The following is a 92,892-nucleotide window of genomic DNA, read 5'->3' on the forward strand; positions in this document are numbered from 1 at the left end:
CGAGGTTCATGCTGCGGGGACCAGACGATGGTGGGCAGGGATCGAGGAGTATGCTGGAAAAGGCTGGGCCATGGTCATCCTCGATCGTGTTTTATGGGTTTCTAACACCCGACGGTGCCAATCGTTGCCGTTGCTCTTTGCAAGAGGACAATCATTGCGTCTTGAGTGGACAATGCCTGCCTTCCACGATCGCAAATGAGCCCCGAAGCACCGGCTTGTCAGCGATATCACTCACTTCTTCCCTGTCTGAGATTGCTTGCGGATTGGCGTGGGCGCATTGCTCCTACGCCTGACACGTCCCCTCGATCATTTTGCCGGGACACTCGTTGGGATCGGCTAACTCCACGCTTCCACCTTCCATTCAGCTCCGATCTTGGCCAGAACAAAGGAGGTGTAGCCAATTTCGCGAATGTCGCGGCCCTATTGCTTGTAGCCGTAGATGCTGGGCGCCCGACAGTAAGGGCGGTCACCGCTGAGGATCTATCGACCACCGATGTGAAGGTCACCATGCCATCGGTCTTGCCTGCTGCCGCTTCCGCCTTGCCGACGGCGGCCAGTCAGCGGTCGAAGGCACTGGGCCCGGATCAGGCAAATGGGGAAACATTGTCGACGATCGTCGGCGCAGCCACATGGTTTGCCCTCACAGACCACTATCGCCATTGTTGAAGCTGTCCATCATGGACTCGATCGGAGCCTCGACCGAGGCATCGGAGGCAGACACGGCCGGCGCGGAGGCACAGGCTGCGGCGGCAACCACCGCAGACAGCGATTTCATGCCAACTCCCCAAAAGAAGCAACGGTTTGAAAACCCATTGACGTGTGCTTGGCGGGGCGTCTTACCCTCTTGCCAAACCTGTCAGGGCCGCTTTCAATTCCTCCTGTCGGAAGGGTTTGATCAAGCGCGGCAGGCTGGCCGGAATTCCCGAATCCTCAGCATAGCCTGACACGACCAGCACCGGCAGGGATGGCATGACCTCACGGATGCGCGCCGCCAGATCCGTGCCGGTCAGGCCGGGCATCAGATGGTCCGTCAGCAGCATGGCGGGCCTCAGCCCCTCGCTCACCAGCGTCAGGGCTTCCTCGGCGGAGGCGGCCTCGACTACCTCATAGCCCAGTTCATCAAGCAGATCGGCGGTGCTGGCGCGCACCATCCAGTCGTCATCGACAAGCAAAATGGTGCCGCTCGCCGCCTCGGTGTTCTGCGAACTGATCTGCGCCAGCGTGCCAGGCAAGGTTTGCGCGACCGGCAGCCACAGATCGATCCGCGTGCCAAGCCCGAGCCGGCTGGTGATGGTCAAGGCTCCGCCCAGCTGCAGGGCCAGCCCATGCACCATCGAGAGCCCCAGACCAGTGCCCTTGCCGATGCCCTTGGTGCTGAAGAAGGGATCGACGGCGCGCAGCCGCGTCGCCTCATCCATGCCGGTGCCGGTGTCCGAGACGCCCAGCTGGATGTAGCGCCCGGCAGCAAGGCGGCTGGCATGATCGGCCCAGATCTCGCACACCTGGGCGGTGATCCCGAGACGCCCACCTTCGGGCATGGCATCGCGCGAGTTGACCGCCAGATTGAGGATGGCCATCTCGATCTGATTGGCATCGGCCAATGCCGGGGGCAGGCCGCGCTCGACATCGACCTCGATGCGGATGCGCGGCCCCGATGTGCTGGCGATCAGCTCGGCCATGCCCTCGATGATGCCCGCGATATCGACCGGGGCGGGCTGCAGCGGCTGGCGCCGGGCAAAGGCCAGCAGGCGCTGGACCAGCACCCGGGCCCGCTCGGCGGATTGCAGCGCGGCGCCGATCTGGCGCTGGGCCTTCTCATCGCCGATGCCGCGCCGCTGCAGCAGATCGAGGCTGCCAATGATTGGGGTGAGCAGATTGTTGAAATCATGCGCCACGCCGCCGGTCAGCTGGCCCATGGCTTCCAGCTTCTGGCTTTGCCGCAAGGCTTCCTCGGTCTCGGCCAGCCTTGCGGCATCGCGCAGGCGCTGGGTTACATCGATGCCATATTGGAAGGCACCGATCACAGCGCCATCCTTGTCGCGCAGCGGGTTGAGGCGCAGTTCGTAATGGTGTTCATCGGGGCCAGGCGTGCCCAACCGCTCGACCATCGCGAAATCCTCGCCCGACAACGCGCGAGACCAGCGTGCCTGAGCGCTGTGATGATCGGGATCATCGCCCAGATACTCAAGCAGACTCGCCCCTATCACGGGGCGTTGCCCGGTATTGCGCGCGAAGGCCTCGGCATAGGCGTAGTTGAAGGCCAGAAAGCGGTAATCGCTGTCGAGGGCGTTGATCAACGCATCGGAGGTTTCAAAGATGCTGGCCCACAGCCGCCGCTCGGCCAGCGCGGCATCGACCCGTGCCTCCAGCGTTTCATTGAGCAGCCGCAGATCGGCCTCGGCGCGGCGGCGCTCGGTCACATCGGTGTTGACCGCCACCGCCGCGATCACCTGCCCGTCGATCCTCACCGGCGCGGCGGCAGAGCGCACGATCCGCTCCTCGCCGCTGATGCGGTGCCGCACAATCACATCGCGGATCACCTTTTCCCCGGCCAATGCGCGGGAAAAGGCCTGATCGGCCACGGCGATCGGCGCGCCGGTGGCGGCATCGCGGGTCATGATCTCATCGGCCAGCGTGCCCACGTCGCGGTTCAATTCCTCGCGCGTGGCAAAGCCCAGCTGCTCAAGCGCGGGCTGGTTGGCGATGGTGATCCCCTGCGCCCCGCCGATGTAGACGCCATCCGGCATGCTTTCGAGCACCGCCTGCAACTCGCCCGTCTGGCGCTGCGAGGCGGCGAGCAGCTGCCGGTATCGCTCCTCGCTTTCGCGCAGCAGGGCGTGGGCGCGGTTGCGCTCCACCGCGTCCCACATCCGCGCGGCGACCTCCTGCGTGAAGACCTCCTCATGATCCGCCCAGGCACGGATATCCTTGGCATGGACGAAGAGAATGGCGGTCAGCCGCCCATGGCGGATGAGTGGCACATCGATCGTGGCGCGCACGCCCACGGCGGCAAAGGCCTGCTCCGTGCCGTCGCCACGGGTCAGCGGATCGTCCAGTGCATCGTCGATACGGATCGTTTCGCCCGAGCGCAGCGCTCGAGCCAGTGCGGTGCCAAAACTGTCGAGCCGCAGTGCTCCGCACAGGCTGGGAAAGGTTCCGTCGGTCCAGTCCCGGTGGATAACCGCAAATGTGTCGGTCTCATCCATTTCGGCATAGCCCACACGCTCGACAGCCAGATGCCGGCCGAGCATGCCCGAAGCCTCGGTTATGAAATCGGCTGGATCGGGCAGGGCCCGGCGGGCTTCGTCCAGCGCAAGTCGCAGCCTCTGGCGTTTGTCTTCCAGAACCCGGTCACTGGTTTCATGGCCCTGGTTGAAAATGCCGGCAACGCTGCCATCCCCGGCGAAGATTGGCGTGAAGCTGTAGGTCCACCATGTCTCCTCACGGCGGCCATGGCGGATCATGGGCAGCATCTGGTCGAACAGGGAAAGGGACTCGCCGGTCTCGATCACCTGCTGCATCTGAGGGCCGATGATCGGCCAGATGTCGGCCCAGACTTCCTGTGCGTGGCGGCCCAGTGCCGATGGATGGCGGTCCGCGATGATTGTTGACCAGGCATCGTTATAGAGCAGCCGCAGCTCGGCGCCCCAGTAGATCGCGGTCGGGAAGCTGGAGGCGAGGCAAAGCGAGAGCGCCGGGCGCAGCAGCCCAAGAGCGTTGGCATCTTCCCTCGACCAGTCCAGATCACGGATGGCCTGCGCCATGCCTGTGCCAGCGGGCCGGAAGCCGGAATCGAAAGGCCCTGCTGGGGCGGCATGGTTCATAAAATAGGTGGTCTCGTGGTGGGCCTGTAGCGCAAGTCTAGACCGCCATGGTACCGAATGCCAGTTGTCCTGCCGCAAGGCCGAGGATGGACCAGCCAGAGTGTTGCATGAGTGCCGCTTGGCGGGCTCGCTTGAATGTCCAAAAGGCTTGGACAAGTGAGGTCTGGTCAATCGGCTTTTGCAGGATCACGCTGGGCTGATAGGCCATCAGCGCGTCATCGGGCGTTCCCGTCACGAAGTTCGTGGGGATTGGGCCTACCTCTTCATGGACAGCTTCGATCGCACGCGGGCGCCAGAGCTGGGCGGCGATCCGGATCGGATCTTTCTCCCCGGGCCCTATCACTTCCTGCCATTCAAGGGGCCGATCGTCGAAACCGCCTTTGCCGGTGTCGCCGATCCTGTTTCGACTCAACGGGTGCATCATGCGCGGGCCGATGCACCGCCCACCTTTCTTGCCACTGCCGACAAGGACATGCTCGTTTTGCCGCGCGACGGCGATGCATTGGGGCAGGCCTTGCACGGGCAGGGTGTGGCGGTCGAGCGCAAAAGCTATCCGAACGTTGGCCATACCGGACTGGTGAAAGCGATTGCAAAACCGCTACGCGGGCACGCCTCTGTTCTAGAGGAGATGGACAATTTTGCCCATAAGGTCACTCGCATCGAAGGTTAGGTTCGCCATAGGGCGACATCAATGAGCATTTTCGGCCGATGGCGAGGGGCCGATGTGTGCCGGGATTCTTCGTGAATACAGCATTCAACCGTTTGCTGGTGTGGCTTGCTGAGGCAGCGGCGCCTCGCCGTCACTTATCCATTTTGTCCAGCATCGTGATATGCTGTTGCACCACTGGCACAATCTGCGCGGCGGCGGCCCTCAGCGCCTCGTTGTTGCCATCCGCAGCATAGGTCTTGTGAAGCATTAGCGCCGAAGCATGCCCATCGCGCTGGGCGTCGAGGTAGATCTTGTCGGCATCCTTGCCCTTGGCCGCCTTGATCGCATCGAGGCTCTGCTGCTGGGCTGGCTGCAGCCGGGGCGCGTCGACGGCGATATCCGCCGCTTTCGCCGTCTTTTTGAGCAAGGTGGTCGACGCCTCGTGATCCTTGATCATCATTTGGGCGAAGGCCTTGACCTGAGAGTCCTGTGTGGTCTTGAGGATGGCGCGCGAGCTTTCAATTTCGAACAGGCCGCCGGCACCGGCCTTGGCCAGATACGTGCCCGGATCCTTGCCAGGGGCGGCATCGGCGTCTTCACCTACGGCTGAGGATGAACTCATAGTCGGCATGCCGTCTTGGGGGGTGACCGAGGAGGCTTCGGTCGCGCCGCTTGAACTTGCTGACTGATCGGTCGCTTTCTGGCAGGCAGACAAAGCTAGCGCGGGCAAAACAAGCCAGACGAGATTTTTCATGACAAAGCTCTCCGTTGAGCAGAATGCTTGTTCAGGGGCTAACGATCGGCATCATGCTTGGGTTCGTGGGCCGTTGAAGAAGGTGCCTGGTCGGTGCGGCGCCGCTGCGGGAGTGGACATAATAGAACTGAACTGCCCCGTTGCTGTTCGGATTGTGCGGGTAGTTGATGACAGTACGGTGTGATGCCAGGCCCTACCCATGGCGGCTGCAGCTTTTTGAGTTTCTCGCGGTGAGTGTTTCAAAAATTATCCAATAAAAGCCATGCCTGCTTTCAACTGGATAAACCTATTTAAGTGACGTCGGCTTTGGGAAGAACACAGGCCGTACATCTTGCTCCTCGCTTTGTTGCTCATAGTCGCGCGACATCTGATGATCAGAGAAGTTGCTGCCGTCCGCGAGCATCGCCGTAAAATCGACGCACAAAGCATCGAGGCGATGTTTGAGGTCGTTATTCGACATATCTCCGACCATTGCCATCGCGCCTTGCGACCACTGGCCCATTCCACCCAGACCGGGATGGTTAAACTGGGCCTGGAGGCCACCTCCTTTTTCAAGGGACTCGAAGAGGATGAGCGCCGCATCATGATCGATGCCCTGGCGAGCCGCTGCGCCATCGACCGCGGCCATGCCTTTCTCGTTCAAGTCTCGCATCATCCCGCTCCTCTGCTCCGCTAAGCGCAGGGCTGTTTTCAAAGAGAAGCGATGATCGACCGCCAGGTTCCTTGCCGAATTTGAGCCCATGCCTTTCACACAAAAACCGGTTTGAGCAGCCATAGGTATGCCCCCCGCTCGGGATAGCAAAAGGAAATGGAATCTATGTGTATCATCGAGTTGCTGGTCAAGAGTGTGGCGTTGATGGTCCCGCCTGCGGTGCGCCACGGATGCGCCGGGATCGACATAGCGGCAATGGCCGGTCGATAACCAGCGGGCCTTTTCCGATTGCCGTGACGTGTTGATCTATCAGATCGCGCCGCTGGAGGCACAGCTCACGCTGGCGCGCACCCGGATTGCCGGTCTTGTGCCCTCAACCAAGGGCAGCGATGGCGATTTCGTGGTCAAGCCCGAAAAGCCGGAGATGGGCGGATATCAGCTGCCCATCGCGATGGACATCCTGCGCGGCCGCTATCGCGAGGGCTTTTCGCAGGCCCAGCCCATCACGCCCAATGCAGCGCTGACCTATCGCCTGACGCTGCCCAACGTGAGCCATGTGTTCTTGCCCGGGCACCGGATCATGGTGGAGATCCAGTCCAGCTGGTTTCCGCTGTATGATGGCAATCCCCAAAGCTTCGTACCCAATGTATTCGACGCCGAGCCAGAGGGTTACCGCAAGGCGACGATCCGCATCTATCACGCGCCGACGCAGGCGAGCGCCCTTGAACTGCTGGAGCCGTGGCGCAAAGCGTGCAATCTGACCGGGGCCGTCTCGCTGGCCCCGGGAGCCAGCCACTTGCATGGGAACATTAGGTACTATCGAGCAGCCTGTGCACTCGCCCTATGACAGGTTTGGCGCGCCGTGCGTTATCGGGTCTGATTCGCTCGGTTGCCTCCGTGCAAAAGGCGCTTTCTGGCCTCTTCGGTGTCTTCCCGATCTTTTTCGAGCGCATCGTCAAGTTTGACCCGAACACTCTCGAAGCCGCCACCCGCCGGGCTGCCGGCGGCGGGATGGTCTTCATCTTTGCTGTTCTTGCTCATGCTTTCTTCCTCGGATGGATTGCTCTCGGAGCGCGGGAAAGGCAATGGTGAGCCCTCATCGTCAGAGCTTGTGCCCCACATCGGTATCGGCGGTGTGAGGCGTTGCTTTGGAGGCGCCCAGCTCCCCACGCTTCTTCTCGTCCATACCCGGCTTGTCGCGTTCCTCGGGCAGGGTGGAGGGCGCGGGCGGGTCCTTGTCGACCATATGTCCCGGGCCGTTGCTCAGTGCCGGGTCCTTGCGGGATTCCTCACTCATCACAGCATCCTTTCACCAGCAGATGTTGGAATTGAAAGCCACGGGGACGTCAAAGGGTGCAAGGGATCGGTCGCTCGCTTGCAGAAATGAGGTGAGCGGACTGCAAGGCTCTGATCCGGGTCGGGGCAGGCTCAAAGGGCGGCCAGGGACCTTTGCCCACCATGCTCCGTTTCGCGAAAGCCAGGGTGTTTGCCGGGCTGCGGTGTGGCGATCGCATTCTCTTGTCATGACATCGGTCAAAAACCATGGACCACCTTGCGCCCGGACCGCCACCGACTGTCGCTTTCTCACGGTGGATTGCATCCATCAGCGTGACGGCGCTGGCGACCATCGTGGTGTTTATCGCCTGTCCATCCAAAGCCCTTGCCGATGACGATATGCCACCGCCCGTCTTGACCGCAACCTTTCGCGACACGCTGGATGGGTGGCTGATCGCCAAGGGAGCGGCTCCCACCAGCGTGGCTATGAACAGGGCGCAACTGGCCGCCACGCTGGCGGGTGACCGGCTGGGTTTGTCCGGGCTGGCCTTGCACGCGCAGATTTTCAACTATGCCGGCTCGGGTCTCAGCAGCCGGACGGGGGACATCCAGACGGCGGATGCCATCGAGGCCGTGCCCATGACCCGGCTGTTTGAAGCCTGGATCGAACAGCGCTTCGGTTCGGAGGAGCACAATGTCGCCCTGCGCGCGGGGCTGATGGATGTGAATGCCGACTTCGATTCGATCGTGACGGCCAACTGGCTGGTGAACTCATCACAGGGGATCGGTGCCGATATCGCGCGCAGTGGGCTAAACGGGCCCTCGATTTATCCGGTTTCCTCGCTCGGGTTGCGGGTCAGCTGGACGCCGAACAAGCATTGGACCGGACGCGTCGCTATCCTTGATGGTGTTCCGGGTGATCCAGATCGTCCCCGTGCCTTTGTGGTGGCCAGGCTGGCGCCCATGGATGGCGCGCTCACCATCGGACAGGTGGATTATCGGTGGTCGGACACGGGGCGGGTGGCCATCGGCCTGTGGCGTTACAGCCTTTCGCGCCCCACGCTGGATGGTGTGACTGCGCGCCACGATCAGGGTTTCTATATGGAAGCCGAAAGCGCGCTTCCCGGCTCGACGCATTGGACCGGCTGGCTGCGTTTCGGCAGGGCAGCCGGTTCGATGCAGCAGGTCGATGGCTATTGGGGCGGCGGCGTGACCGGCAAGGGCCTGCTGCCCACGCGCAAGGATGATCGGCTCGGCCTGGCGTTTGCCCGAGCCTCGATCAGCCCTCTGGCGATCCGCATAAGTGGTTTGCCGCGCACCGAAACCTCGTTCGAGCTGAGCTACCAATACAAACTGAGCGCCCAGCTGGCCCTTCAGCCTGACGCACAATATCTCCATCACCCGGCAGCCGTCGCTCACGCTCCGAACGCTTTGGTCATGGGGCTTCGCCTGATCCTATCGTTCGGCGGCCCCAAACCGGCACCGGCGACCGATGCGTCGGACACGACCGTGCCTTCCGATGCTCCGGAACCCAAAGCGCCCGACGGAAAAACGTCCTGATAAGACTTGAGAGGCGCTGCGGCGTCAGCCGTTGCTCCGCTCGACGCGCGCGAAGGCGCCATCGACGGCTTCCTTGAACGTATCGAAGAGAAAGGGCTTGGCCACCACGTAGCCATGGGGCGCCGCATGCTTTTCCGGGGCCTTCTCCGGGTCGCCGAGCATGAAGACGGTCGGGATGGTCCGCTTGGAGCAAATCTCGCGAACCGCATCGATGCCGGATCCCTCTACCAGGCTGTCGTCGGCGGCAATAAAGTCGGGCGGCTGGCGGCTGGCCGAGGCAATAGCCGTACTCTCGCGGTCCACGATGGCGATAGAGGTGAAGCCAAGTTCCCGCAGATGGTCCTCAACCATCATGGAAATGAGAACGGAATCCTCGATAATGAGCGCATGCATAGTGTCGTCGCGAACCGTCAAATCTGCTCCAGGGGTGGCCCCTACTCATAATCCTGTGCGGGATCATCCGCAACAGGGGCCGCCACTTCAGACAGCAAAAATGCCTGATACCGTCGCGGTGACGGGCGAGGGGGCTGAACGATCCATTCCGCGATTGGCAAAGGTACACAGTAGGGGAAATTGTTCCATGGCAGGAACGTCTTGACCTTTGAAGCGATGTCGTTTTGATCGGAAACGGGCGCGGCTTTAGACCATTGGGTCCCAAGAAAAAGGCTAGCATAGTGATGGCTGGGCATGAACGATTCTTCCCAGCTGGGGGCGGGAAGCTGGGAGAGTTGATCCGCAATTTCGACTGGTCGCAGACCTCGATCGGCCCCTTGAGCAATTGGCCGCACAGCCTGCGCACGGTGACCGAAATGCTTCTTCTTTCGCCAGTGCCCATCGTGTTGCTGTGGGGGCAGGACGGCATCATGATCTACAACGATGCTTATTCCGGTTTTGCCGGCGCGCGCCATCCGGAGTTGCTCGGCTCTCGAGTCCGCGAGGGCTGGGGCGAGATCGCCGATTTCAACGACAATGTGATGCGCGTGGGGCTCGGCGGCGGCACGCTGGCCTATCGTGATCATGAACTGACCCTCCACCGCCACGGCAAGCCTGAACCGGTGTGGATGGATCTCGACTATTCCCCGGTGCTCGATGAATCCGGGGCGCCGGCTGGGGTGATCGCCATTGTGGTGGAAACCACCGCCCGCGTGCTGGCCGAACGCCGTGTGCGCGAAAGCGAGCGTAAGCTGCGCGCGCTGGTCGAGGCGTCCTCCGATGTGATCTACCAGCTCACCCCAGACTGGTCCGCGATGCTGAAGCTGGAGGGACGGTCTTTCCTGCGCAGCACTGGAGAGCCCGATCCTCATTGGCAGGACGCCTATTTGCTCCCCGAGGACCATGAGGAGATCGGGGCGGATATCCGCGAGGCCATCGCCCAGAAACGCCCCTATCAGCGCGAGCATCGCGTGCGTCAGGCTGATGGCTCGATCGGCTGGACCTTTTCGCGCGCCGTGCCCATCTTCGATGAGGCTGGCGAGATCACCGAATGGTTCGGCGCGGCCAGCGATGTGACTGAGCGCCGCCGCACCCATGAGCATTTGCGGCTGGTGGTCAATGAACTCAACCACCGGGTGAAGAACACGCTGGCCATGGTTCAGGCCATCGCCATGCGTACCTTCCGCGAGGATGAAGCTCTGGGCAGCGCGCAAAAGCAATTCGCCGCAAGGCTGGTGGCGCTGGCCAGCGCCAATGATCTGCTGACCGGCGAAAGATGGGCCGGGGCCTCGCTGGAGGCGGCCATCCTGCAGGCGGTTGAGCCTCATCAACCCGATGCCGCGCGGCGCATCCTGAGCGGCCCGGATTTGCGGATTTCACCCAAGACAGCGCTGGCTTTGTCGCTCGCCATGCATGAGCTTTGCACCAATGCGGTGAAATATGGCGCCTGGTCCAACGATCAGGGCGTGGTTACCATCGACTGGCGCGAAACGCAGTGCGATGGTCTCCCCACCCTTAGCATCGTCTGGACAGAACGTGCAGGGCCGCCCGTCGCGCCTCCCGCGCGGCGCGGTTTCGGCTCGCGGCTGATCGAGCGCGGCCTGGCCGGAGAGTTGGGCGGCACAGTTGCGATGCGCTTTGAACCCGAGGGGCTGGTGTGCGAAGTCGAGGCGCCGCTGACCATCGTGGCGGATGAATGAGTCCATGGCTTACCGCATTCTGATCGTGGAGGACGAAATGACCATCGCCTTCATGATCGAGGACATGCTGATCTCGCTTGGGCATGAGGTGGTCGAGATCGCGATGCGTCTGCCCGAGGCGCTGGAGGTGGCGCGGCGGGTGGAGGCGGATCTGGCGATCCTCGACGTCAATCTCGATGGTCTTCGCTCCTTTCCGGTGGCGGAGGTGCTGGATGAGCGCGGCATCCCTTTCGGTTTCGCGACGGGCTACGGCGCCATGGGCGTTGAAGAGCGCTTCCGGCAGCATCCGATCCTCAAGAAGCCCTTTCGTTTGGTCGATCTTGAGACACTGATCGAGCAGATCGTGGTGCCGGGCTAGGCACTTGGGAAGGGCTTTTCAGCTTCGCCTCATCCTTACAAATCCCGTCTGCGCCATCGCGAAGGATTGTCACTGGCGTGCAGTTGCTTGCTCATCAAGGAACAAATCGGCCCGCTCCCTTTTCCTGCCATAGGCTTGCCAAGCTTTCCGGAAAGGATGACGCCTTGCACCGACGATCCCCTTTCCGGCCGGAACGGCACTGATATGCCGGACGACAGCAAAGAGCCCAAGCGCGAAGCTTCCGACGACAATACCCAGCAGGGATCGGAAAATCAGGTTTCCAAAGACCAGCCTTCCAAGGACGAGGGTGAACAGGAAATCCCGCTGTTCAAGCGCCCGATGTTCTGGATTGTGGGCGGCGGTGTTGCCGCCGTCGTGCTGATCGGCGGCTTTCTCTGGTGGCTCGATGCGCGCCAGTATGAGGACACTGACGACGCCTTTGTCGACGCCCATATCGTGCGATTGGCCGCGCAAACCACGGGCCGCCTGACTGCTGTCTATGCCGCCGACAACCGCCATGTCCGTAAGGGCGATCTGCTGGCCACGATCGAGCCGGAAACCCCCGCCGCCACCTTTCAGGAAGCCAAATCCAACGTGTCGCAGGCCGATGCCGCGATAGCGCAGGCGCAGGCCAAGGTGCTCTCCGCCATCGCCGCGCAGAAGCAGGCGCGGGCCGATGCGCTGGGGCCCGCCGCCAATGCCGCCAAGGCTCAGGCCGATTATCACCGCTATCTTGACCTGCAGACGCGCGACCGGATGGCCGTGGCGCCCACGCAGGTCGATGCCGCCCGCGCGCAGGCCGAGGCCAGCGCTGCTCAGGCGCTGGCCGCCCGGCGCCAGATCGAGAGCGCCGCCGCCAATGTGCTGGCCGCACGCAAGGAGGTGCAATCGGCGCAGGCCAACCGGCAGGCCGCCGTGGCGCGCCAACAACAGGCCAATGTGACAGTGTCCTACACCACGATCCGCGCGCCCATCGACGGGCAGGTGGTTAACCGCTCGGTCAATGTTGGCAGCTACGTGGCGCCGGGCCAGCAGATGCTGGCCATCGTGCCCGACGATCTGTGGGTCACTGCCAATTTCAAGGAAACCCAGCTCGACCACATGCGGCCCGGCCAACCGGTGCGCATCCGCATCGATGCCTATCCCGGCGTGGATTTCCCCGGCCATGTGGATTCGATCCAGCGCGGCGCGGGTCAGGCCTTTGCCGTGCTGCCGCCGCAGAACGCCACGGGCAATTATGTGAAGGTGGTGCAGCGCGTTCCGGTGCGCATCCTTTTCAACAACCGGCCCAACCCCGCCTATGTCATCGGCCCGGGCATGTCGGTCGTGCCGCGCGTGACCGTGCGCTGATGGCCCAGGCATCTGGCTGGACCGACGAGCGCTCCGCCGCCGGGAAGCGCAATCCCTGGCTGATCGTCGGCATCATTTCCATGGCCACCTTCATGGAGGTGCTGGACACCTCGATCGCCAATGTCTCGCTCACCCATATCGCGGGCAGCCTGTCGGCCAGTCAGGATGAATCGACCTGGGTGCTCACCAGCTATCTGGTGGCCAATGCGGTGGTGATCCCGCTCTCGGGTTGGCTCTCCGATGTGATCGGGCGCAAGCGCTATTACATGATCTCCGTGGGGCTTTTTGGCATCTCCTCGCTATGCTGCGGCTTTGCCCCCAATCTGGCGATGCTGGTAGCGGCCCGCATCTTTCAGGGCATGGGCGGCGGGGGTTTGGCCCCTTCCGAGCAATCGATCCTGGCCGACACCTTTCCGCCCGAAAAGCGCGGGCAGGCCTTTGCCGCCTATGGCATCGTGGTGGTGGTGGGACCTGTGCTGGGCCCGACATTGGGCGGCTGGATCACCGACAATTTCAGCTGGCACTGGATCTTTCTGATCAATGTGCCGGTCTCGATCCTCTCACTCTTCCTCGTCCATTTTATCGTAACCGAGCCCAAGGTGCTGGAGAAGGAGCGGCGTGAGCGGGGGAAGGGCGGCCTCAGGGTCGATTACATCGGCTTCCTGCTGGTCGTGCTGGGCCTCGGTTGTCTGGAGATCACGCTGGATCGCGGCGAGACCGACAACTGGTTTGCCAGCAGTTTTATCTGCACCACCGCGATCATCAGCGGCACCTCTCTGGTGGGCCTCGTGTTCTGGGAGCTGAACCACAAGGAACCGATCATCGATCTGCGGCTGCTGGCCAATCGCAATTTTGCCGTCACCACCACCTTTATGCTGACCACCGGGGCGGTGCTGTTCGGCACCACCGCCATCCTGCCGCAAATGCTGCAGCAGGTCTTCGGCTATGATGCCAGCACGGCAGGCATGGCGATGACCATGGGCGGTCTGGCCACGCTGGTGGCCATGGTGATCGTGGGTCGGCTGGCAGGCAAGGTCGATACAAGGCTGCTGCTGATCCCGGCGCTCGCCTCTCAGGCCGCTGCCCTGTGGTATATGACGGGCTGGAACACGCAGATCAGCTTTCACGATGCTTCGATGGGGCGGCTGATTTCGGCGGCGGGGTTGCCGTTCCTCTTCATTCCGATCCAGACGGCGGCCTATGTAGGGTTGAAGCCGGAGAGCACGAATGATGCCTCGGCCATCCTCAATGTGGCGCGCAATCTGGGGGGCAGCTTCGGCATTGCTATCACCCAGGCCGCGCTGATCGAGCGTGGCCAGTTCCACCAGTCACGCATTGTCGAGACGTTGAGCCCGCTTAATCCCAACTACGCCGAGGCTGTGACCCAGGCAGGCCCCGCGTTGGGGCTCAGCGATCCGGATGGGGCGACAGCGGTGATCTACCGGCAGGTGCAGCAGCAGGCCGAGATGCTGTCCTACATCGATGTGTTTCACGGTTTTATGATCTTTGTGCTGTTGGTGCTGCCGCTGGGCTTGCTGATCCGCCAGGGCAAGAGCGCGGGAGGCCATGCATGAAGCGGCATATTCTCATGTTTGGACCTCTGGCTTTGGCGGGCTGCACGGTTGGCCCCAATTACAGCGTGCCAAAACTCCCGACGCCTGCTGCCTTCGCAGAAGATCAGGGGCCGCAAGCCACGCCCGATCTGCAAGGCTGGTGGCACGCCTATCACGATCCCGAGCTCGAACGGCTGATCGCCATGGGGCTGGCGGACAATCCCGACCTCAAATCCGCCGCCGCGCGCATACGCGGCGCGCGCGCTCAGGAAAGGGTCGCGCGTTCAGCCTATTTCCCGCAAGTCAATGCCACAGCGGGCAGCACCTATGAGCAGTTCAGCAAGAATGCCGGCCTGTCTTCGCTGGCCAGCTTGCTGGGCGGCGGGAGCAGTTCGGGGGCATCCTCCGCTGGCCTGCAGAACAGTTCGACCAGCGGCATCGCCGCGCCGGGCGATGACATCACCGTCTATTCGGCGGGCTTCGACGCCAGCTGGGAGCTGGATCTCTTCGGCGGCACCCGCCGCAGCGTGCAGGGCGCCCGCGCCCGCGCCGAGGCGGCTGTGTGGAGCGCACGCGATGCCCAACTCTCGCTGATCGCCGAGATCGTCGATGCCTATCTGCAACTGCGCACCCTTCAGGCCCGCGAACAGGTGGCGCGTGAAGAGGTGGACCGGCAGGAAAAACGCCTCGGCATCCTCGACCATACCGCCCAATCCGGCTTGACCCCGCAAGGCGATTTCATCCGCCAGCGAGCGCAACTGGCGCAGGCGCTGGCCGCCGTTGCCCCCATCGTCGCGGAGGGCAAGGCGCAGATGCATGGGCTCGGTATGCTGGTGGGCCGCACGCCCGATACGCTGATCGCCGAACTGACCGCAGTGCCGCCGCCTTTGCCAGCGCCGCCGCAGGTGCCCGCCGGGCTGCCGTCGGATCTGCTGCGCCGCCGCCCAGATGTGCGCATGGCCGAAAGGCAATTAGCGGCAGCGACCGCCGATATCGGCGTGGCCGTGGCCGATCTCTATCCGCGTTTTACGCTCACCGGCGCATCTCAGCTGATTTCCACCGCTTTGGGCAACCTCTTCACCGGAGACAGCCTGCAGCTGACGGGGCAGGCACAGGCGATGTTCCCCATTCTCGATTGGGGCAAGCGCAAGGGGCAGGTCGCCCAGCGCAAGGCGCAGGCCGATGAGGCCTATTACGCTTACCAGAAGGCCGTCCTTGGCGCGCTGCGCGATGTGGAGGATGCGCTGATCCGCATCCGCAGCGAGCAGGAGCGCAACCGGGCCCTGCAGGGCGGCCTTGCCGATGCCACCCGCGCGGCGCAGGTGGTGGAGGCACGCTATGCCTCGGGGCTGGTCGATTACGGTGCGGTGTTGGACGCGCGCGCGGCCGAGATTTCAGCTCATGACGCGCTGATCCAGAGCGATGGCGCCCTGCGCCGCGACACGCTGGCACTCACCAAGGCGCTGGGCGGCGGGTGGGAAGGCTTGCCTATGCCAGAGGCGCCGCCGGCGATGCCTTCGTATACCTCCGGCCCTGAACATTGATGGGCTGAATTCTGGCGTGCCAACTGGCACGTGGAATTTCGGGACACCGTCAACCCGGATAGGGCGACTGCTTCAGCAGGCTGGCAAGATGGGCAGCATTCCCCGCTACCATGCTTGCTGTTTTGGCGATGATCCTGGGCGTTTCAGTCAGATCCTTGAAATCGGTCGAACCCATGGCTTCGCCCACCCAATAGCAGGCGGCGATGGAAGGGATGGTCCAACCCACATCATTCAGCGCCTGAAAAAGCTGGGCGCAGGCATAATGCGCGCCATCCTCATTGCCGACGATCGCGGTCACCGCCAGTCGGCCATAACTGGGCATGCGGCCATGATCGTCGGTTTCCCCCAGGAAGGCATCCATGCGTTCGAGCACGCGCTTGGCCACGCTGCTGATCTGACCCAGCCAAATCGGACTGCCGAAGATGACGATGTCATGGGCAAGGATCTTGGCACGCAGCGCAGGCCAGTCATCGCCGTCACCTTCATCGGAAGTGACGCCCGATTTGATGTTCAGCCCAGCGACCCGCACGGTTTCGGTCAACGCCACGCCCTTTTTGGCAAAAGCCTTGCCCAGCACCGCGATCATCGCGTCGGTGGACGAGGTCTGCTCGGGATCGGGCTTGAGCGTGCAGTTGAGGGCCAGAGCCTTGAGCATCAGGTTTACCTTTCCGAAAACCGTGCGGCGTTGCGATGCGCAGTCAGGGAGAAGAGCGTCGTCAAACGGCCTCATTGCCCCTCATGGGTGGCAACCTCGGCGGTATCGGGATGTTTGCTCTGTTCGATATGGCCCAGGTTGCGGCCCACAAAGCCGAAGATGAGGATCAACAACACGATGACGGCTGCCACAACGCCGCCACGCACACGTCGCTTGGGGGCGGGTTTCAATGGATCTTCCATGGTCTTGCTCCTTCTTGCGACTGAATTGTCTCTTGGAAAACAAGTCCTCCGGAGCTGGTTTGATCCACGCCGGCCTCAAGGCATATTGCCCATTGCGGCATGATCCATCGCCATGCCGTGGCTGAGATGCCCCATGATCCAGATCGAGCCGACGATCACCAACAGCACAACGAGCGTGCCGAAAGCCAGCGCCAGCACATTGTTGGTGTTGTCCGGTCCGGTGGTGACGTGAAGGAAAAATACCAGATGTACCCCCATTTGGGCCACTGCCAGTACCACGATGGCCACCGGTACCGAAGGCGCCCAGACCAGATTGGTTGAGGCGACCCAGAAGGAGGCGCCTGTCAGCAGCAGCGCGAGGGCAAGGCCCAGCGTGTAGCCGCGCAGACTTGCAGCGCCATCCTCGCCCTCACCGGGGACGGTATCGCCGCTGTCCTTCTTGTACGGATCGCTCATGCCCGGCTCCCCAGCAAATAAACGATGGAAAAGACGCCGACCCACACAATGTCGAGCGCGTGCCAGAAAAGGCTGAAGCAAAGGAGACGCCGCATGATGGCGGGGCGGAAGCCCTTGACCCAGGTCTGTGCCATCATCGTGCCAAGCCAAAGCAGCCCGATCGTCACATGCAGCCCGTGCAGTCCCACCAGCGCGAAAAAGCTGGAGAGAAAGGCGCTGCGGGTCGGCGTGGCGCCCCGGGCCATGAGTTCGGCAAATTCGCTCAGTTCGATGGCGAGGAAAGCCGCGCCGAGCAGGCCGGTGGCAGCCAGGCTGAGCTGGGTGGTAAGTTGGCTCCTGCGCTCGGCTCCCAGACTCGCCAGCCCGCAGCAATAGCTGGAAAGCAGCAGGCAAACCGTCTCCACCGCGACGCGGGTGCGGGTAAAGATCTGCGGCCCGCTTGGGCCACCCGCCGTGGCATGGGCCAGTACTGCATAGGCGGCGAAGAAGGCTGAAAACAGCACGATATCGGAAAGGAGATAGATCCAGAACCCATAGCCCACGACGATCCGCTTGGAGGCAGGGCCGCCTTGGCCGTGGCCGGTGGTATCGCGCTGGTTGTCGTCCTCGTTGCGACCGTGGCCCAGTCTGTGGGGATCGCTGCTTGTGCCCGCTGCGCTGCTCATGCCGGTTCCTCATCATTCTGTCCCAAGTGTCGCGCGCGTGCGGCGCGTCGCGCACGGTCGATACGTGTGACCTCTTCGACGGGGACCGAAATCTCATCGCGGTCGCGCCAGGCGAAGACGACAAAGGTGGCATAGGTGCCGAGAAAACCCAGAATGGCCAGCCACCAGATTTGCCAGATCAGCGCAAAGCCGATCAGGGTGGCAAAAAAAGCCGTGACGATTCCGGTGGGCGAATTGCGCGGCATGTCTATGGATTCGTAGGCCGGTTCATCGCCAAGGCTCTGTGCCTCGATGGCGCGCCGCTTCATACCCCAATAGGCCTCCTCGCCGCGCACATCGGGCATCACTGCGAAGTTGAAGGCGGGCGGGGGCGAGGAGGTGGACCATTCCAGGCTGCGCCCGTCCCAGGGATCGCCGGTGAGATCGCGCAGGCGCTCACGGTCGCGGATGCTTATGTAGAGCTGAATGGCCTGAGCCGCGACACCCAGCATCATGAAGCCGACGCCGGCGAGCGCGACATGCAGCCAGGGAATCCAATCGTCGACCTCGGTGCGTTGCAGGCGGCGGGTCATGCCCTCCAGTCCGACGACATAAAGCGCGCCGAAGGTCAGTACAAAACCGATGAGCGAGGGCCAGAAAGCACGCTTGCCCCAGCGCTCGTCGAGCTGAAAGCCGAAGGCTTTGGGAAACCAGAAACTGTAACCGGCAAAGGCGCCGAAGATCACCCCGCCCACGATCACATTGTGAAAATGGGCCACCAGAAACATCGAATTATGCAACAGGAAATCAGCCGGCGGTACGGCCATCAGCACGCCCGTCATTCCCCCCACCACGAAGGTCACCATAAAGGCCAACGACCACAGCATGGGCGTGGGAAAGCGCAGCCGTCCGCCCACCATGGTGAAAAGCCAGTTGTAGATCTTCACGCCCGTGCCCACTGCGATCACCGAGGTGGCGATGCCGAAAAAGGCGTTCACATCGGCGCCCGCGCCCATGGTGAAAAAGTGATGCAGCCAGACGAAAAAGGAAACCACCACGATAAACAGCGTGGCCGCGACCATCGAACGATAGCCGAACAAGGGTTTGCCCGAAAAGGTCGAGAACACCTCTGAGAAGACACCAAAGGCCGGGAGGATCAAAATATAGACCTCCGGGTGTCCCCAAGCCCAGATCAGGTTGACGAACATCATCATGTTGCCGCCCGCCTCATTGGTGAAGAAGTGAAAACCCAGATAACGGTCGAGCGTCAGCATCGCGAGAGTCGCGGTCAGGATCGGAAAGGCCGCGACGATCAGCATGTTCGACCCCAGCGCTGTCCAGCAGAACATCGGCATGCGCATGTAGGACATGCCCGGAGTCCGCATCTTGAGGATGGTGGTCACCAGATTGATGCCCGTCATGAGCGTGCCTGCGCCGGAAATCTGGATCGCCCAGAGGTAGTAATCGACACCTACGCCCGGCGAATAGGTCGTTTCGCTTAAGGGGGCATAGGGCAGCCAACCGGTCCTCGCGAACTCGCCTATCACCAGCGACATGTTGACCAGCAGCGCACCCGAGGCCGTCAGCCAGAAGCTCACCGAATTGAGCGTGGGAAAGGCCACATCGCGCACGCCCAATTGCAGCGGCACCACGAAATTCATCAGGCCGATGATGAAAGGCATCGCGCCGAAGAAGATCATGATCGTACCATGGGCTGAAAAAATCTGGTCGTAATGTTCGGGCGGCAGATAGCCCTTGGCGCCATGGACCGCGATGCTCTGCTGGCTGCGCATCATGATCGCATCGATAAAGCCGCGCAGCAGCATCAGCAGCGCCAGCATGGAGTACATGATGCCGATGCGCTTGTGGTCGACGCTGGTGATCCATTCGCGCCAGAGATAGGACCACAAGCCGCGCCGCGTCACCCAGATCGCCGCCCCCAGCAGCGCCAGCATCACCAGTCCCGCGGCAAAGAGCGGAATGGGCTGCGCAAAGGGGATGGCCGACCAGTCAAGTTTACCCAGCATGGTTTTGCACTCCGGAACTGGAAGGGGTGCTTTGCGCGCGCCCACCAGGCCCCAGTTGGGGGCCGGGAGCAGGGGCGATGTGCTGAGCAACGATGGCATCGAAAAGGGTGCCCTGTGGCGCGCGCATCGTGGAGGGCTCAATCGGGCGGTGCTGCCCGCCTAAATCGGCAAAGGAGCGATCATCGAGGATCGACTGACTTGCCTGGGCGGCCTTCACCCATTGCGCGAAACCAACGCCGGGCAGGGCTTGCACCGCAAAATGCATATCGGAAAAGCCGTCGCCGCTGAATTGGGCGGACTGGCCATAGAACTGACCCGCCCGGTCAGCCCTCAGGCTGAGCTGCGTCTCCATCCCGTTCATCGCATAGATCTGCGAACCCAGGCGCGGCACGAAAAAGCTGTTCATCACGCTGGCCGAGGTCAGCCGCAGATGCACCGGGACGCCCACCGGCAAGGCAAGGGCATTGAGCGATGCCACCTGCTGCTCCGGATAGATGAACAGCCAGGCCCAGTCGAGCGAGACCACCTGCACCTCCAGCGGCGGCTGGCGTGACGGGATCGGCCGGCCCGGATCGAGGTCATGACTGCCGATCCAGATCACGCCGCCAAGGAACAGGATCACCATGATGGGGATCGACCAGACGATAAGCTCGACCCGCCCCGAATAGGCGAAATCGGGCCGATAATGCGCCCGCGCATTGCCGGCTCGATACCACCAGGCCACGCCCAGCGTGGCAAGGATGGTGGGCACCACGATCACGAGCATGATGGCAAGCGCATTGAGCAGGATCGCCAGATCGGCGGAGGCGATTGGGCCTTCCGGCGCCAAAATGCTGGCCGGACCTCCGCATCCCGCGAGCAGCAATGCCGGAGCGAGTGGCACGGTGCGGTCTATGCCATGCGAAAGGAAGGTTCGGCGGCTCACCCTCAAGACAGTGTCGTTGTGCCACGCCGCATGCCGCTGCCTTTGTGGTTTGTCTGCAGAGGCATAGGGCGTGATCCTTGCGTCAGAAGTGTGGGTCGGCGGTTCGCTGCGTCAGGGTTTCGAACAGAGGTGAGGGGCTGAGGTTCCCCTCGTTGCGTCGTACCGAAATCGATCAACCGATCTTCAAGAACGGCATGGTGCCTTTCGCGCCGCGACCTCTTCGTGCCTTCATGCATTGCACCTTGCGATATCCGCGAAGGAGCGAAGCTTGTGAACCGACTCGATCGCCTCAACCGCCGCTCTCTGTTTCGTGTTGCAGGGTGGGGCGCCGGGGGGCTGATGCTCTCATCGCGGGCGATGGGGAGTGTGCCGGGCTTCACGCCGCCCAGCGCGGTCGATACCGGCCATGTCGAGAACGGCAAGGTGGTGTTCCCCGCCTGGCGCGACCCGGCCGACACGCCCTCGGGCCCAACGCCCGCGCCCTTGCCGCCGGAACAGCGCGTGGGTTTTGCCATCGTCGGACTGGGACGGCTGGCGCTGGAGGAAATCCTGCCCGCCTTCGCCCAATCCATGAAGGCCCGTCCAGTCGCCCTTGTCTCCGGTTCGCCCGACAAGCTGAGGCTGGTTGCCGCCCAATATGGGATCAAGCCGGAGGCCTGTTACAGCTACGAGAGTTTCGACAGCATCCGCGAGAACCCTGAAATCAAGGTTGTCTACATCGCCCTTCCCAATGCCATGCACCGGCTCTTTGCCGAGCGCGCGGCAAGGGCCGGCAAGCATGTTCTCAGCGAAAAGCCGATGTCGGTCAGTTCAGCCGATGCCCAGGCGATGGTTGAGGCCTGCCGCGTGGCGGGTGTCAAGCTGATGGTCGCCTATCGTATCCAGTACGAGCCCTACAACCGCCGCGCCATGGAGATGGTGCGCGACGGCAGCCACGGCAGGCTGCTGGCCTATCACGGGATCAACACCCAGACCGTGGCTCAGGACGGCCATCTGCAGTGGCGGCATAAGAAGGCCATGGCGGGGGGCGGCTCGCTCTTCGACATCGGACTCTATTGCCTCAACACGGCCCGGTTCATGACCGGTGAGGAGCCGGTGGAAATTTTCGCGACCACATTCTCGCCGCCCGGTGACCCCCGCTTCGCACAGGTGGAGGAAACCGTGTCTTTCATGCTGCGTTTTCCCTCCGGCACGGTGGCGAACTGCTTCACCAGTTACGGCGGGCGTGATGACAAGCATGCCCGGATGAACCTGCAGAAGGCCGCCATCGATCTGCCCAACTGCTACCAATATGCCGGTCAGCAGATGAGCGTGATCGGGCGCGAGGGCGATGCCACCAGCCGCAACGAACTGGTCCTGACGACCAAAAACCAGTTCGCCACCGAAATCGACCATATGGCCGAGTGTGTGCTGACCGGGCGGAATCCCTACACGCCAGGCGAAGAGGGTGTGCAGGATCACCGCTTGATGGAAGCGATCTACGACAGCGCGCGCAGCGGCAAAGCCGTGCATCTGCCCCCCATGGCCGGGCTTGATCGCTTTCGCGGGCCACCGCCTGTGCGGGAGGCCTAGGTTTCGACATTGTCCCAGGCGAGGGCGTCAGCGTCCTCGCCGAGATCGTCGAGCACCTCCAGATGGCTCTGGATGGATTGCGCCTCGAGATAGACCCGGCGCACATCTTCAAACGCGTCGCGCATCCTCTCATCCACCTGTGCGACGATGCGCTTCACGATCGCTGCCGGCGTATCATCCCGAAAATCCGCCGAAACGATCAGCAGCACTTCGGAGGGGCCGAAGTGCATGGTGCGTACCTCATTGACATGGTCGATCACCGCGATCTCGCCAAGGATCTCGCGAAGGCGTTCCTCGATGACCGGATCGGCGGCCTGGCCGGTCAGCAGCGTGTAGCAGCGCCGGGCCAGGCTGATTGCGGTGACGGCCAGAATGAGACCGATGATGATCGAGGTCCAGCCATCGATCACCGGCATGTCGAGCAGGAGTGCGAGCACGGTTCCGGCGAGGGCGACCAGCAGACCCGCGATGGCGGCGGTGTCTTCATAGATCACCGCGAAGATGGTCGGATCGCGATGGGTGCGCAGCGTCTCCAGAAAGCTGAGGGAGCGGTTGCGGGCCTCTTTCTTCACGGCCTTGATTGCCACCAGCAACGATGTGCCTTCCAGCAGGATGCTGACCGCCAGGATAAGCATATTGACCCAGGCATGACTGATTGGCGTGGGATGGCCGATCTTCGCCAGCCCCTCATGGATCGTGAGGCCAGAACCCAGAGCAAAGATCGCCACCGAAACCACGAAGGCCCAAAAATACAAGCGCAATCCATAGCCGAAAGGATGGGGAGCGTCTGCCGGGCGGCTGGCGTCTTTCAGCCCGAAGAGCAGCAGGATCTGGTTGCCGGTATCGACAAGGCTGTGGATGCCTTCTGAAGCCATCGCGGAGGAGCCGGTGTAGGCCGCTCCGCAGAATTTCGCGATGGCTATCCCGGTGTTTGCCCCCAGGGCTGCACGCAAAGTCGTTTTCGAAGCATTGGTCGCCATGGCCAGTCCATCTCTCGTATTGTGATGAAAGCTGCCCGCGGGTGGCCCAGTTCCATTTGGGAAGGCCAAAAGGCATTGCTCAGGCCTCGCCAAGCCCAAGGAATGCCGCCGTCAAGGCGATCAGTCAGCGATGAAGGACGGCTCAGCGCAGTCTGTCACATCAGGCCGGCTGCGCGGCGCTTCTCATGGCCTGGATGATGGCCTGCTCCAGCATCTCTTGCGTGAAGGGCTTGCCCAACCGGACGATGCGCGGTTGGCAACCTTCGGGCAGTTCAGAATAGCCACTGGCGAGGATGATTGGAAGATTCGCGTGTTCGAGCGTGACGAGATCAGCCAGCTGTGTGCCGGTCATTTTAGGCATGGCCTGATCGGTGATCAGCAAATTGAGATCAGGGTTTTCACCAATCAGTTCGAGTGCCTCCTGGCCTGAGCCTGCTTCGAGCACCTCATGGCCAAGGTCTTCAAGCAGGGCGACGGTGTTCATCAGGATCAGCCCATCGTCGTCGACGGCGAGAATTTTAAGCGATGGCAGATCAGCGACAATGTCAGCCGGCGTCTGCTGAGCTTTGACGGGAAGGGAGCCCGCCGAGGCAACCGGTAGCAATAAGGTCGCTTCAGTTCCTTCGCCCAGCACACTGTGCAGCGTGAAGCCGCCGCCAAGCTGTTCGGCAAGCCCATGGATCATCGAAAGCCCAAGCCCCGTCCCCTTGCCGACGCCCTTCGTGGTGAAAAAAGGCTCGGTTGCTCTGGCGAGGGTGATCTCATCCATGCCCTCGCCATGGTCGATGACTGACAAAGCGATATAGGGCTCAGGGCGGAGGCGCACATGGCGGGCCGATCCGTCGTGGCACAGTCTGGCCGAAACGATGATAGTGCCCCCCTGAGGCATGGCATCACGCGCGTTGACCGCCAGATTGAGCACCGCCATTTCGAGCTGATTGCTGTCGGCAAGGACAAATGGCAGGTTCTCATCGAACAGCAGATTGAGCGTCCATGCCGGACCCAAGGTACGCTCGACCAACTCACGCATGCCGGTCACAAGAGCAGAGATATCCACCCTTTCCGACGTGAGGTCCTGACGCCGGGCAAAAGCCAGCATCCTCTGCGTGAGGGCCGCTCCGCGTTCGGCGCCCTGCATCGCACTATCGAGCAGGCGATCGGTCGCGGGATCTGCGGGCAGACGCTTGCGCAACAGGGTGAGGCTGCTCATGACCGCCATCAGCAGATTGTTGAAATCATGGGCAATGCCGCCCGTCAGTTGACCCACTGCTTCCATTTTCTGTGCCTGGCGTAGCGCTTCCTCGGCCTGCTGGCGGATCGCCACCTCCTCGGCAACCCGGCTTTCCAGGCGGTCGCTCCACTCACGAAGTTCGGCCTCCTGCCGTTTGGCGGCCGTAACATCATAGATCACGCCGACGAGCCGAAAACCCGCGCCCTCGTGAATGATCTCGCCGCGGCGGGCGATCCAGCGCTCCTCGCCATCATCGCTTCGCGCGATGCGGAATTCGGCATCGACGCTTTCTGGAATCCGTGTGTCTCCCGGACCCGGGACCAGCGGCGCTGTGTCATCCAGCAAAACACCATTGATCGTCTGCACGGGCAGCACCGGGGCAGGGTGCAGACCAAGCAAGCGGCAGAACTCGCCCGAGACCGTGACGGTGGCAAAACCGTCGATATATTCGAAGCTGCCGATGCCGCCCGCACTCTGCGCGATGCGTAATTTTTCCTCGGCCCGCTTGCGCTCGGTGATGTCCACCAGCAGGCCGGTGAAGCGCAGCGGCTCATCGTTGTCGCTGAGATGGCAATGGCCCCGCCCGTGCATCCACAGCACAGCCCCGGCGGCCGTTACAATGCGGAAGTCCTTGGCGAAAAGCTCCGCCCCGGCAAGCAGCCCCGCCACGGCAATACGGATACGCGGGCGATCGTCGGGATGAATGGCCTGGAAAAAAATGCTGGTGGGCAGCCCTGCGCGTGCCGCTTCGGGTTGAAGGCCGTAAAGGTCGGCAAAATGCTCGTCGATATGCAGGATTTCGCGCCGGATATCCCAGTCCCAGGTGCCGCTGGCGCCTGCGGCTGCCGACACGGAGCCGAAGTTGCGCGGCGTCACCATGCCAGGCTCAAGCGTCATCGCCGACGACGCGGGCGATGAATTCGTCGAGCAAGTCCTTGAGGATTTCCAGCGAAGGCAGGTCCATGATCATCGCGATATAGCCGCGAATGTCCCGGCTGCGTACGGCAAAATCGATGTAGAGGAAAAGCACGAGGCTCTTTTCAGAAGTCTCGGCTGTCACATCGAACAGGCTGGCGCTGCTGCCGCGCAGAACTTCGGGCAGCGTCATTGTCAGCGAGCGCTTGAGCATATTGGCCATGGTGGCGAGGCAGGCATTGAGGATGATGTTGCCCGTCTCGCACAGGGCCTCGCTCTCCATCTCGACGAGATCCTCGATCGCCACGTCGCCGCCGGTCACCGCATGGACAAGCTCAAGACTATTGGTCTCAGGGAAGATCAGCAAGGCGCGGCCTGAGAAAGGACCGGAGAAATCCTGCCTGACGGCAACCAGATCGGTGATTTCACGCTCGCTGATCAGGCGCGCGGCGCGGCGCTGGCTGACCACCTCAATGGAGGGCACCGAGAGCAGAACCTGATCGCCGATCATCTTGCGCAGGCTGGAGGCAGCCCGGCTGACGCCGATGTTGACGATCTCGGTCAGCGCATCGCGCTCAAGCTCGCCAAGTGTGATGCTTTCGCCGCTCACGCCCGTTTTGACCGCAGGCGCAGCGCAGCACCCGAGAGGAAGGGTTCCAATGCGTCAGCGGTCACCGGCTTGGCCACGAAAGCGGCGCCGATCTCACGGGCACGCGCGATGATCTCGTCCTGAATGTTGGCGGTGATGATGGCAATGGGCATATCGGGGTAGAGAACGCGCAAATCCCCCGCAAGTTCAAGGCCGTCCTTCTCGCTCATGTTGAAATCGATCAGAGCAAGATCGGGAGCCTGGCTGGCAATGACGTCAATGGCCTGTGCCGCGCTGCCGGCTTCCAGCTTGTCCCATTCCGGCTGGAGGGCGGCAAGGGCCTTGCCCGCAACGATCCTGGCGAGCTTGCTGTCATCAACAATCAGAACGGTGATCGGCATTGGCTTCTCCGGGCGGCTGATGGTCGCGGCCCTGCATTGAAATGGGGTTCGACCTGCGTATTATGGATTTTTTGGCGTCCTGTCGTTATCTGAAATGAGGCGGAGGAAGATTTCTCGCGAGAGGGGACCTGCGGCGGCCTGTCCCTGGATGGCAGGGCGAACCGCCAGCAGCACCTGCACGAGCGCCATATGCAGCCGCTGCAGGCCTGTGATGTCGACCGTCGCCTGCGCGTCTTGCTCGAGCGCGCGAAGGAGATCCTCAGCATCCTCGACAGGGCATCGCCCGGCAAGGTAAATCACTCCGCCTTCAACCCTGACACTCATGCCAGAAGCTCCTGTACATCAAGGACCAGCAGCACGCTGCCATCCCCCATGATCGCCGAGCCAAGCATGCCATGCGCCTGCCCCAGCACGCCGCCATGCGGTCTGATCACCGTATCGAGGCGATGGGAGATGTTCCCGACCCGCAGCGCGACAGGACTCCCCTCGATATGCGTGACCACCAAACGGGAGGTGGGGGCGGTCATCGAGGGTAAACCAAGCAGGCCGGCAAGATCGACCACTGGAACGGCCGAACCACGCAGCACGCAGACCTGCCCAAGTCCGACCGGCTTGATGGCCGACGTGTCGATCCGGAGCGTCTCGCGAACCTGCCCGAAGGGAATGCCAAAGCGGTCCCCGTCGATCTCGACCACCAGCAACTGGGTGGTAAGGGCATGTGCCGGGAAGCGCATATGAAAGCTGGTGCCCGATCCCACCTTGCTCTCGACTGTGATGGTGCCGTGCAGACGAGTCACCGCCGCCTGCACCGCATCCATGCCCACGCCCCGTCCGGAGAGATCGGTGATGGCGGCGGCGGTGGAAAAGCCAGGCTCGAAAATCAGGCGCAGCGCACTTTCATCATCGCTCAAGACGGCGTCCTCGTCGAGGAGGCCGCGTTCGACGGCCATGTGGTGGATGCGAGCAGGGTCGATGCCGGTGCCGTCATCGCTGAGGGTTGCAGTGATGGCGTCGCCGTCCCTCGCAAGGGTCAGCCGCAACCGGCCCTGAGGCGGTTTGCCGGCCGCTTGCCTTGCGGCGGGCATTTCGATGCCATGATCGATGGCATTGCGCAGCAGATGGAGCAAAGGCTCGAACAGGCCCTCGGCGATCTGCTTGTCGGCTTCGATGGTTTCGCCTTCCATCGTGAAGGCCACGGACTTGCCAAGGGCGTCAGCGATTTCGCGGGCGGCACGCGGCAGGCGGCGCAGCGTGCCTTCGAGCGGCACAAGCCGGATCTGGGCCAGATGTCCATGCAGGCTGGTTGCGGCGCGTTCGATGCTAACCTGAGCACTGCGCAGCCGGGTAGCCAGGGCGCGGTCGAACCGACCCATGTCATTGGCCAGAGGTGCTAGGGAATTGATGGCGATGACAAGATCACGAAGGCCATCCGCAAGCGCGTCGATGCGCGCCGATTCGACCCGCAGCAGGGTGCCGTCAGCCGTGATCTTCTCCCTATCGGTTTTCCGGGAAGTGCGGGGCAGGGCGGCGAACTCGACCTGATCGGGCTGCAAGCGGAAGGCGGCACGCAGATCGGCCTCATCAGCGGCGCTCAGCCCCTCGATCAGCGACAGGCACGCAAAAGGATCGAGTTCGGCGGTCCTTGGCCATGATCCCTCGGCAGGCAGGATCGCCAGCGCGACGAGATCCGGTATCGCTTCCACCACGGAGAGGGGGTCTTCACCGCGAAAGAAGCAATCCGCATCGGGGCGATAGCGAAAAGCGATCAGATCGGCGATGGACTGATCGATCTGATGGGCTTCGCGCGCAACAAGGGCGGTGAGCCAGTCTGCCGCCTGGCTGGCGGGCTCGGATGTGTCGGCTTTTGGCAGCTGATCTGCGACATGCCCGCGCAGGAGAGCAAGCACGGCGCTCGCTCGCTCGTCGGCATCGCTGGGCAGGGCACCGTCGCGTTCCATGGCATCGATCCAGCGGTCGGTCTGGTCGAGGCAGGCGGTCAGCGTATCCAGCGTTGCGGGTCGCAGCAAGGCAGCGCCTTTGCGCGCCTGTTCCAGCACATCTTCCGCTGCGTGCAACAGCCGCTCGGCCGGGGAGAGCGCAAAGATCGCAAAAGAGCCCTTGAGCGTGTGAATTGCCCGAAAGGCGCTGTCGATGGCCGCGCCGTCAACCGGATCGCGGGCCAGCGTTGCGAGATCCTTGGCCGCCTGGGCAACCAGCTCCCGGCTTTCGATCAGGAATTGTTCGAGCAACTCGTTCATTATGGCCGACGATAGACGATTGCGTCGGCAAGGCGAGTCACCGTGAAGCGATCCGAGATGCGGCTCATCGACTCGCTGTGCCCGAGGCAGAGATATCCGCCCGGGTTGAGGCGATCATAAAGAGTTTCGCCCGCTGCGATGCGTGCATCATCATCGAAGTAGATCAGCAGGTTACGGCACAAAATAACATCGAACCGGCCAAGTGGGGCCACGCTGGCCGGATCAATGAGATTGGCCTGGGTGAAGCGCACGGATTCGCGAAGATCCGCAATGATGCGCCGCTGATGGTGTTGTTCGGGTTCGAAATAGCTGTCCAAGAGGGCTTCGGGCAGACGTGCGAGCGAACGTTGCGAGAAATTGCCCTCTACCGCTCTGGCCAAGGCGGAAGTGTCGATGTCGGATCCCACGATCTCGATGTTATAGGCATCGACCAGCGTCCAGTTTTCCAGCAACCAGATGGCGATCGAATAGGCCTCTTCCCCCGTGGCACAGGGCATCGACCAGATCCGCACCAGATCGCCAGGCGTTCGATGCCGCGTTATCGCGGGAAGAATATCGCGCGAGAGCGCGGCAAGCTGATGTTCTTCGCGATAGAAATAGGTTTCATTGATGGTGAAGGCGTTGATGAGCGCCTCGCGCTCACCGTCATCACCAGCAGCGAAATCAAGATAGGCGGAGGCGGTTGCCGCGCGCCGTCGAGCCATCCGTTCGGCAATGCGGCGCTCGATATAATAGCGCTTGTTCTCTCCGAAAACCATGCCGGTCCAGCGGTGGATCAGGGTCGAAACCCGCGCAAGCTCTAGAGCGCTGAGGACCGATAAAGAAGGGAAGGACTGTCTGGTCACGGCGTCAGCAGCGCCATCAACTCGCCGGCGATCGTGTCAAGCGCACAGATGCGCGATGCCCCGCCCCGGCTCACCAAGGCGCCCGGCATGCCCCAGACGACAGCAGTGCTTTCGGCCTCGGCGATGGTCTGGCCACCTGCCTGCTTCAATCTGGCCATGGCTGCTGCTCCGTCATTGCCCATCCCTGTCATCAAGACCCCGATCAGCCGTTGGGGTGGGAGCAGACGCAACGCGCTGTCGACAAGGCGATCCACGCTGGGGTGCCAGAGATAGGCCTCGCTCATCGGCGCGGGCAGGGCAACCAGATGACCGGCCCGCCGTGAAAGGATGAGATCGGCATCCCCCCGCCCGATATAGGCATGTCCGGAAGCCAGCGGGGTGGCCTTATCGACCTCCATGACATCGAGCGCGCAGAGCCGGTCAAGCCTTCGCGCGAGGGGGCCCGTGAAGGAACCGGGCATATGCTGGGCAACGAGCACGGGCCAGGGAAAGCCGGCTGGCAGGCTTCCGAGCAGCCTGTCGAGCGCGGGAGGGCCGCCGGTCGAGCAGCCGACCAGCACCAGACCGGGAATATCCGTGGGTGAGGGGTCGATTGTTGTTTGGACCGACGCGGGAGGGTTAGATGCGGCCGGAAGGCGGCGCGGTGCTCGCGCGCGCAGCCTTTCCTGCAGTCTATGGCTGCGCGGAACGCGGGCTGTCGCGGCGGAACGGACCCGGGCCACGAGATCCGCGGCGATGGCGTCGATCTCGAGAGACAGGGCGCCCTTGGGTTTGGGAATGAAATCCACCGCGCCCAGTGCCAGCGCTTCAAGCGTTTCCTCCGCCCCTTCAGCGGTCAGCGAGGAAACCATGACCACCGGGCACGGGTGAAGCACCATGATGCGATCGAGACAGGCAAGCCCGTCCATTTCCGGCATATGGATGTCGAGCGTGATCACATCCGGACTGAAGGTGCCAAGCTGCTCGAGCGCCTCGGCGCCATTGCGGGCCACGGCGATCTCGAAATCACCGGCAGTGGTGAAGATTTCGGTCAGTAGGCGCCGCATCAGGGCGGAATCGTCGACGATCAGCAATTTGGTCACGTTCGGGATTTCGCACCCTTCTTGCCCAGTTCGGTCAGCAGGTCGCGCTCGGCCTTGTCGAGCAATTCCTCCGGGCTCACGATCAGCACCAGACCATCCTGGCCCTCAACCGTCGCGATTTTGTCGAACACGCGCATGCCCTCAACCCCCAGATCGGGCGCCTCGCGCAAGCAGGAGGCGGGCAGGCGGGTTACCTCCCGCACGGCATCGACCAGAAATCCGGCGGTGAGCTTTCCGATTTGCACGAGGATCACACGGGGCCTCTCCGCGACCACGCATTCGCCTTTGAAACGCTGAGCCTGATCGATCACGGGCACGATCTGGCCTCTGACCTCCATCACGCCTTTCACGAAGGCAGGCGCGCGGGGCAAGGCGGTCAGGCGGGCTGGCAACGCCGTGACTTCGAGGACGGCTTCGATGGGCAGACCGAAATGATCCTCCCCGATCGTGAAGGTCAGGAAGGACAGGTGTTCCTCGGCCGTGAGGGCATCGCTCATGGTTTCGCCAGTCCCCGTATCGTCTGTAAGCAGCCGCGTCGTTAAGTCCTGGCCGACCAGATGATCGGTGGCGAGCACCGACAGGAGCCGCTGGCCGTCGCCACGCCTGCAGATCGCCTGAATGCGCGCCTCGCTGCCGCGATTGAGCAGCTGGGGGACCGGATCGATGGCCGTTTCGGCCACCCGCTCCACAGACTGGATCGCATCGACAACCAGACCGAGCCGATGCGCCTTGACGCGCGTGACCACGACTGACGACCGTCGTCGCCCCTCGGCCCTCTCCATGCCCAGCAGACCTGCAAGCGAGAGCAGAGGCAGGATCATGCCCCGCCAGGCGATGCTGCCCACCGTCGCCGCATCGGCATGCGGCATCAGCGTGACATCTTCGGGAAGCGCAAGAACCTCTTCCACCGCCGACAGGGGAAGCGCGAAATCCTGTTGCCCTACGGTGAAGGCAAGCATGGCGAGGCTTTCGACCTCCTCCTCGGCGCTTTCCACCGTTGGGACGGAACGACCGGATGTGGCGCGCCTCCTGCGATCGGGCATGGCGCCTGCGATCAGGGCTGCAGGATCGAGCAGCGGAACTCCGGGAGCTTCACGCCCATCCAGCAGCTGCGACACCGCTGTGACGGCCAGCCCGACCTGCCCGTCAAGATCGGTGAGAATGATCCGTTCGCACGGCACATCCTCGCGCCCCATCAGCCGCGCGAACGAGAACACCGGAATGGCGTCACCGCGCAGACCGGCAACGCCGAGCAACGCTTCGGGCGCATGAGGCACCCGCGACAATCTGGGCGTTGGCAAGACCTCCAGCGCCGTTTCCGCCGCCATGGCAAACCTTTCCGCGCCCAGGCGGAAGGTCAGCAATCTGGTGGCGGAGGAGGTCGCGGCGGGCAAACGCTCAGGCCTCGCCAGCGGCAAGCACGGTGGCGATCGAAGCAATATCCTCGATGGCCGCAGCCAGGGCTTCTGCCGCCTCGCTTTGCTGGCGAGCAGCAGCGCTGGCATCTCGAGCGGAAACCGAGGCGAGATCGGCAGCTTCTGCGATCTGCCGCGTCCCACTCTGGATTTCGCGGACGGCGCGCAGAATATCCTGAGCACCGGTCAGGATTACGCCATTTTTCCCGCGCGCTGTTTCCAGCCCGGCAACGACCTGCGCAAAACGCTCGACCATGGCGCGGTTGCGCTCGATTTCGGCTTCTGCTGCGCCGACGACCTGTTCCAGCTCACGGCGGACCGTGGCGACCTGGTCCTGAATATCGCGCGCGCCCTCCTTGCCGCGCTCGCTGCTGTCTGCGGCTCCGCGCGAGAGTTTACGAATGTCGGCAGAAACCAGAGCAAAACCGCGCCCAGCCTGGCCGGCGCGGGTCGCCTCTACCGCGCCGTTGACGGCCAGCATGCTCGTTTGCACAGCGGCGAGCGCCAGGCGATCGGTGATGGTCTCGATTTCGCGACTGGTGCTATGAAGGCCGGAGAGCAAGCCCAGAACCGCATTGATCTCGGCGATCGCCGAAGCCACGCCATTGGCAAGGCGATCGACCAGTGCGGCGCTATCGCGCGCAGCCTGGACGATCCCGACGATGCGTTCATTGGCCAGAGCGGTGCGGTCCTGCGCACGCTGGGCGGCAGCCTCGATCTGCGCCATGGCAGCATTGGACTGCGCGGTTGCAGCGGCCTGAACATCGGTGCCCCGACCAATTTGGTCAAGAGCGGTCAGGATCTGGGTTGCCGATCCCGACAGCTCCTGCACCGTCGCAGAAAGCTGCTCGGCAGCCGCAGCCACCTGTTCGGCAAGAGCCGATTGGCGGTCGTCCTGAAGTTTGCCAGTCATTTTGGCCAATGCTTCTGCTGTTTTCTGGCTTTCTTCCAGAGAGACTGCCTGCTGCTCGGTGGCTCGCCGTGCCTCGGCGGCGGCTGCCGTCTGCTCCTCTGCGGCACTGGCGACCTGCTCAGCACCCCGTTCGGCTTCGCGCGCCGCCATTTCGGATTCGCTGGCAGCCTGTAGAATGTCCTGCGCGGCGATTCCGAGTTCGACCAGATTGTCACGCCCCGCCGCGAGCTCTGACACGACCTTACGCCCGGCCTGGGCTTCTTCGGTTGCCTGGACAGATGCGGCGCGTATTGTCTCGGAGATGCGTAGCACATCCTGCGCGATCACGGCTGAAAGCGCGCGAATTGTGCCGGCTCCAGCCTCGGAAGCTTCGGCAATCGCCCGCACTTCGTCCGCGACGACGGAGAAACCAACGCCATCGGCGCCGGCACGGGCGGCTTCTATGGCAGCGTTGAGCGCGAGCAGGCTGGTCTGATCCGACACATCGGCCACTTCTGCCCCGACCGCGTCGATGTTGCGCGAGGCTGCTTCCAGAGCATCGATCAGCTCGACGCTGGACAATTGGCGCTGGGCGCTCAGGGTAATTGCCGCGACTGAACTGTCGATCAATGCGCCGATCTCGCCGAAGGCTATAGCTGCCCTGTCTGTCTGCTGACGCGCCTCATCGGCTCGATCTCGCGCATCCTTGAAACCGGATCCAAGGGATGCGATCAGCCCAAGCGATTCCTGAGCGGCGCCTGCTGCTTCCTCCGCGCTGCTCGCGATATGGTCCATGGTGCGTTGCAATTCAAGCGTCGCCGCGGAGGCTTCGCCCAGCCCGCTTGCCAATTCCTGTGTCGCCTGATCAATCCTGCTTGCAGCAGTGACAGCTTTCCGTCCGGTCGACTTAACGGATGTCCGTCGGGGTTGTGCCGGTGGCGCAGCAACGGCCTCAGCCACAGACTTTGCGCGAGCACCCAGGGTCGATTTCTTTACGAGCGCCATTATTCAGTCCCGATCATCAGTTGCGCTGGTTCTAAGGGAGCCGTGCGCGAGGCGCTAGGGGTGATGAGCAATTTTCCAACTCACCGTGTAAACCTCGGCAGGGCTGGCGCAACAGCCTTGGGAACGGAATTTCTCTGGGAGGTCAGGCTTCGATCATAGCGCGGATGCGACCAGCAAGCGTATCCATGGTGAAAGGCTTTGTGATCATTTCCATCCCTGGCGCCGGAAAGCCCGAGGCCATGGAGGCACTTTCGGCATAGCCGGTCATGAAGAGAATTTTGAGATCGCCGTAAAGCACCCGCGCTGCCTCCGGCATCTGCCGGTCGTTGAGGCCGGGGAGGCCGATATCTGTGATCAGCAGATCGATCCAGCGCGGTGATTGCAGGCTATCCAGAACTGCCCGGCCGTCGTCGACTTCGATTGCGCCATAGCCCAGCTCGGCCAGCTCCTCGACAATCAGCGTCCGCACCACCGTATCGCCCTCAACGACCAGCATGGTCTCACCGATTTCGGCCATGGGCAGATCCTGCATGGGCCGGTTTTCGGCGTTGTCTTTTGTATCCTCGCTGCCATCGCGGATGCGCGGAAGGTAGCCCATCACTTTCTGAATGGGCCTGGTGGAACCTATGCAGTCTCAGTCGGCTTGAATTACCGGCACTGTGCCAGTGCGCGCTCATGCGCGCCTGACACTCCGGTCACAGCCCAAGGAGGCACGCATGAGCAACGGCCAAGCCGAAACACCTGAAACTCCCAAGACTTCGCAGAAGGAAGCGCCTGCGATTAAAAAGCCAGTTGGTGTCTCGTTGCCTAGAGAACTGCCCCGCGCTGATCCGCTTCCAGGTGGCGACCGGAAGGGCGACTTAACCGTGCTGAGCGAAGATGAGCATTTCATGCGGATGGCGATTGCCGTGGCCGCGTCCGAGGGCAATGACCCGGCGCTTTCGCCCATCGGTTGCGTGATCGTTCGCCAAGGCAAAGTGCTGAGCGCCACCAAAAATGGGGTAGAGCCGCTGCATGATGCCACTGCTCATGCCGAGATGCTGGCGATCCGCGAGAGCGGTGCTCCCTTTCCCATGGGCAATTTGGGTGGAGCGACGCTCTATTCGACGCTTCAGCCCTGCGGCATGTGCACCATGGCCTCGATCTGGGCCAAGGTGGGGCGGATCGTGTATGGTGCAGGGCGCTCTGACGTCCACCGTATGTACTTCGAGGATCGCCATATCGACACGCTGAACATCATAACCGACGCCTGGCGGCAGGATCTTTCGCTGACCGGCGGCGTGCTGCGTGAGGAGTGCGCCCGCCTCTATTTCCGACCCTGGGACAATGTGCCAGTCGAACAGCAAGGCAATCTGTAAGAGCGGGCTATTTCGCCTCGAGTTGCCAGCGTGGCGTTGCCGATGATTGAACCGTGATGATCCGGCACCGGTCCGGATGCTTGTCCGTTCGATAGGTGTTGCTCCGGTCGCGACGGACCAACCCATTTTATGGCGTCCGGCCTGGCATCCCTGATGCACGGTTGATCGAATTGCCGAGCAGTAAGTCGTCGGGTTGCCGCGCTCGCATGGATCATTTGTCGTCCCCATCGTTCGGAACAGTGACCGCCTGATGGTCCGGTCCATCCGGGCCATTCAGGCAAACCGATGGAGATTGCCATGACACTCCCGAAAGACGACGCCCCCGCTAGCACCGCCAAGAGCCAGGAGGGCATCACGGCGGGCATCGGTGAATTGCGTGGCCCCAAGGGCGATGCGCTGGCGAGCTGGTCGGTGACGATCAACCGCCCGCACGGCGATCTCTACACGTTCTTCCACGATTTCGCTCATCTTCCGCAGATCATGGACAATGTCGATCATGTCGAGGTGATCGACGCGTTGCGTTCACACTGGGTGGTGAAAGCGCCCGCCGGGCACCTTGTGGAATGGGACGCCATCATCACCGAGGAGAAGGAAGGCGAACTGATCGCCTGGACCTCCATCGAGGGTGCGGATATTGCCCACGCCGGGCGCATCACCTTTCAGGATGCCGGAGCGCGCGGGACAGTGGTGACCGCAACCATCGCCTATCATCCGCCGGGCGGTCTGCTTGGCAAGACCATCGCCAAGCTGTTTCAGCGCGAGCCGGAAATACAGGTTCGACGCGACCTGCGGCGCTTCAAGCAACTGATGGAGACCGGCGAGATCGCCACCAACGCCCGCACCACCAAGCAGTTCGACGAGGAGATGGCCTGATGCGCGCTCTGACTTGGCACGGGAAGCATGACGTTCGCGTTGAAACGGTGGACGACCCCGAGATCATCAACCCGCGCGACGCCATCATCAAGATCACCTCGACCGCGATCTGCGGCTCGGATCTGCATCTCTATGACGGCTTCATCCCCACGATGAAGGCCGGCGATATTCTTGGCCACGAATTTATGGGTGAGGTGGTCGAGACCGGTGTGAAGTCGACGCTCAAGAAGGGCCAGCGCGTGGTGGTGCCTTTCACCATCGCCTGCGGCTCCTGCTATCATTGCGGCAAGCATCAGTATTCCGCCTGTGACAATGGAAATCCCGCCGACAATCAGGATCTGGGCATGGAGCTTTACGGCCAGCCCATGTCGGGTCTGTTCGGCTACAGCCATCTCACGGGCGGCTATGCGGGGGGGCAGGCGGAATATGTCCGCGTGCCCTTCAGCGATACCGGCCCCATCGTGATCCCCGACGGTCTGGACGATGACGAGGTGCTGTTCCTCTCCGATATCCTGCCCACCGGCTGGCAGGCGGCAGAAAATGCCGACATTGAACCGGGCGATACGGTCGCTGTCTGGGGCTGCGGTCCGGTCGGGCTTTTCGCGGTGCAATCAGCCTTTCTGATGGGTGCGCAGCGCGTCATTGCCATCGATCATTTCCCCCATAGGCTGGAGTTGGCCAAAAAGTTCGGCGCCGAGACGATCAACTTCGAGGAAAGCAAGACCTATGAGGCGCTGATGGCCATGACCGGCGGCATCGGGCCCGATGCGGTGATCGATGCCGTTGGGCTGGAAGCGCACGGTTTCTTCGTCGACAATGTGATTGACCAGATCAAGGCCTCCACCTTTCTGGGGACAGACCGACCCCATTCCATCCGGCAAGCCATTCTGGCCTGCCGTAAGGGCGGGCGGGTTTCAATGCCCGCCGTGTATGGCGGCTTTGTCGACAAATTTCCGCTCGGCGCCTTCATGGAAAAGGGCCTGACGCTCAAAACGGGCCAGACCAGCGTGCAGCATTACATGCCCGCACTGCTCAATGCGGTCATCGAAAAGAAGATCGATACGACCTTCCTGATCAGTCACCGGTTGGGGCTGGAGGAGGCAGCGCAAGGCTACAAGATGTTCCATGACAACCAGAACGAGGTGACCAAGGTGGTGCTCAAGCCCGGCCTGGCGCCCACACCTGCAGGAAAGGAATCTCGCCATGTCTGACAAAGGGGCTGATAAATTCGCGATCATCACCGGGGCCTCGACAGGCATCGGTTTCGAACTGGCAACCCTGGCGGCGAAGAACGGCTATGACATTCTTGTCGTCGCCGATGAGCCGTTGATCGATGCAGCCGCCGCCGATTTCCGGCAGTTTGGCGTGGAAGTGCAGTCGGTCGAAGCCGATCTTTCCACCCTGGAAGGCGTGGACAGCTTGCTCAAGACCATCGGCGAGCGCAAGATCGATGTGCTCTGCGCCAATGCCGGGCGAGGACTGGGCCATGGCTTCCTTGACCAGAGCGTGGCCGATTGGCGCCGCGTCGTGGACACCAACATCACTGGAACGCTCTATCTGCTGCAGCAGGTGCTGCGTGACATGGTGGGGCGCGATGAGGGCAAGGTGTTGATCACCGGCTCGATCGCGGGCTTTATCCCGGGAAGCTTTCAGGCGGTTTACAACGGCACCAAGGCCTTCATCGACAGCTTTGGCGACGCCATCCGCAATGAGCTGAAAGACAGCAAGGGCGTGACCATCACCACGCTGATGCCCGGCCCCATCGACACCGAGTTCTTCGCACGCGCCGACATGCTCGATACCAGCGTGGGCGCGGCGGACAACAAAAGCGACCCCGCCGACGTCGCGCGCGATGGGTGGGAAGCGCTGATGGCAGGCGAGGCGCATATCGTCTCGGGCTGGAAGAACAAGCTGCAGGCGGCGGTGGCCCATGTCACACCTGCCAGCATTCTTGCCGAGCAGCATCGTAAAATGGCCGCCCCCGGCACGGCGCAACCCGAAACCAATGATCTGTGAAAGGCCTGCCCATGACTCCAGTCCGCTATACCCCCGATGTGGAAGTGATCGACCCGGAAGAACCCCGCATTCAGGCCCAGCTCGTCGAGGCCTTCCGCGAGATCAGCGAGACCACTCATCGCGATCTCGGCCACGGCTACCGCGCTGTCCATGCCAAAAGCCATGCTCTGCTTAAAGCTACCTTCAGCGTGCTGGCGGGGTTGCCCGCCGAGTATGCGCAGGGGCTCTTTGCCACCCCCGGCACGCATGACGCCCTCCTACGGATTTCGACAAATGCCGGCGATCTGCTGCCCGACACCGTTTCCCTGCAGCGCGGTTTTGCGATCAAGGTCTTCGACGTCGAGGGCGAGCGGCTGCCTGGCAGCGCCGATGCCAGGACACAGGATTTCCTGCTGGCCAATGGCATCGCCTTTCCCACCGCCGGCCCGGAACCCTTCTTGCGCACGCTGCAATTGCTGGCCAAGACGACCGACAAGGTCGAGGGGCTGAAGAAGTTCATCTCGCTGGTGTTCCGCAACCTTGAGAAGGGTGTGGAAGCGCTGGGCGGCGAAAGCGCCCTGCTGACCACGCTGGGGGGGCACCCCAACACCAACCCGCTGGGCGAACGTTACTTCAGCCAGGCGCCGATCCGCTATGGTGACTATATGGCCAAGGTTGGCCTGTTTCCGGTCTCTCCCAACTTCACGGTGCTGGAAGGCAGGGAACTGGACATCGATGGTCGTGAAAATGCCCTGCGCGAAGAGATCGGCGTGATCCTCGCCAAGGAAGGCGGACGCTGGGAACTGCGTGTGCAGCTCTGCCGCGACCTTGGCGCCAATCCGATCGAGGATGCTTCCGTGCCCTGGCCGGAAGAGGACAACCCCTATGTGGCGGTCGCGGTGATCGATGTTGCTCCGCAAAGGGCCTGGACGGGCGAACGCGCGGCCATTCTGGATGACCAGATCGCCTTCAGCCCTTGGCATGGCATTGTCGAGCATCGCCCGCTCGGCGCGATCATGCGGGCCCGCAAGCCTGCTTACGAAGCATCGTCGGGGCTGCGCGGCAGCTTCAACGGTTGTCCGATGCATCAGCCGGGCAGCGCGGCATTGCCGGACTGACCGAGGCTCCTGCCGCAAGCAGGCGCTCGGGGCACGTGCCTTACCCTGATCCTTACCCCCATCGGAGCCAAACCAATGATCAAAGCCATGGGATATGCCGCCCATCACGCCTTTACCGGCCTCAAGCCGCTGGCGTTCGAACGGGACGAGGCCGGGGCGGGCGAAGTGGAGATAGAGGTCCTGTTCTGCGGGGTCTGTCATTCTGACATTCACCAGGTGAAGAACGAATGGTCGAACACTGTCTATCCCTGCATGCCGGGGCATGAGATCGTCGGACGCGTGACCAGCGTGGGGCATGGCGTGACCCGGCATGCCGTGGGCGATCTTGTGGGCGTTGGGTGCATGATCGACAGTTGCCGCAGCTGCGCGCCATGCCAGGCCCGTGAGGAAAACTACTGCGAGGGCCCGAACAGCTGGCTTGCCACCTACAACGGCCCCATGGTGCCCAGGGCGATGGCGCCCACAGGCCGCAACATGTATCTCGCGGACAACACCTATGGCGGCTATTCGACCGTCATCGTGGTGAAGGAGGACTTCGTTCTCAAGATCCCCGATGGCCTGCGCCCCGAGATCGCGGCGCCGATCCTGTGCGCGGGCGTCACCACCTATTCGCCGATGAAGCACTGGGGCGTAAAGGCGGGTGACCATGTGGGGATCATCGGCTTTGGTGGCCTGGGCGACATGGCAATCAAGCTGGCCAAGGTAATGGGCGCGGACGTGACGGTCTTCACCACCAGCGAAGACAAGTTCGGCGACGCGCGGGCCATCGGGGCACGCCCCGTGCTCGAGAGCGACAAGGACGCATTGCAGGGGCTGGCCAACAGTTTCGACTTTATGCTCTCGACCATCCCCGAGAAGCACGACATCAACCCCTTCATTCCGCTGCTCAAGCGTGACAGGACGCTGGTGGTGGTCGGTGCCCTGGAACCCTTGGCGCCGGTCAACAATATGGCGCAGGCGGTACATCGCAAGTCGGTGGCAGGCTCTCTTATCGGCAGCATTGCCGAGACGCAGGAAGTGCTCGACTTCTGTGCACAGCATGGCATCGGCCCGGACATTCAGGTCATCGCCATGCAGACCATCAACGATGCCTATCGCGACATCGAGAAGGGTAAGAGCCGCTATCGTTATGTGATCGACATGGCCTCGCTCAAGCAGGAGATGGGTGCGGCTGCTGCCGACGCGATGCAAGTCTAGCGACTTCAACTCAGTTCCCGAGAAGCTGGCGAAGGAGATTTGTGTGTCATCTCCTTCGCCAGCGCCGCGGTGCCGGTGCACTCTGGGGTGAAGCGAGCTTGCAGGGGGCAGGTGGAGAACGCGCCGCCAGAACATGTCCGGGAGCGCGGCATGAAAAGGATTTCAGTCGTGAGCAGGCCACCGGCGGTCCCTGGAAACCTCGATGGACGCCTATGTCGCGTTATGATGCGCTGACGTGGCCTCATCATCCCGGTCATGCGGGCTGGAGCCGAAGCCGCTGCCCCCACCACTGCCCATTCCCATGCCGCCGCCCGCACCGCCACCCTGCTTGTTTTCACCCCCGCCATTCTTGTCCTTCTCCTTGCCTGCAGGTCGGGCGGGGCCCTGCATGGGGATCGAGATGTCAGAGGGGATGGGGTCGAGATCAAGGGCTTCGCGGATGAAGGCGCGAAGGGCGATCACCAGATCCTGCGTATGGACGGGTCGCCCTGCCACGAGTTCGCAGGCGGCCTGGGTGGCGAGACGGACATGCTCATCCGTGCCCAGCAGGATGATGTCGGACAGCGCGCCCTCCACCGCATCCCTGATGCGCCGCGCCCGGTCCGACGTTTCGGCTTTCTCCGGGGTGAGATCGAGCGCGGCCATCGGCTCGGTCGGCGTGGCCTCACCTTTGCGGTGCAGATCGCGCAAATGGCGCGGGTCCACAGTGAGATCGCCGGTGAAGGAGCCGCCCAGAACCTTGTAGGCGGCGATCAGCGTACGCAAGCGTTCGTTGATCTGACGATTGGAACGCTCTCGGCGCTGCTGGATGGCCAGCATGGTCACCAGCCGCAGGCCGACGCCGATGGCTGTGAACAGCGTCAACCCCAGCATGGTGCTGACCAGCGTGTGCCATGAGGTGAAATCAAGCCCGTGCAAGGTACGGTCTCAGGACCTGGGCAAGGCAAAAGCGAACACGCTGTCGCCGTTGCGCGTACCTAGGCCGCCATGGCCGCCCGCCGCGATCACGACATATTCCCGCCCGTCACGCCCCTGATACACAGAGGGCGTCGCCTGACCGCCCGCGGGCAGCCGGGCCTGCCAGACGATCTTGCCGGTTTTCTCATCGAGCGCGCGAATATAGTCGTCGGCATAGGCGCCCACGAAGATCAGGCCGCCCGCTGTCACCACATTGCCGCCGATGTTGAAGATGCCGGTGGGTAGGGCGACATTGGTGTGCGCCTTGAACAGGCCCATGTCGCGCGTGGTGCCAACCGGGCGCTCCCAGACGATTTTGCGGGTGACCAGATCGATCGCCACCATCTTGCCCCATGGCGGGCGGATGCAGGGTGCGCCAAGCGCGTTGAGCCAGGGCTTGACCGTCACCTCATAAGGCGTGCCATATTGCGGGCCGTTGGCAAATTCGGGTGGCTGAGGATAGGGCTGGCCGCTCTGCCAACCCGCCCAGGGCTTAATCAGGCCTTGTTTGATCGCCTCATCATGCGGCGTCGCCTTGGCAATAAAGGGGATGTAGCTGGTGTTGGCGATGAAGAGATGCCGCGCCGGGTCGATGGTGCCGCCTTGCCAGTCCATCACGCCGTCGAAAGCTGGATAGGCGATCGAGCCTTGCGTGGAGGGCGGGGTGAATTGCCCTTCATAGCGCATCGAGCGGAACTGGATGCGGCACATCATCTGGTCGATCGGCGTGGCGCCCCACATGTCGTTTTCGGTCAGATCCTTGGGCGCGAGCGACGGCATGCCCGTGGAAAAGGGCTGCGTGAGGGAGAGATGGTCACCCGGCAACGGATTTTGCGGGACCGCCTTTTCTGTGACCTGTGCGAGCGGCTGCCCATTGCGGCGGTCGAGGAGGAAGATCTCGCCGCGCTTGGTGGTTTGCACCAGGGCCGGCACACCGCCGGGAAGATCGACCAGTGAACCGGCGATCGGCAGGTCGAAGTCCCATACGTCGTGATGCACGGTCTGGAAATGCCAACGCTCCTTGCCGGTATCGAGATCGAGGGCGACGATGGCCGAACTGTATTTGTCATCGAAGGGGCGGCGGTGCGCCCCCCAATAGTCGGGCGTGGCATTGCCCATCGGCACATAGACCATCCCAAGCTTGTCGTCGGCGGTGTAGGCGCCCCAGCCATTGGGGGTGCCGCGCGTATAGACCTCGCCAGCCGCGAGCTGCGAGGTGGGATCGGCGCGGCCCATGTCCCAGGCCCAGGCCAGTTGGCCGGACGTGGCATCGAAGGCGCGGATCACCCCTGATGGCTCGCCCTCGGTCTGATTGTCATAAATCCAGCCAGACAGCATGATCTTGCCCCGCACAACCAGCGGCTGAGAGCTGATGAAATGGAAGCCCGGGGGCACATTGCCCATGCCCTGGCGGAGATCCACATAGCCGTTGGTTCCAAAGCTGGAGCAGAGCGCGCCACTGCGCGCGTCCAGCGCAAAAAGCCGGGCATCCGCCGTGGTGGAGATGATCCGCTGGCCACAGGGCGCATTGGCATCGGCAGCCTGGAAGTAGGCAACGCCGCGGCAGGCCAGATAGATGTTGGGCTTGGTGTCATTCTGCGGGTGGAAGCGCCACCGCTGCTTGCCGGTCACCGCGTCCAGCGCCACGATATCGCGATGGGGCGTGCAAAAATAGGTGGTGTCGGCGATCTTGATCGGTGTGGCCTCGAAATTGAATTCATGGCCATGCGCGTTCTCGCCCGATTGAGGCAGATCGCCGCTGTTGAACTGCCAGGCAACCTGCAATTGCTTCACGTTTTCGGGCGTGATCTGGGCGAGGGGGGAGTAGCGGTTGCCATCGGCGGTGCGCCCATAAAATTGCCAGTCACCATCGGCAACGGAAATGGTCGGCGGGCTGAAGGGCGAGGCGGCTGCGATTTCGCCATGCCTGTCCCAGCGCAAGGCGGTGGTGGCCCAGCCAAGGCCGAACACCAGAACGATCAACAGGGCGCAGATGCCGGCGCCGGACCAGCGTACGACACTCCATGCTTTTTCAGGAATGCCGAAGCGACCCGACACCCATGGCATCGCAAGCCAGAGCCCAAGCACGGCAGGCGCCACCAGGCGGGGCACCAGGGCCCAGCCATCGAGCCCCACCTCGAAGAGTGACCACAAAAACGTGATCAGCAGCACGGCCCCATAGATCCAGAGTGCCATCCGGCGCCGTGCGATCACCAGAGCCCCTGAAAGCAACAGGCCAATGCCGGCGATCAGATAATAGGCAGACCCACCCAGCTTGAGCAATTCAATGCCACCGATACCCAGCACCAGAGCCAGAAGGATCATCAGCGACCCTGTGATGCCGGTCGTGGTGAAAAGTCGTTGCCGCATTGCCGTTTTCTCCCAGATCGAGAGGTGCAACGCTGCGCATGGAACAAGGGTCCGTCTGGAAAAGGCAGCGGTCAGGCCTCAGGCCTCACGATAGCTTGGGAGAAAAAGCGCAACAGCAGGTCCGTCACTGTCGCGGGCGCTTCACGCGTCGGGAAATGCCCGATACCGGGCAGGCCGATCAACTCAAAGGGCCCACTGAACTTCGAAGGGACCGGGTCGAAGCTGCTCTGACAGGTCACCCCATCCTCATCGCCCTTGATGAAGAGGGCAGGGTGGTGGATCGTCTGGGTGGCTTTCACTTTGTCTTCCAGCCAGACGCTGCGGGAATCGGGCTCAGCGCTTCCCCAGCGTGAGCGGTAGCTGTGAAGCGTGACTTCGACCCAGTCCGGATTGTCGAAGGACTTGGCCACGCGGGTGAAGGTCTCCTCATCGAACCAGCCCCCAGGCGCCCAATTGACCCAATGGACATGGGCAAAGCCGTGGCGATCCTCCCGAACTGCCTGCTCGCCGCGCGGCGTTGCCATAAACCAGTGATACCAGTAGCGCTGTGCCTGTTCGAAGGAAGGCGTCAGCATGCCGCCAAGCCGTGGCGGGGTCGAGAGCATGGCGAGGCGTTCGACACGCGCGGGCCAGCCCACCGCCAGCGCTTCGGCCACATTGGAGCCCCAATCGTGGCCCGCGACAGCAAAGCGCTCGATCTGCAGGGCGTCGAGCAGGGCGATCATGTCCATTGCCAGCAAGGCGCTGTTGCCATGGCGCGGAACAGCGTCGTGCAGAAAGAAGGTCTGGCCAAAGCCTCGCCACGCTGGAACGATCACCCGGTGTCCGGCCAGAGTCAGGGCCTTCGCGATGGGAGTCCAGGTCGAGGCGTCATCCGGCCATCCGTGAAGCAGGAGGACGACTTTGCCGTCACCAGCACCCAACTCTTCGTAATTCTGGTCGAGATCGGTTGTGGTGACCGAGGGCATGGATGCTGTCCTTTGCGTTGCAAAATCGTGTGGCGGTGGGAGACGGGATGTAAGCCGGTCCCTGACCCCGCAGTTCCCGACCGTCTCGCCTGTTCGCGGAATGCGTCGCGCCATGGCTTGTTGCCCGCTGCTACTTGCGGCGTGATAGGCCACCCCCAGTTTGCGATAGGAGCATGCTGAGTGCCCCGCGTCGCATCGGACCTATAGGGCCGCTGGTCTTTTCCATCAGGATTGGGAAAAAGGACAGAGACCATGGCTGGAGGATGGACCCGCGACGGAGCAGTGCAGGACCAGATCGAGGATAGTGTGAAAGAAGCGGTGGATTTCGCGCGATCCCGCATGCCTGCCGGCGATGGCGAAACCTTCTGTGTGATGTGCGGCGAGGAAATCGCCGAAGCGCGGCGCAAGGCTCTCCCGGGCGCACGCACCTGCGTTGCCTGCCAGGAAAAGCGAGACAGCAGCGCGGCCAGGTCCTCCTTCAACCGTCGCGGCTGCAAGGACAGCCAGCTGCGATGACAGGCGCTTGCGATGACAGGCGCTATGATGGCCGCGACAGCTGTCTCGCGCAGGGTTGGCCGCCGGAGTTATGGTCGGCACCTATTCGCGCGAAGAGGCCGCGCTCGTGCCCCCGGAGGCTATCCCACCGGTGCCGGTCGTTGGCTGAGAAATTGCTACCTGTAGCCAGCGCCGAATTGCAGCCACAATGTGCTCCTGCTGCTGTTGGGTGAGTTCATGCCCGGCGGGGATGCCATACCATTTGGCGAGACAGCCGCGACAGCAGGTCGCGGTGGCGTGCTGGGTGATAAAGATCGGGTGGCCGCGCATCGGGGTCTGCTTGCCATCATTTTTCGGTATGGCGGGGGCCAGACGTTTGACGATAAAATCACGGGCGTGATCCAGCACCGTGTCGAGCCCACGCTGTTCCAGATACTCCCGCTCCTTGCTTCCCAGCTTGAACCGACTCCGAAACCGCGACTGTGCGAGGCGCGAAAAGACAAGATCGAGGTCACGCATCGCTTGGCTCATTGTGCTCATATCCATGATCAGGGCTACGCCCAGGAAATTGATCACAATGGGCTCAGGTCCATACCATGGAACGATTATCTCCAACGCGGTGGGGAGCCATATGTGCTCGTGAGACTTGAATAGATGATGCTGGCTGTCTCCTATCCTCTGTTGCTTCTGGTGATCGGCGCACTGCTTTTGCTTGGAAGCTGGGCGCCGATGATGTTGCGGCGTCTGCCGCTGTCTCTTCCGATGCTCTGCCTGCTTGCAGGCTTCGGCCTGTCTTTCACCAACCTCGTCAGATTGCCCGCCGGCCCCCTGGGCGATGGCGGTATGGCGGAGAAAATCAATGAGATGATCGTGGTTCTTGCCCTGATGGAGGCCGGGTTGCGGCTCGATCGGCGTTTCAGCCTGCGGCGCTGGGCTTCCGTCTGGCGCCTGTTGTTGATCGCCATGCCGCTGACAATTGGTACCCTGCTCCTGCTTGGCCATTACGCTCTCGGGTTTGGCTGGCCCGCTTCGCTGCTGCTTGCCGCTTCGCTGGCGCCCACAGATCCGGTTCTTGCCGCCGATGTCCAGACAGGACCGCCCGGTGCCGGCGAGGATGGTGAGACGCGCTTTGCCCTCACCGCTGAAGCCGGGCTCAACGATGGCTTCGCTTTTCCGTTTATTGTGCTGGCGCTTTTGCTGGAACGGGGCGTTGCCGACATCGGCCATTGGCTGGCGGCCGATCTGTTCGGAGAACTGACCGTCGGTCTGTTGGTAGGCACCATCGTGGGAAGAGCGGTCGGCTATCTTCTGTTCGAATTGCCTGCGATCAAACTGTCCAACACCGGAGAGGGGCTCGCTGCCATCGGTGCCACCCTGTTGTGCTATGCCGTCACGCTGATGCTGCAAGGCAATGGTTTTGTCGCGGTGTTTGTCTCTGCGATCGCCATCCGTTCAACCTGTCCGGACGATGCATTTCATGTCACCATGGCGGAGTTTTCCGCGCAGGTCGAGCGTGTGTTGGTGATGCTAATTCTGCTCGTGCTTGGCTGGGGCCTGGGATCGGGACTGCTGCAAGCCATCACGCCGATGGGCGTCTGCGTGGCACTCGTCCTGATCGCCGTGATCAGGCCGGCCTCGGCGCTGATCGGTTTTGCAGGCTCACGCGAGGGCCGTTATGCGCGGATGCTGATCGGATTTTTCGGGATCAGAGGAATCGGTACGCTCTTCTATCTGCAGTATGCCTTTAACAGGCAACCCTTCGCCGAAAAACAGGCGATCTGGGCCATTTGCTCATTAGCGATCGCGGCATCCGTCTTCGTTCATGGGATACTTTCAAAACCTGCCATGGCCAGGGCTGATGCGCGAAGGTTGCAAAACCAGGAAGGGTGAATGAGCATGACGCGGGGCTTCAATCCTCCCATCACAAGCGAGCCCTCCTGAAGAGGGGCGGGTCATCGATTAAGGTATGCTCTTCTTCGGGTTCTTCGTTACGGGAGAGTGGAAAAATCCTTGAATCCTCCAACATCCACCGCCTGCTTTCTCTTAATGCAGCGAAAAATGCATAACATAGATTAATTTTCACAAGAAAGTTTTTTGGTGATTGTCGATTGGTCTTTTAGAAGCCGTGGGACACACAAAAGGCTTTTACGATCTATGCGCATCGTCGTTTCAGTTGATATCATCAAGCCGTCGACGCCGCCGCGAAGAAATCCGATGTGCTCACACAAATATTATGGGCGTTAAATGACCATCGGAACTCCCAGAATTCTTAATTATCCTCTCATTCATGAAACCAGTTGGAAAGCAAATTTGCTGGCACGTGCTGCTTTGGTTGCGTTAAGCGATGATGGGGCACGAGAGTTGGTGGAGATTGAAGCTCAAGCCATGCTTGATTATCTATGGGACATTGGCTTCAGGCCAACCGTCTGAATTCTGAGCCAAAATTTCTACTGCCGAGACCAGGATTTTCTGCGGCCAATATGTTTGGCTCTTGTCCAGAGCGTTCTGGCCCAGCCATGGATGCGTGGAATTTCAGGGGCCTTCTCGTAGGAGAGACCAGCGATTTCTTTGCCGAACCAAACGCTGCAACGAAGTGTAGAAAGCCTGCCAACACGGTTCATCCTGTTTTGTGGGGAATGGCCGTCGATGAAAGATCGTGCTTTTCCTGGGCGGGGGAAGAGTGTTCATTGAAAATGCTCTCCTCTCGTTTTTCATGCGAAACATTTGCGTCCTTATCTGAGATTTAGTTCTTAAGGCGGGATGGTAGGGGACCGCGTGCATGGGTTTTGCAGGCTCTCCTTTCTTCCTCCCATGCTCGGTTCGGCTGTTCAGGCGATGAAAATAGCAACAAGCCGGGCGCTGCTCGGGATGATCGGCAAGAGCGGGCGTCAAATAGCGGCATGGATCGCGGCATCAAACTAGGAGTAAGGACCCAAACGCCTCCCTGCACCTTTCAACAGGTGAAAAAAGCGGCCTGTGAAACGGCCGACCAAGCAGGAGGCAGGACATGCCGATTTTACTCTGGCTCATTGGTGTTCCCATTCCGGTCATCATCCTTTTGCTGCTGCTCTGGCACTGAGGAGACGGAACATGGCGACCAATCCAAATTATTCGTTGGCCCCCTCCGCTGCAGGAGCGGTCGAGTCGAGCCGCTCCGCCGTCAATTGGGGACCGGTCTTTGCCGGCGCGGCGGTGGCGATGGGCAGCACGCTCATTCTCCTTTCGCTGGGCTCGGGTCTGGGCTTTGCCGTGGCTTCTCCCTGGCCCGGTGCAGGGGTGGCAGCGACCAGCTTCGTCATTGGAACCGGCATCTGGCTGATCGTGACCCAGTGGCTGTCCTCATTCCTGGGCGGCTATCTCGCCGGTCGATTGCGTACGCGCTGGACGAACGTCCACACGGATGAGGTCTTTTTCCGCGACACGGCGCATGGCTTCCTGGCCTGGGCGGTTTCTGCAGTGTTGATTGCCGGGATCGCGCTCAACGCGGCAGCGGCGGCCACCGGTGCGACGGCGGCCTCCGCGGCAGCATCGGCAAGCTATGCGGCTGACACGCTCATGCGCTCCAACCGCCCGATGACCGAAGCGTCTTCGGCCAACGCGCGGGCGGAGATCACTCGGGTCCTTGCTCATGGCGATGTCGATGACGCCGACCAATCCTATCTGGCGAACCAGGTTGCGGCTCAGACGGGATTGTCACCAGAGGAGGCGCGCAAGCGTGTCGGCAACACCGTCCAGGCGCTGCGTGAAACGGCCGACAAGGCCCGGAAGGCGTCCTCCGCGATCGGCTTCTTCACGGCGCTCTCGATGGTGATCGGTGCTTTTATCGCAAGCGTTGCCGCAGCTTACGGCGGTCGTCAGCGCGATGACCATGAGGATCGTGTACGGCTGGGCTGACAAAATCAGCGATGATCTGGTGATTGCGCATCGGGTGCGTGGCTGGTGCAACGTCTCCAGACGCGCACCTGACGCGAACTAGGTATGGACCTTACGACGCCCACGCCCACTCTCCTGGGGCTATTCAGCCAGACACTTCGCGTAGGGGCGGCGTCGTGAGCAGTCTGGCGTCGTTCTCTGCCTCGTCGCGAAAACGCGCCTGTGGCTGACCTTACCCACGCCGAAATCCATGTTTTCTGACGAATTTCATGCGGCAAGAAACACGGCTTATGCGGTGAACCGGGGTGCCAATGTTCGTTTGTGTCAGCGAAAGGCTCTATCCTCATGGAGATCATAACGTTCCGCCTCGCCGAGCATGACTGGGTGCCAAACAACCCCAGACTGCCTGTCATCATTTATCGGCAGCCACTGCCCTCCGCCAGAGTAGAAGACCTGATCGGTGAATTCGAAAGGATCTTCAAGGCGCATGGCTGGCCGCCGCAATGGCGCGACGGCGTGTATGACTATCACCATTATCATTCCACCACCCATGAGGCGTTGGGTGTGGTTGCAGGCCAAGCTGTGTTGACGATTGGCGGTCCAGGCGGGCGCGACATAGAATTGAGCGCAGGTGATGCGATCCTCCTTCCAGCCGGCACCGGCCACCGGGCGCTGAAATCTTCCAAGGATTTCCTTGGGGTCGGCGCTTACCCGGAAGGCCAAAGCTGGGACATTTGCCGCGAGGCACCTGACCCTGAGGCACGTTTGCGCATGGCATCGCTGCCTTACCCGGAGCATGATCCTGTGATGGGGCCTGGCGGTCCGGCCTGTGTGCAACGGGCTGCGCAACTGGACGATTAGCAGCAGCGCGCAGGCCCTCCTGGAAATTGGCGGGTCACATGTAGGCTCCTATGCCAGTAGGGCTGACAATCGTACTGATGCAGGTTAACTTTGCTCCAACTCGATGGGTCTTTGCGCGCCACAGTCGGTTCCTTCTCGAAATACCCAAAGGACATCTTGGAGAGAACCGATGACTGCGACCAAAACCAAGGCCAAGAACGCGGCCCATGCCACAAGAAGCGGATCGAAGTCGGGCCGCAAGGCAGCACGGACAGCAGCCAGGCCTGCCGACGCCATCAAACTGCTGAAGGCGGATCACAAAGAGGTAAAAACCTGGTTCAAGCAGTACGAAGAACTGGAAGGCAATGCGGACAAGCAGGCACTTGCGGATAAGATCTGCCTGGCGCTCATCGTCCATACCCAGATCGAGGAAGAAATCTACTATCCAGCAACGCGCGAAGCGATCAACGATGATGATCTTCTGGACGAAGCTGAAGTCGAGCACGCCAGCGCAAAGCAACTGATTGCCGAAATCCGGAGCATGAAGGCCGGCGATCATCTGTTTGATGCAAAGGTCACCGTACTGGGCGAATACATCAACCATCACGTCGAAGAGGAGGAGAGTGAGATGTTCCCTGAAAGCAGGGATACGGATTTGGATCTCAAGGCTCTGGGCGAAAAGATGGCAGCTCGGAAAGCTGAGTTGATGAAACAAGCGAAATAAAAAGCCGGGGGGCGTTGATCGCGCCAACATGCTCCTGGCTCTTTATCACGCTCCCGCGAAACTTTGCCCGCTTTCCTGTCTTAATGTTCGAGGACATTGGACGAGACCGCGAGGGAGAGACGCAAGGATCATGTTCAGTCAACGCTTCCTGAGAGACAAGCGGGGCGTCAAGCTGATGCCTCCGGAGCGGGCTGCGCTCGAGAAGGCCATCAGCGAAGTCCGGCATGTTCCGGCCCGCACAACACTTATGCGTGCAGGGCACCAAATCGATGAAAGCACTCTTTTGGTCGATGGCATCATGTCGCGCTACATCGATGACCGGAATGGATTGCGCCAGTTGGTTGCCATCCATGTGCCTGGCGATTTTGTTGACCTGCACGCCTTTCCACTCAAGGTTCTCGAACATGACGTGGCGACGATGACGCCGTGCACGGTCGCAGTTGTTCCCCACGCAGCGTTGGAGGTGCTGCTCAAAGACTTTCCTGACATGAACCGTAAGTTGTGGTTCGCCACATTGATCGATGCGGCGATCCACCGGGCCTGGCTGTTTCGGATGGGGCGTCTTGATGCGCTTGGGAAGGTGGCACATTTCCTCTGTGAAACCAATGCGCGCCTTGTGTCGGCCGGGCTCAGCGACGGCCGGCGGTTTGACCTTGATCTGACGCAGGCGGATCTGGCGGAGATTTGCGGCCTGACATCCGTTCATATCAATCGGGTCATGCGCCAACTGCGCGATGAGGGCCTTTGTGCCTTTCGCTCATCGGTGGTCGAGCTGTTCGACCCAGAACGTCTGAGCGCCCGCGCGCAGTTCAACGACGCGTATCTTTACAATGACAAGGCTGCGAATACGGTCTCTGTCCCCTGAAAGGATGGTTGCATGAGGACGCAATCGAGCATTCCCCAGCCAGAAACCGAGCCGGGTGTTGCAACTGCGGAAGAGGGGCTTGTCATCCTTGATGGACCTGCAGGCGTGGCTGTGACGATGACACCAGAGGCGGCATCGCTCACTGGACACAGTCTGATGTCAGCGGCCCGCCTAGCCTATGAGCAAACGACTCGTTCTGCTCGGTAGAAAGCGCGACCGATGCGGTTCTCTGACATGACCCCCTGATTTTCCTCCAAGCTTGATTAGAGTCCGGCCCATCGCAACGCGTATCGAAGACAACAAGCGCTTCTATCCGGCCGACGCGTATCATCAGAATTTTTATGCGTTCAGACCGAAGTACCCCTACATCGTCATCAACGATCGCCCCAAGGTCGAAGCGCTCAAGCGCCTGTTTCCGGCCATTTGGCGGGGATAAACTTCAGGTTCGAGGGAGGCGCTCGGGTTCCGCGCGCCTCCCTTTCAGATCCATCAGGGCATCAAGACGGTATCCACCACATGGATAACTCCGTTGGACTGCATGACGTCCTTGATCGTGACCATCGACATGCCCCCCTTGGCATCGGTGAGGATCAGCTTGCCCATTTTCATTGTCGCGGTGAGCGGTTCGCCCTGCACCGTGGTGAGCGTGGCAGAGCCATTGCCCGCCTTGATGGCCGCGGCAATCTGCATGGCGGTCATCTTGCCGGCCACCACGTGATACGTCAGGATCTTGGTGAGCATGGCCTTGTTTTCCGGCTTCACCAGCATATCGACGGTGCCGGCCGGCAGCTTGTCGAAGGCGGCATTAGTGGGCGCGAAGACCGTGAAGGGACCAGGGCCGGAGAGCGTATTGACCAGCCCGGCAGCCTTGACGGCCGCGACGAGCGTGGTGTGATCCTTGGAGTTCATCGCGTTCTCGACGATCGTTTTCGTCGGATACATGGCGGCCCCGCCAACCATGGGGTTGGCAAAGAGCGGGCTGGCGAGCGCCGGAGTCAGCGTCAGGATCGTGGCGGCGGCCAGCGCGTTGCGGAAGGTGAAATGCGTCATGATGGCATCCTTTCTCGGCGACCCCAGAAAGGGAACGCTGGCGAAGATACGGGCCGCGACAGGAATGGATGCGAATATAATTTCGATTTCAAAAAATACCTTGTGGAATTATTTATTATTATCCGGCGGAACAAATGGTTGCCGTGACATTTTCAACCCTCTTATTGCCATAATTTCGTCTCCACCCCTTCTTTGCCTCAGAGAAATATGCATAGGGCATCTTGGGCCAAGGTGCGGTCCGCAAGACATTTGTGCGGGCGGTCGAAGGGTGGCGCTACGCGAGAGGGACTGACAATGGCTGACCGCATTCTCGTGTTTTACGGCTCCTATCGCAGCGATCGGCAAGGCATCCGCTTGGCTCGCTATCTGGTTCGCGCCCTCCAGGAGCGGGGCGCGGCCGCCGAACTCATTGATGCCAAGCAGGTTGGCCTGCCGATCCTTGACCGCATGTATAAGGAATATCCTGAAGGCGAGGCTCCCGGCAATCTGGAGCAACTCGCAGTCAAGATACGGGAGGCAGATGGCTTCCTGTTTGTCACGGGCGAATACAATTGGGGCATGCAACCCGGGCTCAAGAACCTCACCGACCATTTTCTCGAGGAATGGTATTGGCGGCCCGCAGCCATTGCCAGCTATTCGGCGGGGCGCTTTTCCGGGGTGCGCGCCGCGAACGCCTGGCACGGCACGCTCTCTGAGATGGGAATGGTGGTGATCTCGAGTGCGCTTGCAGTCGGCGGGATAGGTCAGGCGCTTGATGCAGACGCCAATCCTGTCGGGGACGGCGGCGCGGCTCTCAACCGTGCCTTTCCCCGCTTCGCAGATGACCTTGTCTGGTGGATAGAGGCGGCGCGGAACCAGCGTGCGAGGATGCCACCACCCTACTGAAGGCTGCCGGAGCGAGGCTTGTTGCTCCGATACAAACCGGGGTGCCGGAAACAGCTTTGTTCCGAGTTTTACCTGACAACCGTTGTTCCTACCCTTGTCCCTCAATCCGGTCAGTGCGCTTTATTCTAGCACTGCTTTGGCAGAAATGTGATTTTTGGGATTCCCTTTTTAGCGGATGCGTGATTCATGAGGAACCAGCTTTGACGGAGGCTCGGGATGGAGGCTGCACCATTTTATCGGCGCTGGTGTCTAGGACAGCGCACCGCTGGAAACCGCTTTATGGGAACAAGCCGATGCCCTCGTGGGCGGGACGAAGGCCTGGTTGATCATCGATGACACGGCCATGCCCAGAAGGGCACCAACTCAGTCGGTGTGGCGCCTCAATATGCCTCGAGGCTGGGTAAGCGGGCCAACTCCCAAACCATGGTTTAGCTTCGCTGGCCTACGGCTCGGTGACGCTGGTATCGGGCGAGGTTCCCGTCATGTTGAGCTTACGGCTGTTTCTACCGGATAGCTGGACCGAGAATGAGGAGCGCATGATCAAGACCGGCGTTCCTGAGGAGTTTCGCCAGGTCAAAACGAAGCCTTCCATCGCGATCGAGGAGATCGACCGGATCGCGGCTTCCGGCGTCCGTTTCGGCTGTGTGCTGGCAGACGCCGGCTATGGCCTGTCAGCCCCATTCCGGCAGGCCTTGAGCCCACGCGGGCTTTGCTGAGCGGTGGGCATTCTCAAGTATCAAAAGGTCTATCTTGCCTACGTGCAACTGGTGTTCCCCGTGGCAGGGCGTGGACGGCCACGCCTGGCGTAGATATGGATGACGCGCTTACCTTGTCAGAAAGGACGGAAATTTGATCAGGGGTCGGCCGCGCGAGGAATGCTTGTGGCCGGCACCTGGCTTAAGAGTTGTGGGAGCTGGAAAGGCGGGTTCCGAGGTTGGTTTTGCTTAGCCACCATAGGTTCAACCGGTCGGTGCAGTTGCGCGGATGACGGCAAGCTGCGATTGATCAGGTGCCTATGAACTAGCAATTAAGCCGCGTTCTGCCGATTTTCGGTGTTTAGCTTCAGCAATCTGCCGATTTCCGAAGCAGGCATCGGGCGGCTGAAATAATAACCCTGAATATGCGAGCAGCCCTGATCGCGCAGAATGTCGAGTTGGTCGACATTCTCCACGCCCTCTGCCGTCGTTTCGATGCCCAGCGCTTCGGCGAGGCTGGTGATCGACTTGATGATCGCGGTGGCCCCGTCATGCGAGAGCAGATCGACAATGAAGCTGCGGTCGATCTTGATCTTGTCGAAGGGAAAGGCGCGCAGATAGCTGAGCGAGGAATAGCCCGTCCCGAAATCGTCGAGCGCCACGCGCACCCCCATCGCCTTCAGGCTGTGGAGCGAGGCCAGCGTGCCTTCGACATTGTCGATGAACAGGCTTTCAGTGATTTCCAGTTCGAGCCGGCCCGGCTCCAGCCCGCTGGCGGCCAGCGCCTGAAGCACGATGGTGTTGAGCGAATTGCTGCGGAACTGCACCGGGGAGACATTGACGGCGACGCGGATGTCCTCGGGCCAGCTGGCGGCAATGCGGCAGGCCTCGCGGATCACCCATTCTCCGATGGGGATGATCAGGCCGGTCTCCTCGGCCACGGGAATGAAATTGACCGGCGAGACACTGCCGCGCATAGGGTGGTTCCAGCGCAGCAGGGCCTCAAAGGCCGTTACCCGGTTCTGCGACAGGCCGAAAAGCGGCTGGAAATGCAGCTCCAGTTCGCTTCTGGCCAGCGCGTCATGCAGGTCGATTTCCATCAGGCGCCGCTCTTGGGCCTCGGCGTCCATGCCTGTCTCGAAATAACGATAGCCCGCCTTGCCGTCGCTCTTGGCGCGATACAGCGCCAGATCGGCGTTCTTGAGCAGGTCCATCGGCGTGTCGCCATCGGTGGGGGCCATGGCCAGGCCCACGCTGGTGCCGATGACGATGCGGTGGCCGTTGACGAGGAAGGGCTGGCTGATCGCCGCCAGAATGTCGCGCGCCAGCGCGGTGGGGGAGCGCAGATCGTCATCCATCACCACCGCGAATTCATCGCCGCCCAGCCGCGCGACAAAGCTGTCGCCACAGGTGGCGATCAGGCGGCTGGTCACCTCGCACAGCAAGGCGTCGCCGGTGGGATGGCCCAGCGTGTCGTTCACCGATTTGAAATTGTCGAGATCGAGGCACATCAGCGCGCGCTGCTTCGCCGGGGTCGCATGCGCCAGCCACAGCGCCATATGCTGGCGCAGCAGCGTGCGGTTGGGCAGGCCGGTCAGCGCATCGTGAAACGCCAGATGTGTGATCTGCCGCTCGCGCTCGGCGATATCGTCGACCATGCGGTTGAAGCTGGTCGCCAGCCGCCCGAGTTCGTCGCCCGTCTCGATGGTGACATGGGCATGCTCGCCCATGCTCATGCGCTGGGCGGCTTGGTTGAGCGCGGTGATCGGGCGGGTGAGGCGCCGCGCCAGATACCAGCTGCCCGCCACGGCCAGTGCCACGCCGACCACGCCCAGCCCCACCACCAGCCAGATCAGCGGCATATAGCCGTTCATCGCCTTGCTCAGGCTGTATTCCAGCACCAGCACGCGCGGCCCCATATGGCTGTTGGGCAGGAAGTTGGTGACCGGAATGGCCTGAACCAGCATCTGCTCCCCGTCCACATTGCGCAGGGCGGCGCTGTTGCTGCCCGCCTTGGTGACGGGAATGCCATGGCCCAGATCGGCCACACGCATGATGCGCGGCTTCATGTCCAGCGCGGTCAGGCGGGCGATGTCGGTCAATTCGTCCGACCCGACCGGATTGGCGAAGATCACCCAGCCTATCAGCGTGGGAGCCTCGATCGGTTCGGCAACCGCGGCATAGGTCTTGCTGCCCAGCTGGACGACGCCCTTCTGCGCGCCGCCGTCCAGCGCCTTCCACAGATCGTCCCTGAAGTCCTTGTTCAGATGGCCCGCATAGCCGACAATCGAGCCATCGAGCCCGACGACCATCGCCTGCTCGATGCCCTGCCGCTGTTTCAGACTGTCGAGCGCGGAGATGATCGTGGGCGCGTCGCCCGTGGCCAATGCCGTGCGAAAGCCGAAATCATGCGACAGCACGCGACCGGCCTGCTGCATCTGGTCATAGCGCATCGCGGCCATGCGTTCGAACACCGCGCTGCCCGACGCCATCTCCTGGTTGATCGTCGCCTCGGCATAGCTGGCGATGCCATAGCGCATGCCCATTACGATCAGCACTATCGTGATCACGGTGAGCGCGCCATAGAACAGCGTGATCTTGCGCGAAAGCGAGGAGAGCCAGCGCCGGGGGATAAGGGCGCGAAACAGGGCGGAGGGCCGGGCCAAGGCCTTACATGCCGCGCAGGGTCAGCGAGACAGGCTTGCTGACCACGCCCGAGGCACCCAGCGCGACCTGCATCACCATCTCATTGTCGGGCGTGCGCGCCATCGGGTGCCAGATCGTCACCGTGGCATTGCCGCCTGGCATGCCAGAGATGCGCACCGTGCCGTCATGCCCGCTTTTGGCGGCATAGGGCGTGTCGACCACCTTGATGAAGCCGCTCATTCTGTCGTGGATGTTGCAGCCCAGCGCCACCGCTCCTGCCGTCCGGAAGGTGTAGGTGGGCACTTCGGATTGCCCGTAGAGTTTCATGTTGAAGCGCGCGGGCTTCGAGTAGGAATAAATGTGGTGGCGCACATTGTCCTTGTTGGGAAAAGGAACGGTGGCGCCCACCGGCACGATCAGCACATGCGGGTTGAAGGCGATGTTCTGCTGCACCATCGTCAAAGGCCAGGGAAAGGTGATCGGCCGGTTGGGCAGGCCCGCAGCCGGTTTCACCGTGACGACCGCATCGGCGACGGGTTTGCCCATCTGGTCGACCACATGCAGTTCCAGATCGCCCGCGATGGCGAGCGAAGGGGTCAGCAGCATGACGGCGAAACCCGGCAGGGGGGTGAGGAAGCGAAGCATGGAGCTTTGCCTAGCGTAAAAACCGCAAAGGGCGGGTTAACGCAAAACGGGGAATTTTAGGGCTATTGGCGCTCCATTAACCATTTTCCGTCAGGCAGACGGGATGCGAAAGCCTTTCTTCCGATCCGTCCTGTCCCCGGCTGCCTTCGGCCTGTGCGCCTCATGCCTGTTGCCGGTCACGGCCAGCGGCGAGCCCTTGCGCAATGAGGGCAAGCTGCTGCTGACCAATGGAATCAGCACGGTGGAGGGTGCATCGGGTGGCGGTCTGGCCCCATGGGCGACGATTGCGGGCAACGAGACCAAGGATGGCATCGGTGTTTCGGCCCATGTCACCGACGATGAACTCAAGGATTACGAATATCGCAGTGCGGGCGCGGCGTTGGGCCTCTTCAATCGGCTCGAACTGTCCTATGCGCGCCAGAATTTCAACACGCAGAAGATCGGCGCGGCGCTCGGGTTGGGGCGGGACTATACGTTCAGGCAGGATGTGGTGGGGGCCAAGCTGCGCCTGCTAGGCGATGTGGTCTATGACAATCCGCTGGTTCCGGCGATTGCCGTGGGGGTGCAGTACAAGCACAATCTCAACGGCAGCATCGTGAGGGCGTTGGGGGCGAAATCGGCCTCGGGGGTCGATGTCTATGCCAGTGCCACAAAGCTGATCCTGGCTGACAGCCTGCTGGTCAACACCACGCTGCGGATGACGAAGGCCAATCAGATCGGCCTTCTGGGTTTCGGCGGCGACAAGAGCGATGCCTATCATCTCGAGTTCGAGGGCTCGCTGGCCTATCAGCTGTCGCGGCGCCTGGTCGTGGGCGGTGAGTATCGCAGCAAGCCCGACAATCTGGGGGTGGCCCACGAAAACGCCTGGTTCGATGGCTTTGTCGCCTATGCGGTCAACCGCAATCTGACGGCGACCGTGGCCTATACCGACCTTGGCTCGATCGCCACCATCGACCGGCAGCGCGGCGCCCTCTTCTCGTTGCAAGCGGCTTTTTAAGCGGAGATTGATCCCATGTTCGTTCTGATCGCAACCTCCGCGCTGATGATGGCGCAGCCGCCGGTCTCCACGGATGCCGCGCCCGACACGCCGCCGCCCGGCGCGCCCTATGCCGTGCCGGGCGAGGAGAAGGTTGATCCCTATACTTTGAGCCCGCAAAATGCCGGGGCGCGGCCCTTTGCCGGAACAGGCATGGCGCATGCCTTTCACGGGCAGGAGGGCATCCACCGCATCGTCGAACGTTTCACCCAACTGAGCTATGACGACAAGGTGATCGGCGAGATCTTCTTCAAGCATGACAAGGTGCGTTTCAAGCGCACGCTTTTCGAGCAGTTCTGCTTCCTGCTCAACGCAGGATGCAGCTACAGCGGGCGCGACATGGCCTCCTCGCACAAGGATCTGGGGGTGCAGCAGGCCGATATGAACCGGCTGGTCGAACTGCTGCAACGCGCCATGTCCGAAGAGCATGTGCGCTTTGCCGCGCAAAACCGCTTCCTGTCCAAACTCGCACCGATGCGCCCGGATGTTGTGGTACGCTGAATGGAGGCTCGTTATCCGCAAGCAGTTCACGTGCATCGAATGTCAGGCTTTTCAGCGGGAACTGAAATCCCTCAATAGCCGTGTAATTTCAGCCGCTGGATCTGGCCGTCGCGCGTGTCACAGACGTAACTTCCACGTCTCAAGGGGCCAGGTTGATCGGCGTTCTGCGCTGCTCGCGATTGGATGTAGAACACGCCAGCGATGCGAAAGCCCCAGTGCTTCCAGATCTCCTGGGTCACCGGACCAAGCCGAGCAAACCCTGCGCCGGATGTTTGCTGGGACACGGCTTGGGAACATAGATCCAGGGCGAGTTTCCGGCCGGTTTCCTCGCCCCAACGGCCGTCGCCTTCTCGGTGTGCCGCCACGGTCGAATACTGCGCCTGCTCGTAGCGGGGTTCCAGATCCTGGTCGAGGTCTTTACTTCCGGTGGGGGCCGCATAGGCCAAGGTTGCGCCGCTAGAAAGTGTGAGCGCCAAGCCCAGAGTACAGATCGAATGCAATCGCCCCTCCCAATCCTTGCCGCCAGGAAGAGGCGACGCCCCGTTGCCCACGGTGGCGACGCCCGTCGGGCAACTGATGGTTGACCATGGCACATGCTTGCGAGGTCTGCATGTTAAGGAGTGTCAAACTGTCGGGAGGCAGATGCGTCAGGCGGCAACGCGCATGCAATTGCGGCCACCATGCTTGGCTTCATACATGGCGATATCGCTGCGATGCCATAGCTGACTCAACTCTTCTCCAGCCCGGACCTCAGCCAGCCCCATACTGGCGGTGATGTTCAGCGAGCCTTTGCCGGGCACGGAAATGGCAAGGCTGGAGATCGCGGCGCGCAGCCGATTTGCCGCGATTGCAGCACGGTCTTTGTCCAGGTCCCAGAAGAGCACGGCAAATTCTTCTCCGCCGACCCTGGCGATGATATCATCCTCTCGTAGTTGCGCGCGGGCGGCCTGCGCCACGGTTTGCAGGACCCGGTCACCGGCAGCGTGCCCATAGGTGTCGTTGATGGCCTTGAAGTGATCGAGGTCGAAAAGGGCAAGGCTGGCTTCGCAAGGTGACATGGCCAACTGCCCTAGCCGCTGCTCCATGATGTCTTCAAAAGCACGCCGATTGGCGATGCCGGTTAGCACATCGGTCCGCGCTGCCGTGCTGAGACGAAGCTCAGCTTCCTTCCTTTCCGTGATATCTCGGATCGAGCCCACAACACCCAACTGGGTACCCGTCGGTGCCTGGACTGTGCGAAGCATCGTTTCGTACCAGCGAATGGAGGCGAGGTCGGGGCCACGGTACTGAGCCCTGATAGCTCTTCCAGGCGAAGCCATCGCCTGCTCGTAAGCGAGCCATAAATTGGGCAAATCATCTTCCAAGACGAGGGTTCGTGCGCTCCGCCCGATCAATTCTTCGGGCGCTATGCCAACGATTTGAGCGACGGCGGGTGATGCATAGCGAATGGTGCCCCCGACCGCGACATCGACAATGCCATCGCCAAGGCTCTCGGCCATTGCGCGGTATCGGGCTTCGCTTTCCCCGACACGATCTGTCAGATCGCGATGTTGTCTCAGCAGGGCAGCGATGGGGAGCACCAGCAGGGCAGAGCAGCCAATATAGGCCTGCAGGAACAGTGCCCGGAGGCCCACCGAGGCATGCACGAGATTGACCGGCCCAAGGCCATGGACCGTATAAAGGCCGCCGATGATCGCCACAATGACACAACTGCCGATCGCACCAACGCGTCCACACAGGATCGTGGCCAGCGTCATGGGCAGAAATGGAACAAATAGGATCGGAAGCGCGCTCTGACGAAACACCACCGCGGCGACCAATGCGACCAGAGACAAGGCCAGCGTTGTCACGAGGCTGCTCGATCTGGCCTCGGTCCGCCAGTGCTTTGCATCTCCTGACAAAGCCACAAACATCAGCGGGGTGAACAGGGTAGTGCCCAGGCCATGGGCGGCAAACCAGGTAAAGCAATTGGTCCAGAAACCGCCGCCAGTAAAATGACTGATGGCAGCCGCACCGGCCAGAGCCGAGAGCGCTGGCCCTGCAACCCCAGCCGACAGCAAAAAGACGACGATGGCGCGAACGGTATCAATCCTCAGCCCCATTCCGCAGGCCCAGCGGATGCCGAGCGCAGCGATCAATGGGTCCATGAGATTGGCGACCATGATCGTGGGTGCGGCTCTTATGCCAAGGCCAAAGCAGCTCACCATCACCAGAATGGCGATTGCGGCAGGCAGAAAAGCTGCCCCCCATTTCCGAATGGGCAAAAGCGAAAGCTGAGCAAGCAAGAGGCCCGAGGACAGCCAGATGAATGCTGCTCCGCCATCAAATCGCGTGAAGGAAACTGTAAGGGCAGCCAACACGAAATAGGCGAAACCCACCAGCCAGAGGCGTATCGTCAAGGTCGTAAGAATGATCCGTCGCATTCGAAGCCTTTGAACCAACACGCCGGAACATTGGGTTAATACACAGAGATCCAAAGAACATTTTACACCGGGCGTTTCCGGCATTGAGAGGCACGCAATCTGAAAATCTTGGCGAGCATGTAATAGAGTGCCAAAGTCGTCATATTGGCCAAATGCTCAACAGAAGAGCGACAAAAAAACAGCAACGCAATCAGCGAAAATTCAACAATGGCCCACCGATCGAAATCCACTTTGCCGCTGGTCGTATTCGAGGAATTGTGTACCCGGCCTGGTCTCTGGTAGGCCGGATACACAAAACGCAGACATGCGCACTGGGAGCGTTGCAGTCCACGCGCTGCCCCTAACGCAAGGATTAGATTTTTCCAGTACCTGCCATGTAAATTTTGGCGCTCCGTAAACTACATTTTACCCGTGCCGCCCCATCACCCAGCAATATTCTGTAACGATTGGATTGCGAGATTTATCTCATGTAACGGCTGTGTAAATCCATTCGCTCGTAGATGGCTTGCAGCTTCAGGAAGCTGCTCGACGCATTGATTGACCGTATGAACGTCCATAACCCTCTCCCCAAATGAGGTCATTTGACGGCAACAATTCTCGGTGCGCCCCTTATGATTTGTTTGTGCAGAGTACCATACTTGCAGGCGGATGCTAGCGCCCAAGCGAACAGTTGGTTCGTGGCTTATGGAAGGCCCAAAGGCGGGGTATGGTTAGGGGTGAAGAGCTTCTTTTCGCGCGGGATGATAATCCGGAAATCCGCCATTTCAGAGATTGTCGCGGCGGAGGGATTATACGCCGTGCGACCGCTCTACCTGAACCAGCGGCCCCTTTCACCAGGCGACGCAAATTCAGTGAAGATTGGAAAGACTGGGGCCTGCTGCCGGTTTGATGGACACCGAGATAAGGTTCTTCAAGCTACCCCAGCCTGGCGTTCGAAGTCGATAGGGCTGAGATAACCTAGGGTCGAGTGCCTGCGGGTGGGATTGTAGAAACGCTCGATATAATCGAACACATCGGCTCTGGGCTGTTATAAGCGGCCCGGTTCGCTCGCCCGATGAATCTCAATGCATCAGACTGCGATTGCCAAGGGTGAGCGCTATTGTCGAATTTTCAGGGCTTGCAGATTCACAAAACTGTAGTAACTTTCGCGGGCGCTGCAAGGTAAGCAGCGTCGAGGCGTGAGAACCTCGCTTGAAATTGATGAAATTCCAATCCGCCCTAAACTAAGAGTCCGGGTGGCCGACGCGCATGTACAAGCCGCTTGCGGCTAAAGGCGTCGGCGCGTGTTCAAGCATGTTCTCAACACCCGGCTTTTGGCCGGCTTTTGCCTCGCGACACAAGGCAAGCCGTGCATGTTTTCTCGAACGATCAACTGTTTCTCAAGCCATGCTGAGAGACCTCCTATACGGGGGCGGCAATGGCGGTGATCTTGAAATTTCTAGGCGGTCTGGTTCCGCGCCTTGCCGGGGGCGGTGGTGCGCTGCCCGATGGTCGCGTGACCAAGGGAAGCATACTTGTTCTTGACGATCTGTATCGACGGGAGGGGCCAGAAATCATGCGCAGCATCGCGAGGCGGTCCGATCCTCAGGATGCCGAAGACATCCTGCATGACAGCATTGTGCGTCTCGCAGACGCAATGGCCGAAGAGAAACCGGTCGTGGTGCGGCCAGGGGCCTTACTGAACAGCATTTCGACCAACATACAGAAAGATCGCGCGAGATCTGCCTTCGAGCGTGCCCGTGCCCGCAGCGTGCCGATAGAGGATGTGGACCTCCAGGCGCCGGATATGACGTCCACCCTTGAGGCGCGCGATATGATTGCCCGTATTCAGAAAGCGCTGAAGCGACTAAACCCGAAGACATGCGAGATTTTTCTCGCTCACCGTGTGGATGGGCAGTCGTATGGTGAGATCGCCGATCGGATGGGTATGAGCGTCAAAGGGGTTGAGTGGCATATGAGCAAGGCAATCTGCCACCTCGATCGCACGCTGAGGTCGCTTTGATGGTCGAGGAGGGTCCGGTGAACGGATTCACCGAAAAGATGCGCGAAGAGGCAGCGGCGTGGCTCGCCCGGATCAACGGTCCTGATGGCGAGGCTTGCCGCCGCGAGTTCGAGGCCTGGTTCAATGCCGATCCGGGGCATGCCGCGGCTTTTGAGGCCGTGCTTGAAAGTTGGGAACAGAGCGAGCCGCTTGTTGCGAGGACGCCTGCTGTCCAGAAGCGTGCGAAAGCGAAGGCCCGGAAAAAGGGATTCCGGATGCCGTTGGGCATCGCTGCCGCGCTTGGTGCGGGACTGCTGGCGCTGGCTGGCCTGAGCATTCATCACGTCATCGGCTCTATGTCGAAGCGTAACGACGATCGCGAGCTGATCAGTCGGCTGGGCGAGATCCGGACCCTGACGTTGGACGATGGCTCAAAGATGACGCTCGACACGGCCAGCATGGCGAAGGTCGCGTTTACGGACGGGGAGCGCAGGGTCGTTCTTGAAAAGGGGCGGGCGCGTTTTGAGGTCGCGCACGATGCCGCACGGCTGTTTGTGGTGCAGGCCGGTGACCGTCTGGTCGTTGCGCATGGCACGATTTTCGATGTTGCTCTTGGCGCACGAGCCATCGCCGTAACCCTGCTGCGTGGCTCGGTGGAGGTCAAGCGCACGGCTGATCGCGGCGCCCCTGCCCATACAGGCCAGATGCTGATTCCAGGTCAGAGCCTCGCGTTACCGGTCGGTAAGGCCCAGGCGGTTCCCCCGGTTGAGCCCAAACCGTTTCCCGCTCGCTCCGGTGAGGATAGCTGGCCATCGGGCATGCTGGGGTTCGACAGCAGGCCTTTGAGTGAGGTGATAGCGATGGCCAATCGTTACAATGAACATCACCTTGTTTTGGCGGAGCCTAAGCTTGGCGAGCTGCTTTTCACGGGGACTGTTGCGGCGAGGGATGCCGCTGGCCTTGCAGATATGCTTTCGGGCTCGCTGCATCTCGCGGTGTCAGGGGATCGGCAGGGTAATTTCATCCTAAGCCGATCGCCTCAAAAAAAGCACTAGGGTAAATCGGAGGCTATTTCGTCGGGGTCCCCAGGGGCGGCCATGTGGCCGTCGCCCGGGGAGCATATTCATGGGTTTGTTGCGTCAAGCGGTCCTCGCCGCCTCACTGTCCACCAGCACGATTGCCTTCGTTCTTCATGCCGCACCAGCAGCCGCGCAGACGGCGGGCACGCATAGCTATCACCTGCCACCGCAGCCGTTGACCGCGACGTTGCGCGATATTGCCAAGGCTTCGGGTACGGCGATCGGGGGGAGGGCTGAACTACTGGCCAACCGTCAGGCGCCACCGCTTGACGGAGATTTCACCCCGCAGGCTGCTGTCGCGGCGGCGCTGGCCGGAAGCGGGCTTCGCCTGCGCGTGATCGAGAGTGGATTTGTCATCGAGTCCGACGATAGCCAAGGCGGGAGAAGCGCGCCATCGGGGGAGGTCGCTCCGGACATCCTTGTGACCGGAAGCCTGATCCGGGGCGCACCGATTGCTTCGCCGACCATCGTGATCGACCGGCTCGCTATGCGGGACAGCGGGGCCACCAGCCTCGGCGACGTGATGCGCAACCTGCCGCAAAGTTTCGGGGGCGGGCAGAATCCGGGCATTGGGAACAATGTGCCGACCGCAGGCGGCATCAATGTCGGCAGCGCTTCGACGATCAATCTGCGCGGCCTTGGCAGCGATGCCACGCTCACCCTGCTCGACGGGCATCGCCTTGCCTATAACGGATCACGGCAGGGAATCGACCTGTCGGCCATCCCCTTCGGCATGGTCGAAAAGGTCGATGTCGTCGCCGATGGCGCCTCTGCGCTCTACGGATCGGACGCCGTCGCCGGTGTTGCGAACATCGTGCTGCGCCATGATCTTCAGGGGCTGGAGACATCGGCCAACATCGGCGGCGCCACCGACGGTGGGGATTTTCAGCAGCAATATGGTGTGGTCGCCGGGCACCGCTGGAAGAGCGGGGGCCTGGTCGCGGCCTATGAATATGCCAGCAACACCAACATCATGTCGAATGACCGCAGCTTTGCCGCGGTTCGCCCGGGTGTGGCCCTCTATCCTGCCTTGCACCATCATGCTGTTGCCCTGACGGGTCATCAGGCACTAACCGACAATCTGACGTTCGATGTGGATGCCATTTTCAACAAACGCTGGAGTCTGGGCGGCTGGGCTTCGAATTTTGCCGGCGATCGAAGTGTCAGCCACATCGATCAGGCTACGACCAGCCGCTCGGTTGCGGTTGCGCCATCGCTCAAGCTTGATCTGCCCGCCGGCTGGCGCCTGCAACTTTCCGGTGTCTACGGGACAGAAACCGTTCATCTGGAAAACCGATATTATACTGGGCCCTCGCTCACCACGGCCTTGCAGGTTTGTTATTGCAACAGCGGCGCTTCTGGCGAACTGACCGCAGATGGCCGGCTCCTGACTCTCCCCGCCGGGCCTGTGAAGCTCGCGCTGGGACTTGGCTATCGCTACAACCAGTTCCAGCAGCTCCGTGTGGGCAGCACCAGCAACATCATCGCCTCACAGGATAGCCGCTACGCCTATGGCGAAATCAGTGTGCCGGTGATCGCCCCCGAGCAGGGCGTCACTGCCATCAGTCGGCTCAATCTGAGCGGCGCACTGCGGTATGAGCGATATCCAGGTGTCGCCTCGGTCGCCACCCCGAAACTCGGCCTGATCTATGCCCCGTTTCCCGACCTTGTCGTGAAGGGCAGTTGGGGACGCTCCTTCCGGGCGCCCACGCTCTATCAGCAATATCAGATCAGCGGCACTTCGGCCATTTACGCATCGGGCGCTGGCGGAAGCGGCTATCCATCGACGGCAACAGCGTTGCTGCTGACAGGTGGCAATCCCGCGCTCAAGCCAGAGCGCGCTGAAACCTGGACGGCAACCCTTGACTACAGCCCGCATCAGATCGCGGGTCTGAACCTCCAGGCGAGCTATTTCTCGACCATCTACCGCGATCGCATCGTGGTGCCGATCACCTACACCAGCCAATCGCTGAGCAATCCGATCTATGCTCGCTATGTCACGCTTTCACCATCTTCGACAGCGGTCGCCAATGCCCTCAACACACCCAATTTCATCCCTCTGTCCGGCAACAGCACATATAACCCCTCGAGCGCCGTAGCCATTATCGACAACAGCAGTGTCAACGCCGGGCGGCAGGTGATCCATGGCGTCGATCTGCTGCTCAACTACAGAACGAAATTGCCCGGCGGGAAGGGCGAGATCGGGTTGAATGGCGACCTTGCCTATCTCACCAGCAGCCAGGTGCTTGTGCCTGGGGCGGCCACAACTCAGCTCGCGGGAACCATGTTCAATCCGCCTCACTGGCGGGGGCGCGGGAGCATGAGCTGGAAGCTGGGGGGCCTCATGCTCAGCGCAACGACCAGCTATATCGGCGGCGTCAGCGATATTCGCTATGCAGTGCCGATTGCCGTGGGAGGCATGGTCACTCAGGATTTCACCGCGCGCTACAATATCGGTGATCGCAAGGGCGCGCTTCATGGGGTGGCGCTCAGCCTCACCGCTCAAAACATCTTCAACGACAAGCCGACGACCATCGTGACGACGAATTATGGCGATGCGGCCTATGACAGCACGAATTACTCGCCTGTCGGACGTTACATCGGCGTGGGAGTGACCAAGTCATGGTAGGACATGTCCGCCGCAGTGCCCGCGTGGCCGTCCTTCGCACGACCTTTCCGCTCATGTGCCTGGTGGGCGGCGCGCAAACCTCGCACGCCAACTGCGCCGATCTGCTGCCAGGGCCGGCCAGCGGGCAGCAAGCCGCGCGGCTCGTTACGAGCGACGATGTGTTGCGGCTGCGTGACATTGGATCGCCGGACTGGTCCTATAAGAATCCGGGCCCCCTGGCACTGTCACCGGATGGGAAACACATCGCCTTCTCTCTCAATCGGCTTGATCCTGCCACCAACAGTGCTTGTCGGGCGATGGTGGTGATCAATCGTGAGGGCCCTCCCGATCCCCGCATCCTCGACCAGGGTGGCGAACAGATTCTGGTCGAGGTTGGCCTTCGCGGCGCAACATTCACCCTTGGGGAGGCCGCGACAGTTTCACCGGTCTGGTCGCCCGACGGCCGGTGGGTCGCTTATCGCCGACGCGATCACGGTATAACCCAGGCATGGCGCGCCCGAAGTGACGGCGGGGGCGCGATGCCGGTGACGAGGTCTCCAATCGATATTGATGCCGTAAGCTGGAGCGAGAACGGTCATGATATCATCTACGCCGCCCGGCCGGCCAGGATCGAGGCTGCCAAAGCGATCGACAAGGAGGGGGAGATCGGCTGGCATTATGATGCCCGTATTTCGCCGCAAATCGGTGCCAGGCCGCTTATTCCGTCGCCCTTGCCCGATGAGGCCTACCGCATCGATCCGGACACCGGATTGATTGAGGCTGCCAGCGCCGCCGAAAAAATCCGCGTGACGAGGGTCTCTGGAGGACTGCCGGCCATTGCTCTCGCGGATGGTCGCAAGGCGTGGACCGAGCACGCCACCGACAATCCGGTCAGCCCGCTCAAGCTGCTGGCCAGTCTGGCTGACGGGAAGACGGTATCGTGCAGTTCTGTAGACTGTAACGGCGCCGTCGCAGACCTTTGGTGGGATCGGGACGGACAATCGCTGCTCATTCTCAAGCGTGAGGGGTGGCGCAACGGCGAGACAGGGCTGTTTCGCTGGCGCATAGGAGCCAAAGCGCCGCAGCGTATCCTGCACTCGGCGGACCAGTTCAATGCTTGCCTCCCTGCGGCGGGCAGCCTCATCTGCGCTGTCGAAAATTCGGTGATGCCGCGCCGTATTGTCTCGATCGACCTTCACAGCGGGAAGCAACGGCTGATTTTCGATCCCAACCCTGAGTTTCAGACCATCCGGCTGGGCCATGTCGAGCGTTTGAAATGGGTCAACGGCATTGGCATGCCGGCCTATGGCGATCTGGTCCTGCCGCCTGATTACAAGCCCGGAACCCGCTTGCCCATGGTGATCACGCAATATCGCAGCCGCGGATTTTTGCGAGGCGGAACCGGCGACGAATATCCCATCCATGCCTTTGCGGCGCGGGGCTTTGCGGTCCTCAGCCTCGATGGCCTGGATCCGTTCGGCGCGAATTCACCCGACATCCATAATTGGGAACAGTTGAGCGCGGCCGGCATCAAGGACTGGTCCGAGCGCAAGAGCCTGCACTCATCCATGATGACCGGGGTACGCATGGTAATCGATCGCGGCATCGCTGATCCCAGGAGGATCGGCATCACGGGCCTGAGCGATGGGGCAACGCAAACGCGCTATGCGCTGGTCAATTCACGCCTGTTCGCGGCGGCGGCAATCAGCAGTTGCTGCACCGATACGCGAGCGATGATGATTGCAGGAGGCATCGGCTTTGCCGATGAGATGCACAAGCTGGGCTATCCTCGATCAATCACCGAACCCATCGATTTCTGGGCGCCAATTTCGATGACACTCGCCGCACGGAGGATGGACCGACCCATCTTGATGCAATTGGCGGATGAGGAACTCAATCTCGGCCTCGAAACGTTCACCGCGCTTCGGGAAGCTGGGCAGCCGGTCGATATGTATGTCTTCCCCGGCGAACATCACATCAAATGGCAGCCCATCCACAAGCAGGCCGTCTACAATCGAAATCTCGACTGGTTCAGTTTCTGGCTTCAGGGGAAGGTCGATCCCGATCCGGTCAAGGCAGAGCAATACCGACGCTGGCAGGACATGCGCCGCAAGCTTGAAGAGAAGGCGACCGTTTCGAACCCTTAGTCTGCCTCGCGCGTCGCCCAGCTCCGGGCCCAGCTTTCGACATCGACAATCTCCAGAATCCGCTCAAAGCCGGGACCTTTGAGCGGGCTTTGCTGATCGATGAGTGCCAGGGTGGCCGGCAGATCGATCAGGCCTCGGCGGCCCAGTTCTCCCTGTTCAACCAGCGCGCGGATGGCCGGGCGGTGATAATCGAAGATTTCCGCGACAAAGCTGTTGGGCGCGGCCTTCGACCGTCGAAGCAGCACATTCTCGGGCAGGCTCCCGGCAAAAGCGCGCCGGGCGATCATGCGATTGTGACCGCGCTCCAGCCAATACCAGCTTGGGACCCGCAGGCAGGCTTCGACGAGCGGCTGGCTGAGCAGCGGGGCGATGACCGGCAGTGCGCTGCGCGGATCCAGACTTTCGACGTAGCTCTGCGCGAAGGTCGTCATGCGGACATGCATGGCCTTGCCCGGCAACATGCCCGGAGGTATCGTCATCCATGGGTGACCAGGCCGTCGCGCCGCCTGCTCGCGGACATCGCTTGAAAGCAGATCGAGTTCGGGGACCAGACGATAGGCAGGTTTCCCGAGCCAGGCCCGCTGGATGCCATCGACAAGCACGGACCAGATACTGGCCTGTGCGAGTTGGCTCATATCGTGGGCTGTCTGCAAGATCGCGCGCCCGATACCAGTCGCCAGCAGCCGGTCTGCAACCGGGGCGCCCGATTGCAAGGAACAGAAGATGCCATCGCCCCCGCCACCGTTGAAGATCGCCGTGGCGCCATGGGCCGCTGCGGCTTCCGAGACGAGCCTGTTGGATTCTTGCAGAAATCCTCGAACGCTTGGCCGGGGCAGCCCGGCGGCACCGCTGCGGTTTATATCTATTCCCGCCACCTCGCGCAGGCCGAGCGTCAGAGGGATGTCCAGCGTCTCACAAACCTGTGCTGCATAGCGAACCTCGTCGCCGCCCGGATCCTGAGTGACGAGATTGAGAGCGGCGAGGCGAATGGAGGTGCCTTTCAGGCCGGTTGCCACCAGGGAGGAATCAAGTCCGCCTGACAGCATCACAACCCCAGCCTCGAACTGAGCTGCGCGCGACGCGATACAATCGAGCGTGGCCTGCCGCACCTGAGCTTCGGCTTCTCCTGGCGTGGTGAGCTGCTGGTCGGCGCTTGCAAAGCGCCAGGGCGACCACAGTTCCTCTTCCCGGCTGCCGGCGTCCTTGATCGCCAATCTTTTGCCGCCTTGAAGCTCGCGCAGACCGATGAGGCAGGTATCCGGCTCCGAGACATAGCGCCAGGCGAGGTGGCGCACGACCTGTTCCCAGTCCACCTGAGGTCGATACCCCCCGGGATTTCGAAGGAGATCGACATCCGAGGCCAGGATCGTCGCATCCCCGACGTCGGTGTAGAGACAGGGCAAGTCCCCCAGGGGCGCGCGGATCGCATCGAGCGTGGTTCCGTCCCGATTTGGCAGGAGCGCGATATAAGGCCCCCAAAAAAGGTCCGTCAGATATTCCCCTCGGCTGGCGAGGATACGGTGCTGTTCCCGATCGGTCAGGCTGGCGATTGCTCCTCCACCATCCCGTTTGAAGAGTGATCCAACGATCACCCCATGGGCACCGCAACGAAGGAGAGGGGGGCCGAGGGTTGCGATGGTGAGGCCGCCGAGCCGGATGACAGACACACCCGCTGCAGATGTGCTGAGCCCTTGAGCGAAGCGTTCGATTGCATCATCCCTGCCTTGAGCGGCACGGGCGAGCCGGACGACATAGCGGGCCCGCATCAGACGACCAAAATCGGGGTATAGTCGCGGACCATATCGATCCGGTCATTGACCAGCCATCGCCCCGACTGGACCCAGGCATGAGCGGCAAAGGGCCGGAGTTTGACCCCGATCATCAAATCGGCAGGCAGATCACGGGCCGCAAGGTAGCGAGCCAATGCGATGGAGCGCGACAGGCATTTGTCATGCGAGCGCACAATCCGCGATGTGGCTTCAAAGGCTGCCGCGGCGGCCTGGATCGGCTCAAGATCCACCTGCCCGCTACGAGGCCAGGGGATTTTTCGCAGATCGAGTGCGCGTAGAATGGTGTGCAGGCGTTTATGCTGCAAGCTGAAACGGGCAAGGAAAATTGCCAAAAGGGCGCCGCAGATGGCGCCGCGCGACACCCGCAGGTCTTCGCTATCGAGCATGCTGAGCGATGCGTGCCGGCTAACGCGCAAAGGTGAGGGCAAGCTGTGGCCTGTTGTTTGCACCAGGGTGCCGGAGCGCATCATGGCATCCAGCGCCTTGACGTCGTTCTCTTCGAGCGCCGTGCCCGCTATGACATTGCGAAAGGCATGTTCGGCGCCCGGCTGCAGACAGAAATAACGGTCGGTGACGACATCGAGGAACAGGAGCCTGTCGCTGACCTCACAAAAGCTGATACCGGTACGAAGCTGAAACCCCATGGCTTGTCTCCTCCTGCTGGTCTCGAAGGATTGGCGTGCTGAGAAGCCCCGCACGCCGGGGGATCAATCGTTCGAGAGACCGTCGCCGTTCAGATTGAGAATTTCCTCGGCGCCAGGCAGAGCGCCGCCCAAGGTGTTTGTGCTCACACGACCGAGATCGATCCATTCGGCTTTGCATTCGTTGTCCATGATGCATTCCTGTGCTGGTGCGCGATGCAAGACGCGGCTTAAGGGGCGGTGGTGGCGTGCCACCACGAGGTCGCCCGCCACCGTTAGGCGCGTGCCGCGATCAATCGTCGGCGAGGCCGACCTCCCTCTTGCCGAAGGTTTCGTCGGTTCCGGCCATATCGCCACCCAGGGTTTCGGCAGAGGCGCTGCCGAGATCGATCAACTGATCCTGAACGATAGTCTTTTCCATGTTCCACTCCTCAACAGTTGCTGCATGAATTTGCAGTCCTTGATGACTATTTGAGGAGATGACGTATGGAAAATTTATACGGAATATATTTCTATTTTATAATTTCGCACCTGAATTTGATTGATATTTATTGGTGATTTTCTGGGGTTGTGCCTTTGATGCATGAGGTCGGCACATGTTGGCAATGGCGCGACCAAAAGAAATGGCGCGCAGCGTGAGGCTGCGCGCCACTCTGTCACAGATGGGCCGGGTCAGTCGTTGGACAGACCAGCCTGCTCATGGCCGAGCACCTCGTCGCCAAGGGGGATGGAACCGCCCAGGGTTTCCGCGCTGGCGGTGCCGAGGTCGATCAGTTCGTCATACTGAGTCATGATACACTCCTCTTCAAAAGCCGCAGTGATGTGCGGCGCATTGGAGTGTAAGGCGATGGTATCGTGATATAAAATTTATACGGAATCTATATCGGTTTTATAATTTCTGACGGTCCCCTCTTTGAAAAATTACGTGACATGATAGAGGGCTGTGAGGATATTTGCGACGGCGCGGCGTCGGCGACGATGGTATTGTCCGATGGTGCGCTGAATGGCGCCGTGGTCATTTGCAGCAATGCCGGCAAGAAGGTCGGTCAGCTCCTCTTCGGTCTTGTCGATGACCTCGTGCTCGGCCATGCGGACCCGGTGCAATCTGGCGTTGAGCTGGACGATGGCCTTGCCATGTTCTGCATTTGTAGAGCGGCGGCCCATCCGGGCGAAGAGATTTTCGGTGCGCGTTGCAATGTCCACGCCGGTATCGCTGGGCAGGATCGCATCGCCCTCTCTCGGTCGGCGAGGCCAGTATCGCACCGCAAGGGCAAGAAGATGGCCGGACCACTCATAGCGATGCTGCAGGCTGCGTTCATCGAGGAATGGCAGGTTGAAGCCGCCGCTTGAGCGTGCCTCCACCATCCCTTCTCCGGTCAGCAGATGCAGCGCTTCGCGCACCGGTGTGGCGCTCGTCGAAAGCCTGTCGGCCAGCAGTGTCGGATCGAGCCGATCGCCGGGGCGCATGTCCGAACCGCGCAGCAGTTGCCGCAGCGCGCCGAGCACCCGATCTGTGGTGGCGCCGGCACTCATGGTTGGTCCTGCTCAGCGCTTTGGACCTGCTCTTTGAGATAGGCCTCGATCTGCTGCTCCTGGTCGGGGCGGAGCGCGTCGATCGCCCCGAGCCTCCTGGGCATGTGGGAACGCAGCAACACCGACGGGCACCGCCCCTCGTAATTGCCGAGATTAGGACGGTGTTGGCGATAGCCGACCAAAGCGGCCAGTTCCGGTGAAAAGGTTTTGGCGATCTCTGGCGGATAGGCCAGCCACTGGTTTTCATAGGGTTTGAGCCAACCAAGCGCATAGCCGATCACCAGGCCGCGCCGGACCCTGCTGGTGCGATTGGCGCCGGCCCCATGCAGTGTCGAGCCGAGAAAGAGGAGGGCCGAACCGGCTTCCATCTCGATTGCGATGGGTGACGTCCTGGGCTCAGCTTCCAGCGCTTCCCGGCCATGGGTGCGCGGCCAGATCAGGGTTGCGCCATTGTCCGTCGTGAAGCGCGTGATCGGCCACATCACATTGACCAGATATTCCACCTCGCCGATGGGGCCGCGCCACATATCCTGATCTCGATGCGGCATCTGCGCGGGGGCACCGGGGTGGATTTCGATGGCCTGCGTGGTGTTGAGCTGGATACGGTCGCACCAGGGCAACAGCATGTGCTCAACCACGCCCATGACCGTCAAGTGCTGGACCAGTCTTTGCGTGATCTGTGAGCGGATCAGCAGGCGGCCAAAGCGCTTGGTCGTTGAACCATAGAAGCCACCTTGGCCGAAGGGGGTTTCGTGAAAATCGGGTTCAAGGTCGCGTTCGAGGTCGTGAATAAGGCCCGGAGCAACGGCGTTTTTGATGACGCAATAGCCCTGACTTTGCAGGGCAGCAGCAGATTGGGCGATGGACCGCGCGAGGGCCGCTTGGTTGATCATGGCGTTTTCCTTCAGGCAGCCAGAAAGCTCTCGCCGGGCAAGGCGTTCGAAACGATGCCGTTCGCCGCCAGCAGGCCGGGCGTGCGCGCGGTGATCTCGATGCGCAGCGCCATCAGCGCTGCGCCTTCGACCATGCTTGGCGGTCCGAGCGGCGTGCAGTCCCAACCGAAGTTGAGGATTTTCATCGCCCAGGGCGTTTCGGCGATGGCGATGTAGGTCCGGATACCGTGCTCCAGCGCATAATCTGCAAGGGCGCACACCAGATTGTCGCGCACCTTACGACGTTCGGCGGCCTTCAGTCGCCGATCGAGGCAAAAGCGGGTGATCTCGGCGATGTCTGGTCCTGACGGGGGCGTGTCGGTGCAGAGATGGGGGTAGAATTCGCCGAGAATATGCGGACCTGTCGTCTGGAGCAGGCGCGCGGACCCGAGGTGCTTCCCGTCCGGTTCGCTCATGATGATGTAATTGGCCTGCGGGTTGTCGAACTGGTCGATCTCATATTGATCGGCCAGCACCGGCACGTCCCATTTGAGCAGATCGACGAAGACCGCTTTGCGCGCGGCGAACATCGAGCGCAGCACCTCGTCACGGATACCTTGGAGCTTTGATTGATGATGTTGAATCATGGTCTTGGCCTCCTCCTGGGTGAGGGGCGCAAGTGTCGGCGCGTTGGTTGCGCTCGGGTATCCCGGAAAAGGGTGATGGCTTACGGTTTACAATTTGGACACCATGATTGCGCCGTCCACCAGCGCGAAGGCCACCAGAGATGTGCGCTTCTTCACCCCGTAACGCTCGCAGGCATTCTTGATATGGCTCGCCACCGTCTCTTCGGCGATGCCAAGAATCCTGCTGATCTGGCGATCGGTCATGCCCTGGGCGACAAGCTGGACGCAGGCTTGCTGCTGCGGGGTCAATTGCGGGCGCAGCTCGGCGGGACGTGTGTTTCGCCCAGGCCAGAGCCTGTGGGCGGCGGCGAAGGCGACCAGTCCGGCAAGCTGCGCCAGAGCCTGTTTGATGGGATCAATCATAAAGCCACTCTCCGCCGAAAAGGTGCACGAACAACACAGGCCGCCCGCCTGATTGGTCGGAACTGTGAAGCCTTCGCCGATGCCCTGGATACGACCCAAGCGCATGATCGCATCGTCCCTGTCGGTGAGGCGGATCAGTTCGGCCATTCTCGACCACCAGAAACCTGCTGGTGTCATATGGCTGGCCCGGTGGACCGGATCGACCATGCCAAAGGCTTTGAGGCGATAATAATCGACCCAGGCTGTCGGATAGTTTGTCAGGCAGATGGGATTGGGGAAGGCTGCAAGATCGACGTGATGGGTGATCGCGAAATAGCGAAAACCCAACCATCGGGTTACATCGCTCGTGGCTTTGATCAGGTCTGCCGCGGTCTGGCTGTCATCAACTACACGCTTGAATTGGGTTACGATCCGTTCGATGCCCATAAGGCACGTCTTCGACCTCGGGCGGTGTTTCAAGCCGCCGGTCTCCCGAGGTCGCCTTTCCTTCCCATGAAAATCCCGGACTGGTTTCTCAAGCCAATCCTGAATCGTGGCCATTATAGAGTCGTCATACCACTTCTGATGATCTTGGCATGCAACATTTTATATGCATTGCTGCTCTGTGTCTTAAGGCATGCTTTGACGGTTCGTAGCGTCCCGGCCGTCGTGACGCTGAATTAGGTATGTTTTCCTGGATTTCGTCATGAAGCTGGGGGCGGGCGGCACGCTGCGCGGGAGCTGGCGCGACGATGCCTTTTATCGCAGCCTGCGCGGCCTCGATCGCGCCGGGCTGATGTGGGAATGGCTGCGGCGCGACCGCGACTATATTGCCTGGTATGCTGCAGCCAGCGCTGCGACCCGAGCCACCGGCACGCCCGCGTGCTGGGGGCTGCACTTTCGCGGAAGATCCAGATCACCCGGCCCCTCTGGCCAGGGTGATCTGGAGTGCTGACCTCGATCCGGCCATTTTGCCCGTGGCGGTCAGCAGTGGGGTGGGGGACGCTGCTGACAGCGTCGTACTGCGTGATCTGGCGCCCTGGCTGACCATCGCCACCGACATCGGGGGCGGGGAGCATGTGCTGCTCTCCGATGGCTGGCAGCATATCAGGCTTGATATCGTCGAGGGACGCCTGGGCGGGCGCGATATGGTCAGTTTTCACTACAGGCTGGGCGGCATCGTCACGGCTGAAGGACTGGTTCCGCCGTTGCGGCGCTTTCTTGCCCTGTGTCGGCAGCGGAGCTTTCCGACCGCGCTTTTTCCTGTCGACCCGCGCATGGATCGTGGCCTTGATGTTCTACGGGTGCATGATGCTCTGGCCGATGGGGCGAGCCAGCGGGAGATAGCATCGGTCTTCTTTGGCGAAGAGCGGGTGGCCGCCGACTGGAGTGGACCTTCAGATTCCTTGCGTTCCCGTGTGCGTCGGCTGGTCAGCGATGCCCGAGCCATGGCCGGAGGCGGGTATCGATGGCTGCTGCGGAGAAGCGGCAAGGAGCATGGATGAAGCCGCCGGTCGTCGGATACAGTTCCTCAGCAGCCCATCATCCGAGCCTGTTGTTTCGATTGGGGAGATATTTGGGGGCCAGAGATACCATAGTGCCGTGGAGCTTATGAAATCTCACGCGTGGGGCGATGTAGACCGCAGCTTTACCTGTCATCACGGCCCAGCCATTTTTACCCGGAATGCTGTAGTGGCAAGAATGATTTTCGGATTTGCCGGCATGGAGTTGGGTCGCTGGATCGAGCCCTCGCGGTGTGACGCGACCGCGCTCTATACCCCTGAAGCCGCACGCGGCCTCAGGGGCACCGGGCCGCTGGAGGCGTCCCGGCCCTGGGGGTAACGATCGCTGGGCCGAAGGTGGGGTGGTGCCAGATCGCCTTTGCCTTGACGGCGATGGCAGTGGCGGCGGCGAGGTTGCAGCCGCTTCGCTGATGGAATCGCGCGGATGAGCCGCGCGATGGGGGATCGCCCGCCAGCCGACCCATGCGTCCCCTGCGCCGTCTCCCAGCATCCCTGGCGTGCCATACGGATGTTCGGTGGTAACGAGTTGCGTCGGGGGGAAGCTCAGCTAGGCGAAAGAGGGCCGGCGGCGTTGTCTGCTCCAAAGAGCAGCGCCAGCCCCCTTTCACCAAGCTGAGCTAACATCTCCCCTCCCGTGCCTGTTGCCACCAAGACAGTCCGCACGGCCCTGGGGATCCTGCGAGGACGGCTCCGGGAACGATGGATCGGGAGGCTCGGCTTGCGTTCGATCCCTGGCAGCAAGGGAATGGGCCGCATGCGACCCATGCGTTATGGGTTTGCTGGGCCGCTGGTCGCGGCCCCGGGCAGATGCTCGGACTCACCAGATCCGATGGGTTTTCTGTCAAGAAAACAATGATATACTCTGAAATCGCGAAGTCCTGTATAAGTGATCTTGTCAGAGGGGAAGTGAAAATTCTCTGACAGCAAGGATGAACCACAGGATGGAGTAAAGATCATGAATATCGGTGAAATGATCCGCAGTGAAAATGGTGGCGTCAACGGCTATATTGCCGAGGCCGGTTTCGATTTCGATGGCATCTTTCTTGAAAAGGTTGCCTCGGACAATCCGCGTGCCCCTCTCTTCAATCTCATGACCAAGAGCCCACGTGGCCGTGATGTCCGCCTGGGATCGATCTGGGAGCGCGCAGCCAAGGAAACAGGGGAAACCTACTTTGGCGGTTACATCGACACCGCGCAGTCGGGCTTCGTTCCCATCCGCATGTTTCGTTCGCGCCAGCAGGATAACGTCTGGAACATCGTGCGGCCCACGGCGCAGCGTCGGCGGGAAGGGGAGGCGGCAGACCTTCCTGCGGAGGACTTTCGCCGGGATGCCATGGAGCACGATGCCATCGAGCCCGATCATGATCGCGACGACTTCGGCCCGCGCAGGCCCTCCCGTTCGGCAAAGTCAAAGGCCGAAGGGCCCGAGCTGGCCTGAAGGCTCTGGCCTGATCTCGCAATGATCCCCAAACCCGATCGCATAATCTGATCCGGTAATCTGATGTCACGGGCGGGGAGCCACGCGGTTCCCCCGCCTTTCCCGAAGTACCCCTTTCCCCTCACAACCGAAAAGGAGCCTTCGCCATGGTGAAGGAAGCTGCACGCCATCGGCGTGGGGACGCATCGTCGCGTCCGCAGGAATCGCGCAATGCCCTCTATGATGAGGTCACGGCCAAGATCATCGCCCAGCTTGAAGCAGAACGCTTCCCATGGGTTCAGCCATGGGCCGCCCCGGATGCATCGTCGGGTGGACTGGCACCGGGCATGCCCCGCAATGCCTTGACCCGCCGGGCCTATTCCGGGGTCAATGTGCTGTTGCTCTGGGGCGCGGTCATCGAGCATCACTATCCTTCGCAAGGCTGGCTCACCTTCAAACAGGCGCTCGAAGCCGGGGGCAATGTGAAGAAAGGCGAGAAAGGCGTGACCGTGGTCTATGCCGACCGCTTCACGCCGGAAACGGAAAAGCAGCGGGCCGAGCAGAGTGGCGGCGAGGCGCGCAGCATCGCTTTTCTCAAGCGTTTTACCGTGTTCAACGTCGCGCAATGCGAAGGCCTGCGGGAAGGGCTGGCATGTGATCCCGAGCCCTTGCCCATGGGGCGGATTGCCCCGGTGGGTGACGAAGTGATCGCGGCATCCGGCGTCGAATTCCACATCGGCGGCAACCGCGCCTACTATGTGCCTTCCGCCGATTACGTGCAGGTGCCCCCGCCGCTGGCCTTTTTCGACAGCATCAACTGGTATCGCACGGCGCTGCACGAACTCACCCATAATGCCGCGATCCGGATTATGCCGCGCGGTCTCTGGTCGAGGGTAGTTTTCCGGCCATCGGCCGCGCGACGGTTCGGCATAATCAGAGGCCTTCCAAGAACGCGAGGAGTTGGTCGTCGGGTCGGAATCGGCCTGACGGGGTGGGCGGAGCAGCCACGCGAGCGAGCGCCTTTTCCTTCATCCGCATGTCGGCATGGATGTAGATCTGGGTGGTCTCGACGTTCTCGTGACCAAGCCAGAGTGCGATTACCGCTGGATCGACGCCGTGATGGAGCAGGTCCATCGCCGTGCTGTGGCGCAGCGTATGCGGCGTGACCCGCTTGGAGCCGATGCTGCGGCACGCGCGCGACGCCGTGAGACAGTGCTTGCGGACCAGATGTTCGAGCGCATCGCGGCTCAGCCGCTCGCCCCGGATCGACGGGAACAGTGGCCTGCTCTCATCCTTATCATCGCCGATCCACGCCGCCAGCAGCTTGGCCGTCTCGCGCCGAAGCGGGGTAGCGCGCTCCTTCCGGCCCTTGCCCATGCAGCGGATGTGCGCGCCGTTCCCGAGCGTAACATCGCCGCGCGTCAGGCCGACCAGTTCGGATGCCCGAAGGCCGGTCTGGACGGCGAGCAACAGCAACGCATGATCGCGCCGCCCCGCCCATGTCGTGCGATCAGGAGCCGCCAGCAACGCCGCGATCTCGTTGGCGTCGAGGAACGTCACCGTGCGCTTCACATAGCGTTTGTTGGGCATCGCGAGGATGCGCTGGCAGTGGAGCAGCCAAGTCGGATCGCTCATCGCGACGTAGCGGTAGAACGACCGGATCGCGGCGAGCCGGGTGTTGCGGCTGCGCGCGCTGTTGCCCCGCGCCGTCTCGGTATGCAGGAGGAAGTCGGCGACCAGATCGGCGTCGATATCCTCTACCGTGAGCTTGACCGGCGGTTTGCCGTATCGAGCGCCCGCATATCTGAGCAGCAACCGGAACGTGTCGCGATAGCCCGCGACCGTATGTCGGCTAGCCTCCATCTGGACGCACAGCCGGTCGGTGAAGAAGCGCTGGATCAGCGCGGGCAAGGCGACCGCGCTCATTGGACTGCCTCCCGCCCATCGGCGGTCGCTCGCGCCATCGCCAGATCGAGCAGTTCCGGGACCGCTTCCAGATACCAGTATGTGTTGGAGGGATCGCTATGGCCCAGATAGGTCGTCAGCCGGATCATCTCGCGCGCCGGGTCTTTGCCGGTGCGATACCAGCCGATCATCGTCTTGACCGCGAAGCTATGGCGAAGATCGTGGATGCGCGGTCCCCGGCCATGTTTGCAGTATGGCTGAGGAGTCCGGAGCCCGATCTGCTGGCAGGCTCGCGCGAAGTTGTATCGGGCCGAGCAGTCGGTGAGCCTCGTTGCCTTGTCGGTGACGAACAGAGGCTTGCCCGGATGGCCGATCAGCCGGTCGCGTTCAGCAAGATAGCTGATCAGCTCCGTGACGACGCTTGGATCGAGCGGCAGCAACCGCTCTTTGCCGAGCTTCCCCTGCCGGACGCGCAACACACCATGATCGCGGTCGAGATCGTCACGATCGAGCGACAGCGCCTCGTTGATCCTCAGGCCCGTGACCGCGATCAGCCCGAACAACGTCGAACAGGTCAGCCCGCGCAGGCCATAGATCGATGGCAGCGCCTTGGCCGCTGCGATGATGGCTCCGATCTCGACATCGGTATAGATATGCGGGCGCGACCGGTTGAAGCCACCCGGCAGCAGACCGCGCGGCGGCGCTTCGTGCCCCGGATCGAAGCTGCTCAGCCATTGCGCGAACAGGCGCACGACGCTGAGCCTCGCCCCTCGGGTCGAGGGGCCTCCTTCGGCCAGCGTGGCGTGCCAGCGCAGGAACAACGCGGTGTCGATATGAACGGCACCCTCGCGGTCGGCGAACCGGGTGAAGCGGCGCAGGATGCGCTCGCTGGTGGCAAGGTCGTAGCCGAGGCTGCGCCGGACGCTCAGATAGCGGTCGAGTTGAGAGGTGAGGCTCATTGTGCGCCTCCCGCCACCGGCCAGGGCTGCGCGACCAACCGCAGCCCGTCGATGTCGAGCCGGGCATATATCATCGTCGATGATCGCGCGCGGTGCCGCAGCACGTCGCCCACTTCATCGAGCGACGCGCCTGTGTTCACGAGCCGGGTGGCAAGGCTATGACGCAGAAGGTGCGATCCCACATAGGGCGTCACCGGCTTCTGGCCAGTCGCCTTCAAGGCATCCTTGAGGATGGCGTTGACGATCTGCCCATCCTTGAACGGGCGATGCGGCGCGCGATGTGTCACGAACATCGTGCGGCAGGTGGTCGGTCCTCGCTCCTCGCGAAGATAGGTGCTCAGCGCATCGCCGACCTCCACCGTGATCGGCAGGCGGTCGTGCAGCTTGCCCTTGCCGCGCACCGTCAGTTCGCCCGAACGCCAGTCGATGTCGCCGAGCTGGATCGCGATGACCTCGGCCGCACGCAGCCCAAGCCGGGCCATGAGCAGAAGCATCGCATAATCCCGCGCACCGTGCCGGGGATTGTCGCGCACGCAAGCCAGCACCGCCTCGACGCCCTCGGGCGACAAGTGGCGCGGCAGTCGCGCGCCCCAAACCTTCGCCACCTTCGGCACGCTCAGCGCCAGATTGGTCGCCGTGGCCCCACATCCGAACAGGTATTGAAGGAAGATGCGGACATGGGTCGCCACCGTCTTGTCGCGACGGGCGCTGATCAGCACATGCTCCATGAAGCTGATCGCATCGGCGGGACGCAGGCACGCCGTATCGGGCATCGTCTTGCCGAACCGATAGTCAAGGAACCGACGCGCAAAGCCCACCGTATGGGGGATGCTACGCGGGCTGAGGCCGCGCTGCTTGACGAGATAGGTCTCGAAGTCCGTCAGCAACGCCGCGCGCGCGATCTCAGCCTCGGTGAACGGCACCGGTTGCGCCACGCCGATATCGATCAAATGCTGAACAAGCCGGCGCGCGATGGTGTCGAGGCGGATCGTGTTCTTCCGCGCCCTCGGCACCTCTCGCATCAGCGCCTCGATGCAATCGAGCGTTACCGACGAGGGAGCGATGCCTGCTTGGTCAAGCAACGCGCCGAACTTCCTCGCTCGACACCGATACGTGATAATCGTCCGCGCCGTGTAGTTCTCGGCGGCATAGGTCCGCTCAAACGCGGGCAAATACGGCTCGATGCAGGTTTCAAGATTGTCGGACATGACCTTCGTGCTCCATGTTGTTGGAGCGACGGAGATTATGCCGAATGGGCGCAGCGCGATCATGCCGCCAGCCGCGCCTTTGCGGTGCCATGCGGCATAATCCGGATCGCGGCATTATGGCCATTATGCCGATATCGGCATAAGACCCATGCGACGGGTCATCCCAGCCGCTTGGGGCGTCAGATCAGGAACGCCTTTGGCAGCAAGGATTACGCCCGCGAGGAACTCGTCGCGGAAATGGGCTCTGCCTTCCTGTGTGCGGCGCTGGGCATCGTGCCGAGCGTTCGCCATGCCGATTATCTCGGTTCATGGCTTGAGGTGTTGCGCGAGGATAACCGCGCCATCTTCCGCGCCGCCAGTCAGGCAAGCAAAGCTGCCGATTGGCTGCTGACCCGCCATGAGGAAGCCAAGGCTTCCAGGCTGGAGGGGGCAGGAACGGGAGCAGGCCCGCATCTGGCGCAAGAGGAATGGAGGGCCGCAGCATGATCCTCCTTCCTGACACCATGCGCGTGGCCTTGCTGGCCAATGGGACGCGGCACATCGCGGCACAGCGCGACGGCTTGCCCGATCCCGATCCGGTGCCGCTGCTCAAACTCTTCAATCCCTGCGGCAGCGCGACATGGTTGGCCACCGAACTGGACGAGGACGGCGACACGCTTTTCGGGCTGGCGGACCTCGGCTTTGGTTGCCCCGAACTCGGTTCGTTCAGCCTGTCGGACATCGCGGCGATGCGCTTGCCTTTCAATCTGCGGATCGAGCGCGATCCCGATTTCTCCAGCACCGACCCGATGTCGCTCTGGGCGCAGACTGCCCGCAATCTGGGCTCGATCTCGCAGGCTGAAATCGCCCTGCGCCTGACCGGTTTCTGATCGGATTTTGCCGCCCAGCCTTACGGCCTTGTGACGGCCATTCCCTTGCCGCTTGCCTGATTGGAAGCAGGCAAGCGGCCTGACGCGGGCGGCGTTTTCCGCCCAATCCTAAGCCGGTCCGCCATTCCTGGAGGGTCAGGGCGGACCGGCACCTTATGAAAGGTAATGCCATGAAACTCGACTTTATCGATCTTGGCAAGCTCTGCGTGAGCAAAGCCAATATGCGCTATTCGAAGAAAGCGCCCGATGTGTCCGATATTCTGCCGACCGTCCGTGCGCGGGGCATTGTCGTGCCGGTGCTGGTGCGCCCCTCCGTCGCTGCTGCCCATGGGAGCCCCGACACCTTTGAAATCGTGGCAGGCGCGCGGCGTTTCCACGCCGCCAGCCTTGTTGCCGCAGAGCGGCAGGAAGCCGGGCAGGAGGTGGAGCCCATGCCCTGCGCCATTCTGGAATCGGGCGACGATGCGGATGCCGTCGAGGCATCGCTGATCGAGAACCGCGCCCGGCTCGATCCCGATGAGGTGACGTGCTGGGAGAGCTTCACCCGGCTGGTGAAGGAAGGGCGCGACCCCGCCGAGATCGCCCTGACCTTCGGCCTGCCCGATCTGGCGGTGAAGCGCATCCTTGCCCTTGGCAATCTCATGCCGCGCATCCGTGACCTCTACCGGCAGGAGAAGATCGACCCCGCCACGGTGCGTCACCTTACCATGGCCAGCAAGAGCCAGCAGCGCGCATGGTTGGCGCTGCTCGACGATCCGGAGGCCTATTGCCCGACCGGCCATCAGCTCAAGGCATGGCTGTTTGGCGGCAAGTCCATTGCGGTCAAACACGCCCTTTTCGATCCCGAAGGCGTGACCGCCATTGTCGCTGACCTCTTCGGTGAGGACCGCTATTTCGCCGACAGCGATGCATTCTGGAAGGGCCAGAATGAAGCGATTGCTGCGCGGCGCGCCACCTATCTCGAAGAGGGGTGGCCGGATGTCGTTACCCTGCCGGTCGGCGAGCATTTTCGCAATTGGGAGCATGTGAAGGCTCCCAAGCGCAAGGGCGGGCGGGTCTATATCGAGGTGCGCGACAGCGGCGAGGTGACCTTCCATGAAGGCTACATCACCGCCAAGGAGGCCCGCCGTCTGGAAAAGGGCGAGGCCGTCGGTCATGGCATCAAGGCACCCCGTTCCGAGATCACCGGGACGACGCAGACCTATATCGACCTGCATCGTCATGCCGCGCTGCGGGCCGCGCTCACCGGTCATCCCGGTGTCGCCATGCGGCTGATGGTCGCCCATGCCATCGCGGGTTCCTCGCTCTGGTCGGTGCGGCTTGAAACGCAGGCCACCCGCAACGATACCATTCGTGAAAGCGTCGAATGCAGCAACGGTGAAACCTGTTTCGACATGGTGCGGCGCGATGTGCTCGCCATGCTCGGGATGGATGCTGACGACCCGACCGTGGTCGGCATCGGCAATGGATCGTGGAGCCGCCTTGTCGTCACCTTCTCCCGCCTGCTCGCACTCGGCGATCCGCAGGTGATGGCCGTGCTTGCCGTGGTGATGGGCGAAACGCTGGCCTCGGGGAGCGCCATCGTCGAACTGCTCGGGCAGCATATTGGCCTGAACATGGCCGAGAACTGGCAGGCCGATGATGCCTTTTTCGAGGGTCTGCGCGACCGCGAGGTGCTGCTCGCCATCTTGGCCGAGGTGGCGGGGGCAACTGTTGCCAGCGCCAACGCGGGCGAAAGGACCAAGGTGCTCAAGACCATCATCCGGGGTCATCTTGAGGGTGCCGATGGTCGCGAAAGGCGTGAGGGTTGGGTGCCGCGCTGGATGACGTTCCCGCCTGCCGCCTACACCACGCGCGGCGGTGTGGGCACCGTCGATAAGGCCGAAGCGACGGCCAAGGCGCTGGCTGGCGGCGACGGACCCGACGCCGACGCCAAGGACGAAGACGGAGACGATCTCGACCGACTTTCCGGTGATCCGTCTGACGCCGGGGGCCATGATGAGGATGAGGTCGAGGCCCAGACCGAGGCCAGCGCTCTGGCTGCCTGACGAGCGCGGGGATGGTGCCGCCCGGCACCATCCCCGCCATTCCTCACCCTTCGAAATAGACTTGCCGCGCGCTCCCTTCGGTCCCGCGCAGCACCATTCCCAATCTCAAGGAGAACGATCATGGTTGACCGTGTTTCAGCTTTCATCACCATCGGCGGCAAGCTGTCGTCGCAGCAACTTCCCGAATTCCTAGACCTTATCGCGCAGGAAGATCTATCGCTCGAATGGGACGGCAAGCCCTTTGAAGTCTCGCAGTTCGTTCCGGGGCACCCGCTCTGCCTCATGTCTCACGAGGTGGCGCTGGGGCAATTCACCCAGCTTGAGGATTTCTGCTTCGCGCGCGGCCTGCCCTTTCGTCGCTGGTGCGACGGTTGCAGCAGTTGGATGCCCCAACGCGCAGTTTTCGATGGCAAAGGCGATGTCGTCTACATCGACACCGATGGCGGTGATCGCGCCTTGTTGGGCCGCAACACCGTCACCGATCTCGAAACTTTCGAGAGCATCGTCGCATGGTTTGATGCTGCCGATTTCACCGTGCCAGCGCTTGAAATCGTCCCTCACCCGGAGAGGAACGGCCATTCCTGACACCTCTCAGTAATACCGAGCGCCGCCAGTCCCGTTCCGGAATTGGCGGCGCCTTGTTTGAAGAATTCACGCTGTCTCCGGCGCAGCGAATAGCGCTCTGCTGCTCGCCACGAAGGTTCAAATAAGGACGCATCCATGTCGATTGGCTGATTCCAATCGACATGGATGCGTCCTTGCAGTTTCTGCTCATGCCAGTCTTGGGGGCGCGCAGTTCGGAGCGATTGCCGTTGAGAATGCCGAGCCGCAAACTCTCGTGCGACAGGCAGTCACCATTGCCTTTTGGCACCGGTTTCGTCCTATTTTGAGATCGAACGATCATCATCGCTTCTGGCTTCAGGATAGTTTGCATCATCTCCGGATGGCATCAATAGACGGAATTTTCACATATTGTTGCGCAAGGTGAAAATCACGATGCCGCCAGTCCCGGCGCGGAACTGGCGGCACCTCTTCTTGGTCAATATTTGACTGAGTACGGGGAGAGGCGTAGCCCTTGGTGCCGTCGCAAGATGAGGAAATAATATGTCCGAGACTGATACCGAAATCGCTGCAAGCCTGATCGAACTGGCGGGTGAAATCACCATTGCCTGGCTCCAGAATCCCAATGTGAATCCCGGAGCGCAGGATGTGCCTGCTTTCCTCAAGGATATGCATGCGGCGGTCACCGAATTGAGCAGCGACAAGTCGTCGCAGCCCGAAATCGTGACGTATGAACCGGCGGTTTCTCCGCGTGTTTCGGTGAAATCGGATCACCTTGTCAGTCTCATCGATGGCAAGAAGTATAAGACGCTCAAGCGTCATCTCGCGCTCCATAACCTCACGCCTGCGCAATATCGCGAGCGCTACGGCTTGAAGGCTGATTATCCGATGGTTGCGCCCGATTACGCTGCGCAGCGCCGCGAGATCGCCCAGAAGCTGGGACTTGGCCGTAAGCGCACGGTGCCTGCCGCTGCTGCCGCTTCTGCACCGGGCGAAGCGGTGTCCGCCCCCACAAAGGCTCCGGCCAAGGCGAAAGCCGTAGCGGCCAAGCCCGCAGTTGCGGCGAAGAAGGTTTCTGCCAAGACGGCAAAGGCTGTGACGGCGATTGCCTCACCGCTTGCTGCTGTTGTGGACGCCAAAGCGACAACGGAACCTGCGGTCAAGGCAGCAACCAAGACAGCGCCCAAGCCGAAGTCTGCTGCCAAGGTCGCTTCGAAGGTGAAGGCTTCGACGGAAGCGACATCGCCGCTCAAAGCGAAGGCCCCGGCAAAGCCGAAAGCCAAAGTGACGCCGAAAGCCGAGGCGAAGCCCAAGGCTGAACCGAAGACCACCACCGCGAAAACGCCCGCTGCCGAAGCCGTGAGCGGGGCCCCGGCCAAGGTCTGAGCCGGGCGGTTTAGCGCTGGCATACAGGGACGCCGCTCGATCCTTCGGGAACGGGCGGCGTCGCCATGTCGCGCGTAGGCATGGCTGGCGTCTGCCTGCACCCGAAACGAAAGTCGGCTTATGCGGCGTTCTGGCGCCGCTGCTTGAGGATCACCGGACCATGCCCGCCGCACAGGCCGCAGGCGTCCCGCTGGCTGGCGAAATCCCGCTCGACCGTCAGCTCGCCCAGATCGGCGTGAAGCGCATCATCGATGGGCAGATTGAGGTGTCGCCCTACACAGGCGGCGCAGACTGGTGAGGGTGACAATCGTTCCACCAGCCACCGAATGGTCTCTAACATCGTCGCCATCTACTATCCCTTGTCTCGATTGAAAACCGGGCAGTCCATGAGCCTGTGAGGATCGGTCGAAACCGCGATTCGGCCAAGCCGGAAAGGAAGGGATTTCCACTGTTTTTCATGCGGGAGACAGGGCAAGTGTAGGGTCCGAAGGTTGATGGTGGCGTTCGATATTTCTGTGCGGTGGCGTGCGCGTCGAGCGCTACCTGTGGGTTTCCTGTGGTGGCGGGCTTGATCCCGGCGTGCCGTGCTCGCTAGTCAGGACGCATGCAGGGGATGGCTCACGAGATCTGGTTGAACCGATGGGGCGTGGCCATCGATCAGCGTGAGCAGAAGGTCGGGACGCAAGGCCTCACCTCTCTGGAGCGGCTGATCCATATTCTCTGGTTGATCTCGCAAAGCATGCGCGCAACCGGCGATCTGGTGGCAGCGCGGCAGCGTGATCCCACCCTTTTCCGTGACGGTCTGGCGGCGGCGCGCGCGCTCGATTTACCGGGTATCGTTGAGGTTTTTGCGTCGAGTGCCGGGTGGATCGAAGCTCATTTCTTCGAGAAATTCGACGATCTTTGCCGCGAATTACAGCCGCTGCGTCTGATCGCCGGAACAGATATCCACTGATTATCCACAGGCTATCGACCATTTCCCAACCGACTTTGCACCGGTTTATCGACCGCTGCCGGAAGGCGGACGCCCTGCTTTTTCCCCTGAGCTGAGAGGTCGGGAGAAACATGTCTGCCAGCGATTGGCCTAGTATCCGGCGCCCTGCGGCCCGCCTCAAGGACGGCGGGGCCCCACCATTTTTCGTTGGCGGTCTGGCGCTTCTTCTGGATTCGCCAGCATAGTCGCGCCCCCGAAAAATCGTTGCCCCCACCGCCGCTAAAGCGGCCGCTGCGCGGTCCTTGACCCGGACCACAGGGCGCCGGGCAGAGCCTTCATCTTGCACCCCATCAGGAGCGAAGGCCATGAGCATCGAACAGCACATCGAGGAACTGCGCGCGGAACTGTTTGCCTGCACCGCGCGCGGTGAACGCCGCCAGATCGAACGTGAGATGCGCGATGCCAAGGCCCAACTCGACGCCCGGCTGAAGCCGGATTGAGGCCACTTGGCCCACACTGCCGGGCAGGCATTTTTACGGGGGTCGAAAACGGCACCCCCTGTTTTTGACCCTGCCGGAGGGGCTGGGCGTGTTTCATGTGGTGCCCCGTCGACTGCGCAATCGAGCGAGGTCGCATGGGGTAACAGACTATGAAAACTCCTAAGGAAGACGCGCGCGTTAACAGCAGAAATGCCGAGAAGCGGGCGCAGTTCGCCCGTGAAACCCGGCCCTTCCTGACCTGCAAACAGGTCGCGTACCATCTTGGTGTCAGCCTCGACACGCTCCGCCGGATGAGGCGCAGCAAGACCGGGCCACGGTGCCGCATGCATGGCGCCACATGGGTCTATCATATCGATGATCTGGAGGCCTGGTCGCTGGCTCACGCGCAGGGAGGCGATCATGACTGATCCGGCCAGCAAGGACCGTCCCGAGCCGCTGGTGGTCTGGATGGAAGGCAGTCGGCAGCGCGCCGCGCGCCGTCGCATCCTGCAACGCCGTGCGGCAGCCGTAGGCACCGCCTTGCTGGCGCTGGGCGTCACGATCGTTTCGCCTCCCATGCCGCGTCTGCTCTGGAATGCCAGTGCCAGCGCGCCCATTGGCCTCTATCGTGTGTATCCGGGCAGGCTGCCGGATCGCGGCGAATGGGCTATCGCATGGCCGCCGGGCGATGTCCGCTCACTCGCGGCCAGTCGTCATTATTTACCGACCGGCGTGCCGTTGGTGAAGCGGGTGGCGGCGCACTCTTATGATACTGTCTGTGCCATCGGCCCGGTGATCTCAGTGAACGGCGTCAAGTTAGCGTTGCGCCGAAATGTCGATGGGCGCGGACGCCCACTTCCCCTCTGGCAGGGCTGTGTTGACCTCGGGGAGGGTGAGTTTTTCCTGCTCACGGCTGAGCGTTCGGACTCGTTCGACGGGCGCTATTTTGGGATCAGCAAGCAGTCTGATCTCATCGGCAAGGCAACATTGCTATGGGCGCGCTGAGGTTCCGGTGCCGCGCCGCGGCGGGGGGGATTGTGGCTCTTGTCTCAACCTTGTTGCACCCTCCTGCCTACGCTCAGCCGTCGATTGCAAATGTCCCTGTAATGGGCGGCGGCGCAGCGGCCAGCACCGGAAGCGGCGGTGATGCGGTTGGGCAATGGCGCGAGATCATCACAGAAGCCTCTGCCCGCTTTGGCGTCCCCTCTGCATGGATCGAGCAGGTGATGCGCGCCGAAAGTCGCGGCATGACCATCTGGCAGGGCAGGCCCATCACCAGCCGGGCGGGCGCGATGGGGCTGATGCAGTTGATGCCCGCGACATGGGCATCGATGCGTTCGGCTCTGGGGCTCGGTGGCGATCCCTACGAGCCGCGCGACAACATTCTTGCCGGGACCGCCTATCTCCGAGCGATGTATGATCGGTTCGGCTATCCCGGTCTTTTCGGGGCCTACAACGCAGGGCCGGGACGATATAGGGCGAGCATCAGGGATGGACGCCCCTTGCCGGATGAGACCCGCAGCTATCTCACCAAGGTCATACAGGCGACCGCGCGAAGTGGGCAGATCGCTGTAAAAGGTGACGAACCTCGGCTGGAATTTCCGCGCCAGACCGGCATGTTTGTGGTGCTGATCAACCCGGCAGATCGGGGGGCAATTCCTGGGAATTCTGTGTCCGAAGCACCTCTCCATGACCCAATGTTTGTTGTCAGAAAGGCGCCGTGATGCCCGTAAATCAGGCATTTTTGCGTGACTTCGACGTCCCGTTTCGATGGCGTCAGCCTGGTGCTGATCCACTTTGCGGTCCGGGGCTGGTGGAGGGGCAATCTGGGCTGGGGAGGGGGCTGTGGGGGAGGGGGCGCGTAAGGCAAGATAAAGCTATGGCACTGCGTCGCCATAACCCATTGCCTGCACATCTTTTTTTGGGTTCTTTGCTGGCACCATGCTTGCGGCGACAGTGCCATGTGAGTGCAGAATGGAGGTTTTCTGCGGGTTTCGTCGGCACCACGAGGTGCTGCGGGCGGAAATGGGCACAGGAAGGGCACTCCAGCGGCAAGGTGGTCGACCATGGCACAGGATGACGATTTCAAACCACGCCTCGGTCGCATCGGCAACAAGGGCAAGGGCTCGGGGAAGCGCTTTCTCGGGCGCGTGCTGGCCGCGGCCAATCTTGCACGCGGCGGTGCCGGTGGAAGGGCCGGTAAAGGCAGCTTTTCCGGGAGCCGGATCGGGCGCGGCAGCGGGGTCGGCCGGGTGCTCGGCAGCCGGGGCAAATATGGTGCCGGCCATAGCCGTCGCGTGATCGTCAAAGGCAGCATCGTGCGCCTGTCCGGAAAGGGTGCCGCAGCTGCAGCTGCGCATCTGCGCTACCTCCAGCGCGATGGCACCACCAGGGATGGTGAGCGCGGGACGCTTTACGGTCGCGATGAGGACGCCGTCGATGCCGAGGCGTTCCAGGAACGCGGTGCGGGCGATCGCCACCAGTTCCGCTTCATCGTCTCGCCGGAGGACGGCGACCAGTATGAGGATTTGAAACCTCTGACCCGGCGCCTGATGGAGCGCATGGAGCAGGATCTGGGAACCAAGCTCGATTGGGTCGCGATCGATCACTTCAACACCGGCCATCCTCACACGCATATACTGGTGCGGGGGAAGGACGGTCGCGGGCAGGATCTGGTGATCGCCAAGGACTATATGACCAGGGGGCTGCGCGAGCGTGCCATCGAGCTGGTCGATCTCGATCTGGGACCACGGACCGAGCGCGAGGTTGAAACCATGCTGCGGGCCGAGGTGGAGGCTGAGCGGTTGACCTTGATCGACCGCTCGCTGCTCAAGACCGCCAATGCCCAGCGTGAGGTCGACTCTGCAGGGCGTGATCCCTTCGATCAGACGCTGCGGGCAGGGCGTCTGGCCAAGCTGGCGCGATTGGGTCTGGCCGAGCCGGTGGAAGGCACCCGCTACCGGCTGGCAGACAATCTGGAGGACACGCTGCGGCGCATGGGCGAGCGAGGCGATATCATCCGCACGATGCAGCGCGAGATGACCCGCGCCGGCGTCGAACGGGCTGTGGGTGATCAGGTGATCCATGAGGCGGGAGCGACAGTGGTTCGGTCTATCGTCGGGCGGGTGCTGGCCCATGGCCTCTCCGACGAACATGCAGATCGCCATTATCTGATTGTCGATGGCACCGACGGGCGAAGCCACTATCTTGATGTCGGTGGCGGGCGGGATTTGCCTCTCGACCAGCATCAGCTTTCACCCGGATCGGTGGTCCGCATCGATCCGCTCAAAGCGACGCTGCGGCCATCGGACAGGGTGATTGCCGAGGTCGCGGCCGCCAATGATGGCTGCTATGATGTTGACCTGCATCTGCGGTACGATCCGGCAGCCAGCGAGGCCTTTGCCCAGACTCATGTGCGGCGTCTCGAAGCGATGCGGCGTGGCGGTGGCGGGGTGACACGCGAACCCTCGGGCCAGTGGGTGATTGCGCCCGACCACCTCGACCGGGTGACGGCCTGGGAAGAGAAGCAGTTGCGTGAGCATCCCGTCGCCATCACCAGCCTCTCGACCATGCCGCTGGAGAAGCTGGTCGATGTCGAGGCGGCAAGCTGGATTGATCGCAGCCTGGCGGGGCAGGTGCCGACCGGGTCGAGGCAGGCGGGAGGCGGAGCGCTGGGGGCAGCCCCTGGCGATGGGGCCGATGTGAGCGCTAGAGCCTTGCGAGATGCCGGCTTCGGTCGAGACCTGCGTGAAGTCATGGAGCGCAGGCGGCAATGGTTGTTGGCGCAGGGCTTCGCGCAGGAGAATGAAACCGGGCTTTTTCCCAAGGGCATGATCCAGGCGTTGGAGCGCAGGGATTTGGCGAACGCGGCACGGCAGCTTTCGGCGGAACTGGATCTTCCATTCGAGGAGGCGCGGCAGGGTGCCCGCATCGAGGGGATCTATCGTTGTCCGGTCGATCTGGTGAGTGGGCGGTTCGCGCTGGTCGAGCGTGCCCATGATTTTACGCTGGTACCCTGGAAGCCGATGCTGGAGCGCAAGGCAGGACAGAATGTGTCGGGCCTGATGCGCGGCGATGAGGTCAACTGGTCGGTCGGGCGCGGGCGTGGCGGACCAAGCATTTCCTGATCGCCAGGGTCTAGAGCATTTCCAGCGGGCGCCGTCTTGTCGGTTTGAGAAAACGGCGATCAAGCTCATTGAGATCGTCGGGCGTCAGGACAAGATCGGCAGCAGCGCGATTGTCCCTCACATGCTCCACGGTTCCAGCCTTGGGGATGGGCAGGATGCCGTCCCGGTGGAGAAGCCAGGCCAGCGCGACCTGGGCCGGGCTGGCGGTATGACGCTCCGCGATTTCGATAAGCGCCCGCCGATCAAGCAGGCGGCCTTGTTCGACCGGGCTATAGGCCATGACCGGAATGGAGCATCGCTTCAGCCAGGGCAGGAGATCGAATTCCGGGCCGCGCCGGGTCAGATTGTAGAGGATCTGATTGGTGGCGCAGGCCTCGCCGCCGGCATCGAAGAGTTCGCCCATATCGTCTGTATCGAGGTTGCTCACGCCCCAGCGGGCGATCAGCCCGGCTTCGACCAGCTGCTCCATGGCTTCGACCGTCTCGGCGAGCGGCACGG

The 92,892-nt window shown here is 61.8% G+C and carries 91 protein-coding genes and 4 pseudogenes; 46 read left to right on the top strand and 49 right to left on the bottom strand.

What is annotated here, in order from left to right:
* A partial coding sequence (locus SR3_RS32195; protein ID WP_218018828.1) for a hypothetical protein occupies positions 1 to 199 on the top strand: 199 nt, incomplete at its 5' end.
* A gap of 441 nt (positions 200 to 640) precedes the next feature.
* On the opposite strand, the gene SR3_RS32645 is transcribed toward SR3_RS32195, so the two are convergent.
* The 3 genes from SR3_RS32645 to SR3_RS31860 form a co-directional block, all read right to left on the bottom strand.
* Positions 641 to 775, bottom strand: a complete 135-nt coding sequence (locus tag SR3_RS32645; RefSeq protein ID WP_281198724.1) for a hypothetical protein — start codon at positions 773 to 775, stop codon at positions 641 to 643.
* A gap of 61 nt (positions 776 to 836) precedes the next feature.
* A complete protein-coding gene (locus SR3_RS13965) occupies positions 837 to 3,824 on the bottom strand; it encodes a PAS domain-containing protein (RefSeq protein ID WP_068087056.1) in 2,988 nt (995 codons plus the stop codon).
* 37 nt (positions 3,825 to 3,861) lie between these two features.
* A complete protein-coding gene (locus SR3_RS31860; RefSeq protein WP_169805638.1) occupies positions 3,862 to 4,032 on the bottom strand; it encodes a hypothetical protein in 171 nt (56 codons plus the stop codon).
* 57 nt (positions 4,033 to 4,089) lie between these two features.
* Between SR3_RS31860 and SR3_RS13975 the strand changes: the two genes are divergently transcribed.
* Positions 4,090 to 4,494 (top strand): alpha/beta hydrolase, encoded by a 405-nt coding sequence (locus SR3_RS13975; protein WP_068087069.1) that lies wholly within the window; start codon positions 4,090 to 4,092, stop codon positions 4,492 to 4,494.
* A gap of 130 nt (positions 4,495 to 4,624) precedes the next feature.
* On the opposite strand, the gene SR3_RS13980 is transcribed toward SR3_RS13975, so the two are convergent.
* Positions 4,625 to 5,227 (bottom strand): DUF4142 domain-containing protein, encoded by a 603-nt coding sequence (locus SR3_RS13980; protein WP_084455557.1) that lies wholly within the window; start codon positions 5,225 to 5,227, stop codon positions 4,625 to 4,627.
* 286 nt (positions 5,228 to 5,513) lie between these two features.
* A complete protein-coding gene (locus tag SR3_RS32090) occupies positions 5,514 to 6,002 on the bottom strand; it encodes a hypothetical protein (protein ID WP_174549151.1) in 489 nt (162 codons plus the stop codon).
* A 175-nt stretch (positions 6,003 to 6,177) separates the two neighbouring features.
* Here SR3_RS32090 and SR3_RS13990 point away from each other — a divergent pair, with 175 nt between their 5' ends.
* Positions 6,178 to 6,726 carry a CocE/NonD family hydrolase C-terminal non-catalytic domain-containing protein gene (locus tag SR3_RS13990; RefSeq protein WP_084455558.1) on the top strand — a complete coding sequence of 183 codons (549 nt, stop codon included), beginning with the start codon at positions 6,178 to 6,180 and terminating at the stop codon, positions 6,724 to 6,726.
* A gap of 20 nt (positions 6,727 to 6,746) precedes the next feature.
* Here SR3_RS13990 and SR3_RS31310 read toward each other — a convergent pair whose 3' ends face one another.
* Complete coding sequence (locus SR3_RS31310) at positions 6,747 to 6,920, bottom strand: hypothetical protein (RefSeq protein WP_157098848.1); 174 nt, start codon at positions 6,918 to 6,920, stop codon at positions 6,747 to 6,749.
* Between the two features lie 61 nt (positions 6,921 to 6,981).
* A complete protein-coding gene (locus tag SR3_RS14000) occupies positions 6,982 to 7,176 on the bottom strand; it encodes a hypothetical protein (protein ID WP_068087083.1) in 195 nt (64 codons plus the stop codon).
* A gap of 311 nt (positions 7,177 to 7,487) precedes the next feature.
* Between SR3_RS14000 and SR3_RS14005 the strand changes: the two genes are divergently transcribed.
* A complete protein-coding gene (locus SR3_RS14005; protein WP_068087086.1) occupies positions 7,488 to 8,714 on the top strand; it encodes a carbohydrate porin in 1,227 nt (408 codons plus the stop codon).
* Between the two features lie 24 nt (positions 8,715 to 8,738).
* On the opposite strand, the gene SR3_RS14010 is transcribed toward SR3_RS14005, so the two are convergent.
* Entirely contained in the window at positions 8,739 to 9,128 is a 390-nt protein-coding gene (locus SR3_RS14010) for a response regulator (protein WP_157098849.1), read from the bottom strand.
* A gap of 263 nt (positions 9,129 to 9,391) precedes the next feature.
* Here SR3_RS14010 and SR3_RS14015 point away from each other — a divergent pair, with 263 nt between their 5' ends.
* From SR3_RS14015 to SR3_RS14035, 5 genes are all read left to right on the top strand, one after another.
* Complete coding sequence (locus SR3_RS14015) at positions 9,392 to 10,846, top strand: sensor histidine kinase (protein ID WP_068087091.1); 1,455 nt, start codon at positions 9,392 to 9,394, stop codon at positions 10,844 to 10,846.
* A gap of 4 nt (positions 10,847 to 10,850) precedes the next feature.
* The gene (locus tag SR3_RS14020; RefSeq protein WP_068087094.1) at positions 10,851 to 11,204 is read left to right on the top strand and encodes a response regulator; all 354 of its coding nucleotides are present in this window, start codon (positions 10,851 to 10,853) and stop codon (positions 11,202 to 11,204) included.
* Between the two features lie 204 nt (positions 11,205 to 11,408).
* A complete protein-coding gene (locus SR3_RS14025) occupies positions 11,409 to 12,554 on the top strand; it encodes an HlyD family secretion protein (RefSeq protein ID WP_068087245.1) in 1,146 nt (381 codons plus the stop codon).
* The gene (locus SR3_RS14030; protein WP_068087097.1) at positions 12,554 to 14,128 is read left to right on the top strand and encodes a DHA2 family efflux MFS transporter permease subunit; all 1,575 of its coding nucleotides are present in this window, start codon (positions 12,554 to 12,556) and stop codon (positions 14,126 to 14,128) included. The genes SR3_RS14025 and SR3_RS14030 overlap by 1 nt, the downstream gene beginning before the upstream one ends.
* Positions 14,125 to 15,651 (top strand): efflux transporter outer membrane subunit, encoded by a 1,527-nt coding sequence (locus SR3_RS14035; protein ID WP_084455561.1) that lies wholly within the window; start codon positions 14,125 to 14,127, stop codon positions 15,649 to 15,651. Before SR3_RS14030 ends, SR3_RS14035 begins: the two co-directional genes overlap by 4 nt.
* A 49-nt stretch (positions 15,652 to 15,700) precedes the next feature.
* Here SR3_RS14035 and SR3_RS14040 read toward each other — a convergent pair whose 3' ends face one another.
* From SR3_RS14040 to cyoA, 6 genes are all read right to left on the bottom strand, one after another.
* Positions 15,701 to 16,309, bottom strand: a complete 609-nt coding sequence (locus SR3_RS14040) for a flavodoxin family protein (RefSeq protein WP_068087248.1) — start codon at positions 16,307 to 16,309, stop codon at positions 15,701 to 15,703.
* A 68-nt stretch (positions 16,310 to 16,377) separates the two neighbouring features.
* Entirely contained in the window at positions 16,378 to 16,548 is a 171-nt protein-coding gene (locus tag SR3_RS31315; protein WP_157098850.1) for a hypothetical protein, read from the bottom strand.
* 75 nt (positions 16,549 to 16,623) lie between these two features.
* The gene (gene cyoD, locus SR3_RS14045) at positions 16,624 to 17,004 is read right to left on the bottom strand and encodes a cytochrome o ubiquinol oxidase subunit IV (RefSeq protein ID WP_068087099.1); all 381 of its coding nucleotides are present in this window, start codon (positions 17,002 to 17,004) and stop codon (positions 16,624 to 16,626) included.
* The gene (locus SR3_RS14050) at positions 17,001 to 17,669 is read right to left on the bottom strand and encodes a cytochrome (ubi)quinol oxidase subunit III (RefSeq protein WP_068087103.1); all 669 of its coding nucleotides are present in this window, start codon (positions 17,667 to 17,669) and stop codon (positions 17,001 to 17,003) included. Before SR3_RS14050 ends, cyoD begins: the two co-directional genes overlap by 4 nt.
* The gene (locus SR3_RS14055; RefSeq protein WP_068087104.1) at positions 17,666 to 19,675 is read right to left on the bottom strand and encodes a cbb3-type cytochrome c oxidase subunit I; all 2,010 of its coding nucleotides are present in this window, start codon (positions 19,673 to 19,675) and stop codon (positions 17,666 to 17,668) included. The genes SR3_RS14050 and SR3_RS14055 overlap by 4 nt, the downstream gene beginning before the upstream one ends.
* On the bottom strand, positions 19,665 to 20,600 hold the full coding sequence (cyoA, locus tag SR3_RS14060; protein ID WP_245653917.1) for a ubiquinol oxidase subunit II: 936 nt from the start codon (positions 20,598 to 20,600) through the stop codon (positions 19,665 to 19,667). The genes SR3_RS14055 and cyoA overlap by 11 nt, the downstream gene beginning before the upstream one ends.
* A gap of 270 nt (positions 20,601 to 20,870) precedes the next feature.
* Between cyoA and SR3_RS14065 the strand changes: the two genes are divergently transcribed.
* Positions 20,871 to 22,172 (top strand): Gfo/Idh/MocA family protein, encoded by a 1,302-nt coding sequence (locus SR3_RS14065; protein WP_068087105.1) that lies wholly within the window; start codon positions 20,871 to 20,873, stop codon positions 22,170 to 22,172.
* Here the strand turns inward: SR3_RS14065 and SR3_RS14070 are convergent.
* The 11 genes from SR3_RS14070 to SR3_RS14120 form a co-directional block, all read right to left on the bottom strand.
* Positions 22,169 to 23,152, bottom strand: coding sequence for a cation diffusion facilitator family transporter (locus tag SR3_RS14070; protein WP_068087108.1), 984 nt, complete (start codon positions 23,150 to 23,152; stop codon positions 22,169 to 22,171). The genes SR3_RS14065 and SR3_RS14070 overlap by 4 nt on opposite strands.
* Positions 23,153 to 23,312: 160 nt before the next feature.
* The gene (locus SR3_RS14075) at positions 23,313 to 25,262 is read right to left on the bottom strand and encodes a hybrid sensor histidine kinase/response regulator (protein ID WP_068087110.1); all 1,950 of its coding nucleotides are present in this window, start codon (positions 25,260 to 25,262) and stop codon (positions 23,313 to 23,315) included.
* A gap of 7 nt (positions 25,263 to 25,269) precedes the next feature.
* Positions 25,270 to 25,908 carry a chemotaxis protein CheX gene (locus SR3_RS14080; protein WP_068087114.1) on the bottom strand — a complete coding sequence of 213 codons (639 nt, stop codon included), beginning with the start codon at positions 25,906 to 25,908 and terminating at the stop codon, positions 25,270 to 25,272.
* On the bottom strand, positions 25,905 to 26,288 hold the full coding sequence (locus SR3_RS14085; protein WP_068087116.1) for a response regulator: 384 nt from the start codon (positions 26,286 to 26,288) through the stop codon (positions 25,905 to 25,907). Before SR3_RS14085 ends, SR3_RS14080 begins: the two co-directional genes overlap by 4 nt.
* Positions 26,289 to 26,348: 60 nt before the next feature.
* Positions 26,349 to 26,612: a hypothetical protein gene (locus tag SR3_RS14090; protein ID WP_068087119.1), complete on the bottom strand. Its 264-nt coding sequence runs from the start codon at positions 26,610 to 26,612 to the stop codon at positions 26,349 to 26,351.
* Entirely contained in the window at positions 26,609 to 28,546 is a 1,938-nt protein-coding gene (locus tag SR3_RS14095; protein WP_068087122.1) for a chemotaxis protein CheA, read from the bottom strand. The genes SR3_RS14090 and SR3_RS14095 overlap by 4 nt, the downstream gene beginning before the upstream one ends.
* Positions 28,546 to 29,391: a CheR family methyltransferase gene (locus SR3_RS14100; RefSeq protein WP_068087127.1), complete on the bottom strand. Its 846-nt coding sequence runs from the start codon at positions 29,389 to 29,391 to the stop codon at positions 28,546 to 28,548. Before SR3_RS14100 ends, SR3_RS14095 begins: the two co-directional genes overlap by 1 nt.
* Positions 29,388 to 30,473, bottom strand: a complete 1,086-nt coding sequence (gene cheB / locus SR3_RS14105; protein WP_068087130.1) for a chemotaxis-specific protein-glutamate methyltransferase CheB — start codon at positions 30,471 to 30,473, stop codon at positions 29,388 to 29,390. The genes SR3_RS14100 and cheB overlap by 4 nt, the downstream gene beginning before the upstream one ends.
* Positions 30,470 to 31,978 (bottom strand): chemotaxis protein CheW, encoded by a 1,509-nt coding sequence (locus SR3_RS14110; protein WP_084455562.1) that lies wholly within the window; start codon positions 31,976 to 31,978, stop codon positions 30,470 to 30,472. Before SR3_RS14110 ends, cheB begins: the two co-directional genes overlap by 4 nt.
* Positions 31,872 to 33,785, bottom strand: coding sequence for a methyl-accepting chemotaxis protein (locus SR3_RS14115; protein WP_068087133.1), 1,914 nt, complete (start codon positions 33,783 to 33,785; stop codon positions 31,872 to 31,874). The genes SR3_RS14110 and SR3_RS14115 overlap by 107 nt, the downstream gene beginning before the upstream one ends.
* A 142-nt stretch (positions 33,786 to 33,927) precedes the next feature.
* A complete protein-coding gene (locus SR3_RS14120) occupies positions 33,928 to 34,302 on the bottom strand; it encodes a response regulator (protein WP_245653918.1) in 375 nt (124 codons plus the stop codon).
* 199 nt (positions 34,303 to 34,501) lie between these two features.
* Here SR3_RS14120 and SR3_RS14125 point away from each other — a divergent pair, with 199 nt between their 5' ends.
* The 6 genes from SR3_RS14125 to SR3_RS14150 all read left to right on the top strand — a co-directional run bounded on the left by SR3_RS14125 (position 34,502) and on the right by SR3_RS14150 (position 40,326).
* Positions 34,502 to 35,143 carry a nucleoside deaminase gene (locus SR3_RS14125; RefSeq protein ID WP_084455563.1) on the top strand — a complete coding sequence of 214 codons (642 nt, stop codon included), beginning with the start codon at positions 34,502 to 34,504 and terminating at the stop codon, positions 35,141 to 35,143.
* 297 nt (positions 35,144 to 35,440) lie between these two features.
* On the top strand, positions 35,441 to 36,016 hold the full coding sequence (locus SR3_RS14130) for an SRPBCC family protein (protein ID WP_068087258.1): 576 nt from the start codon (positions 35,441 to 35,443) through the stop codon (positions 36,014 to 36,016).
* The gene (locus SR3_RS14135) at positions 36,016 to 37,227 is read left to right on the top strand and encodes a zinc-dependent alcohol dehydrogenase (protein WP_068087136.1); all 1,212 of its coding nucleotides are present in this window, start codon (positions 36,016 to 36,018) and stop codon (positions 37,225 to 37,227) included. Before SR3_RS14130 ends, SR3_RS14135 begins: the two co-directional genes overlap by 1 nt.
* Positions 37,220 to 38,032, top strand: a complete 813-nt coding sequence (locus tag SR3_RS14140; RefSeq protein WP_068087139.1) for an SDR family NAD(P)-dependent oxidoreductase — start codon at positions 37,220 to 37,222, stop codon at positions 38,030 to 38,032. Before SR3_RS14135 ends, SR3_RS14140 begins: the two co-directional genes overlap by 8 nt.
* Positions 38,033 to 38,043: 11 nt before the next feature.
* Entirely contained in the window at positions 38,044 to 39,129 is a 1,086-nt protein-coding gene (locus tag SR3_RS14145) for a catalase family protein (RefSeq protein WP_174549152.1), read from the top strand.
* Positions 39,130 to 39,204: 75 nt separating this feature from the next.
* Positions 39,205 to 40,326, top strand: a complete 1,122-nt coding sequence (locus SR3_RS14150) for an NAD(P)-dependent alcohol dehydrogenase (protein ID WP_068087142.1) — start codon at positions 39,205 to 39,207, stop codon at positions 40,324 to 40,326.
* A gap of 210 nt (positions 40,327 to 40,536) precedes the next feature.
* Here the strand turns inward: SR3_RS14150 and SR3_RS14155 are convergent, their stop codons facing one another.
* The 3 genes from SR3_RS14155 to SR3_RS14165 form a co-directional block, all read right to left on the bottom strand.
* Positions 40,537 to 41,244 carry a hypothetical protein gene (locus tag SR3_RS14155; RefSeq protein ID WP_169805639.1) on the bottom strand — a complete coding sequence of 236 codons (708 nt, stop codon included), beginning with the start codon at positions 41,242 to 41,244 and terminating at the stop codon, positions 40,537 to 40,539.
* 9 nt (positions 41,245 to 41,253) lie between these two features.
* The gene (locus tag SR3_RS14160) at positions 41,254 to 43,653 is read right to left on the bottom strand and encodes a membrane-bound PQQ-dependent dehydrogenase, glucose/quinate/shikimate family (protein ID WP_068087144.1); all 2,400 of its coding nucleotides are present in this window, start codon (positions 43,651 to 43,653) and stop codon (positions 41,254 to 41,256) included.
* Positions 43,654 to 43,724: 71 nt separating this feature from the next.
* Positions 43,725 to 44,621, bottom strand: coding sequence for an alpha/beta fold hydrolase (locus tag SR3_RS14165; RefSeq protein ID WP_068087145.1), 897 nt, complete (start codon positions 44,619 to 44,621; stop codon positions 43,725 to 43,727).
* Positions 44,622 to 44,873: 252 nt separating this feature from the next.
* Here SR3_RS14165 and SR3_RS14170 point away from each other — a divergent pair, with 252 nt between their 5' ends.
* Entirely contained in the window at positions 44,874 to 45,137 is a 264-nt protein-coding gene (locus SR3_RS14170) for a DksA/TraR family C4-type zinc finger protein (RefSeq protein ID WP_068087148.1), read from the top strand.
* An 81-nt stretch (positions 45,138 to 45,218) separates the two neighbouring features.
* Here the strand turns inward: SR3_RS14170 and SR3_RS14175 are convergent, their stop codons facing one another.
* Complete coding sequence (locus tag SR3_RS14175) at positions 45,219 to 45,692, bottom strand: DUF4186 domain-containing protein (RefSeq protein WP_245653919.1); 474 nt, start codon at positions 45,690 to 45,692, stop codon at positions 45,219 to 45,221.
* A 78-nt stretch (positions 45,693 to 45,770) separates the two neighbouring features.
* Here SR3_RS14175 and SR3_RS14180 point away from each other — a divergent pair, with 78 nt between their 5' ends.
* The 6 genes from SR3_RS14180 (at position 45,771) to SR3_RS14200 (ending at position 51,418) form a co-directional block, all read left to right on the top strand.
* Positions 45,771 to 47,006: a cation:proton antiporter gene (locus tag SR3_RS14180; RefSeq protein ID WP_245653920.1), complete on the top strand. Its 1,236-nt coding sequence runs from the start codon at positions 45,771 to 45,773 to the stop codon at positions 47,004 to 47,006.
* 354 nt (positions 47,007 to 47,360) lie between these two features.
* Complete coding sequence (locus tag SR3_RS31320) at positions 47,361 to 47,546, top strand: hypothetical protein (RefSeq protein WP_157098851.1); 186 nt, start codon at positions 47,361 to 47,363, stop codon at positions 47,544 to 47,546.
* 660 nt (positions 47,547 to 48,206) lie between these two features.
* Entirely contained in the window at positions 48,207 to 49,010 is an 804-nt protein-coding gene (locus SR3_RS14185) for a P-loop NTPase family protein (protein ID WP_068087154.1), read from the top strand.
* 324 nt (positions 49,011 to 49,334) lie between these two features.
* Positions 49,335 to 49,850, top strand: coding sequence for a cupin domain-containing protein (locus SR3_RS30615; protein ID WP_084455564.1), 516 nt, complete (start codon positions 49,335 to 49,337; stop codon positions 49,848 to 49,850).
* A gap of 169 nt (positions 49,851 to 50,019) precedes the next feature.
* Positions 50,020 to 50,553 carry a hemerythrin domain-containing protein gene (locus SR3_RS14195; protein ID WP_068087159.1) on the top strand — a complete coding sequence of 178 codons (534 nt, stop codon included), beginning with the start codon at positions 50,020 to 50,022 and terminating at the stop codon, positions 50,551 to 50,553.
* A gap of 130 nt (positions 50,554 to 50,683) precedes the next feature.
* A complete protein-coding gene (locus tag SR3_RS14200) occupies positions 50,684 to 51,418 on the top strand; it encodes a Crp/Fnr family transcriptional regulator (RefSeq protein WP_068087162.1) in 735 nt (244 codons plus the stop codon).
* Positions 51,419 to 51,907: 489 nt separating this feature from the next.
* Here the strand turns inward: SR3_RS14200 and SR3_RS14205 are convergent, their stop codons facing one another.
* On the bottom strand, positions 51,908 to 52,468 hold the full coding sequence (locus SR3_RS14205) for a fasciclin domain-containing protein (RefSeq protein ID WP_068087164.1): 561 nt from the start codon (positions 52,466 to 52,468) through the stop codon (positions 51,908 to 51,910).
* A 294-nt stretch (positions 52,469 to 52,762) separates the two neighbouring features.
* Between SR3_RS14205 and SR3_RS14210 the strand changes: the two genes are divergently transcribed.
* Both SR3_RS14210 and SR3_RS14215 read left to right on the top strand, forming a co-directional pair.
* Complete coding sequence (locus tag SR3_RS14210; protein ID WP_068087167.1) at positions 52,763 to 53,353, top strand: NADPH-dependent FMN reductase; 591 nt, start codon at positions 52,763 to 52,765, stop codon at positions 53,351 to 53,353.
* 220 nt (positions 53,354 to 53,573) lie between these two features.
* Positions 53,574 to 54,153, top strand: a pseudogene (locus SR3_RS14215) (IS701 family transposase); the annotation flags it as partial.
* 227 nt (positions 54,154 to 54,380) lie between these two features.
* Here the strand turns inward: SR3_RS14215 and SR3_RS14220 are convergent.
* Together SR3_RS14220 and SR3_RS14225 are read right to left on the bottom strand one after the other, a co-directional pair.
* Positions 54,381 to 56,714 (bottom strand): bifunctional diguanylate cyclase/phosphodiesterase, encoded by a 2,334-nt coding sequence (locus SR3_RS14220; RefSeq protein WP_245653921.1) that lies wholly within the window; start codon positions 56,712 to 56,714, stop codon positions 54,381 to 54,383.
* A gap of 4 nt (positions 56,715 to 56,718) precedes the next feature.
* A complete protein-coding gene (locus SR3_RS14225) occupies positions 56,719 to 57,339 on the bottom strand; it encodes a plastocyanin/azurin family domain protein (RefSeq protein ID WP_068087170.1) in 621 nt (206 codons plus the stop codon).
* A 103-nt stretch (positions 57,340 to 57,442) separates the two neighbouring features.
* Here SR3_RS14225 and SR3_RS14230 point away from each other — a divergent pair, with 103 nt between their 5' ends.
* Positions 57,443 to 58,336 carry a DUF3034 family protein gene (locus SR3_RS14230; RefSeq protein WP_068087173.1) on the top strand — a complete coding sequence of 298 codons (894 nt, stop codon included), beginning with the start codon at positions 57,443 to 57,445 and terminating at the stop codon, positions 58,334 to 58,336.
* A gap of 48 nt (positions 58,337 to 58,384) precedes the next feature.
* Positions 58,385 to 58,876 carry a group I truncated hemoglobin gene (locus SR3_RS14235; protein ID WP_068087275.1) on the top strand — a complete coding sequence of 164 codons (492 nt, stop codon included), beginning with the start codon at positions 58,385 to 58,387 and terminating at the stop codon, positions 58,874 to 58,876.
* A gap of 71 nt (positions 58,877 to 58,947) precedes the next feature.
* Here the strand turns inward: SR3_RS14235 and SR3_RS14240 are convergent, their stop codons facing one another.
* The 3 genes and pseudogenes from SR3_RS14240 to SR3_RS31325 form a co-directional block, all read right to left on the bottom strand.
* Positions 58,948 to 59,376, bottom strand: coding sequence for a hypothetical protein (locus SR3_RS14240; protein WP_068087176.1), 429 nt, complete (start codon positions 59,374 to 59,376; stop codon positions 58,948 to 58,950).
* Between the two features lie 147 nt (positions 59,377 to 59,523).
* Positions 59,524 to 61,299, bottom strand: coding sequence for a sensor domain-containing diguanylate cyclase (locus tag SR3_RS14245; protein WP_068087179.1), 1,776 nt, complete (start codon positions 61,297 to 61,299; stop codon positions 59,524 to 59,526).
* Between the two features lie 910 nt (positions 61,300 to 62,209).
* Positions 62,210 to 62,320: pseudogene (locus SR3_RS31325) on the bottom strand (IS3 family transposase); the annotation flags it as partial.
* Positions 62,321 to 62,716: 396 nt separating this feature from the next.
* Between SR3_RS31325 and SR3_RS14250 the strand changes: the two are divergent.
* The 4 genes from SR3_RS14250 (at position 62,717) to SR3_RS14265 (ending at position 69,114) form a co-directional block, all read left to right on the top strand.
* A complete protein-coding gene (locus SR3_RS14250) occupies positions 62,717 to 63,301 on the top strand; it encodes an RNA polymerase sigma factor (protein ID WP_068087181.1) in 585 nt (194 codons plus the stop codon).
* A gap of 17 nt (positions 63,302 to 63,318) precedes the next feature.
* Complete coding sequence (locus tag SR3_RS14255; protein WP_169805640.1) at positions 63,319 to 64,335, top strand: FecR family protein; 1,017 nt, start codon at positions 63,319 to 63,321, stop codon at positions 64,333 to 64,335.
* 70 nt (positions 64,336 to 64,405) lie between these two features.
* Positions 64,406 to 66,988: a TonB-dependent receptor gene (locus SR3_RS14260; protein ID WP_084455568.1), complete on the top strand. Its 2,583-nt coding sequence runs from the start codon at positions 64,406 to 64,408 to the stop codon at positions 66,986 to 66,988.
* Positions 66,989 to 67,011: 23 nt separating this feature from the next.
* Entirely contained in the window at positions 67,012 to 69,114 is a 2,103-nt protein-coding gene (locus tag SR3_RS14265) for an Atxe2 family lasso peptide isopeptidase (protein WP_068087190.1), read from the top strand.
* Here the strand turns inward: SR3_RS14265 and SR3_RS14270 are convergent.
* The 9 genes from SR3_RS14270 to SR3_RS14300 form a co-directional block, all read right to left on the bottom strand.
* A complete protein-coding gene (locus tag SR3_RS14270; protein ID WP_084455570.1) occupies positions 69,111 to 70,880 on the bottom strand; it encodes an asparagine synthase-related protein in 1,770 nt (589 codons plus the stop codon). The genes SR3_RS14265 and SR3_RS14270 overlap by 4 nt on opposite strands.
* Positions 70,880 to 71,548 carry a lasso peptide biosynthesis B2 protein gene (locus SR3_RS14280; protein WP_068087197.1) on the bottom strand — a complete coding sequence of 223 codons (669 nt, stop codon included), beginning with the start codon at positions 71,546 to 71,548 and terminating at the stop codon, positions 70,880 to 70,882. Before SR3_RS14280 ends, SR3_RS14270 begins: the two co-directional genes overlap by 1 nt.
* 63 nt (positions 71,549 to 71,611) lie before the next feature.
* On the bottom strand, positions 71,612 to 71,737 hold the full coding sequence (locus SR3_RS32650; RefSeq protein WP_281198725.1) for a hypothetical protein: 126 nt from the start codon (positions 71,735 to 71,737) through the stop codon (positions 71,612 to 71,614).
* Between the two features lie 100 nt (positions 71,738 to 71,837).
* Positions 71,838 to 71,966: a hypothetical protein gene (locus SR3_RS32655; protein WP_281198726.1), complete on the bottom strand. Its 129-nt coding sequence runs from the start codon at positions 71,964 to 71,966 to the stop codon at positions 71,838 to 71,840.
* Between the two features lie 251 nt (positions 71,967 to 72,217).
* Positions 72,218 to 72,337 (bottom strand): benenodin family lasso peptide, encoded by a 120-nt coding sequence (locus SR3_RS31330; RefSeq protein ID WP_157098853.1) that lies wholly within the window; start codon positions 72,335 to 72,337, stop codon positions 72,218 to 72,220.
* 129 nt (positions 72,338 to 72,466) lie between these two features.
* Positions 72,467 to 73,078: a GntR family transcriptional regulator gene (locus tag SR3_RS14285; RefSeq protein ID WP_068087199.1), complete on the bottom strand. Its 612-nt coding sequence runs from the start codon at positions 73,076 to 73,078 to the stop codon at positions 72,467 to 72,469.
* Positions 73,075 to 73,971: a phytanoyl-CoA dioxygenase family protein gene (locus SR3_RS14290; RefSeq protein ID WP_068087202.1), complete on the bottom strand. Its 897-nt coding sequence runs from the start codon at positions 73,969 to 73,971 to the stop codon at positions 73,075 to 73,077. The genes SR3_RS14285 and SR3_RS14290 overlap by 4 nt, the downstream gene beginning before the upstream one ends.
* Positions 73,972 to 73,982: 11 nt before the next feature.
* The gene (locus SR3_RS14295) at positions 73,983 to 74,597 is read right to left on the bottom strand and encodes an acyl-homoserine-lactone synthase (RefSeq protein ID WP_068087205.1); all 615 of its coding nucleotides are present in this window, start codon (positions 74,595 to 74,597) and stop codon (positions 73,983 to 73,985) included.
* Positions 74,598 to 74,684: 87 nt separating this feature from the next.
* The gene (locus SR3_RS14300; protein ID WP_169805641.1) at positions 74,685 to 75,425 is read right to left on the bottom strand and encodes a helix-turn-helix transcriptional regulator; all 741 of its coding nucleotides are present in this window, start codon (positions 75,423 to 75,425) and stop codon (positions 74,685 to 74,687) included.
* A 259-nt stretch (positions 75,426 to 75,684) separates the two neighbouring features.
* Between SR3_RS14300 and SR3_RS31865 the strand changes: the two genes are divergently transcribed.
* The 4 genes and pseudogenes from SR3_RS31865 to SR3_RS30625 all read left to right on the top strand — a co-directional run.
* The gene (locus SR3_RS31865) at positions 75,685 to 75,933 is read left to right on the top strand and encodes a transcriptional regulator domain-containing protein (protein WP_068087208.1); all 249 of its coding nucleotides are present in this window, start codon (positions 75,685 to 75,687) and stop codon (positions 75,931 to 75,933) included.
* Positions 75,917 to 76,483, top strand: a complete 567-nt coding sequence (locus SR3_RS14310) for a DUF2285 domain-containing protein (RefSeq protein WP_068087211.1) — start codon at positions 75,917 to 75,919, stop codon at positions 76,481 to 76,483. Before SR3_RS31865 ends, SR3_RS14310 begins: the two co-directional genes overlap by 17 nt.
* Positions 76,484 to 77,456: 973 nt before the next feature.
* Positions 77,457 to 77,939 (top strand): DUF736 family protein, encoded by a 483-nt coding sequence (locus SR3_RS14315; protein WP_068087214.1) that lies wholly within the window; start codon positions 77,457 to 77,459, stop codon positions 77,937 to 77,939.
* A 146-nt stretch (positions 77,940 to 78,085) separates the two neighbouring features.
* A pseudogene (locus SR3_RS30625) lies at positions 78,086 to 78,715 on the top strand (ArdC family protein); the annotation flags it as partial.
* Between the two features lie 136 nt (positions 78,716 to 78,851).
* Here SR3_RS30625 and SR3_RS14320 read toward each other — a convergent pair.
* The 3 genes from SR3_RS14320 to SR3_RS14330 are packed head-to-tail and all read right to left on the bottom strand — an operon-like array spanning position 78,852 to position 82,053.
* Positions 78,852 to 79,844, bottom strand: a complete 993-nt coding sequence (locus SR3_RS14320; RefSeq protein WP_068087217.1) for a tyrosine-type recombinase/integrase — start codon at positions 79,842 to 79,844, stop codon at positions 78,852 to 78,854.
* On the bottom strand, positions 79,841 to 80,782 hold the full coding sequence (locus tag SR3_RS14325) for a tyrosine-type recombinase/integrase (RefSeq protein ID WP_068087220.1): 942 nt from the start codon (positions 80,780 to 80,782) through the stop codon (positions 79,841 to 79,843). Before SR3_RS14325 ends, SR3_RS14320 begins: the two co-directional genes overlap by 4 nt.
* Positions 80,779 to 82,053: a tyrosine-type recombinase/integrase gene (locus SR3_RS14330; RefSeq protein WP_245653922.1), complete on the bottom strand. Its 1,275-nt coding sequence runs from the start codon at positions 82,051 to 82,053 to the stop codon at positions 80,779 to 80,781. Before SR3_RS14330 ends, SR3_RS14325 begins: the two co-directional genes overlap by 4 nt.
* Before the next feature lie 81 nt (positions 82,054 to 82,134).
* Between SR3_RS14330 and SR3_RS30630 the strand changes: the two are divergent.
* From SR3_RS30630 to SR3_RS30635, 5 genes and pseudogenes are all read left to right on the top strand, one after another.
* Positions 82,135 to 82,476 (top strand): annotated as a pseudogene (locus tag SR3_RS30630) (zincin-like metallopeptidase domain-containing protein); the annotation flags it as partial.
* Positions 82,473 to 82,859, top strand: coding sequence for a DUF2958 domain-containing protein (locus tag SR3_RS14340; protein WP_068087284.1), 387 nt, complete (start codon positions 82,473 to 82,475; stop codon positions 82,857 to 82,859). The pseudogene SR3_RS30630 and the gene SR3_RS14340, both read left to right, overlap by 4 nt.
* Positions 82,860 to 83,029: 170 nt before the next feature.
* A complete protein-coding gene (locus SR3_RS14345) occupies positions 83,030 to 84,907 on the top strand; it encodes a ParB/RepB/Spo0J family partition protein (RefSeq protein WP_068087226.1) in 1,878 nt (625 codons plus the stop codon).
* A 120-nt stretch (positions 84,908 to 85,027) separates the two neighbouring features.
* The gene (locus SR3_RS14350; protein WP_068087229.1) at positions 85,028 to 85,492 is read left to right on the top strand and encodes a hypothetical protein; all 465 of its coding nucleotides are present in this window, start codon (positions 85,028 to 85,030) and stop codon (positions 85,490 to 85,492) included.
* A 519-nt stretch (positions 85,493 to 86,011) separates the two neighbouring features.
* On the top strand, positions 86,012 to 86,854 hold the full coding sequence (locus SR3_RS30635) for a MucR family transcriptional regulator (RefSeq protein WP_084455573.1): 843 nt from the start codon (positions 86,012 to 86,014) through the stop codon (positions 86,852 to 86,854).
* A gap of 118 nt (positions 86,855 to 86,972) precedes the next feature.
* Here SR3_RS30635 and SR3_RS31335 read toward each other — a convergent pair whose 3' ends face one another.
* Complete coding sequence (locus SR3_RS31335) at positions 86,973 to 87,203, bottom strand: hypothetical protein (protein ID WP_157098855.1); 231 nt, start codon at positions 87,201 to 87,203, stop codon at positions 86,973 to 86,975.
* A 264-nt stretch (positions 87,204 to 87,467) separates the two neighbouring features.
* Between SR3_RS31335 and SR3_RS14360 the strand changes: the two genes are divergently transcribed.
* The 6 genes from SR3_RS14360 (at position 87,468) to SR3_RS14380 (ending at position 92,394) form a co-directional block, all read left to right on the top strand.
* Positions 87,468 to 87,809 (top strand): hypothetical protein, encoded by a 342-nt coding sequence (locus tag SR3_RS14360; RefSeq protein ID WP_068087232.1) that lies wholly within the window; start codon positions 87,468 to 87,470, stop codon positions 87,807 to 87,809.
* 344 nt (positions 87,810 to 88,153) lie between these two features.
* On the top strand, positions 88,154 to 88,288 hold the full coding sequence (locus SR3_RS32660; protein ID WP_281198727.1) for a hypothetical protein: 135 nt from the start codon (positions 88,154 to 88,156) through the stop codon (positions 88,286 to 88,288).
* 149 nt (positions 88,289 to 88,437) lie between these two features.
* The gene (locus SR3_RS14365; RefSeq protein WP_068087235.1) at positions 88,438 to 88,695 is read left to right on the top strand and encodes a helix-turn-helix transcriptional regulator; all 258 of its coding nucleotides are present in this window, start codon (positions 88,438 to 88,440) and stop codon (positions 88,693 to 88,695) included.
* A complete protein-coding gene (locus SR3_RS14370; RefSeq protein ID WP_068087239.1) occupies positions 88,688 to 89,272 on the top strand; it encodes a S26 family signal peptidase in 585 nt (194 codons plus the stop codon). Before SR3_RS14365 ends, SR3_RS14370 begins: the two co-directional genes overlap by 8 nt.
* 101 nt (positions 89,273 to 89,373) lie before the next feature.
* A complete protein-coding gene (locus tag SR3_RS30640) occupies positions 89,374 to 89,991 on the top strand; it encodes a lytic transglycosylase domain-containing protein (RefSeq protein ID WP_157098857.1) in 618 nt (205 codons plus the stop codon).
* Between the two features lie 342 nt (positions 89,992 to 90,333).
* Entirely contained in the window at positions 90,334 to 92,394 is a 2,061-nt protein-coding gene (locus tag SR3_RS14380; protein WP_068087242.1) for a DUF3363 domain-containing protein, read from the top strand.
* A gap of 10 nt (positions 92,395 to 92,404) precedes the next feature.
* On the opposite strand, the gene SR3_RS14385 is transcribed toward SR3_RS14380, so the two are convergent.
* The coding region (locus tag SR3_RS14385) for an aldo/keto reductase (RefSeq protein ID WP_174549153.1) at positions 92,405 to 92,892 on the bottom strand (488 nt) is incomplete at its 5' end.

It is taken from the genome of Novosphingobium rosa NBRC 15208, from assembly GCF_001598555.1.
GTDB lineage: Bacteria > Pseudomonadota > Alphaproteobacteria > Sphingomonadales > Sphingomonadaceae > Novosphingobium > Novosphingobium rosa.

Bases quoted from the DNA above. Each gene is read 5' to 3' on its own strand.
- SR3_RS32645 (WP_281198724.1), bottom strand. From the start codon at position 775: ATGAAATCGCTGTCTGCGGTGGTTGCCGCCGCAGCCTGTGCCTCCGCG.
- SR3_RS13965 (WP_068087056.1), bottom strand. From the start codon at position 3,824: ATGAACCATGCCGCCCCAGCAGGGCCTTTCGATTCCGGCTTCCGGCCC.
- SR3_RS31860 (WP_169805638.1), bottom strand. From the start codon at position 4,032: ATGGCCTATCAGCCCAGCGTGATCCTGCAAAAGCCGATTGACCAGACC.
- SR3_RS13975 (WP_068087069.1), top strand. From the start codon at position 4,090: ATGGACAGCTTCGATCGCACGCGGGCGCCAGAGCTGGGCGGCGATCCG.
- SR3_RS13980 (WP_084455557.1), bottom strand. From the start codon at position 5,227: ATGAAAAATCTCGTCTGGCTTGTTTTGCCCGCGCTAGCTTTGTCTGCC.
- SR3_RS32090 (WP_174549151.1), bottom strand. From the start codon at position 6,002: ATGGCTGCTCAAACCGGTTTTTGTGTGAAAGGCATGGGCTCAAATTCG.
- SR3_RS31310 (WP_157098848.1), bottom strand. From the start codon at position 6,920: ATGAGCAAGAACAGCAAAGATGAAGACCATCCCGCCGCCGGCAGCCCG.
- SR3_RS14000 (WP_068087083.1), bottom strand. From the start codon at position 7,176: ATGAGTGAGGAATCCCGCAAGGACCCGGCACTGAGCAACGGCCCGGGA.
- SR3_RS14015 (WP_068087091.1), top strand. From the start codon at position 9,392: ATGGCTGGGCATGAACGATTCTTCCCAGCTGGGGGCGGGAAGCTGGGA.
- SR3_RS14020 (WP_068087094.1), top strand. From the start codon at position 10,851: ATGGCTTACCGCATTCTGATCGTGGAGGACGAAATGACCATCGCCTTC.
- SR3_RS14025 (WP_068087245.1), top strand. From the start codon at position 11,409: ATGCCGGACGACAGCAAAGAGCCCAAGCGCGAAGCTTCCGACGACAAT.
- SR3_RS14030 (WP_068087097.1), top strand. From the start codon at position 12,554: ATGGCCCAGGCATCTGGCTGGACCGACGAGCGCTCCGCCGCCGGGAAG.
- SR3_RS14035 (WP_084455561.1), top strand. From the start codon at position 14,125: ATGAAGCGGCATATTCTCATGTTTGGACCTCTGGCTTTGGCGGGCTGC.
- SR3_RS31315 (WP_157098850.1), bottom strand. From the start codon at position 16,548: ATGGAAGATCCATTGAAACCCGCCCCCAAGCGACGTGTGCGTGGCGGC.
- cyoD (WP_068087099.1), bottom strand. From the start codon at position 17,004: ATGAGCGATCCGTACAAGAAGGACAGCGGCGATACCGTCCCCGGTGAG.
- SR3_RS14050 (WP_068087103.1), bottom strand. From the start codon at position 17,669: ATGAGCAGCGCAGCGGGCACAAGCAGCGATCCCCACAGACTGGGCCAC.
- SR3_RS14055 (WP_068087104.1), bottom strand. From the start codon at position 19,675: ATGCTGGGTAAACTTGACTGGTCGGCCATCCCCTTTGCGCAGCCCATT.
- SR3_RS14070 (WP_068087108.1), bottom strand. From the start codon at position 23,152: ATGGCGACCAATGCTTCGAAAACGACTTTGCGTGCAGCCCTGGGGGCA.
- SR3_RS14075 (WP_068087110.1), bottom strand. From the start codon at position 25,262: ATGGTGACGCCGCGCAACTTCGGCTCCGTGTCGGCAGCCGCAGGCGCC.
- SR3_RS14085 (WP_068087116.1), bottom strand. From the start codon at position 26,288: ATGCCGATCACCGTTCTGATTGTTGATGACAGCAAGCTCGCCAGGATC.
- SR3_RS14090 (WP_068087119.1), bottom strand. From the start codon at position 26,612: ATGAGTGTCAGGGTTGAAGGCGGAGTGATTTACCTTGCCGGGCGATGC.
- SR3_RS14095 (WP_068087122.1), bottom strand. From the start codon at position 28,546: ATGAACGAGTTGCTCGAACAATTCCTGATCGAAAGCCGGGAGCTGGTT.
- SR3_RS14110 (WP_084455562.1), bottom strand. From the start codon at position 31,978: ATGCCAGCGCTGCTGCTCGCCAGCAAAGCGAGGCGGCAGAAGCCCTGG.
- SR3_RS14115 (WP_068087133.1), bottom strand. From the start codon at position 33,785: ATGGCGCTCGTAAAGAAATCGACCCTGGGTGCTCGCGCAAAGTCTGTG.
- SR3_RS14120 (WP_245653918.1), bottom strand. From the start codon at position 34,302: ATGGCCGAAATCGGTGAGACCATGCTGGTCGTTGAGGGCGATACGGTG.
- SR3_RS14125 (WP_084455563.1), top strand. From the start codon at position 34,502: ATGAGCAACGGCCAAGCCGAAACACCTGAAACTCCCAAGACTTCGCAG.
- SR3_RS14130 (WP_068087258.1), top strand. From the start codon at position 35,441: ATGACACTCCCGAAAGACGACGCCCCCGCTAGCACCGCCAAGAGCCAG.
- SR3_RS14135 (WP_068087136.1), top strand. From the start codon at position 36,016: ATGCGCGCTCTGACTTGGCACGGGAAGCATGACGTTCGCGTTGAAACG.
- SR3_RS14140 (WP_068087139.1), top strand. From the start codon at position 37,220: ATGTCTGACAAAGGGGCTGATAAATTCGCGATCATCACCGGGGCCTCG.
- SR3_RS14145 (WP_174549152.1), top strand. From the start codon at position 38,044: ATGACTCCAGTCCGCTATACCCCCGATGTGGAAGTGATCGACCCGGAA.
- SR3_RS14150 (WP_068087142.1), top strand. From the start codon at position 39,205: ATGATCAAAGCCATGGGATATGCCGCCCATCACGCCTTTACCGGCCTC.
- SR3_RS14160 (WP_068087144.1), bottom strand. From the start codon at position 43,653: ATGCGGCAACGACTTTTCACCACGACCGGCATCACAGGGTCGCTGATG.
- SR3_RS14165 (WP_068087145.1), bottom strand. From the start codon at position 44,621: ATGCCCTCGGTCACCACAACCGATCTCGACCAGAATTACGAAGAGTTG.
- SR3_RS14170 (WP_068087148.1), top strand. From the start codon at position 44,874: ATGGCTGGAGGATGGACCCGCGACGGAGCAGTGCAGGACCAGATCGAG.
- SR3_RS14180 (WP_245653920.1), top strand. From the start codon at position 45,771: ATGATGCTGGCTGTCTCCTATCCTCTGTTGCTTCTGGTGATCGGCGCA.
- SR3_RS31320 (WP_157098851.1), top strand. From the start codon at position 47,361: ATGACCATCGGAACTCCCAGAATTCTTAATTATCCTCTCATTCATGAA.
- SR3_RS14185 (WP_068087154.1), top strand. From the start codon at position 48,207: ATGGCGACCAATCCAAATTATTCGTTGGCCCCCTCCGCTGCAGGAGCG.
- SR3_RS30615 (WP_084455564.1), top strand. From the start codon at position 49,335: ATGGAGATCATAACGTTCCGCCTCGCCGAGCATGACTGGGTGCCAAAC.
- SR3_RS14195 (WP_068087159.1), top strand. From the start codon at position 50,020: ATGACTGCGACCAAAACCAAGGCCAAGAACGCGGCCCATGCCACAAGA.
- SR3_RS14200 (WP_068087162.1), top strand. From the start codon at position 50,684: ATGTTCAGTCAACGCTTCCTGAGAGACAAGCGGGGCGTCAAGCTGATG.
- SR3_RS14205 (WP_068087164.1), bottom strand. From the start codon at position 52,468: ATGACGCATTTCACCTTCCGCAACGCGCTGGCCGCCGCCACGATCCTG.
- SR3_RS14210 (WP_068087167.1), top strand. From the start codon at position 52,763: ATGGCTGACCGCATTCTCGTGTTTTACGGCTCCTATCGCAGCGATCGG.
- SR3_RS14225 (WP_068087170.1), bottom strand. From the start codon at position 57,339: ATGCTTCGCTTCCTCACCCCCCTGCCGGGTTTCGCCGTCATGCTGCTG.
- SR3_RS14230 (WP_068087173.1), top strand. From the start codon at position 57,443: ATGCGAAAGCCTTTCTTCCGATCCGTCCTGTCCCCGGCTGCCTTCGGC.
- SR3_RS14235 (WP_068087275.1), top strand. From the start codon at position 58,385: ATGGCGCAGCCGCCGGTCTCCACGGATGCCGCGCCCGACACGCCGCCG.
- SR3_RS14245 (WP_068087179.1), bottom strand. From the start codon at position 61,299: ATGCGACGGATCATTCTTACGACCTTGACGATACGCCTCTGGCTGGTG.
- SR3_RS14250 (WP_068087181.1), top strand. From the start codon at position 62,717: ATGGCGGTGATCTTGAAATTTCTAGGCGGTCTGGTTCCGCGCCTTGCC.
- SR3_RS14260 (WP_084455568.1), top strand. From the start codon at position 64,406: ATGGGTTTGTTGCGTCAAGCGGTCCTCGCCGCCTCACTGTCCACCAGC.
- SR3_RS14270 (WP_084455570.1), bottom strand. From the start codon at position 70,880: ATGCGGGCCCGCTATGTCGTCCGGCTCGCCCGTGCCGCTCAAGGCAGG.
- SR3_RS14280 (WP_068087197.1), bottom strand. From the start codon at position 71,548: ATGGGGTTTCAGCTTCGTACCGGTATCAGCTTTTGTGAGGTCAGCGAC.
- SR3_RS32650 (WP_281198725.1), bottom strand. From the start codon at position 71,737: ATGGACAACGAATGCAAAGCCGAATGGATCGATCTCGGTCGTGTGAGC.
- SR3_RS32655 (WP_281198726.1), bottom strand. From the start codon at position 71,966: ATGGAAAAGACTATCGTTCAGGATCAGTTGATCGATCTCGGCAGCGCC.
- SR3_RS31330 (WP_157098853.1), bottom strand. From the start codon at position 72,337: ATGACTCAGTATGACGAACTGATCGACCTCGGCACCGCCAGCGCGGAA.
- SR3_RS14285 (WP_068087199.1), bottom strand. From the start codon at position 73,078: ATGAGTGCCGGCGCCACCACAGATCGGGTGCTCGGCGCGCTGCGGCAA.
- SR3_RS14290 (WP_068087202.1), bottom strand. From the start codon at position 73,971: ATGATCAACCAAGCGGCCCTCGCGCGGTCCATCGCCCAATCTGCTGCT.
- SR3_RS14295 (WP_068087205.1), bottom strand. From the start codon at position 74,597: ATGATTCAACATCATCAATCAAAGCTCCAAGGTATCCGTGACGAGGTG.
- SR3_RS14300 (WP_169805641.1), bottom strand. From the start codon at position 75,425: ATGGGCATCGAACGGATCGTAACCCAATTCAAGCGTGTAGTTGATGAC.
- SR3_RS31865 (WP_068087208.1), top strand. From the start codon at position 75,685: ATGAAGCTGGGGGCGGGCGGCACGCTGCGCGGGAGCTGGCGCGACGAT.
- SR3_RS14315 (WP_068087214.1), top strand. From the start codon at position 77,457: ATGAATATCGGTGAAATGATCCGCAGTGAAAATGGTGGCGTCAACGGC.
- SR3_RS14320 (WP_068087217.1), bottom strand. From the start codon at position 79,844: ATGAGCGCGGTCGCCTTGCCCGCGCTGATCCAGCGCTTCTTCACCGAC.
- SR3_RS14325 (WP_068087220.1), bottom strand. From the start codon at position 80,782: ATGAGCCTCACCTCTCAACTCGACCGCTATCTGAGCGTCCGGCGCAGC.
- SR3_RS14330 (WP_245653922.1), bottom strand. From the start codon at position 82,053: ATGATCGCGCTGCGCCCATTCGGCATAATCTCCGTCGCTCCAACAACA.
- SR3_RS14340 (WP_068087284.1), top strand. From the start codon at position 82,473: ATGATCCTCCTTCCTGACACCATGCGCGTGGCCTTGCTGGCCAATGGG.
- SR3_RS14345 (WP_068087226.1), top strand. From the start codon at position 83,030: ATGAAACTCGACTTTATCGATCTTGGCAAGCTCTGCGTGAGCAAAGCC.
- SR3_RS14350 (WP_068087229.1), top strand. From the start codon at position 85,028: ATGGTTGACCGTGTTTCAGCTTTCATCACCATCGGCGGCAAGCTGTCG.
- SR3_RS30635 (WP_084455573.1), top strand. From the start codon at position 86,012: ATGTCCGAGACTGATACCGAAATCGCTGCAAGCCTGATCGAACTGGCG.
- SR3_RS31335 (WP_157098855.1), bottom strand. From the start codon at position 87,203: ATGGCGACGATGTTAGAGACCATTCGGTGGCTGGTGGAACGATTGTCA.
- SR3_RS14360 (WP_068087232.1), top strand. From the start codon at position 87,468: ATGGCTCACGAGATCTGGTTGAACCGATGGGGCGTGGCCATCGATCAG.
- SR3_RS32660 (WP_281198727.1), top strand. From the start codon at position 88,154: ATGAGCATCGAACAGCACATCGAGGAACTGCGCGCGGAACTGTTTGCC.
- SR3_RS14365 (WP_068087235.1), top strand. From the start codon at position 88,438: ATGAAAACTCCTAAGGAAGACGCGCGCGTTAACAGCAGAAATGCCGAG.
- SR3_RS14370 (WP_068087239.1), top strand. From the start codon at position 88,688: ATGACTGATCCGGCCAGCAAGGACCGTCCCGAGCCGCTGGTGGTCTGG.
- SR3_RS30640 (WP_157098857.1), top strand. From the start codon at position 89,374: ATGGGCGGCGGCGCAGCGGCCAGCACCGGAAGCGGCGGTGATGCGGTT.
- SR3_RS14380 (WP_068087242.1), top strand. From the start codon at position 90,334: ATGGCACAGGATGACGATTTCAAACCACGCCTCGGTCGCATCGGCAAC.